Raw genomic sequence first — 115,343 nt, forward strand, 5'->3', positions numbered from 1 at the left:
AAGATGTATATTTTATCATAGGGAAAAAACGGTAAACAGCCGGCGGTGGCAACGATAAATGTATATAAGGTAATCGTTTTGCTGTGATAGGTTTCCAAGGCATATTTGCTGAAAATACTGTAAAGAGCATAGCCTAATCCGGAGCCAAGACCAAATACAAGAGCCAGCCATTGAAAATTCTGCCCCAGTGAAGGAAGGATTTCAACAATCAGAAGAATCCCCATCATGGACAATAACAGGGCTATAAATTTTTTCTTCGTAAAGGCTTCCTTAAATAAAATTCTCGACAATATAGCAACGATAATAGGTGCTGTATATAATAGAGCTGTTGCAATAGGTAAAGTAGATAAATTCATCGTGGTAAAAAGACAGAAATTAAAAAACACAATACTGAAAATTCCGGTTCCAATAAAATATTTTCCATCCTTAATGGTTTTAAGCTTAAACATCTTCTTTTCCGTCAGTCCGAAATACAGGATTAACAGAATAGCCGTGCTCGTTACCCGAAGAGTCACAACTTCAAAAGGTGTAAAGCCAAATTCATATAAATGGTTGACGTACCAGCCAATCGTTCCCCATAGGGCCGCCCCTGTAATAATAAGAATAAGTGCACGCTTCATGGAATGCTGCCTCCTTCATTACGGCTATTATACGCAAATCACAGAAAAACATAAAGATTATAAAGTGAAACTTCCATCATTGGGGGGGTTCTCCATCACCCACCTAGTCTTGTTGGGTTACCCTCAAGACTTAAAGTGGGGGTATTACGGCCAGTACATGCGTGATGAAAATTCCCGGTTCCTATGTATATCCTTCGTAAAATTATGCAAGAATGCTAATGCCAGGAGGGATATATATGAATCCACTATTCGAATGGGCGGTGAATCCTGCAAAGCTTGCTCCGTTAGGGTTCACAGATGCTCATATTCATTTTGGAGCAGGTTTTCTCGCCATCATAGCTTTCTATTTTTTCTTTCGCCCGATTATACGCTGGTTAATCGATCTCGATTGGAAAAAAGCACTGACCTTCCTAACGGTTAGTGGAATCTACCTGTTTATCACAACCTGGATTGAGCTGTATCAGGGATTAACAGGGACAGGAAATATGGAATGGAGAGATTTAGCCAATTCCACGTTAGCTATGATCTCGTTTGGAATATTCCTGTTTATCAGTCATCTGATTTCTTCTATAATAAACTATATGAAAACACGGAAAAAGAAAACCGTTCCACAGCAAAATGCCAGAGTTTGAAGAGCATGCACTTATCATGCTCTTTTTTTGTGGTATTTCACATCATAACATTTCACACAGAGTTTAAGTACGTCTTCAAGTGTTTCATCACGTCTGAGTTCATAAAAATAAAATCTTTTAGAATACATCATTTTTATAAAACTATTTTCCCATCAAAATGGTCATATATAGTGAAGTGTTAAAAGGGGAGATTTTTCATGGGAGAACAACAGCTGGTAAAAAGGGCCAGAAAAGGGGACGATGAAGCTTTTTATGAACTGCTTCAAACGGTAAAGTCATCACTTTATCGAACGGCATACCGGTATTTTGGGAATGAACATGATGCCCTTGATGCTGTCCAGGAGGTTACTTGTAAAGCTTATTTAAAGCTACATAACCTGCGAAAACCAGGACATTTTAAGCCCTGGATATTAAGGATTATGATGAACTATTGTCATGATGAATGGAGGAGACGAAAGCGAACACTTCCGGTAGAAGAGATTTTCTCAGTTACATCTTATGATGAAGATACAGATAGGTATTTAATACTAAGAGATTTACTGCTTGATCTTGATCCAAAAATGCAGGAGATTATCCAGTTAAAATATTTTGAGGATTGGACATTAAGTCAAATCGCGGAGTGGAAAAGAGTCCCTGAAGGCACCATTAAAACCAGGCTGAATCGCGCTTTGAAACAGCTGCGATTCGAGTGGGAGAAAGGAGAGGAAAGGCATGTCTGATAAGGATAAGTGGTTGAAAGAGTGCAAAGAGTCTGATATGCAGATTCCAATATCTCCAAAAATTGATGATCATATTAAAGCCGGGATCCAGCAGGCACGGCTGAAGCAAACCAGGAAAAGGAGGATCTCGCAAATATTCAGCGCTTCTGCTGCAACCGTGATGGCGGCTTCGATTTTATTCATTGCAGGTCTTTCTGTTTTCCAGGATCAGGACCATTCAAATCAACAGGGTGATTCACTGCGAAATTCGGATCAAGAAATGAAGGATCAGCCTTCTCCACAGGACCATGAAGCGGAATTTACGAATTGGACAGAACCCAATGAGAACTATACAGGATTTGCAAGGCAAATAGAGCAGAAGGAGACACATGATGATATAACATTTACTGTAAAAGAGGTAGTGGCAGATTCAAACCAGCTTGTCATTAACTATTCTATCCATATAGATGGACCACCTGTAAAAGAACTCACAATAAGTAACCTGAATCTTGCAGGAGAGAATGGGGAATCACCAATAGGCAAGGTGGCTGAAAGGAAAAAGAGTATCGCAATTAACAATGAGAGCAATAGCCGGTCAGGAGAAATGAAAATCGAATTAGCCGGTTTATCGGCCGAGCAATTACAGTCCTCTGGAGATACATGGACACTTGAATTACAATTTAGCCGAGCTGAACAACCATTTACTTATAAACTGCCCATCAATTCAAACTGGTTTAATAGTAAGCATTATGAACTGAATAAAGTAGTAGACGTAAACGGACAAAAACTAGTGATTCATGATGTTATCCTTCACCCAACAGTTTCCAAAGTAATCTTATCAAGACATCCGGATAATGATGAGCAAATTTTAGGTATTCATCGATTAGCTCTTCGAAATGGGGAGATCAATCAGTGGTCATCACTGGAACCTGTATTTTTCACTTTGGATAGTGGTAAAAGAATGATTACCCTGCAGAATAATTACAGGCAGGTACCTGATGATTTATTATTAAGTTTTTCCAAGGTACTTGCTGTCGATGAAGGAAAAGAGGAGATTGTATTAAATCTGAAAAATGAAAAATTGGAAGGGGCACCGGATTGGATGTCTGTAGAACAAGTTGAAAAGAAGAATGACGACTACCACGTTACATTCCAAGTAAGACGTGAATTGAAAACTCCTCAATTCCTTCAACCAGTCTACAAAACGCCGGATGGAGAAAAAGGCTCAGTATCACCCTTTAGCAGGAGAACAAATCAAACACAATCGAACACAGTGACCCTTATATCTTCTGTTTTTTACAATGTTCCAGAAACGAATAAGCTTCGTTTTCACACTCAGAATCATCGACAAGGAATATAATGAGGAAATTACAATTCCTTTAACAAGCCAGAACTAATGACAAATCCTTACACATAAAACATGTGTAGGGATTTTCATTTTCCTGAAACCTTTGGAAAGCCTATGTCGTATAGAGAAATGGAGGTGAAACACTTGGAAGTCATATCTCTAATCATGGTCTTTTTATTTTTCGGTTTTATTCTTTTAGTATTAAATGTCATCACAAGTATATGGGCTTATCGTGATTCAGTACGTAAAGGAAACAGCAAGGAATATGCCATTGTCGTTCTCATTGGTACCTTGTTTTTTCCTATCATAGGACTCATTGTTTATTTAATCATACGGAATGATTAGCTTCACAATACTAAGGTAGTAGCTGTTACATCGTTTACTAATCATAAATCTATGCACTAGATATTATGTATAAATGAAATCTGTAAAGAAAGGATTGATTTTTGATGATTGTAACAACAACAAGTACATTGCAAAATAAAGAAATTGTGGAGTATATCGATGTGGTATATGGCGAGGCGATTATGGGTGCCAATGTTGTACGGGATTTTCTTGCGGGGATTTCCGATATTGTGGGCGGACGAAGCGGAACCTATGAAGGCAAACTGTCAGAAGGCCGGGAAATCGCTGTGCGTGAGATGAAGGAGAAGGCCTCCAATTTAGGAGCAAACGCAGTGATCGGTGTCGATTTGGACTTTGAAACACTGCGGGACGGAATGATGATGGTAGTAGCCTCGGGTACAGCTGTAAAAATAAACTAAACAGAAAGCCAGCCATCACACAAGTGATGGCTGGCGTTTTTTAACGGTCAAAATAGCTTCTGGAGGCCGGATTCCGCCTTCCTCTGCCAAGCAGGGAAGTGGTAGCCGCTTGCTGGTAGGCTGAATAACGATTTCCGCGGTTTTGGGGCTTCCACCCTAAATAGGAATACAACGTTTGCTTTGCTTTTCTCAGATTCAACTGAGGTTTAGGGTTCCGATAGGATTCATCAAGAGCTCCAAGATGTTTGTACTGCTTAAAATCATCCCGCTTAGGTGGTACATGAAAATAATAGTCGTCAACCTGAATTAATAGTGTGGAATGCTGTTGACTATACTTGGGGTGATTGGAATAGTGGAGGCCTATTTTTTTGGCCTTTTTTTGTTCAAATAGCTTTTGAATGGTTTTTTGCTTTAATGTATAAAGCTGCCGTGGGTCTGGTGCTGCTTTTGCATGTCGATTGACGACAGCAAGTGCTTCGGCAATTTGTCTTGTTGAAATAGGCTGTTCGTCCTGTTTCATTTAGATATCTCCTTTTAATCTATCTCTTATTAACTAGAGTTTAACACAATTTTCAGGAAAAAGGGGGAAAAATCAGTAAGACTTCTCTTACTGATTCATATATTTTTTCAAATCACTCATAAGATTTTTAATTCCTTTTGGTTGTAGGCCATTGTACTTGTTAATGACGTGTCCATTCGGGGCAATTAAATAGAATGACGTGCCGTGTGCAACCTGCCCGTCCATTTTTGTAACCAGGGTTTTAAAAGAATCGGCAGCAAAGGTTTCAATTTCCTTCTGAGAATATCCGGTCAGAAAGTCCCAGGTGGAGAAATCCGCATTGAAATTCTTCCCGTATTTTTTCAGAATTTCGGGTGTATCAACATTCGGATCGACACTAAAAGAAATCAGGCGTGTATTTAAGCCTTCATCCTTCAGCATATTTTGTAAACGTACCATATTAGGTGTCATGGTAAGGCATACATCCGGGCATTGTGTGTAGATAAAATCAGCAACCCAAAATTCACCCTTCAGATCCTTTAATGTTACTTCCTTACCGTCCTGATTTACCGCTGTAAAATCCTGTACTTCAATATCCAGCGTACCTTCATAGCTTTGTTCTGACTGATTACCATCTCCGGATCCATCCTTTTGTCCGGACTGATTTCCTTCGCCACAGGCCGATAAAATCAGAACCGCGGAACTTAGCAGGATGAATAAAAAAACGTTCCATTTCATATTTCTTCCTCCATTGGTTATATTCAGCTTCATTGTAACAAGAAGTATCGTCTTGTTAATATCCCATTGTGACAAAATCCTAACAATATATCACGAACTGTAACCCCTGTTGATTTTAAACATTTTCGAGCTTTTCTAAATAATAGATGTTGATTTCCGGGCGGCACAGAAAACGGAATGGGAGGCGTGTTGTACCGATTCCGCGACTGACAAACAATTGAAGCTGCTGATCGCCCAGTGTGAATTTTCCCTCTACATACTTATTGGCATAGGGCGGGGTGATCAAATGTCCAAAAAAGGGGATCTGAATTTGTCCGCCATGACTGTGAGCGGAGAGCTGAACGTCCACGGGGTACCGCAACGTTTGATCAGCAAAATCAGGCTCATGACACATTAACAAAGTAAACTTATCAGGGTCTGTACCTTCCAAGGTTTGGTGCAGATCCGGCTGTCCCAGCATAACATCATCGAGTCCTGCTAACTGAATCCTGGCATCCTTTAATGGAATATCTGCTGACTGATTCTGCAATAATTGGAAGCCTCCAGAATCCATCACCATCTGAATTTTTTCTGTCCCGTATCCACCGTGATCATGATTCCCATATACCCAGTACTTCCCATAGGGGGCCTTGATATCCTTAAGAATCGGAATACACGCTTCAAGCTGAGCCGATGAATAGCTGTTCGGATCATCCGCTAAATCGCCGGTAAACAATACTAAATCAGGGGTTTGATCATTTATCTTTTTTACAAGATCCCGCAACTTAGTTAAGTCATAGTGGAAGCCCAGGTGAGTATCACTGAATTGCAGAATTTTAAACTGGTTAAAGGAGCTGGGCACCCTGGGAGATTGAATGGTTTCCTCCTTGATGGTTAACATGGAGGGCTCTATATATTTGGAGTAATAATAGGTTCCGCCGCTAAGGCCTAATGTACCTAATAGTCCATATGTAAACCGTTTTAAAAAAGAACGTCTTGATATTTTCTGGTTTCTCATCGTATTCTCCCTTAAATAAAATGAATCATTTGTATTATAGCATGTTCGTTTATGGTATTGACAGCTAAAAATAAGTGCTTTAAAAGAAGGAGTTTTCATTTTTTCAACGAATGGTTTCAGTAGATGAAAGGGAAGGCACAAAAAAGCCGGCTAATGTAGCCGACTGTCAGAGGAATCATTTTAGTCATGATTTATGCGACAATATAATAAAATATGGAGAAGAAGTGAAATCCGCTGCCAAATAAAACAAAAATGTGCCAGATTGCATGATGGTAGGGGAACCCTCTCCACAGGTAAAAGATCGTCCCAATGGAATAGCACAATCCACCAGTGATCAAAAGCACAATTCCATTATAGGCCATTTTGGATGTTAGCGGTTCCCACGCAACGACGACAAACCATCCGAGCAGGATATAAAGAACAGTAGTCAGGATGGTATATTTGCGGATGAAAATCATTTTAAAGATTATCCCGAACAATGCAATTCCCCAAACGGAACAAAACAAAATCCAGCCAATCTTTCCTTTTAATAATAGCAAAGTAATAGGTGTATAGCTCCCGGCAATAAACAAAAAGATGGAGCTGTGATCCAGCTTGAGGAAAAGCTCCTTTAATCTGCCTGAGGGCACTAAATGGACAAACGTTGACGAGGTATACATGAAAAACATAGACAAGCCATATACGGACACAGAAAAGATGCGCCAGAAGCTGCCTGATTCCGCAGCATAAAGAATCAGATAGGAAAGGGCAAATAAACTAAGTATGGCACCAATGGCATGGGTGATTCCATTTACCAGCTCTTCTTTTTTGGTGTAAGTATACATGTGATCACCATTTCCGATGAATTTTAGAGTTTTTACACAGGAACGAGCTGCAATCCCGCCTCCATGCTTCTGTAAAAACGAAAGGTGAAAGGTAGGGTACAGCTCGTAAAAAAACCTGATAAGTTTCGTTCGCAATGAATAGCGACGCGGGCCAAAATTAAGGAAGTCTCAAATTTGTATGTATGCTTTAGGGTTCACGATTTCTTATGATTTACACCTGTTATCATTTGCCATAGCTATTAATTCATACGTCATCATAGAATTTGCTTATATTCAGTTTACGTATAAGCCCAAAAAGTGTGTCTCGTTTTAAAAAGAGAACAATGAGCCGAACCACATTTTTACCTTTCACATATTATATTAAAAAGATTGAAGTGGGTGATTTTATGTACTTTTACTGTTTAGAATGCTGTTCTATGACGGAAGATGAGCATTTTTGTCCTGAATGCGGAAGTATGACCATCCAGCCCATCGAAATCAACGTACATGACCAATATCGTAAATATGACGACCACAATGAAGACTAGTGTTTTATAGCGGACAGTACATCTTTCTAATATTACTGGGTTTTTCCAGTAAACCGGATACGTGTACCTTGAGATTGAGGGATAAATGGCCCAATAAAAAGGTACACGTTATAAGTAGGATTTTGTGAGCAAATATGTTAAACTATAATTGGTTTGTTTTGGTATTCGCTGCAAACCGGGATCAGAACAATCCCGCCTCATTTTATCCCTGCAAAGCCCCCACTGACGGAAGTTTCACTTTATCTCCTGTGCGTAAAGGAGTGACGGAAAATGTTAAGCATACAAAGCACAGAAATTCAGCAAACAAAAGTAAAAGATTTAATGATTCACGCAGAAAAGGTAGCAAATGTACAAAGTCAGAACCCTTTGGAACACGCGTTATTGGTTCTTGTGAAAACGGGATATTCAGCCGTACCAGTATTAGATTCCGATTTTCATTTTGAAGGCGTTATCAGTAAGACGATGATTATTGAAAGCATTCTTGGCATTGAACGGATTGAGGTTGAGAAGCTGTCGAATTTACGGGTCAAATCCGTAATGGAGAAAGAATTTCCTACCTTAAACAAAGAAGACGGATTTATGCAGGGGTTAAAAGTTGTGGTTGACCATCCATTTGTGTGTGTCGTGGATGAGGATGGTTATTTTGATGGCATACTCACGAGAAGAGCCATACTGAAGAGACTCAATCAGTACTTACATGAAAACTTTTACCAGAATGAACAGTCTCAGGGATAACCCTTTACTAATCATAATAATACAAACAGTAGTGAGCATCGACTTTATGTCGGTGCTTTTCCTATGTTTAAAATATTTCTCGGGGGTATTAGGAGCCAAATTATGGTAAAAAAAGAGAGAAGGCACTCGATCATAAATGTATGCTTATATCTTCAAGTCTTTTTTGAATCTTGAGGCAGGGGTCTTACTGCCCGATAAGACGGGAAAAAGAAAGAAAAGGATGGTTAAGGCCATGTACCTTACCATTGTTTCACACACCTTTAGGGGTTTTAATGTCATTTTATTACGCATTAACTGGCCGTAATACCCCCACAGCCCCCACTGATGGAAGTTTTACTTTATGTTTCTAATTAAAAATACCACAAATGGCCTTAATTGAATATAAGTAAATGTTCCGATTAGAAATACAAAACACATACATACCTGTACATTTTTTGTAAAGTGGTTTATTGAGCTAATAGACCTGTTGGAATTGATCAAATCGCTTTAGAACCATCGGGAAAACTTGACACACACTTTCCCTTGCCAGTGTTCGGGTGTTTTGGTAAAGTTAGAGGAAAATGGAATAGAAGAGGTGAATAGGGATGAAGATGATGGATGCAAATGAAATTATTCAATTTATATCCGATAGTGAAAAATCCACTCCTGTTAAGGTTTATGTGAAGGGTGGAGGACTGAATAATCTTGAATTTGGTGAGAACATTCAGGCTTTTGTTGAGGATACAACCGGTGTTTTATTCGGTGAGTGGAAGGATATCAAAGCCTTTTTAGATGTACATAAGGATGAAATCGCGGATTATAAAATTGAAAATGACCGCCGTAATTCAGCGATTCCGTTGCTGGATCTTAAAAATGTCAATGCACGGATTGAGCCGGGTGCGATTATCCGCGACCAGGTTGAGATTGGTGATGGGGCAGTCATTATGATGGGGGCAAGCATTAACATCGGCTCGGTTGTTGGTGAAGGAACCATGATTGATATGAATGTTGTCCTTGGTGGACGAGCTACCGTAGGAAAGAACTGTCATATCGGTGCAGGCTCCGTGCTGGCAGGTGTGATTGAGCCACCTTCTGCCCAGCCTGTTGTGATTGAAGATGAGGTTGTTCTTGGCGCAAATGTTGTTGTCCTTGAAGGAGTTACAGTTGGTAAGGGGGCTGTTGTTGCAGCAGGTGCCATTGTAACAGAGGATGTACCGCCAAACACCGTTGTCGCTGGTACGCCGGCAAAAGTGATTAAAGAAATTGATGAACAGACGAAAGGAAAAACGGAAATTAAGCAGGAGCTTCGAAAATTAGATCAGTAAAAAGGAGAGTAGCAGGAGGGTAAATCTTCCTGCTATTCCTTTTGAAAAGAGGGGTTTTTTATGAACTTTAATGAGATGATTCGAATACGACGCGAGCTGCATCAAATTCCTGAGCTTGGGTTTAAGGAAGTAAAAACCCAAAAGTATTTGCTGGACTATATTCACTCCCTGCCTGACGACCATATTGAAGTGGAAACATGGCGAACAGGAATATTTGTCAGAGTCGAGGGGACAGTTGGAGAAAAAACCATTGGGTACCGGACGGATATAGATGGTCTCCCGATTACGGAGGAAACAGGATTTGAGTTTCAATCCAGGCATGAAGGTCAAATGCATGCATGCGGTCATGACTTTCATATGACGATTGCACTCGGAATTTTAACCGAATTAGTCGAGCATCGCCCGGAACATCACGTGTTAATGATATTTCAGCCTGCAGAAGAAGGGCCGGGTGGAGCAGCACCAATGCTGGAGTCAGAACCGATGAAGAAATGGTGGCCGGATACAATCTTTGCCTTACATATTGCCTCGGAATTACCGGCGGGAACAGTTTCCACCAAAGAAGGACTGCTTTTTGCCAACACAAGTGAATTGTTTATTGATTTAAAAGGAAAAGGCGGGCATGCTGCTTATCCTCATCAGACAAAGGATATGGTCGTTGGCGCAAGTGCACTCGTCACCGATTTACAGCAAATTGTAGCTCGTATGATTGATCCACTGGATGCTGCTGTTCTTTCCATTGGGAAAATTACCGGGGGAACCGTGCAAAATATTATTGCAGAGGAAGCCAGGCTGGAAGGAACGATTCGCACCCTTAATGCCAGCACGATGGATTTTATCAAGTCCAGAATTGAGAAAATGACAGAGGCGATCGAACTGCGTTTTGATTGTAAAGCAACCATTGACTACGGTTCAAATTATTATCAGGTGTGGAATCAGAAAACATACACGGACCAATTCGAAACGGAAATGAATCGTATTCATGTTCCCTTCCAAAAGGCGAATGAGGCCATGACAGGAGAAGATTTTGGCTACATGTTAAAGGAAATTCCAGGTTTTATGTACTGGCTTGGGGTAGATTCTCCTAATGGTTTACATCACGCTAAATTGAATCCGAAAGAGGAAGCGATCCAAACAGGGGTAAAGGCTGGCGTACAAATGCTTCATCATCTGAAGTAATGATTTGTATACTTTTCCATCACCTGGATAAACTATGAGGGATGATTAACATACGTGGATTTCGCCAAGTGTTGAATCCCGGATTAAAAACGGGGTAAATCCACGATGCAACACCATTCATAATAATGATTAATCAACTAGGAGGAATAACATGAGTCGTGTTGGCGTAGAAGAGTCCCTTACAGATGTGAAAAGTGCATTGCAGGAAAAAGGATATGATGTGGTTGATCTGCACAGCATGAATGATGCTCAGAATTGTGATTGCTGTGTAGTAACCGGCCAGGATCAGAATGTGATGGGAATGACTTCAGATGTTCCGGACGCATCCGTTATCCAGGCGAAAGGAATGACTGCCCAGGATGTGTTACAGGAAGTAGAGGAAAGATTGGATCGTACATCCTGATTACTTAGTGACGTCGTCGGAATTTTAGAATTCAAAATAAAAGAGGCTGGGACATAGTCGATTTACCTTTAGCGATAACACTTTTGTCCCAGCCTCTTTTGTTATTTCTGTTCCGTCAGAATTTTTGGTCCTTCTTTCGTAATGGCGATGGTATGTTCATATTGCGCGGATAACTTTCCATCGATGGTTCTTGCAGTCCAGCCATTATCATCCATCATAGACTGCCAGGCACCAACGTTTACCATAGGTTCAATGGTAATGACCATGCCTTCCTTCAAACGAGGACCTTTACCAGGAAGTCCGTAGTGCAGGATTGACGGCTCCTCATGCATGGATTCACCGATTCCATGTCCAGTGAATTCACGGACAACAGAGAAATTTTCGCCTTCTACATAGGATTGAATGGCATGCCCAATATCTCCAACCCGATTACCTGGAACAGCCTGCTCAATTCCTTTATAGAGACTGGTTTTGGTTACATCCAGCAGGCGCTGCTTCTCCTCATCAACCTCTCCAACAGCATAGGACCAGGCTGAATCGGCCAGTGCACCATTTAATTTGACGACCATATCAATGGTTACGATATCCCCATCTTTTAATGGCTCATTCCGGGGAAATCCATGACAAATCTCATCGTTTACAGATGCACAGGTTGCATAGGGATATCCCTGATAGCCCTTTTGCTCTGCTGTAGCTCCATGCTTAGCTAAATACTTTTCAACAAACTGGTCTATTTCCTGGGTCGTAACTCCAGGTTTTATCATTTTGGCAATTTCTTTGTGGGTAGATGCCAGCAGTTCTCCTGCTTCGTGCATTAACGTGATTTCACGTTCACTTTTTCGACTGATCATAAGGTGATTCTCTCCTGACTTTTTTTGTTTCTTCTATCCCATTATACACAAATAAAGGAAAAGTTTGAACTTATCCCTGTTCTGATTTTGAAATGTACACCTGGTGTGGGTAAGGAATTTCAATACCGGCGTTTTCAAGGCCCTGCTTAATTTCTTTTCTTAAGTCCCGTTCGACTGCCCATTGTTCCATGTTTTCTGTCTGGGCAATAATTCTAATCACCACATCAGAGGAGCCGAAGCTTTGGACTCCAACAACATCCGGGCCTTCCTTAACCCGATCATCCTTGTCTGCGAACTGATCACATACATTTTGCAGTACTCGTAAGGCTTCGTCAATATTTTCATTATAGGAAATCCCAATATCCACTAAAGCCTGCATATTGCCGCGGGAATGATTACTGACATTAGAGATGTTTCGGTTCGGGATATAGTGAAGGGTCCCATCAAATCCGCGCATTTGCGTCGTTCTTAAGCCAACCTCTTCCACAATTCCGGATAGACCGCTCATCGTTACATAATCGTCCACTTCAATTTGCTTTTCCAGCAGAATAAAAAAGCCGGTCACCACATCACTGACAAGCCCTTGTGCTCCAAAGCCGACAGCCAGTCCGATCACGCCGGCTCCAGCAAGCATAGGAGTAACCGGGATATTAAAAATTCCGAGAATAGTAATCACCAGAATAAAGATAAGGACGTAGCCGTAAATATTTTTCAGCAGCTTTTCCAGCGTTTTTGCCCTGGCCTCACTTAACCGCTGCTTTTTACTGGTTTTGGTCATGACAGATGATATAAGACGCTTTCCGAGTGGGGAAAGGATAGCATATGCAATAAATACCAGTAAAATTTTAAAAGCGGTCGTCATGATATTCTGTAAAACAGGATGAAGCTGAAAATCGAAAAATTCCACTTTTATCTCTCCTATTCTTGATTCGTTGATCGCAGGGGAATGATCAGAAAATTTCGATTTCTGTCTCTTATTGAAGATTCCTTATTATGTATACCACAAATCTGTTCGGTTAAACAATGAATGAGAAAAGACTGTCGAATAAGCGGAATATTTTGGGTATTCTGGTTTAATTTGCAGGAAAGTGGCGATAATAAATTACTGGGTGTAAGAAAGATTATTTTCACTTACTTGATTTGGAGGGATTACATATGGCAGAACGTATGATAGGAAAACAGGCCCCACGATTTGAAATGGATGCGGTACTTCCAAACAGAGAATTCGGCAAGGTTTCACTGGAGGAAAATATGAAGCATGAGAAGTGGACGGTCTTATTTTTTTACCCGATGGATTTCACCTTTGTGTGTCCGACTGAAATCACCGCTTTATCTGACCGTTATGAGGAGTTTGAGGATCTGGATGCTGAGGTTATCGGGGCTTCAACGGACACGATTCATACCCATTTAGCCTGGATCAAAACGTCCAGAGAGGATAATGGACTTGGAGATGTAAAATATCCGCTCGCGGCAGATACCAATCATGTAGTGTCCCGGGAATATGGGGTAATAATTGAAGAAGAAGGGGTAGCGCTAAGAGGGTTATTTATTATTAACCCTGAAGGTGAACTCATGTATCAGACCGTCAATCATAATAATATCGGGCGGAGTGTAGATGAAACGTTAAGAGTCCTGCAGGCCCTTCAGACAGGAGGACTTTGCCCCGTTAACTGGAAGCCCGGACAGGAAACATTGGAAGTGTAACACATCATAATACAATCACATTTAATAAAGAAAAAAGGTCTAACATTTCGTTAGGCCTTTTTAAATGAAAAGAAGGGGAGGAGAATTGATGAGATTAAGACAGGAAATGCCTGATTTGTCAGGAGCAACTGCCACAATAAATGGACGTAGGACGAAAGAGGAACTGATAGGGGAAGAGCCTGTACTTATCCATTTTTGGTCCACAAGCTGCGGAACCTGCAAAAAAGTCATGCCAAAGATCCACCAAATCCGTGATCATTACGCGGACTATCTGAATGTCGTATCCGTTCACATGCCAAGGAGTGAGTCAGATAAGGATATTGACCATGTAAAGGCAACAGCAAATGAATACCATATCACTGAGCCCATATTTGTCGATAATGATTTAACTTTAACCAATGCTTTTAAGATTAAGCAGGTACCTGCGTATTTTGTTTTTGATAAGGAAGGAAAGCTTCGTCATACACAGACAGGAGGAAATGGTCTGAGGATGCTGACAAAACGAATTCAGCGGGTTTTAAGCCAAAGGTAAGAATTCGTAAGGGAACATTCTTCACCAGTAACGGAACTTTTTTCATTGGTTGTGCCAGGCCATCTGAATCCATACTAAAGGTGTATCCATCCTTTAAAGGAGTGATTCAGATTGGCCAACCAGCAGATGAACAATCCATCCATGAATCCAGTTCCGACACCTGGTGGAAATGTTACATTTAACCATGGTGGTCATGAAGTTCTTGATCTTCATGAGGTTCTATCCGGGCTTATTGGGCAAATGGAGCAGTATATGCTTTATAAAGAGCATATTCAGGATCAGGAGCTCATGACGATTTGCCAAAATCAATCTGCGTTTATGAACTCACAGTACAACATTATGGTAGAGGCCTTTTCTACAGGGAAGGACCCATCCATGCCAACATCGAGCTATAAAATGAATCAGAGCAATGATGTCACTTATGGTTTAACCCCATCCCAGCCATCCAAACCAAAACAATCGGTTAGTGAATTGGATGACAAATGTATATCCAGCTTTATGATGGGGCTTGCAAAGGCAAATGCCACGGCCATGACTACGGCGTCATTAGAAGCAACAAATCCTGTCGTGCGTCGGGTTTTAGCAGACAGCATACCAAACTTTATTGAAATGGCCTATGAGCTGTTCCTTTATCAGAATAAAAATGGCTACTATCAGGTTCCGCAGTTAGCCCAACAGGATATGCAGCAGATTTTGAATTCATTTGCTAAATCTCCAATGCCAGGGCAACCGGGACAAAATAATCTTCAATAAATGCACAGTAAAGGCTTAGAGGTTGTTTCCTCTAAGCCTTTACTGTGCATTTATACGCGATCCTTTAATCAAAATAAGATTAGAAAAACTCATATAATCCCTGTTCAAAATATTGAAATTCCTCTTTCGAAATCTTGTAACGTTTATAGCCCTCGTAAAAAGTATTTAAGTACTCTTCATTCCCCATAATTCCTCTTATTGCTAAGGATTCATCTTACCTAGGGTCTCCAATTGTCATCCCTCTACATCGATAAATAATCCAACTTCTCCGTTTGATACGAGTACATTGTCAGTTGTACAATCTCTTTCACTATTTATATCTGCGTCTTTTTTCCTGTTCCATAAATAAGAAAAGGGTTTCATATGGCGAATGATTAATGTATATAATAATCAGAAAATCAGAAAATTATGAAATAGGAGAGTGAATATGATAGCATTAAGCAGAGTTATGTTAATTTTAAGTCTCGTTTTAGCCTTGTTATCTGTACCTTTTACAAGTCTTGCTGAGGAAAATCAAAAGAAAAACTCGGGGAATAGCTATCCCATTGTAATGGTTCATGGTCTGATGGGCTGGGGAGAAGGTGAAATGGGTGGCTTTCATTACTGGGGTGGACTGCAGGATATTCAAGCTAACCTGAATGAACAAGGTTTTCAGACTTATGTAGCTACTGTAGGGCCTGTATCCAGCAACTGGGATCGTGCCGTTGAGCTATATCATTACATAAATGGGGGCACTGTTGATTATGGAGCCCGGCACGCCAAAGAACATGGTCATGATCAATACGGAAAAACCTTCCCGGGGATTTATACAGAATGGAATCAAAAAAATAAAATTCATCTCGTTGGTCACAGCATGGGCGGACAGACGATTCGAACGCTTGTGGACTTGCTGAAGGATGGATCCGAGGCAGAACGAAGCTACGCGAAAGAGCAGGGGATGGAGTTATCGCCATTGTTTAAGGATGGAAAGAGCCAGGTTCAGAGCGTGACGTCACTGGCCACCCCTCATAATGGTTCAACCTTTGCTGATGAAGAGCTTGTGGTTCCTTTAATTAAGAAAATGGTTATGCATGCAGCAGCTATGGGTGGATTGTCACAGGACAGCCTGGTTTATGATTTTAAGCTCGAGCATTGGGGATTGGAAAGAGAAGAGGGAGAGTCCTTCCTGTCCTATGCTGATCGCATTTACAATAGTTCTGTCTGGGAAAGGCGGGATATTAGTCTTTATGATTTGACGACTCCCGGGGCAAAGGAGCTGAATGAATGGGTCGGGACACATCCGGATGTCTATTACTTTTCCTTTATAGGCCAGGCCACTTATGAGGATTGGTTAACCGGACGTTCTCTGCCTTCCTTATCCATGAGTGCAATGCTGGTCCCTTCCAGCCTCTTTATGGGATCGTATACAAGGAATCATCCGGACCCTGCTATTGATGAAAGCTGGTGGCCGAACGATGGGCTGGTAAACGTGGTTTCAGGGAAGTATCCATTCAGCCAAAAGCATGAAGCGTACGATTATGGAGAAAAAGCGCAAAAAGGTGTGTGGAACCATTTTTCAGTGCAAAATGGCTGGGATCACCTCGATCACATTGGCATTAATGCAAAGGATGCTTTAGGAATCCATGACCTTGATGGCTTTTATCAAAAACTGGCCGCACATCTGCAAAGACTGCCTTAGCTTATACAATGCCTGTCTGAAATGATGACAGGCATATTTTTATGTTCAATTATAAAAATTAAAAAAATTTAAGCAAAAGGGTAGATATTTATTTCGGAACTCGATATATTTATATATACGCGATTTTAAAAATAGAGGAAAGGGAGGGACAACATTGGATACTTTTAAGAAGCTTAAACAATTTTTCTGGCCTTATAAACGGCTGTTATTTATCTCTTTATTTGCCTTACTGTTCGTAACAGGAATTACGGTCGTTTATCCAATCGTCCTTCAGATAACCATTGATGAAGTGGTACTGGGAGAAAGGTATCAGCTGATTCCTTACTTAGCTTTCGGATTTATTGGAATTATGGCTGTGAAAGGTCTGGCTACTTATATTCATCAGTACCTTGGTGAATTATTCGGAATAAAGTCAGTGTTTGATTTGCGGAATGCATTGTATAAAAAGCTGCAGAAATTATCCTTTAAATACTATGATAATGCGAAGACCGGTGACCTGATGTCACGCCTGACATCGGATGTGGAGAGCTTCAGGGCTTTCTTATCCTTTGGTTTTACATCTGTAGTCCGTATTACCTTATTGATTTTCATAAGTCTGGGGGTCATGTTCTATTATTCTGTTCCCCTTGCATTGGTAACCATGGCTTCCATGCCGTTTCTTGCCGTGGTAACCTGGCGATTTGATAAAAAAGTGCATCCGGCCTTTCGCGGGGTGCGGAAGTCACTGGGACGCTTAAATACGAGAGTACAGGAAAATGTCAGCGGAATTCATACGGTTAAATCCCTATCCAGAGAGGATTTTGAGATTGGCCGCTTTGCCGACTCCAATGAGAATTACCGGGACCATTATTTACATACAGCGAGTATCTGGGCAAAATTTTTCCCTTTAATGGAGCTGCTGGGAAACATTAGTGTAGTTGTGCTGCTTGGATTCGGCGGTCACTTAGTCATCCAGGGTGACCTGCAACCAGGTCAATTAGTGGCCTTTTTCAGTTTAGTATGGTATATCGTCTGGCCTTTAACAGACTTTGGTTTTGTTATTAACCAGTTCTCCCAGGCGAAAGCTTCCGGTGAACGTCTGCTGGAGATTCTGGAGCAAAAGGAAGATATACAGGAACGGCCGAATGCTGTAAAAGAACATTCCATACAGGGTCATGTAACATTTCATGATGTCACGCTAACATATGTAGAGGATGATGATGCCGCCTTGAAAGATGTTTCCTTCGATGCACCCCCAGGGAAGGTAATGGGACTGATTGGAGCAACAGGATCCGGAAAAACGAGCATCACACAGCTGATTACCCGTTTTTATGAACCGGAACAGGGACAGGTGCTGATTGACGGAAAACCTGTACAGGAATATGGATTAAAAACCCTGCGGAAGAGCATTGGCTTTGTGCTTCAGGAGGCTTTTCTATTTTCTACGACCATCCTGGAAAATATCCGCTACGGAAATCCGGATGCAACGATGGATGAGGTTATCGATGCAGCTAAGCGGGCTCAGGCTCATGATTTTATTATGGATATGCCTAAAGGCTATGAAACCTTACTCGGTGAAAGGGGAATGGGCCTATCCGGAGGGCAGAAGCAGCGTATTGCCATTGCCCGTGCAATTTTGATTAACCCGCGGATTCTCGTGTTGGATGATGCCACATCAGCGGTGGATATGGAAACAGAATTTAAAATCCAAAAAGCCCTTCGAGAGGTCATGAAAGGAAGAACGACCTTTATTATTGCTCACCGGATTTCAGCTCTTAAACATGCAGACGAAATTCTCGTTCTTGAGGATGGAAAGGTTGCAGAGCGAGGGCAGCATGAGGATCTCCTGAATAATGGAGGCCCTTATCAAAGAATTTATAACATTCAATATCAGGATCAGGATACCGTTTTGGAAAAGCATCCAGGATAGGGGGGGAGAATATGAGTCAAACAAGTTCAGCAACAGAAAGCAAGCATTTAAAACGTTTTTATTACACGATTGATACAGCCGTTGATAAGCCATTTAACTGGAAGCAGACGATACGCTTATTAAAATATATGAAGCCTTATGCCAAGACACTGCTGCCTGCAGCTGTTATTGCGATGTTAGTCTCAACAGCTGTGCGGTTAATTGTCCCGATTATTATTGGACGCTATACGATTGATAAGGCGTTAGCTAACCAGGATGTCAACCTGCTTATTCAATTTGTCATTCTCATCGGCTTCTTATATGTATTTAATTTTATTGCCAATACCTTGCGAATACGCTGGGTCAATAAACTCGGGCAGGGTGTCATCTATGACTTAAGAGATGGGTTGTTTTCCCATGTGCAGCGCCTGTCCCATCGGTTTTTTGATTCCAGGTCAGCCGGTTCTATTCTCGTCAGAATTTTAAATGATGTAAACTCTTTACAGGAGCTGTTTACGAATGGAATTATCAACCTTCTGACAGATGTGATCACATTGCTCGGAATTGTGGTGATTATGTTCGTGTTAAGTCCTAAACTGGCCTTAGCCGTAATGATTGTCATACCGATTATGTTCTTTATTTCAACAAAGCTGCGGAAAAACATCCGCCGTTCCTGGCAGCAGGTGCGAATCCAGCAGTCCCGGTTAAATTCTCATTTAAATGAGAGCATCCAGGGCATTCGAATCACTCAGTCCTTTTCACAGGAAGGGGAAAATACAGAATTCTTTAATGGTGTAAATACAGATAACTATGAAAGATGGAGAATTGCAACGAAGAAGAGTGCCATGTTCCGGCCACTTGTGGAAATGTGTAATGCAGTCGGAACCGCTATTCTTATCTCATATGGGGCTCATTTAATTTTAAATGATCCTTATGTTACAACGGGTATTTTTGTATCCTTTGCCTTTTATTTAGGTATGTTCTGGGATCCGATTTCCCGCCTCGGACAAAGCTATAATCAATTGCTTATGGCCATGTCCTCATCTGAACGTATTTTTGAGTTTCTTGATGAGAGACCAAATGTGAAGGAAAAACCAGACGCGATCGAGTTTAATGACATGAAAGGAAATGTTGAATTTGATCGGGTGCAATTTTCCTACGACAATGATCGTATCGCTCTTCATGAGATATCTCTCAAGATGAAGCAGGGACAGACAGTGGCCCTGGTCGGCCATACTGGCTCAGGAAAATCAACCATCGCCAACCTGATCAGCCGCTTTTACGATCCAACACAGGGGGCTGTAAGAATTGATGGAACAGACCTGCGTGATGTCACCCTTGACAGCTTGCGGCAAAATATCAGTGTAGTTCTGCAGGATACCTTTATTTTCTCAGGAAAGATTAAGGAAAACATCCGTTTCGGACGTCCGGATGCGACGGATAAAGAGGTCATTGAAGCTGCGAAGGTTGTAGGGGCACATGACTTCATTCAACGCCTGGCAGATGGCTATGAGACGGAAGTGGAAGAGAGAGGAAATATCCTGTCCGTAGGCGAAAGACAGCTGCTGTCCTTTGCCCGAGCTTTACTGGCGGATCCAAAGATTATTATTCTGGACGAAGCAACTGCAAGTATTGACACAGAAACAGAGCAGAAAATACAAAAAGCCCTTAAAAGGCTGCTTGACGGCCGCACATCGATTTTAATTGCGCACCGGTTATCAACTATTCGTGAGGCCGATCATATCATTGTTTTAGAAAATGGACACATCATTGAACAGGGCAACCACGATGAGCTCATGGATCACCAGGGAGAATACTATCACCTTGTCAAAGCCCAGTTCCAAATGCTAGGCGCTTAGGCAAGAAAAGCGAAGGCGACTGATCAGGAGCCGCAGCTGGACAAAGAAAAGCGAAGGCGAGCGTTTAGGCCCGACGGCATAAGCAGAATATCCGGAGTGGCCGCTTTTTGGCCATGTAGGGGATTCTGCTTATGACCGCTTGGGCCTGGGAGCCGCAGCTGGACAGAGAAAAGCGAAGGCGACTGATCAGGAGCCGTAGCTGGACAAAAAAAGCGGAGGTGACCGTTTATGACCGCTTAGGCTTACGAGTCACGGTTGAACAAACGGGCACTCCGCTTTTGCTATTTAAATTAAGCCTTAGGAAACGGATAAAAGCTATATAATATCAGTCCCACAATCAGTCCGAACAGAGCGCCAAAAAAGACTTCTAAGGGTTTATGACCTAAAAGCTCCTTAAGCTGCTCTCTCTTTTCATAATTGTTCAGGTTGTGATGCTTCAGAGTGCCCACCAGCTGCTGGAAATCCTTTGCCATTTGATTTAATGCCACAGCGTGCTGCCCAGCCTGTCTTCTGACTCCTGTTGCATCGTGCATAACGATAATGGTTAAAATGAGACTAATCGCAAATGCATTGGATTGAATACCCTCTGTCAGTGCCATGGCGGTTGTAAGTGACACCACAGTTGCCGTATGGGAGCTTGGCATTCCTCCAGTACTGAAAAACAGCTCAAACTTCCATTCCCGCTTTTTTATGTAATGAAGAGGAATTTTTATCACTTGAGCAAGTAAAGAAGCAAGTAAAGCGGCTAAGATTGGATAAGAAATGACCATGGTGTACCTCCTGACTTTCTGTTTAGCAGAGTGAGCTGCAGGGTTTGTATTTTAAAGGAAGTTTTTACAACAATCAAGTGAGCCATTTTGTAGTCTTCCTAATTTCCGTAAACTTATGATAGACTATAGCCATGTACAAACACAGTAGGGAGAGTTAGCCATGAAAAAAAAGGATTATGCAGTCATTGGACTTGGGCGATTTGGCGGTAGTATTTGCCTTGAGCTGAGTAAAGAAGGAATGGATGTCATGGCCATTGACCTGGATCCTGACCGGGTAAATGAATTTAAAGATATCGCTTCTCATTCAGTCATTGCAGATACAACAGATGAAAAGGTTTTAAGAGAGATAGGTATACAAAATATAGATCATGTGATCGTAGCCATCGGTGATAACATTCAGTCCAGTATTTTATCAACCCTTATGTTAAAGGAACTGGGGATAAAGAGGATTACCGTAAAAGCACAAAATGATTATCATGAGAAAGTTTTAAACAAGATTGGTGCCGATTATGTTGTCCATCCTGAACGTGATATGGGACGCCGAATTGCCCATAATATCATTTCCAGTAACGTCTTAGATTATCTGGAGCTTTCCGATGAGCATAGTGTGGTCGAAGTAAAAGCCGGGGAGAAAATGGATGGGCAGACCCTTGTTGATCTCGATATTCGTGCAGAATATGGATGTAATATTGTAGCGATAAAAAGGGATAAAGAAGTGCTTGTATCCCCGCTGGCGACAGAGGAAATTCGCGGAAATGATATTCTGATTGTCATTGGTGCTGATAAGGATATTTCCAGATTTGAGAAAAATTTAGTTGTGGAAGATGACTAAGCACCTGTGGGGAGGAGTCGGGACATAACAAATAGCTTGGTCCTAAACCGAATGACAGGATGTCTTAGCGGAGTATTTTTCCGGAGCGGTGGTTTCTAAACATATCTTAATACTATAAATTGCTGCAACACAAAAAGCTGCCTCTTAATGAGACAGCTTTTTATTATATGACCGTTGATTCTAAACCTCCATAATAATAGGGAGAATCATCGGCTTTCTCTTTGTTTTTTCGTAGAGGAACGGTGCAATGGTGTCGGTAATTTCATTTTTAATTTCGGACCATTGGCTGGTTCTGCGTTCCATTACTTTTAGCAGGTGTTTGGAAACCAGCTTCTGTGCTTCTTTTATTAAATCCTCAGACTCTCTCATATAGACAAACCCTCGAGAGATAATGTCCGGGCCAGAAGCAATCTTAAATTCCTTCATATTGATACTTACGACAACAATTACAAGGCCTTCTTCTGAAAGGATTCTGCGGTCCCGCAAAACAATGTTTCCGATATCGCCTATACCACTACCATCGACGTAAATCGAACCAGAAGGAATTTTACCGGCAAATGAGGCAGTGTCTTTTCCTAATGCAAGTACATCCCCATTATCTAGAATAAATGAATCTTTTGGGTCAACTCCACAATCACTGGCCAGTTTCATATGCTCCACTAACATACGGTATTCACCGTGAATAGGCATGAAGTATTTTGGTTTTAGTAAACGAAGCATAAGCTTTTGTTCTTCCTGGGATCCATGCCCGGAAGTATGGATATCATTTAATGAACCATGAATAACTTCTGCCCCGGCACGGTAAAGCATGTTAATCATACGACTGACACTGATTGTGTTACCTGGGATTGGTGACGAAGAAAATACCACCGTGTCATCAGGCTGAATCTGGATCTGTCTGTGTGTTCCATTGGCAATACGGGAAAGGGCTGCCATTGGTTCACCTTGAGATCCCGTGCATAGTATTGCCACTTCATTACTTGGGAGACGGTTAATCTGGGATGCCTCAATAAAAGCATCCTCAGGTGCCTGAATATAACCTAATTCTTTTCCTACCTGAATATTTTTTTCCATACTGCGTCCAAATACAGCAATTTTTCGATTATTGTTTACAGCTGCTTCGACAGCCTGTTGTAAGCGGTGGATATTGGAAGCGAATGTTGCAAAAATAATTCTTCCTTCCACATTACTGAAAATCTCTCGTATACTTTGTCCTACTACACGTTCAGACAGAGTGAATCCAGGGACTTCACTGTTTGTACTATCTGATAATAAACACAATACCCCATCTCGTCCGATTTCTGCCATTTTCGTCAAGTTGGCAGGTTCACCTACAGGAGTGAAGTCAAATTTGAAATCTCCTGTATGAACAATATTTCCTGGTGGTGTTTTTACAACAATACCGTAAGAGTCAGGAATACTATGCGTTGTGCGGAAAAAGGATACGGATGTCTTACGGAATTTAATCACATCTTCCTCTTGAATGGTATGAAGCTTTGCATTCCGTAATAACCCATGTTCTTCTAATTTACTTTTTACTAAACCGATCGCAAGCTTACCCCCATAAATAGGGATATTAATTTCACGTAATAAATAAGGGATGCCTCCGATGTGGTCCTCATGCCCGTGGGTGAGGAATAATCCCTTAATTTTGTCCTGGTTTTGAACAAGGTAGGTATAGTCTGGAATGACATAATCAATTCCTAAGAGTTCGTCTTCAGGAAACTTAATTCCTGCATCAATTAAAATGATTTCATCCTGGAATTGAATGCCATACGTATTTTTTCCGATCTCACCTAGACCACCTAGTGCAAAAACCGCTGCCTGATCATTTTTAACGAATTTCATTTATAGTTTCTCCACTTCGAAGTTTTCTGAGCCCTGCTCATATTCCAAGTGTTTTTCACTTAGTTGAATAATATGCTCAATATGAACATTGCGATCGGATAGTTTTTTACGAATTTCACGTTCACTTTCTGCTTCCACATACATGGCTTGGGTCCGTTCTCTAATTGGAACTTCCTCCGGGCTTTCTTGATAAAGTACTTTATAAATCATGTCGATCTCTCCTTACTAGATAAAAATTCATATCCTGATTCCACTGTAAATTGTTGTATTGGACAAACGTATATTATATTGATTTAAACAGGTACGGAGGAAATACTATGCATATTTTTTTCGACCCAAAAGATCCTTCCAACGTCTTTTTAGCTTTTCCCTTAAACGTTTCAATCGCATATCGAAGCTCCTTTCATGTGTATTGAAAAGCTAAGAAAAAACGCTATCTATTTATTTGCCGACCCTTTCCCAAGTACTTTTAGTATAATATGGTTTGCGCAAGAATGAAATAGATAAACCTTAAAGTTTATAAAAATTATTTATATCACGCATTGCTTACATGCATTATTCTAACCAGAAAAACCAAATTTCATGAATAGAAGAAAATATAAATTGCTGAAGAACGAACATACAATTTGCAGGAATATAAAAAAGTCGCCAAAACAGAAATGACATCCTGTTTAAGCGACTCTTCGGACATAATATTCAGCCTTGCTCCTGGTCAACAGGCTTTGCGTTTTCCGGAGGGTGGAAGGGATTTTCTTCATTGATATGGTCATAAAACATGACACCGTTAAGATGATCAATTTCATGTTGAATGACAATGGCAGGATAGCCTTTTAATCTTAGTTTCACCTGATTCCCATCAATGTCGTATGCTTTCACGGTTACCCGTGCATGGCGGGGCACAATGCCTGGCACCTCACGATCAACACTTAAACAGCCTTCTCCGCTTGAAAGATAACCACCTTCAACCGAATGACTGACAATTTTAGGATTAAACAATGCATAGCTATGCAATTTTCCTTTTATATCTTCTACATGTATGGCAAGCATACGTTTATCCAAACCTAACTGAGGTGCTGCCAGTCCAACACCAGGACGCAGGTTATATTTTTCAGCCGTTTCTTCATCCTGACTGTTTTTTAAGAATTGAAGCATCTCTTTAAGGGTTTCCTGATCTTCCGTTGTGGGAGGAATCGGAACTTCTTTTGTTACGGTTCGAAGCATTGGATGGCCTTCGCGGACGATATCATCCATTGTAATCATGTTTGACACTCCTCTATATTTCATTGTTCCTATATATTGTATATTATCATAAGGAGTATGAAAATGTTTAAAGATTGAATGCCTAATTGGCTTTTAAAAAACATATTATAGAAAAAACATGTGTGGTATACTTATAAAGAAGTAGCCATAAGGAGGAAGGAAATGTTGCGAAAAGGAAAAGGAATCTTAGTAATGATTTTCGTAATGTTCTTAATGGCCTCGTGTCAACAGGGTCCTTCTGCTTCGGAACAAATGTACAATCATTTAGAGAAAGCAGTTGAGTTGGAAAAGAACTTCGGGGAACAGCAGGAACAGCTGGTTTCATTACAAAATGAAGAACAAGCATTGTATGAACAGATTTTAGAATTGCCGGAAAGTGAAATGGCCAAGATAAAGAAGCTCTCCGATGAAGCCGTTTCGATTTTAGAGCAACGCAAGGAGATCATTCAGTCAGAAAAAGAAAGCATTGATGCGGCAAAAGAAGAATTTGATAACGTTGATTCCGTGATAGAGGATCTGGAATCAGAGGAACTTCAGTCAAAGGCTAATGAATTGAAAAAAGCAATGGAAACACGATACAGTGCCTATGAAGATTTACATAAGGCCTATAAAGAAGCTCTGAAACGTGATGAGAAACTGTACAGCATGCTGAAAAATGAAGAGCTGAAAATGGAAGATCTGGAAGCCCAAATTGAAAAAATCAATGAGAGCTATGACCAGTATAAAGAAGCCAGAGCTGCGTTTAATACTGCTACGGAAAATTATAATGATTTAAAAATTGAGTTTTACGAGGCAACAGACCTGAATATTAAGTTTGAAGGCAATAACCAGGACTCTCAGACAGAGGAAGAGTCTACAGAGGGTGAAGGAAAAGAAAAACAGGATACAGAAGAAAATAATGAAAACAATGAAGAAAATAAAAAAGATGAAAAGGAAAAAAGCACAGATGACTCTAAATCTAAGGAAGACTCCGAGTAGGTAGTTTGATCGTGTGTGTATTCCAAAATAATCGTCTGAATGGCAAAACTTAAAGAAAGGCATACCCGTCGAATGTTGATGGTTATGCCTTTTTATTGTTTTAAAGATAAGATCTCAGGAGAGGCAACATTCGTTCATAACACTGAAGATGAATTAAAAGTGCTGAAGGCAGGCAGATATAAAATAGATAAAACCGCTACAAAGGGTACTTATTCACTAAGATTTAATCCCGGCTTTTATCTGTATCATCAGTAAGTTGTAACAGTTGGGTACTTAAAGTGATACAGTTTGGGCAAAAACTGATACAGAACACCAGGTATACATGCGTGTTATAAAACACTTGTAACACGCTATTTGGAAAGATTTTAAAGAAACAAATTAAATGTTTGACGTATAAATAACTTTGAGCTAAACTCAAATTGTACTAATGAAAAACACCTTTCATTGTGTAACAGTTTTGCACCGATCAGTTCTCAAATAATTGAGCACGAAAAATACAAAAATATTGAGTACTTCTCCTCAATTTTTGGGAAACCTAATGATGGAGATGATTTTTCAAAGGAAAGGATAGGTGATTGAGTTGTTCAAAAATTCACTTGAAAACATCGAGAATCAATTTGAAATGATTCAAATTTTGAATGAAGAAGGCGAAGTTGTAAATAAAGAGGAAATGCCTGATTTATCAGATGATGATTTGAAAGAACTTATGCGCCGCATGGTATATACACGAGTGCTGGATCAGCGTTCTATTGCCTTAAACCGTCAAGGTCGTTTAGGCTTCTATGCACCAACAGCTGGTCAGGAGGCTTCCCAATTAGGCAGTCAATTTGCTCTTGATCAGGAGGATTATCTCCTTCCGGCTTATCGTGATGTGCCTCAATTAATCTGGCAGGGTCTGCCTCTTTATAAGGCTTTCTTATTCTCCCGTGGTCATTATAAAGGGAATCAAATGCCAGAGGGTGTTAATGCTTTAAGCCCGCAAATCATCATTGGTGCCCAATATACTCAGGCTGCAGGTGTTGGCTTAGGCTTGAAAAAACGTGGAGAAAAAGCTGTTGCTATTACATATACAGGCGATGGTGGAGCTTCCCAGGGTGACTTTTACGAAGGGATTAACTTTGCAGGTGCTTATAAAGCGAATAACGTATTTGTTGTTCAAAACAACCACTTTGCCATTTCTGTTCCTGTTGAAAAGCAATCAGCAGCAAGCAGTGTAGCCCAGAAATCAGTTGCAGCAGGTATTCCTGGTATACGTGTAGACGGAATGGATGTATTGGCTGTTTATAAGGCTGTTCGTGAAGCAAGAGAACGCGCAATTAACGGTGAAGGTCCTGCCCTTATTGAGACTGTTACGTACCGTTATGGTCCTCATACTATGGCTGGGGATGACCCTACACGTTATCGTACGGAAGAATTAGATGATGAATGGGAAAAGAAGGATCCATTAATCCGTTTCCGTAAATACCTGGAAGCTAAAGGACTATGGTCTGAAGAAGAAGAGAACAATACCATTGAAACGGCTAAAGAAGAGATTAAAGCCGCTATCAAGGAAGCAGATGGAGTGGAAAAACAAAAGGTAACAGACCTGATCTCCATTATGCATGAAGAACTTCCATCTAACCTTAAAGAACAAATGGAAGAATATAAAGAGAAGGAGTCGAAGTAGATCATGGCACAAATGACGATGATTCAAGCGATAACTGATGCTATGCGTACGGAGTTAAAAAATGACGAAAACGTATTAGTTTTCGGTGAAGATGTCGGTCAAAACGGCGGTGTGTTCCGTGCAACTGAAGGTTTGCAGAAAGAATTTGGCGAAGATCGTGTATTTGATACGCCGCTTGCAGAGTCAGGAATAATTGGTATGTCTGTAGGTCTATCGACACAAGGTTTTCGTCCTGTGCCTGAAATTCAATTCTTTGGCTTCGTCTTTGAGGCAATGGATGCGATTAATGGTCAGGCAGCACGTATGCGTTACCGCACCGGCGATACCAAAAACGCACCAATCACTATCCGTTCTCCATTTGGCGGCGGCGTACACACACCTGAGCTGCACGCAGACAGCTTAGAGGGTCTTATTGCACAGCAACCAGGTGTACGAGTGGTTATTCCATCTACACCATATGATGCAAAAGGTTTGTTGATTTCATCCATTCGTAATAACGACCCTGTTGTTTACTTAGAGCACATGAAGCTTTATCGCTCATTCCGCGAAGAAGTTCCGGAAGAAGAATACACAGTTGATTTAGATAAAGCGAATGTAAAACGTGAAGGCTCAGATATTACACTTATTGCTTATGGTGCAATGGTACACTCTGCCTTAAAAGCTGCAGAAGAACTTGAAAATGATGGCATTAGCGCTGAGGTTATTGACCTTCGTACGGTAAGTCCGGTCGATTACGAGACGATTCTTGAATCTGTGAAGAAGACCAATCGTGTTGTAATGGTTCAGGAAGCACAGCGTCAAGCAGGAATTGGCGGACAGGTAATGTCAGAAATCCAGGAACGTGCAATCCTGCACTTAGAGGCTCCTGTATTAAGAGTTGCGGCTCCAGATACCGTATATCCATTTACAGCAGCAGAAGAGGTATGGTTACCAAATCATCAGGACATTATTGAAAAGGCAAAAGAAGCGATTAACTTTTAATAGAATGAATAGGAGGGAACTCTAGTGGCCTTTAATTTCAAACTCCCAGACATTGGTGAAGGTATACACGAAGGTGAAATTGTAAAATGGTTTGTTAAACCAGGAGACGAAGTAAAAGAAGATGATGTACTTTGTGAGGTACAAAACGATAAATCTGTTGTAGAAATCCCATCTCCTGTTGACGGTACAGTCACAGACGTAAAAGTAGACGAAGGTCAAGTAGCCACCGTAGGCGATACACTAATCGTGTTTGACGCTGAAGGGTATGATGAAGAGCCGGATACAGGTGGAGGCGAAGAAGCCCCTAAAGAAGACGCGCAGGAAGAAACGAAAGAACAGCCTGCACAAGCAGACGAACAGGAAGCTGCAGAAGGCGGACGTGTAATCGCAATGCCATCTGTACGCAAATATGCCCGTGACAAGGGAGTAAACATTCAGCAGGTTAGCGGTTCCGGTAAGAATAATCGTGTGCTGAAAGAAGATATTGATCGTTACCTGAGCGGTGACCAGGCAGACACTGCTCAAGCGGCTGAAGCAGCAGAGCCAGCAGCTGCATCTGGTGCACAGCAGGTGGCAGCAGAAGGACAATATCCAGAAACTCGCGAAAAAATGAGCGGAATCCGTCGTTCTATTGCCAAAGCTATGGTAAAATCGAAACAGACTGCACCGCATGTTACACTTATGGATGATGTGGATGTAACAGAACTTGTTGCACACCGTAAGAAATTCAAACAAGCGGCATTAGACCAGGATATTAAACTTACGTATCTTCCATATGTCGTAAGAGCTCTTGTTTCAACGTTGAAGAAATATCCAACATTGAATACATCCATTGATGATGAAACCGATGAAATCGTTCATAAGCATTACTACAACATTGGTATTGCAGCAGATACAGACAAAGGACTTCTTGTTCCTGTTGTCAAAGATGCTGACCGTAAGTCCATCTTTGAAACCTCTGCAGAAATCAATGAATTGGCAGCCAAAGCTCGTGATGGCAAGCTGGCACCAGACGAAATGAAAGGTGCATCATGCACAATTACCAACATTGGTTCTGCTGGCGGACAGTGGTTCACTCCAGTTATCAACCATCCAGAGGTAGCGATCCTTGGAATTGGCCGAATCGCTGAAAAACCAGTGGTACGCGATGGTGAGGTTGTTGTAGCTCCAGTATTAGCATTGTCATTAAGCTTTGACCACCGTATCATTGACGGTGCAACTGCTCAAGAAGCGTTGAACCATGTTAAACGCTTGTTGAATGATCCACAATTAATCATGATGGAGGCGTAATATTATGGTAGTAGGAGATTTTCCAGTTGAAGTAGACACACTTGTCGTAGGAGCAGGCCCAGGCGGATACGTTGCAGCTATCCGCGCTGCTCAAATGGGCCAAAAAGTTACGATTGCTGACAAAGGCGATCTTGGCGGGGTTTGTTTAAACGTTGGCTGTATCCCATCCAAAGCCTTAATTTCAGCAGCTCATCGTTATGAAAATGCCAATCATTCCGATGATATGGGAATTACGGCAGAAAATGTGTCTGTAGACTTTTCAAAAGTTCAAAAGTGGAAGTCCGGTGTTGTTCATAAGCTTACCAGTGGTGTTGAAGGCTTACTTAAAGCAAACAAAGTGGACATTGTAAAAGGTGAAGTTTACTTTGTTGATCAAAACACAGCAAAGATTATGGATGAGAAAAATTCTCAGACCTATAAGTTCAACAATTGCATTATTGCAACCGGATCCCGTCCAATTGAGCTTAAACCATTTCCATATTCAGATCGTGTATTAGATTCTACCGGAGCGCTAAACCTTTCCGAGATTCCGGAAAAATTAGTGGTTATCGGTGGAGGCTACATCGGTTCTGAGCTTGGTACCGCTTATGCAAACTTTGGTACGGAAGTTACTGTTCTTGAAGGTACAGATGACATCCTTGGCGGTTTTGACAAATCCATGACTTCTATTGTAAAACGTCGCCTGAAGAAAAAAGGTGTAAACGTCATTACAAACGCTATGGCACAAGGCGTTGAAGAAAAGAAAGATGGCGTAACGGTTAAATATGAAGTAAAAGGAAAAGAAGAAACCGTTGATGCTGACTATGTACTTGTTACAGTCGGTCGTCGTCCAAATACAGACGAACTTGGATTAGAGCAAGCAGGTGTGGAACTGACGGATAAAGGTCTGATTAAGATTGATAAGCAGTGCCGTACCAATGTATCCAACATCTATGCTATTGGTGACATTGTTGAAGGACCACCACTTGCACATAAAGCATCCTATGAAGGAAAAATTGCCGCAGAAGCCATCAGTGGTGAAGCATCCGAAATTGACTACATGGGGATTCCAGCTGTAGCCTTTACAGATCCTGAGCTTGCAAGCGTTGGTTATACAGAGGACGCTGCAAAAGAGGATGGATATGATGTAAAAGTAGCGAAGTTCCCATATGCAGCCAATGGTCGTGCTTTATCTCTGAATGACACAGACGGCTTTGTCCAGCTTGTCACTCGTAAAGAGGACGGTCTCGTCATCGGCGGACAAGTAGCAGGTGCAAATGCAAGTGACGTCATTGCTGAAATAGGTCTTGCTATTGAAGCAGGCATGACTGCAGAAGATATTTCTCTAACCATTCATGCACACCCAACATTGGGCGAAATGACTATGGAAGCTTCTGAAGTTGCGCTTGGCATGCCAATCCACGTACCAAAATAAAGGTAATAACATAAAAAAGCTGCTCCTTTTTGGGGCAGCTTTTTTAATGCAACAATATAGTAAAAACGCTATGTCTATTTCAGATTCCTTATTTTTTCTTTTAGGCAATTTTCTAAAAGGTTGTTGTTTTGCACAAAGGATATACGATGTGCAATAAATTCGGAGCTTTAGGATGTGTGCTATCTCGTCGCTACGGGAATATACTTCGCTTTCACCAAAAGGGCACAAATGCGACATCTATTCAACTCCCTAAGGTCGTTTTCATAGTGTCTTCTTTGCCGTGGGCGGCTCCGGTCGCCTTCGCTTTTCTTTGTGGGGTCTCACCTAGGCCTTCCTCCCACGACGAACAGGACGTTCTAATGTCGGTGTTGGCACAGGACGTGCCGCTTTTAACCGACAAGGAGTCTACGCATATTCCCTCCGCTAAAACAGCGATTCACTCGTTACTAACATTGGATAATATAGGTATGACAAGATCTCAATATACTTACAATCAGAACATCCATTTAGTGGAGGCAGAACACGTAGACTCCTATGGGAACAGCCCGTGGTGAAGACCCCGCAGGAAGCGTTTTTTGCTTCCGAGGAGGCTGAGGCCGGGCCCATGGAAAGCGAAGTGTTCTGCCGGAACGTATGCATCCACTCATCTTGATTCAGAACAATCTAGCTGTATTTTAAGGATTTTATCTATGGCGCATGATCTATCAAAAACAACAATCACTATGAAAAGAGCCTTCCTTTAACAGTAAAATCCATTCAGCTTTTTCCCATATTTTATTCCTCTGTTTCATAAATATAAAATACAGGATATTGAAACGATGAGGATGATAGGGATGTATAAATGGACATTTTTACAGCTCCTGATCATTTTATGGAGTGTATACATATTGACAACCTACCTGTCTGCTAAGGATCATCCGGTTGTGAATGTACTATTTTTTATCTGGTTTTTTGTTTTAGCCTTTTATGGAGGAAAGTATTTTATTTCAAACTCTAAAATCCGACTCTTGTACATTGCGCTTGCATTTGGTGCCGTTTATGGAGGTTACTGTCTTTGGCATCTCTTTACATAAAAAGACTCCCTTGACCTTAACTGGACAAGGGAGTCGTGTTTTCTATTCCTGCTTTTGAGCCTGTGCGTGCCTTTTTCGACGTTGTAAAGGATAATACTTCGCTTCTTCATCAAATTCTTTCAGTAAAGCAAATATAATCAGCAGCAATACAAAGGTGAAAGGGAAGGCGGCAATAATTGAAGCTGTCTGCAGTGCTCCTAAGCCACCCTGCCATAACAGCACTGCCGCGGTTGCAGAAATAATAATTCCCCATATAAATTTCACCTTTTTCCCTGGGTTTAAATCTCCATGAGTTGTCTGAGTTCCTAAAACAAAGGTTGCTGAATCTGCAGATGTAATGAAAAACGTACTAATAAGCAAAATCGCCAGGGTTGACGTAATAATACTAATAGGGTATTTCTGTAATACCGTAAATAAAGCTACTTCATTTCCTTGGTCATTAATTACATTAATAATATTTAATCCCTGGTGATATTCAAGGGATATAGCTGAGCCGCCGAATACGGAAAACCATAATGCACCAAAAAGGGTTGGTACTAACAGAACGCCGAGCACAAATTCCCGTACGGTTCGCCCTCTGGAAACACGGGCAATAAAGGTACCGACAAATGGTGCCCAGGCGATCCACCAGGCCCAGTAGAAAATGGTCCAGTCCTGAACCCAGGTGCTATTTTCATCAAACGGTGTCATTCGAAAACTCATCGAAGGAAGGTTTTGAACATAGCTTCCTAATGTGGTTGTAAATAAATCCATGATAAAGTTTGTCGGTGCTGCGAACAGCAGGAAAAACATGAGTAAAATGGCAAGGACAATATTTGTATTACTGAGATATCTTATTCCTTTGTCCAAACCTGTCATAGCTGAGAATAAAAATAATACGGTTACGATGGCTATGATAATCAGTTGTAAACTCATGCTTGTTTCGACACCAGGAAATAAGAAGCCTATACCACCATTAATTTGCTGGGCACCTAATCCAAGCGAGGTGGCAACACCGAAAATGGTGGCAAAAACGGCAATAAAGTTAACGGTTGTACCCCATCCGCCTTTCATTTTATCTCCAAATAAAGGCTCTAAAATGCTGCTTACCAGACCAGGGGACTCTTTTCTAAATTGAAAGTAAGCAAGGGCTAAAGCAAGAATAGAGTAAATAGCCCAAGGATGCAGTCCCCAGTGAAAGAAGCTGTATCGTAAGGCCATTTTTGCTGTATCCTCTTCTTCCAATCCTATTTCAGGCGGATTATGAAAGTGGGAAATCGGCTCAGCCGCTCCCCAGAAGACAAGCCCAATCCCCATACCTGCACTAAATAACATCGCAAACCAGGTAATATAAGGGTACTCAGGTTTGTCTGAATCCTTTCCAAGAACAATATTCCCATACTTAGAGGCAATAAGGAAAATAGCAAAAATTAAAAAGGCTGTAGCTGATAGTAGGTAAAACCAGCCAAACTTATCAACCAGGAAGCCTTGTATATTAGATGTAACATTTTGTAAACTCCAATCTCCTACCCAATCATTTGGCAATACACCCCAAACGATGAAGAGTAAAGAGACGACTAAACTGATATAAAATACTTTTGAAACTTTACCCATAGCTGATAATCTCCTCTGCTGTTATTTATTATTTATCTTCTTCAATTTTGTGTTCATTATGTGTCATTCGTTGAAGTTCTTCTAATATGCGATGTAAAAATAACAGCTCATACAGAACAATCGTCTGGGGTGGCAGGTGTTCAGCAGATTCAGCTTTTTTTATATGTTCCTCCTTCCAGTGCCAGAATTCATCATCTAAGGTTTCGATCCGCTTATAATGTGCCTCTGAAATGACGTGCTCAGGATTTCTCAAAATATCTGCAATCGATACAAAAATCTTATGTAAAAGCTTCCTTTCCTCTTCATTAAAAGCATTTTTCTTTAATTGTACAAATTGTAAATTTCCCACATGATCAATCATTTGCTGTAAGTAGGTTAATTTCTTCTGGCAAAAGTGAAGTTGACGAAAAGCCTCCTTGGAGTATCTATGGTATCTCCACTCTTCCCGCTGAAAAGCGATGAGCCGATAAGTCTGATTAATCTCCCGGATAATCTGCTGATATAGGATTCGATTTCTCTGTTTTCGATTTTGCTTATGATCCAATACAAATTCACTAATTGTAAGGTTTAAACGGGCCGCTTTCTCAAATAGCCGGTTCATGTTGTTATGTATTTTGTCTGTATAATCCGGAGGGAGTAAGAAAAAATTGACACCTGTTGAGACGATAATCCCTATGGATGTTGTCGCTAATCGTACCAGAAAGGACTCAAAAGAATTTCCCTGAAAATCCGGGATCATCGCAATAGCCGTTAAAGTAGCAACAACGATTCCTTCATCCAGCTTTAGCTTATGACAAATCGCAATGGTTAACATAGCCGCAAGGGCGTAGGTAGCCGCACTTTTTCCAAATGCCGTATAAAAGGATACAGATAAAAACGCTCCAATAGCCGATGCTGGAAATCGAACCATCGCTTTTTTGATAGAATCAGCAGCTGTATGTTCAATGGTAACGATAGCTGTCATTACAGCGAATATAACTGGGAACTGAAAAATTTGACATATAAGTGCCGTAAGAAAAACGGATATACCGGTTTTAATGGTTCTTCCGCCTATTTGGAAATGTTTTTTTATAGATGTAAGCATTTTTTAATTCCTCCAAGCATGCCCTGTAAACTCTTGATGTCATGTATATCCAATCATCCTTAAATATAACATAATCTAAGTGAAATGAAATTCCATGCCCATGATCTATAGTATTTTCTGTATAATAAACTTAAGATTATTTTTTACATCATTTGGGGGGATGAACATGAAGAAATTTGGCATTTTCATGTTGCTTCTTATCTTAATGGGATTGACAGCATGTAATACCAATGAAAGTGCAGACCAAGAGAATAAGAAAAAAGAACAGGAAATCAATGAACAGCAGCAAAAGGATCAGGCTGGACAAAGTGAAGAAGAAAAAGAAAAAGAAGCCCCTGCTAAAGAGGACGAGGGTACTGGCAATCCCCCGGAAGATTCTGCAGAGAAAGAAGAACAGGATAAAACTGAAAATAAAAAACCCCAGTATGAGATTTCCGAAGTCTGGAGCGTACAGCCAATCGTTGAAGATGCGAATGAGAAAGTTGTCTTATTAACCTTTGATGATGCACCCGATGAGCACGCTGTGGAGATGGCAAAGACCCTGAAAAATATGGATGCACCTGCCATTTTCTTTATAAACGGACATTTTATTGATACGGAAGAGGAACAGGCCAAACTTAAGGAAATTGCAGACATGGGATTTGCCATTGGAAACCATACGTTTAACCATACGAAATTAGACGATGTTTCTAAGGAAAAGCAGAAGGAAGAAATTGTGAGATTAAATGATGTAATTGAGGAAGTCACAGGAGAGAGACCAAAATTTTTCCGAGCCCCTCATGGAGTGAATACAGAATATGCAAAACAGGTAGTAAAAGAAGAGGGAATGACCTTAATGAACTGGTCTTATGGCTATGACTTTAAGCAGGAGTATATGTCAGAGGAAGCCATCGCAGATATTATGGTTAATACAGAGCTATTATCCAATGGCGCCAATCTGTTAATGCATGACAGAAAATGGACCGCTGCAGCCCTGGAAGAAATTGTAACAGGACTACGGGAAAAAGGATATGAAATGGTTGATCCTCAACTTATAAAAACCCCTTAGGGATTAAAGCCCCAATGTCAGGAATTCTGATGTTGGGGCTTTTTGTGTTAGAATGCCTTAACACGTTTTCCTTATTTACTCATCACTCTGCCGTTAAATAATTGCAGTTTGCCTCCGGTTTTTTTGCGGAAGAACTTTGCAAATTCATTTGCCTTGCTTTTATCTCCATGCGTTGCGGTGGATGGGAGGGTGATTTGGATTTTGTTGGCTTCTTCACTCACGCCCATCAGAATGGTGTCATAACGGTCAAGGATTCCTTTTAACTGCAAATAGTGCCCCTGATCGTTCTCTTTTTCTTCAATGTTGTATGGAAAGGCGTGATTTTCATAATTCCAGTCCAGCTGTTGACCCGTCTTTGTGGTCATCTCCTGATAAACATTCAGCCATTCCTTCACATTTTCCAGGGTTATCGAGTTGCTTTCATCTGCATACACAAAGGAACTTCGACTCAAATCCCTCACCCCTAATCATGGCATTTCTTTTATCTTATCATGAAACACACATAAGTAACAGAATATTGTGTCAAATAGTTAAGGCACAAAAAAATGACATATAAATTTTAAAATGTCATACTAATTGGGCTTGAAAAATAAAATGTGACATATTAAAATAAACCCATAGGAATCATAACGTTAAGGAGCTGGTTTCGGTGATAGGTACCATTGTTTGTCAGGACTGCCAACGTGTGATTGATCATTTTGAAGATGAGAAAGTGACGACCCTGTACGGAAAAGGATGCGAATGTCATAACAAACGTAAATAAGAAGAGATTTGAGCTGTCCCCACAATAGGCGGACGGTTCTTTTTTTACAATAATGATCACTTCATCCCGGTTCACAAATGATTTACTTATGATACGATGAAGAAAAGAAAAAGGGGAGGAGATTTATGTGGGCATTGAAACAAGAATAACAAAACTGTTACATATCGATTATCCTGTGATTCAGGGAGGGCTTGCTCATCTGGCTTATGCCGAATTAGCTGCTGCGGTTTCCAATGCTGGAGGTCTCGGCCAAATTACAGCCATGAGTTTGGAAAACGAGGATCAGCTACGGGATGAAATCCATAAAGTTCGTTCATTAACAGATAAACCATTCGGTGTTAATTTTGCTATTGGCCAGCATGGGCGTGCATTCGAACACATGGTAGCTGTAGCCCGTGAAGAACAGGTTCCTGTCATTACGGTTACAGGAGGAAATCCAAAGCCTGTTTTAGATATGGTAAAAGGTACGGACATTAAAAAGATGGTTCTTGTTGCTGCAAAGAGACAGGCTGTAAAAGCAGAAGAACTTGGTGCTGATGCTGTTATGGTAGTCGGCCATGAAGGTGGAGGACATCTGGGACGTGATGATATCGGAACCTTTGTGTTAACACCACAAGTTGCCGATGCCGTTGATATTCCTGTTGTAGCCTCAGGCGGAATCTCTGATGGGAAAGGACTAATGGCTGCTTTGGCTTTGGGAGCTGAGGGAATTGAAATGGGTACACGCTTTATAGCAACAAAAGAATGTGTTCATGCCCATGAGTCCCATAAAAAGCAACTCGTGGAAGCAGATGAAAAATCCACGGTTGTCATTAAACGTTCTCTTGGCGCACCTGCAAGAGCATTAAAGAATCAGTGGACAGATAAAATTCTTGAATTGGAAGAGGCTGAGCCAGGGTTTGAGACATTGAAACCGTATATAAGTGGTGAAACGAATAAACGCTATATATACGGAGAATCTGAAGATGGATTTGGATGGGCCGGACAGGTAACCGGCCGAATTCATGATATACCATCCGTAAAAGAACTGTTCGACCGGATTCAAAACGATATTGAACAAATCAAAGCAAAATGGAGTCAGGGTTAATAGAAAGGGGACAACCAATGGAGTACAACTACCCAATAGATGAATCATGGGATACCAATGAAGTTATGGACGTCATACACTTTCTGCAGCTGGTGGAAACCGCCTATGAAGATAAAGTCGGACGTGATGACGTATTAAAGGCTTACAATCGCTTCAAGGAAATTGTTCCTTCCAAGACAGAGGAAAAACAATTGGACAAAGAATTTCAAAAGCAGTCAGGCTACTCGACCTATCGAACTGTTCAAAAGGCTAAACAGGCCGATAATGGGGAATCCATAACTATGAAATAAAGAAAAAGCGGAAGCAACCGATTGTCCAATTATGGCTATCGAGCGCTTCCGCTTTTCTCTTGTCCAGCTCCAGGGCCCAGCCCCTCGCTGATGTAAGCAACCCTCATTGCGTGGCCAAATCCATGCCACTTCATGTCTTCGTCTTATCCCGCATGACCTGAGCAGTCGCCTCCGCTTTTCTCTGTCCAGCTGCGGCTCCCAGGCCCAAGCGGTCATAAGCAGAATCCCCTCCATGGCCAAAGTACGGCCACTCCGGAGATTCTGCTTATGCCGTCGAGCCTAAACAGTCGCCTCCGCTTTTCTGCCTTATATTTCTTTTGTGTATTGATAGAGTGGTTCCAGGGTTTGGAATGTGTTTTCACACATTTTCAGAAATTCATCTGGCTTCGTTAGAATCGGATCATTCCGGTCAATGTTTACCCCACACAGAATTTCTGCTTTTTTTACGTTGGATAATCGGTCGACAAGCTTGTCCAGATCAACTTCATTGTGTCGTTCAGCGTCTGGCCGGGTATGGTCGCCGGACCACACAAAGTTGTCAGGTATTTGCTTTTTGACTTTCTCCATGTTCTTCTTTAATACTTCGCCATATTCCTGTTTTACAGGGTTTTCATAAATCATGGCAAACCATATAAATAAGTGTGTCTCCCAAAGTCCAATTTGAAAGTGGGGGAGCTTTTTGTAGCCGCGGTTGCTGCAGGCTAATGCTGCCCAGGTGTCATTGGGTGGATTTTTTGTACGGCGGGCATGCTTAGCAACATGAACAAACATTTCATCGCCTGTCATCGTCGTTAATGCCGGTGCCAATTCCTCGGCTACAGCCTCTAATTTGGGCGAAACATTGCCCCGCAGCTTTTCCATGCGAGCGTCTAGCCCCGGAATGGTAAATACATCGAAATCCTCCTGCGTAAATCCCTTAAATTCTGTCATATATGTACTCCTTTCTATGTACAAGTTTGATTACAGTTAAAAATAACGTCAATATTTGTCTTATTATCGTAACATAGTGGCGCCGTTGACAAAATGAATTTGCTTACATAGCGTTTTTAATGAAATTTTGTTAGGATATACGTAATACATAAAAAGGAGTTTGCGGAATGGAAGCTGAGCAAAAACATGCGTTATTTATCCAGGCAAAAGAGTGGACAATCGAGGCTGGTGAACGGATTAAAGAAAGGGTCCAGCAGCCATTTAAAGTAAATACAAAACGGGACCGCAAAGATTTAGTTACCGAGGTAGACGAGGATACGGAAAAGTTTTTTGCGGAAAAGATAAGAAATACTTACCCTGATCATCAGGTTTTGGGTGAGGAAGGCTTTGGTGATGATGTGACCAGCCTTGACGGAATGGTCTGGATTATTGATCCTATTGACGGGACGATGAATTTCGTGCATCAGAAACGAAACTTTGCCATTTCAGTCGCTATATATCAGGATGGTGAGGGGATCATTGGCCTCATTTATAACGTTATGACCGGAGATTTATACTCGGCGAAAAAGGGAGAGGGAGCCTATAAAAACAAGGATCTGCTTCCGAAATTGGATCGTACCAGGAAACTCGAGGATTGTTTAATCGGAATTAATCAGTTCTGGGCTGTACCTAATCGCCGACTTGATGAAACAGGTGTACATCAGCTAATACGAAAAGTTCGCGGGACCCGTTCCTATGGTTCTGCTGCTCTGGAGTTCGCTTTTGTTGCGGAAGGAATTATGGATGGCTACATAACGATGAGATTAGCTCCATGGGATATTGCAGCAGGGGTTATCATCGTCCAGGAAGTCGGTGGTATGGCTACCAGAGCAGATGGAAAGCCTTTGGATATGCTTCGTGAAAATACGGTGATTACATGTAATCCCGCTGTTCACAAAGAAATTATTGACAACTATCTTATCCTGAAAGACTGACAAAAGGACTGACAAAGTCATATGAAGGCTTTGTCAGTCCTTTTTCGCTTTGTTCACAATCCCTGTTTTCTTTTCATTCTTAGTCCGAATCCCATGATCACAAACCCGAGCAGAAATAAGCCGGCTGCCAGGAGATATTGCTGGAATCCGATAGCAATTCCCACAGCAACATAGCTTAAAATAACGAAAAGAGCCAGGATAAATGCCTTGTGTTCATACTTCATAATTCCACCTCTTTATCTTTAAGTGTACACGAAGAAAACAGGAATCAACAAGAGGTTATTTCCGTAGCGGCGGTTCCTGCACCTATAATAATCGGATTAAATTTTTAGCGAAAACATTTTTGTCCCAGCCTCTTTGATTGAAGTTTCAAGGTAGTATTATTTGAAAAAATTTAGTATGATAATAGTGATGACGTCATTAGGAGGAAGCACTATGTCAGACCAGGAAATTATTGCTAGCCAGGGATTTCGGCCATTGACGGAGTTCATGTTAAATGATGTCGGTGGGCAAACTGGAATCATTCTGTTATATGCAACAATTTTTATTTTTGCAGCTATCACCTATAAACTTGGGTTTGCACGGAAGATCCCTTTATTAAAATCAATCATTATATACATACTACTAGCTTTAGGATGCTACGTACTTTTATTTTTTGCCGTTTTATTACCAATTCTTGAGGTCTTAGTGATTTCTTCGCTTGTTCTGGCGATTTACAGGTACCGTTTAGCTCAGGAACGAAAACGAAGAAATGGGGAAGGAGTTGGAAAACAAACGTGAAGTCTTTACAGGACGTTGTGTATAATTGGTTATCCATTCAGTTGGTGGCGGATGCGAGGCCTGACGATCAAGCTGCAGTTGAAACAGCGGCTTTTTTTAAACAAATGCTGGAGAAAGAACACAACGTAACAAGCATTCACGTGGATAAACGTGAGGATATGTATAGCGTCAGAGTCCAAAAAAAGGAGGAAGATCGCTCCTTTCGTTTTCCAGTAGAATTAATCGAATGTATTTATGATCAAATTCATGAAGAACCAGAAAAGTTCACCATCTATTCATAATAAACAAAGGCGGAAGCGCCCGCTTAGCGACGTACGAACTGGACTGAGCCGGAGGAGATAAAGTGAAACTACAATCAGTGGGGGTTCATTCCCCAGTGATTGTTAGTTGAACAAATCAGGTGTTTACTGGCTGTTGCCCCCATCTTACAGGGGTCTTACAGCCAGTTAACACGCGGAAAAGGAAATACGACGAACCTTGTGAGTCGATGTTGACTTATCGGACGGAGGTGAAGGAAGTCACGCTAGTCGCTGGGCGCTGGAGCCGGACGTGGCCTAACTTGTTTGCCTTATCCACAAATGGTTTATTTTATAATTTCCTAGACCAGTACAAAATCCGATTCAGAACATTGAATCGGATTTTCCCATGTGCTATAAAATTTTTAAAGATAAGGATCTTTTTTCTTTTCGCGGTATTCCCGGTAGTTGCCGGTTTCCAGTCTCTTTTCCGTTTTGTTATCAATGCGTTCCCTGCATGTATCACACATATAGGTCATGACACGTTTTTTACGAAGCTGTTTAGCCAATAGACTATTCTCTGCAATTTTCTCTACTTTATCACATAAGATGCATTTTACTTTCAAGTGATCACCTCATTCCCCATAAGTATAACATGTAATTGAGTTTTATGTCATAATTTGGCTGAATGAGCTTCCCGACTTGACATATATCTGGAAAAATAAAACGAGGCTAAGCTGGTAAGCCTCGTTTTATGATTAATCTTCATTCTTCATTTGCTGATTGGATTGATCGTTCTGGGCTTTATCCAATTGTTCTTTCTTTTTCTGGTCTTTCAGCATTTCGCTGTTTGAATCAGGTTCTGTGGGTTGTTTTTGTTTTGGCGGTACTTCAGGCATGAATCTGCCTACTATAGCTGCCAGTTCATCGATGATGGCATCTTCCGGGTGTCCCTGCCTGACCTTATACGCCAGTCGCCGGAGTCGCTCGTTCACATCTCCGTCTGCCGTTACCATCGTGTTGTTTCCGTGAATATCTTCTTTAAGGGCTTCTGAAACCGAAAATTTTATGGTTCCGACCCTTGAGCGGTCCAGTTCTTCATCTACATCTATTCCCACGATTGAATAAGGACCTGCAGCAACAGCTGTGGCCCCATTAACACCTGGTACATCTGTCGCTATTTCGGCCAGATGTTGAGCCATTTCCTGATTGGAATATTCTTTATCCTCATGGGTAACTTCCGAATCCTTTACCTTTAAGTACTTATCCATGTTATTGTCATTTCGTGCTTCTTCGTTATTCTGACAAGCACTAAGTGTGATCGCGAGAAACAAAATGGCAAAGGAGTACATAACATTCCTCATTATTCGAACCTCCTTTTATAAATATATTGTTTCTCATTCGTCTAACTTTATGATTTTCGTCATATATTTAAAATACGGAAGCCTTGCCAATTCTTAATTATTAGAAACTTAGGAGGCGGCATTTTGGACATAACTTATGTTTTAGATACAAATGTTTTACTTCAGGATCCACGTGCAATTTTTTCATTTGACGAGCATGAGGTGGTGATTCCGGCCGTTGTTTTAGAAGAAGTGGATTCCAAGAAGCGCAATATGGATGAAGTAGGCCATAATGCAAGAGAAACCTCAAGAATTATTGATCGCTTTCGTCAAATCGGTGAGCTTTATAATGGTGTGAAACTGCCTAATGGTGGAAGCTTGCGGATCGAATTAAATCATCGCTCTTTTTCCAAACTTGGTGAAATTTTTCTGGAGAGGACCAATGATAATCGAATACTGGCCGTTGCTTTAAATTTACACCTCGAAGCTCAAAAGGAGGACATGAATCATAAAGTTATCTTAGTGTCTAAAGATATCTTAATGAGGGTAAAAGCAGATGCACTGGGTCTGACTGCTGAAAATTATTTAAATGAACGCGCCGTCAACGAGGACAATGTTTATGAGGGCTATCAACAATGGATGATTAAAGAGGAGGAGTTAAATGACTTTTTCCAAAACGGAACCTTAAAGATTCCTGAAGCGGAAAAGAAGCATCTATATCCAAATGAATTTGTTGTGATGAAAAATGAATTAAATCCATCTCAATCTGCAATCGGTGTTGTGCGTTCAGACCGGGAATGTATAGAAAAATGCAGGCTGTCGATTGAAAATGCCTGGGGGATAAAACCGCGAAACGCCCAGCAGACAATGGCCCTTGAGCTTTTGTTCCGTAATGATATCCAGCTAGTGACCATGACTGGAAAAGCCGGTACAGGTAAAACCTTACTGGCACTTGCGTCAGGACTCATGCAAGTAGAAGATATGCGATTATATAAAAAAATGCTTGTGGCAAGGCCCGTAGTTCCATTAGGTAACGATATCGGCTACTTACCGGGAGAGAAGGAAGAAAAACTAAAGCCCTGGATGCAACCGATTTATGATAACCTCGAATATTTATTTGATGTACAAAAAACAGAAGAGCTTGACCAGATCCTGACCGGTCTGGGTTCAATCCAGGTGGAAGCCTTAACCTACATAAGAGGCAGAAGTATTCCACAGCAGTTAATTTTGATTGATGAAGCGCAAAATCTAACAAAGCATGAAGTGAAAACGATTTTAACACGAATAGGAGAGGGGAGTAAGGTCATTTTGCTCGGAGACCCCGGGCAGATCGATCATCCTTATTTAGATGAGTATAATAATGGTCTCATTCATGTGGTTGAGAAGTTTAAGGATTCTTCTTTAAGTGGACACGTTAAATTTCACAAGGGTGAGCGATCCTCTCTGGCACAGCTGTCGGCAGATTTGTTGTGATGTACCTGGCTCATGTTTCCTGCATGAGCCAGGTTTTATAAAGGATTTATATTACCTTTTATAAATTTTGGTAATTGAACATTCCCATCAAGCCAATCTTTAAATGAAATGATACACGGTACACAATGTTCACCAACGCCAATTATAATACGCAAATCCCGAGGTGAATAAACAACTGTGTGAAGCGTACCAAAAAAGTTTTTATAATCCCGTAAAAATAATGGTGACGAAGAATGATTAAAAGCATGATATGCATCAATAGGTTTTAAGTGTTCTTTGGATATTTGGGATAAAAACTGTTTGCGAAGCTGAGAGTTTTTGATGAGTGGGCGATTATACTTTCTTAAGGAATTCGTTTCGAAATGATTTGTACATAAAAGGGGAGAAGTTTCATTTGAGATTTGTTTTTCAGGTGATGCTTCAACAATAGCACAATTTCCATTTTGGTCTGTAAGTGAAAAATTCAGACAATGTCCATGAGGCACAGACATGATTAAATCTACAGCTTCCTGGACTGTGCTGCAATTATTCAAGACAAGTCGGGCTATAGTTGTCGGAAGGAACCTCTTGGGCTGCTTTCGTTCATGAACAAGATGAATACCTGCCACAAGCCCTTTTTCGTTCATCCCGTCCAGTCGACCTGTAAGCTGTTGACTAAACCCTGCGCTTGCATATCCTTTGTCGGGATTAAGCAATACAAACTGCGCATCATATAATTTCGTACTAAAATCATAGTTACGAACGTAAAAAGAATCATTCCCAAATGCAGAACATCCCATGAAAGGCATAGCGACATCATATCCCCCATATAAGCGGGTGGCTTCCTCTGAAGAAATTTGTAATCCTTTTGCTAAACCTGTTAACTCATATACCATTTCCTTATCATATTTTCTCAAGTTATTAAATGCCTCTTCAATGTTAATATGTTTTTGCATTTTTAGCATAGCATGGTCATTTTCTGTTAATCTCCGTTTTGTACCCTGTTTAAAACCAATTTGCTGACTGCTACCCGACAATTCAATAACTTGAATCTCCAATTCCTTACTCATAGGATTCCCCTCCCATTTGTCTCACAGGCATAATGATATCCATTTTATTGATTTGATCTCCTCTATACCATTCCAAAACCTCTCCACGGGGTACCCAATCATATTTCAGCGCATATTGAAATAATTGACGATAGCCTGATTCGATATTTGAAAAATGATCATCGTAAGGGAATCCAATACATAACGAGGCATCCATTTTCTCAATATGGCCAGCTGAAAAGGTCAATTCCTGGTTTGGTTCTATGGCAAACCCAATCTCACCTTTGATCCATTTTCGGTTTCCGGATAAATATCTAAAATAAGTATTATGAATGGTCTGTTTTACAGTTTTAAGTTCATGACGTCTCTTTAAAAAAGTTTCTCTAAATTGTCCCGGTGGTGCCTCTGCCGGAAACCAGATAATATTCTCCTGTTTTCTGTCAATTAAATAAACAGTTTCTAATTCATTGCTTTCCAGATAGTTTAGACTTATCGTCAACTGTGCCTGTTTTTCCTTGATAGCCAGGGCCCAATTCTTTTTCATATTTTCTTTTTCCTCTTTTTCAGCTGTCAGGTAGGTTTGTATCTCGGTAATAGGGATATCTGCTATCCGTAAACTCGCTATAAACTTTGCTGTAGCAATTTGATCGTGTGAATATAAGCGATATCCACTTTTCTTAGTTCGCTGCATCGGTATCAGAAGATTCTTTTGTTCATAATACCGCAGCGCACTAGTTGGAATTCCTGTAAATTTCGAAAACACTTTAATGGTTAAATAATTTTTCAAATAACCACCTCCTTGTAACATCATAAACGTTAAAGTTACTTTAAGGTCAATACCTTTTAGAAAATTATAGAAACTTTAGAATTTGTCAGGGATTTCATGATGATAACAGTAAGCATTTTTGTGACGGTCCTAACTAGTTTAGTGTGTGTAAAAGATTTAGCAGCAATAGGGACATTTGGTTTATATGAGTCCATAACAAAAGCCGGAAGGGAATTCCTTCCGGCTTTTGTCACAGCATAATCTGTATATTAAAATCTTTATTTAATCTTTATTCCGGTTATTCCTTTAACAGGTGTATTTTTATTGGATCCATCGCCAAAATAAAAATGAAGGGGGCCGTCTTCTTTTATTGGTTTTCCTTCGACTGCAAACAGAAAATAGCCGTCTTTCAGGGTATCAAGGGTGATTTCTTCTTCGCCGTTTTCGGTTTCAAGCAGGGCGGCTGTTGCGGACTCATTGACTTCTGCGGTTTCCAGAAAGGGCTTTATATTCATTACATATGTACTATCTAAGATTTTTTTACGCTCATATTTGGAAATGCTTTTGTTCACCGGCGGATTCAGTTTTTGCTGATAAACTTCACGATTCCACCGATTTGAGGCTTTTTCCAGTTCGTCTTCGGGATTCTCTTCCTGTTCATCATTACTGTTAAAGGCTTTATCAAATTCTACTTTGCGATCATCAAAAATCCAGACACTTGCATCAAGCGTGAGTGGGAATTTTACGTTGCCAGCTAGTTGTACGATCAATTTTTTCACCTCTGTATTTTAGCGTTTACAAAACAAGTATAACGGATTTTTCAGCTGTATGCATTAAGGAGGAAAAGATTCATGGAAAAAGTTACGGAAAAACAATTGGAAAAATGGGTCGATCATATTCGGATTTATGCAAATAATGGAAAGGTTGCGGACTATATTCCGGCCCTTAAAAGGCAGAATCCGGAAATTAATGCAGCATCCTTTTTTCATTTAGATGGGGAATGTGTACAAGCCGGAGAAGCCGACTATTTTTTTACGATTCAAAGTGTATCCAAAGTGCTTGCTTTAGCTGTAGCACTGATGAATCACGGAGAAGATGCGGTTTTTTCGAGGGTGGGAAAGGAACCGACAAGCGATCCTTTCTATTCCATATCGAAATTGGAGGTTGAAAAGCCTTCAAAACCCATCAACCCGATGATCAATGCCGGTGCTTTGGCTGTTACGAATATGATGTCAGGGAAAACGACAGACGATATGCTTCATGAGATTTTAGACTTTGTACACCTGCTTACAGGTGATGAAACGATTGATTATGATAAGGAAGTCGCCCAGTCTGAATATAATTCCGCCTTTTTAAATCGATCGTTATGCTATTTTATGAAACAGAATGGGATTATCACTGGAAGTGTGGAAGAACTGCACGATGTGTATACGAAACAATGCGCAATTCAGATGAATGTAAAGCAGCTGGCAAAGGTTGCGGGTATTTTTGCCAATGAAGGAAAGGATATCGAGACAGGGGAGCAGCTCATTCCCCATCATTATGCCCGTATATGTAATACATTTATGGGGACCTGCGGGATGTATAATCAATCCGGCTCCTTTGCTATAAATGTGGGAATTCCTGCAAAAAGCGGAGTTTCCGGTGTCATTATGGGAGTCGTGAACGATGTTGGTGGTGTTGCAGTGTTTGGACCTGCTTTAGATAAACAGGGAAATAGTGTTATAGGGGTTAAATTGCTGGAAATCATGTCCCGTTATTATCAATGGTCCATTTTTTGAAGGTGGGATTCTGCTTTATTCCCGCCTTCGCTTTTCTAAATTCTCCGGTTGCATTTTTTTTGGTTTGACGTTAATATATTGAAGTAGAAGGTATTTTTAAATTAGGTATTCGTTTACATAAAATCGGATGAAAATAGGAATTTATGAAACTATGAGGTGATAGATTCCTTCATAAGATCGACAGGAAAGAGGGGGATGTCCGTGTCTTCGGAAGTGGCAATGGACCGGGAACAAGCATTGGCTATTTTGAAACAGGATGCTGATAAAATATTACAGCTTATAAAAGTGCAGATGGATAATTTGACGATGCCGCAGTGTCCACTGTATGAGGAAGTTTTAGATACACAGATGTTTGGATTATCAAGAGAAGTTCATTTTGCGGTCAGGCTTCAACTAATAAGTGAAGAGACCGGTAAAGAGATACTGGAAAACCTGGAACGACAGGTAAGTGCATTGCATGAAGCCTTTCAAGCTCAAAAATCCCCTGAATAAACTCAAATTACAACAACAATCTGTTGTAATTTGAGTTTTTTATTCCAATACATAATCTGAGAAAAAGGTCACATTTAACTGATTTTTCAGTTCTTTCCCTGTTGATTTTAGAATAATCTTAAAAATTAAGAAGGAAAATCCTCTTTCACGTCGTATTTATAACAAATACGGATTTTTTGATATCCAACGAAACAGCAAAAAGTTTTTCATTCTTAGAACAACAAAAAAATATCAATCACCATAAGGATGACAGTTATGAAAAAACGATTAAAACATTTGGATTTTACTTTAATATTTACACCACTGGCTCTAAGTATTTTTGGACTTGTTATGATTTATAGTGCCAGCATGGTGTTAGCGGTATATGAAGGAATGGGCAGTAATCACTATTTAATAAAACAAATTCAGTGGCTGATTTTAGGTACAGGCCTGCTCTTTTTTACTGCTTTGATCCCTTATCAAAAATACCAAAGGATTATAAAACCTACCGTTATTGGTATGCTGCTTCTTCTTATTTTTGTTTTTCCTTTTGGAGAGGAAGTCAACTATGCCAAATCATGGTACGATTTTAAAATCTTTAGTTTTCAGCCTGCAGAGGTAGCCAAGCTAGGTCTTATTTTGTATTTGGCCTCTGTTTATTCAAAGAAGCTGTCCTATATTCATCAATTCGGCAAAGCTGTTATACCGCCGCTGGTAATAACAGGGTTAACCATTATTCTGATTGTCTTACAGCCGGATATAGGTACAGCGGCTATTATTATGTGTATCGCACTGAGTGTCATTGTAAGTTCAGGCATTCGTTTACGGCACCTTTTTATTTTAGGTGCAGTTGGAGCTCTTTTTCTTGCCATTGCCATCCCGAATCTGGTTACTGATGAACGGGTAGAACGATTCACTGGGGCATATGAGCCATTTTCGGATTCCAGTGGCGGAGGTTATCAGTTAATTCAATCGTATTTAGCCATTGGATCTGGAGGATTAACAGGAGAAGGTTTAGGTGAATCCGTTCAAAAATTAGGATATTTAACCCAGCCACATACAGACTTTATTTTAGCAGTTGTTGCTGAAGAGTTGGGTCTCATTGGTGTGGCAATCAGTATCGGGGCTATTGCTGTAATTGTTTTAAGAGGATTATATTTTGCCAGAAAGTGTGAAGATGCTTTTGGATCCCTGTTAGCGATAGGGATTTCCTTCATGGTAGGGATTCAGGCATTTATAAATATAGGTTCTATGAGTGGTGTGCTGCCTATAACAGGTGTAACACTGCCATTTATAAGCTATGGAGGCAGTTCCCTCTTAATCTTGATGATCTCCATGGGTATTTTAAATAATATTGCTATGCAAGTAAAATCCAGTGAACAAACCTACACCAAAACACGTTCACAAATTCCAGATGCATCAGAAGAATCAGTGTTTTCAATCAATGAAAGGAGAGGAAGAAAAGCATGGGTGAAATAAAACAAATCAATAAAGTTTTAGTGGCAAATCGAGGAGAAATTGCCATCCGTGTATTTCGAGCCTGTACGGAGCTTAATATCCGTACAGTGGCGATTTATTCCCAGGAAGATACGGGATCCTATCATCGCTATAAGGCTGATGAAGCATACTTAGTGGGGAAAGGGAAAAAACCGATCGATGCATACTTGGATATTGAAGGAATCATCGAAATTGCAAAACGGGTTGGAGTGGATGCCATTCATCCCGGTTACGGTTTTTTGTCTGAAAATATTGAATTTGCAAAACGTTGTGAAGAAGAGGGGATTATATTCATAGGACCAAACAGTGAGCATCTGGAGATTTTTGGTGATAAGGTGAAAGCCCGTCATCAGGCCATTAAAGCCGGTATACCAGTTATTCCTGGCAGTGATGGACCTGTGAAGCATTTAGAGGAAGTAAAAGAATTTGGCCAGAAGCATGAATTTCCTATTATTATTAAAGCTGCTTTAGGAGGCGGGGGGCGCGGAATGCGGATTGTCCGGAGTCCTGAATCGTTAAATGATGCCTTTGACCGGGCTAAATCAGAAGCGAATGCAGCTTTTGGCAGTGATGAGGTCTATGTCGAAAAGCTGGTTGAAAATCCGAAACATATTGAAGTGCAAATTTTAGGGGATAAAGCTGGTAATATTGTTCATTTATATGAAAGGGACTGCTCAGTGCAGCGACGTCACCAGAAAGTGGTTGAAGTAGCCCCGAGTGTTTCGCTTCCTGACAAGCTGAGACAGGAAATCTGTGATGCTGCCGTTCAGTTAATGAATGAAGTAGATTATATCAATGCTGGAACGGTAGAGTTTCTGGTGACCGATAAAGAGTTTTACTTTATAGAGGTTAATCCAAGAGTACAGGTAGAGCATACCATTACAGAGCAAATCACAGGTATTGATATAGTACAGACTCAAATTATGATTGCTGAAGGACATCATTTATTTGATGATAAAATTTCCATCCCACATCAAGAAGACATTCAAACCACAGGATATGCCATTCAATCACGTGTAACCACAGAGGATCCCCTGAATAACTTTATGCCTGATACGGGTAAAATTATGGCCTATCGTACAGGTGGAGGATTTGGCGTAAGGCTTGATGCCGGAAATGGCTATCAGGGTGCCGTTATTTCTCCGCATTATGATTCTCTTTTAGTAAAAGTATCTACATGGGCCCTGACTTTTGAAAAAGCTGCAAGTAAAATGGTCAGAAATTTAAAGGAATTTAGAATTCGCGGGATCAAAACCAATATTCCGTTTTTGGAGAATGTAATCCAGCATTCAAGGTTCTTAACAGGGGAATATGACACAACTTTTATCGATCAGACCCCGGAACTGTTTGTCTTTCCGAAGCGTAAGGATAGAGGAACAAAGATGCTTAGTTACATTGGTTATACAACCATCAATGGTTTTGACGGAGATGGAAAAAAGAAGAAGCCAGGCTTTTTAAATCCAAGAATACCAAAAGTGAAACAGTCGGAAAAATACCCGTCAGGAACGAAGCAAATCCTGGATGAACAAGGACCTGAAGGCTTAGCAGACTGGCTGAAGAATCAGAAAGAAGTCTTATATACGGATACAACCTTCCGGGATGCCCATCAGTCTCTGCTTGCCACTCGTGTAAGGACCAAGGATTTGTTACAAATCGCTGATCCAACTGCACGACTGTTGCCTGAGCTATTCTCTGTAGAAATGTGGGGAGGAGCAACGTTTGATGTGTCCTACCGTTTCCTGAAGGAGGACCCATGGGATCGATTACTGAAGTTGCGTGATAAAATGCCGAATGTTTTATTTCAAATGCTGCTTCGTGCCAATAACGCAGTCGGTTACAAAAACTATCCTGATAATGTCATTCAGGAGTTTGTCGAGAAAAGTTCAAATGCAGGAATCGATGTGTTCAGAATTTTCGATAGTTTAAATTGGGTAAAAGGAATGACACTTGCGATTGACTCTGTTCGATCAAACGAAAAGGTTGCTGAGGCTGCGATGTGTTACACAGGGGATATTCTTGATCCTTCAAGACCCAAGTATGATTTAGCTTATTATCGAAATTTAGCCAAGGAACTGGAGAACGCCGGAGCTCATATTCTCGGCATTAAAGATATGGCCGGCCTGTTAAAACCTGAAGCAGCCTATCAATTGATCTCTACGTTAAAAGAGTCTATTGACATTCCTATTCATTTGCATACCCATGACACAAGCGGCAATGGAATCTTTACTTATGCTAAGGCCATCGATGCAGGAGTCGATGTAGTAGACGTAGCGAGTGGTCCAATGTCTGGTTTAACTTCACAGCCTAGTGCAAATAGTTTATTCTATGCACTGGATCACAATGAACGCAAACCACAGGTGGACATTCAATCTTATGAAAAAATTGGCCATTACTGGGAGGACATCCGCAAATATTACCAGGGATTTGAAAGTGGGATGAAGGCGCCACATTCAGAAATTTATCTGCACGAAATGCCGGGTGGTCAGTATAGTAATCTGCAGCAGCAGGCAAAAGCTGTAGGTCTTGAAGAACGCTGGGATGATGTGAAGCAAATGTATCGACGTGTCAATGACATGTTCGGGGACATTGTTAAAGTGACACCATCCTCTAAAGTGGTTGGGGATATGGCCCTTTACATGGTTCAGAATGATTTGACTGAGGATGACATTTACGAGCGGGGAGAATCCCTGGACTTCCCTGATAGTGTTGTTCAATTGTTCCAGGGTTACCTTGGTCAGCCGTATCAAGGGTTCCCGCAGGAGCTGCAAAGAATCATCCTGAAAGGGAGAGAGCCGATTAAAGAACGTCCTGGGGAATTGCTTGAAAATGTAGATTTCCATGAGTTACGTGATAATTTATATCATAAGCTTAACCGTCAGATTACAAATTTTGAATTAATCACCTATGCTCTATATCCAAAGGTTTATATGGATTATAACAAGTTCTATGATCAGTATGGAGACCTGTCTGTTCTGGACACGCCGACATTCTTCTATGGAATGCGCTTGGGAGAAGAAATTGAAGTGGAAATTGAACAGGGAAAGACCCTAATTGTTAAATTGGTTTCTATAGGTGAACCACAGCAGAATGGTACACGGGTCATTTATTTTGAGTTAAACGGTCAGCCGCGGGAAGTAATTGTCAGGGACGAGAGCATTCAAAATCTTATCCAGGAACGACCAAAGGCTGATAAGGATAATGATCATCAGATTGGTGCAACCATGCCTGGAACTGTCATTGATGTTTTAGTTGAAAAAGGGGAAAAGGTCCAAAAAGGTGATCATTTAATGATTACAGAAGCGATGAAGATGGAGACAACTGTACAGGCGCCGTTTGATGGTAAAATTAAAAAGGTTTATGTGAAAAACGCAGAAGCTATTGAAACAGGTGACCTGCTCATAGAGTTTGAATAAAAAGACAAAAAAGCGGACTTCAGAAACTGAAGTCCGCTTTTTTCGTGGTGCGTCCAGCACTTAGTTTCTCTCGTTCTGTGCGCTTCTTGTGGAAAGAAGGATGAAGTAGCAGAGAAGCCCAAAGAAAACGGAGATAACCAGAGCATGGAATAATGCGATATATAAGTTTGCAATAGTAAAAATGATCATTGCTCCCAAAGCAACCTGTAAAATAATCAGCAGCAGAGCAATCGTCCATCCATAATACATGACCTTATGCTTTTTATAGTTTCGGGAAATTCTAAAGAATAAAAAGATAACCCAGACAAACAAAAGGCCTGCTGCAAATCGATGGCCCATTTGTACCCATTGTATAAAGCTATAGTCAACAGGAGATAATCCCGGCTCACAGAATGGCCAGCTTATACAGGCCAGGCTTGCTTGCGCGTGCCGTACCAGCGCTCCTGTATAGACGACCACTAGAGTGTAAGCAAATAACAAATAAAATTGTCGTCTTAACGCGAAATCAATATACAGGGCCTGAGCATCAAATTTCTTATCAATTTCAAAGATGATAATCATGAGCAGGAACACAGCCGCAAAAGAAATCAGCGAAATGCCAAAATGCAGCGCTAAAACAAAATCAGACTGTCCCCATACTACAGCAGCAGCGCCTATAAGTCCCTGTACTAGAAGGAAGAATATCGACATAAAGGCAAGAAATTTTGTTTCTCGTACATTCCCGTAGTATTTCCAGGCAAGAATAGATAATATTAAAACCAGGATTCCCACTGTACCGGAAACCAGTCTGTGACTTAATTCTATAATCAATTCAAATGTTAAATCAGAAGGGATGATTTCTCCTTCACACAAAGGCCAGCTTCTTCCACAGCCCAGTCCGGATTCTGTTTTGGTAACGAGGGCTCCACCTACCAAAACAAACAGCATACCTATTGTTGATAGAACTGACAACCATTTTAAAAACTTTATCATGATTCCTACCTACCATTCTAATATTAAAGTCCAAATTACATTTTAATATAAAAAAATGCGATGTACAAAAGAAATTGTCACAATTTGATTACAAAAATGTGCTATTATGGATATATAAGGTTTTCACTATTTTCACGTAAATAAGCATAAAAAGGTTGCATCTTTACCATATCTTTGCTAGAAATAAATAGGGTTGGTCATTTCATAATAATCCCATAACTACATATCTTTACTAATTTGATGTCAAAACTGAATTTAGGGTAAAAATCAATTTTAAGGGAAATGTCATAAATTTGTCACACAAACGGTGATGATGTGTGATTAAATAGATGTAAGCAATCATTATGATGAACTATAATGGGGATTTTGAAGTGTATTTTAAGGACGATTCAAACGGTCGTACTTCCTGATATAGCAGAATGAATGTGTACTTAATGAACAGAGAGGAAGGTAACGTTTAAAAATGAGTAACCCTAAATCAATTGGGACTAATCCTGCACTGATTGAAACATCAGACAAGGACTACGATAAAACGAATTCGCTTTGGTCCGATTTTCTGGCTTTGATAAAAATTGGGATTATTAATTCAAATTTGATGACAACCTTTGCCGGCTTCTGGCTTGCATTATTTATTACGCAATCACAGTTTTTACAGTATTGGGATAACCTGATCATTACGTTGGCTGGTACAGCATTAGTGATTGCCGGAGGATGTATTTTAAACAATTATTATGATCGGGATATTGATCAAAAGATGTCCAGGACAATTAAACGTCCAACGGTAACAGGAACAATGTCGAATTCTTTTGTTATCAGATTGGGTATTGGTTTTTCGGTTGCTGGACTGCTGGCCCTGTGGCTGACTTCACCTATGTCAGCGCTTTTTGGGTTTATAGGCTGGTTTACTTATGTGGTTCTATATACGATGTGGTCCAAGCGACGCTATACAATCAATACCATTATTGGAAGCTTTTCAGGTGCAGCACCTCCATTAATTGGCTGGTTTGCTGTAGATACCGGCTTTCATCCGCTTGCTTTTGTACTATTTCTTATCTTATTTATTTGGCAGACACCACACTTTTTGGCTTTGGCCATGATGAAAACAAAGGAGTATAAGGAAGCTGGCATTCCAATGCTTCCGGTTGTCCATGGATTTTCCATTACCAAAAGGCAAATGACAATTTATGTAGCATGTTTACTGCCATTACCTTTTTATTTTGGTTCATTAGGGACAATCTTTTTAGTATTGGCTTCTATATTAAATATAGGTTGGTTAATACTATCAATAAGTGGCTTCTTTATGAAAGATGATTTAAAGTGGGCCAAACGTATGTTTATTTATTCACTGAATTATTTAACCATCATTTCTTTAGCAATGGTGATTGCCACCATTCCGTCATTTTTCTAATATCGTTAGGTGAATAAACCATTATTCCCTAACTTTATATTCATATTTAACACAACATAAAAGAGAAAGAGGGGTATGAATTCATGAAAGGATGGATGGGCAGGTTTCGAGCACTGTTTTTACTAGGTGGATTAGCACTAGTTCTTTCAGGTTGTGGAAACCCGTACTTAAGTGCCTTGCAGCCGAAAGGTGAAGGCGCAGACATGATTATGGACCTTATGATCCTTAGTATTGTTATCATGCTGTTTGTATTTTTGGTTGTTATGGCAATTTATGTATTTGTTTTAGTTAAGTTCCGTCAGAAAAAAGGACAGGAAGATTATATTCCTAAACAGGTTGAGGGGAACCGTGTATTGGAAACAATATGGACTGTTATTCCTATTATTTTGCTGCTGATTTTAGCGGTTCCAACTGTACAATATACATTTGCATTATCTGATACAACCCCTGAAACACAAGAAGGCGAGGAAGCAGAAAATGCGGAAGAAGCCCTCTGGATTGATGTAACAGGTAAGCAGTTCTGGTGGAATTTTGATTATCGGGATAAAAACGTTCAAACCAGTCAGGATTTATATATTCCGACTGACAGACGAGTTTACATTAAGTTGAGTTCAGGAGATGTTATCCATTCCTTCTGGGTACCGACAATTTCAGGTAAGATGGACGTAAACCCTGGAAAAAATGAAAATGAAATGTTTATTCAAGCAGATGAAGAAGGGGTTTACTGGGGCCAGTGTGCTGAATTTTGCGGACCTTCTCACTCCTTAATGGACTTTAGAATTGTAGCTGTTAGTCCAGGAGAGTTTGATCAGTGGTTATCCGACATGCAGAATGTGGATCCGGAAGCTGAGCCGGAAAGTGAACCGGCCAGAGAAGGTAAGAAATTATTCTCAGAAAACAGCTGTTTAGGCTGTCACGCTGTAGGTTCTTCACCAGCTATGATGGGACCGAATGTAACAAACTTCGGTGACCGTTCCAAAGTTGCCGGTATTCTTGATTACAATAAAGATAATATTGTGAGCTGGATTCTGAACCCTGAGAAACATAAGCCTGGAAACCAGATGACAGGTAACTATACAGTTCCAAGCAAAGAGGATGCTGAAAAGATTGCTGATTATCTCATGTCTCTAAGTCCAAGTGAAATTGGACCAGACGATGCAAAAGATGATGACTACATCAAGCCACAGAAGGATGAAGAATCTGACAATAAGAACGAAGAAAATAATGAAGCAGAAGATAGTGATGAAAACACAAATGAAGAACAATCAGAAGAAGAGTAATTTGTGAAAGTCGTCAAGATCTTTTAAAGGGAGGTTATTGAGGTGAGTACAGCTGCGTTAGAGAAGCAAGGCTTTGGCGCTACCTTATGGGATTACTTAACAACCGTTGACCATAAGAAAATAGGAATTCTCTATTTACTTGGTGGAGGTTTCTTTTTCCTGCTTGGCGGACTCGAAGCAATGCTTATTCGTTTACAGCTAATGTTGCCTGATAATGAATTAATTGGTGCACAGTTTTATAATGAAGTTATGACCATGCACGGAACAACGATGATCTTTTTGGCTGCTATGCCACTCATCTTCGCATTTATGAATGCGATTGTTCCATTACAAATCGGTGCCCGTGATGTGGCATTCCCGTTTGTAAATGCTTTAGGATTCTGGTTATTTTTATTTGGAGGTTTACTCTTAAATTTATCATGGTTCATGGGTGGTGCACCGGATGGGGGCTGGACAGCATACGCTCCGTTTTCCATCTGGTCACCGACTCACGGATTTGACTTTTATGCAATAGGATTACAGATAACTGGTTTTGGTACCCTTATGGGTGGAATTAACTTTATTGTGACGATTGTAAACATGCGTGCTCCGGGTATGACTTATATGCGTATGCCACTATTCACCTGGACAGCACTAATTGCCAGTGTATTAATTTTATTTGCATTCCCGGCATTAACTGTAGGTTTATTTCTAATGACGTTCGACCGTCTCTTTGGGGCCAATTTCTTTGTTCCTGAAATGGGCGGTAATGAAATTATCTGGGAACACCTATTCTGGATTTTTGGTCACCCGGAAGTATACATTCTTGTATTGCCAGCTTTCGGTATATTCAGTGAAGTTATTACAACTTTCTCCAAGAAGCGTTTATTTGGTTATTCAGCAATGGTATTCGCAACCGTACTTATTGCATTCTTTGGTTTTATGGTTTGGGCTCACCACATGTTCACAGTAGGTATGGGACCAATTGCTAACTCCATCTTTGCGATTGCGACCATGGCGATTGCTGTGCCAACGGGTATCAAAATATTTAACTGGCTGTTTACCATGTGGGGTGGAAACATCCGACTTACAACTCCAATGCTGTGGGCAGCAGGATTTATACCAACATTTACGATTGGTGGTATGACAGGTGTAATGGTTGCTGTGGCAGCGGCCGACCTGCAATATCATGATACGTATTTCGTTGTTGCACACTTCCACTACGTAATCGTAGGCGGGGTTGTATTCGGCCTTATCGCCGCAACACATTACTGGTGGCCGACGATGTTTGGTAAGATATTAAATGAGAAACTCGGAAAATGGACTTTCTGGCTCTTTTTTATCGGTTTCCATTTAACATTCTTTATCCAGCATTTCCTTGGTCTTATGGGTATGCCACGAAGATACTGGAAGTTTCTGCCTGGTCAGGAATTAGAAGTAGGGAACTTCATCAGTACCATCGGGGCATTACTGATGGCTGTTGGTACGATCATTCTGCTTTACAATATCGTTAAAACAACTGTGAGTGGAGAAAAATGTGATTCTGATCCTTGGGATGGACGTACACTTGAATGGAGTTTACCAAACCCAACACCACACTATAATTTTAAACAATTACCACTTGTGCGCGGATTGGATCCACTATGGATTGAAAAAACTCAGGGAAATGGAAAAATGATTCCGGCTGAGCCTGTGAATGATATTCACATGCCGAATAATTCATTCTTACCTTTTATGATGTCTTTAGGTTTATTTATTGCAGGCCTTGGATTTATCTTCCGCACAGATTCAACAATGGGGTATATCGGCATTGTTGCTGGTCTCGTTATTTTCTTTGGAAGTATGATTATCCGTTCTGTAAAAGATGATCTAGGTTATCACATTCATAAAGAAGATCTTGAAGAAGAGGGGGCTGGGGCAGAATGAGTACACACGAAGATGTTCTAAGCTCAGAAAATTTACCACATGAACCCGAGCGTGCAACCCTTGAAGGTAAAAATAAATTTATGGGTTTCTGGTTCTTTCTTGGTGGCGAAACAGTCCTTTTCGCAAGTCTGTTTGGTACCTATCTTGCACTGAAAAATTCCTTTGGTGAAGCTGAAGGAACACCTTCGCAGGATTTATTCGGATTACCTTTAGTCTTTATAATGACGATGATTCTGCTTACAAGTTCATTAACCAGTGTATATGCCATCTATCATATGAAAAATCATGCATTTAAGAAGATGATGGTTTGGTTTGGGATTACTGTACTATTAGGGGCTGCGTTTCTTGGGCTTGAAGTATATGAGTTTAATCATTATGTTCACGATTATGGTCATACATTTACTGCACATGCCTTTGGTTCAGCTTTTTATGCGCTAGTAGGCTTCCATGGTGCACACGTTGCGTTTGGCCTTGGATGGTTCATTGTTCTAATGATTCGAAATGCCAGACGAGGCTTGAATTTATATAATGCCCCTAAATTTTATTTAGCCAGTTTATATTGGCACTTTATTGATGTTGTTTGGGTATTTATTTTCACAGTAGTTTATCTCATGGGAAAGGTGGGGTAATGAATGGCAGATAACACCAATTCCAATATTCATGATCAATTTCATAAAGAAAAGCACAAAGAGGAAATGAAGCATCAGGTCATTACATTTGCTATGATGATTGCTTTTACCATCATTGCTTTTGGCCTGGTAGCCGGAGATTTCAGTAAGCTTTTCGTCGTACCAATCATATTGGTTTTAGCAGCTGTTCAGGTACTTTTTCAGCTATATTATTTCATGCATTTAAATCAAAAAGGTCATGAAATGCCAGCTCTTATGATTTACTCTGGTGTATTTGCAGCTGTATTAACCATCTTAGCTCTAACAACGATCACATGGATTTAAAAAAGATCGAGGCCAGCGCCTCGATCTTTTTCATTTCACGAAAGTGATGCTGTAGTAAGTGTGAATAATTTATGACAGTTGTTTGACTTATGGTTTATTTGTTTAGGTTAACCATATAAAATCAGTTATAATAATGGTAATAGATAATTAAAATGGAGTGACAAACATGTGGTCAAAACTACAATTATTTGGATTTCAGGCTCTGTGGAGTCCATATTTTCTCGTCTACATAATTATACTGGGTTTGCTTTACTATGTCGTTACAGGCCCCTTACGTCATAAATTCGGTGGCCAGGGTGAGGATGATCCAACAGGAAGGCAGAAACGAATGTTTTATCTCGGATTGCTCTTACTGTATATAATCAAAGGAGCACCGGTCGATTTACTATCTCACATTTCTCTTATGGCGCACATGATTCAAATGGCCTTGTACTATTTATTATTTCCAATTCTTATTATCAAGGGAATACCGGTCTGGATCTGGAAAAAGGTTTTTGATGTGAAGCTGATAGGCTCTGTCTTAAGGCTATTAACCAAACCACTGGTAGCGGTGCTGCTCTTTAACTTTACTTTTTCCATTTATCATATACCGGCGATTTTGGACTTTTCCAAATCCCATCAATTAGCTCATTCAAGTATTTCGGTCTTTATTCTTTTTACGGCGTTTTGTATGTGGTGGCCGCTTATGTCACCTTTACAGAATCATCAGATAAAGAAACCTTTTGCTAAAATTTTATATATATTTGGAAATGGGATGCTTATCACACCTGCATGTGCCCTTATCATTTTTTCAAGTGAACCAATCTATGCCACTTACTCTGAGATGCAGGCATGGACAACTGCTTTAAGTTTATGTGTTCCTTCAGACGTACTAAGTGGAATTTCATTTGGTGGTCCGCAAATTATAACGAATGTAAGTGTTTTATATGACCAGCAGGCTGGTGGAATTATCATGAAAGTTATGCAGGAAATTATATACGGGTTTGTTTTGGCGAAAGTATTCTTTAAATGGTTTAAAAATGAGTCGAGCAGAGGTGTTGATCCGATTCCCAATCAATCCTGAGACTGCATAGGAACTATAGGAGGACAAGTATGGCGACAATTTTGCCCACATTAAGTACAGTATTTATTATTATTTCGGCCATTTTAGTGGCTATTGGATGGATTTTAATCGCAAAAAATAAGCGAAAGGCTCATAAAAAGGTTATGATCAGTGGCGCTTTAGCTGCACTGGCTTTCTTTACGATTTACATGTCCCGAACAATATTTATCGGGAATACGTCATTTGGCGGTCCTGATGATATTAAAATCTATTATACGGTATTTCTGATTTTCCATATAATTCTGGCAACAACAGCAGCTGTCTTTGGGGTAGTTACATTATACTTAGCATTTAAACGAAAGATTTCCAAGCACCGTAAAATCGGCCCCATTACAAGTGTCATCTGGTTTTTCTCAGCTGTAACAGGTGTTGTCGTCTATCTCCTTTTATATGTTATCTATGATGGGGGACAGACAACAAGCATGTTAAAGGCTATTTTTGGTTTTTGATTTAACAATTGAGCTGCTGATGGAGGGAGTTGCTGTGATCATAACAGGTCAGGAACTAACACTAAGAGCAGTTACTAAAAAAGATGCAGAGCTGCTCTTGGTACAACCGGAAAAGTATGCTGAAAAACACGGGATAACCATACCTGAACGCTGGCCACATGTTCATTTAAATATTTATTTGCCTCTTTATCATGAGTTATTGCTGAGAGATATCCGTAATCAGGGCTATGGTCCATGGGTGATTACAACAGACACCTCCATTGCTGGAGATATTACCATACAGTCAATGCCCAACGATAAAGGGGAGATATGGATAGGCTATCATATTGAACCTGAGGAGCGTAATAAGGGGGTTGCTTCAAAAGCCATTAAGTATCTTAGTGAATGGGCGATATCCCAGTCTGATATAAAGAGAATATATGCGGAGTGTAATCACTCGAATGTTTCTTCAATGAAGGCATTAAAAAATGCAGGTTATTTGCTGCATCATCGTTTTAAGACAGTTGACGTATATGCCTATCCATAAACATTAAGGAGCTGTCTCATACAACGTGAGACAGCTCCTTTGCTGTTCTTAACTATATTTTTATTTTCCATTTGATAATTCCGGCTTCTCTGGCGGAATTGTAGGCGATGACTAATAGTGGACCAATGATGAAACCTAAAATACCAATCAATTTCAGTCCTAAATACATGGCAATGAGTGTCACAAGAGGGGACAGGCCCATGTGTCGTCCCATGACTTTTGGTTCAACCGTTCTCCTGATGGCTAAGAGAATAATGGCCAGCACACCTAGCTGAATTCCCATAGCTAATTCACCAGTGATCAGCATGTAAAGGGACCATGGTCCAAGAATAATAATGGATCCAATGATCGGAATAAAATCAATTAACCAGATAATAATTGACATAATGATGGCTACATCAGGTGCAATATACCAAAGCCCTAATAAACTTACGGTAAATATGATGATACTGACCAGAAATTGAGCCTTTAAAAATCCTACAATCACATAAGAGAAACGGGCGGTCATAAAGCTTACTTTTTCAGCCGTTTCTTCCTTCATTAAAGAATAAGCATTTTTTCTTAATTTAGGCAGCTCCAGCATAAATAAAAACAGGGCAATTAAATATACGAGGAAACTGACCAGGTATTCCGGTACTTTGGCGACAATACCGGCTACATTTTCAATGGTAATCGTTTCGTTTATGTTTTCACGAATTCCTCCAATATTGTCGTGCAGGGTAGTTGTGACTTCATCTACAAAGTCTTCAGGCATCCCTTGAGTAAAGGTATTCATATCTGATTCTAAGTTGTTCACCACATGCGTAATATTGTTTATGTAATTTGGAGCATTCTCTGTCAGTTTCACAAGCTGTGCAACGGATTTTGTTGTAACATATGTACCTATCGTGGATATAATCAGTAAAAATACAATAAAAATAATGGTTACACTTATTTTCCGGGTGATGCCAAATTTAAATTTTAATAACCGAACAAGTGGGTTTAATATAAAAGCGGTAAGTAACGCCAGTATCAGTGGAACAGATACAGGTAATATGAAAATGATGATGAGTATAGCAATGATGGAAAGGATAATTTTTGTCCATTGTGATTTAGTTAATTTATTGAACAATTTAAGTATGCGGCTCCCTTCTAAAAAACTCTATCTTAAATATAGCACAAGGAGAACTTTTTGAACATCAATATGGAACAAATTTAACAAAAAAAGGCTATTGAATGTTAAGGATTCAATAGCCTTTCCCTTTATACACAGGAAGCCCTAAGAGGCCACGTATGGTCCAATTATGCATTTTCTTCCACTTTAAATTGATCAATGGACTCTTTTACCTTTTTAAGGATCTGATTTGATTTTTGAACAATATTTTCAGGAAATTCTTCACCATCCCCATATTCAATCCCATGAGGATAATAATGCTTTCCTAAAAGAGGCGTTAACAATTTAATAATGGCATTCCCTTTGTCAACGTCACCTTCAATGGCATACCCCTGAATTCGAAGGTAATAGGTAACATTCTTCACATTGGTTTCCATTTTGTAATCATATGTAACACGCTCATAATCCCAGCCGGATGCACGAATAAGACCGGCTTTCTCCATAAGATGATCCAAAGGCTTAAGATTTACAACAGAATCTTCAATACCATGTCCTTCTAATTTCATATATTTCACCTCTATTTTAACTTTTCAATCTAAATCCATCATAGTAAAAAAATGCTGATTAATCAATTCTTAAACTGGAAATCCCCATTTTTTCAGAAATATATGTATCAAAATGGACACAATAAAGAAAGGAGAACACTTTGTCTGTTGTCCAATAAAGACTATTTAAGGAGGATGATGTATGAAATCCATACAGGACATTATGACTCGGGACGTATCCAGCTGCAGTCCGGATGATACCCTCTATGATGCAGCGGTTAAAATGAAAGATCTGGATGTAGGAGTGATTCCGGTCACCGACAATCAGAATCACCTTATGGGGCTTGTAACGGACCGGGATTTAGTGCTTCGAGGCTACGCTGCTAAAAAGTCTGAATCAACGAAAATACAGGAAGTAATCAGTGATGACTTATATTCCGTTTCACCTGCGACTGATGTACAGGAGGCAAGCCAGCTTATGGCTGAAAAACAAGTGAGACGCCTGCCAGTTGTCGATAATGGTGAGCTGGTTGGGATCGTATCCTTAGGTGACCTTTCCCTGGAAAAGAAATCTGACCATGCTGCCGGGGTAGCCCTTAACGAAATTTCCGAAAAACGTGATGAGCTTCATTAATTTATCAAAAACCGCCGATTCGGCGGTTTTTTTATTTTCATCCCACACTGGAAGATGGAATCATGTATAATTTTAAATAAATTCGCGTATAACGGAAGTGGAGGGAAGTGTCGATGAGGAAAATGACCGGAATTTTGTTACTGGCGATTGTGCTTTTTTTTATAATTGAACAGCGTCCTGAAATCATAAATAAAACCAGGGATTTACTTTTTTCGTTTAAGGAAGAGATTTCTCAAATAGATCCTGATATAGCGGATTTACAGACCGAAAAGGCACAACCTGAAGATTCATCTCCTAAACAACAGTTTGAAGGAGAGCTCTTCAGCCTGTTCACAGCTAATCGGGAATCAATTATTGAAACTCTGGGTCAGCCGACTCGTAAGGATCCTACACCATTCGGGTATCAGTGGTGGGTTTATGAAAATGTAGCCGGTCAGTATATACAGGTAGGAATGAAGGAAGGGAAAGCTGTAACCATTTATGCCACGGGTGACAGTTTATCAATCGATCCTATTTCCATCGGCGATTCCTATGACAAGGTTCAGGAGCACTTTCCGGCACAAACCAAGGTTGACATGGAATTATCCAGAGGGAGTTATCAATTTCAATTAAAGGAAGAAGAAAAACGACGCAATCCATTGATAAAATTGTCTGATCAGCGTTTTATGCAATTATATTTTGATACGTTTACAAAGCAACTTTCCTCTGTAAGGTTACTGGATGCGGAGACATTATTGCATCTGAAGCCCTATGCAGTGAAGTACAGAGGTGATTTGCCGGAGATTAACCTTTCAGATAAGGAGTGGCAAAACATACAGGAAGGAAGGGAAAAACAAATATTTGCTCTCAGCAATGAAATCCGTAAACGGTTTTCACTAACGACATTTAGCTGGTATGAGCCTGTATCAGAGGTTGCGTTTTCCCATAGTGAGGATATGGCCAAAAAGAATTACTTTTCCCATTACGCACCTGATGGAGATGGGCTTCAGGAACGACTGGCAGAACGGCAAATTAAATACTTATCAGCCGGTGAAAATATTGCGGCTCAGTACCCGGATGCAGCAGCGGCTGTAGAAGGATGGTTAAATAGCAAAGGGCACAGGGAAGCCTTGCTAAACGGAGATTTCACCCATTTAGGAACAGGCGTTTACAGAGATTATTATACCCAGAATTTTCTGCAAAAAATACAATAATCGCCCATGCACACCTGCACAATTGCTGGATGTTTTACATAAAATACTAGTAGTTATTTGTGCACAGGTGGTGAAAAGCAAATGTCCAGTTTGCATCCCAAGGTGGAACAATTTAAGTCATTCGTTGAAAAACATCCGAAATTAATTGAGCACGTACGAAATCGGAAAGAAAGCTGGCAGCCTTACTATGAAAAATGGCTGCTTTACGGGGAAGAGGACGAGTATTGGGACGACTTTAAAGAAGATGGGCAAAGGTCTGCAACTAAAGAAAAACGCGCCAATAATCAGGAGCTGTTTCAAAAGCTCTCAAACATGATGAATAATATGGATATGAATAAGCTGCAGGATCAGATGAACCAATTGAATGGAGTGATTTCCAATGTTCAAAGCCTGATTCAGCAATTTCAGCAGCAAAATTCCGGCTCAGACTGGTCTCAGGGTGCCCAGCAACACCGGCCTGATCCATTTAAGTTTGGCAAAGATTAAGGAGGGGAAAGGATGCAGCCAAGTGTTTATCATTTTTTAAAAAGACGCCCTGATCTTCTTCATTTTGTCCGGATGAATCCATCCTGGTACCGTATTCTTACACGTAATCCAGAGCGCATAAATGTTCTTGAAGAGACCTCTAAAACTTTTTATGGTCAGACGTTCTCTCAGAAGGCCGGGAAATTAAGCGAACAGCTAAATTTATTGTCTATGCTGCTTTCTATGTCCGAATATATGAACACGGACGGTTAGATAGGGAAATCCAATTACACGAGGGTCGTTAAAATATTGAAAATAATAGGAAAAGATTTTCATCTCCGGTTATCTTTGATATGATGAAAGTGGAGGTGGAATCATGATAGCCACAATGGAAGTTGTTGACATATTAGATAAAGCCGAAAATATTGGTCAAATGGTCCTTCAGTCCGAAACCATGCACCGCTATGAAGAAGCTAAACATAAATTAGAGCAGGATGATGAGGCCCAGAAGCTTATCGCCGATTTTCAAAATATGAAAGAAAAATATGAAGAGGTTCAGCGTTTTGGACGCTATCATCCGGATTATAGTAAAATCACCAAGGAAGTACGTTCAGTAAAACGTGAAATGGATATGCACGAAACGGTTGCTTTATATAAAAGAGCAGAAACAGAACTACAGGCCCTGCTGGACGATATCAGCGGAATTTTGGCTGAAGAAGTGAGTTCAACCATTAAAGTTCCTCGTGATGGTGCAGTTTTCAAAGACAAAGGTGGTTGTGGCTGTGGAAGTGGTGGTTCCTGCGGCTGCGCATCCTGATTTTTATCCGGATAAAACTTTGAAGAACGATGAGGACGATGATATGTTTACAAAAAGGCAAGGAATTTTTGTTTGGGTAAAAAACATAAAAAATGGACGTAAGCTTCGAAGGTTTGGTCATATCATAACCATGTCGAAAAAGCAAAGATATGTGCTGCTTTATGTGAATCAGGAGGATACAGAGGATAAATTACAACAATTACAAAAGCTTCCTTTTGTTATAAAGGCTGAACCATCTTATAAACCATTTATCCGAACAGAATTTGAAAACGAAAAGGCAAAAGAAATAAAAGAAGAAGAATCTAAATACGGTTTTTAGCCTGAAAAGGTTCCCCGGGGATACGTCCTCAGGGAACCTTTTTTAAAGAAATAATTTTAAAAACTTCTCTGTAATCGAGGTAAATAATGGTTGGTTCGCAATATGCCGATTAAATGCTGAAAAAATATTTCCTGATCACTAAATTTACCGGAAGGAGACACGGTAAGTTCAATCACATCATGCTGGAGTTCATCGGCCAGTTCTCTCCATAAATCATAACGTTTACTTGGAATCGGAACTCCTTCCAGACAAATATAGATGGGCTGAAAGTTTCCGGGATTGGTCGGTTTCATCACTAAAGCTAATGAAGCTTCAGGATTATTTTCATCGAACGGATGTAACACCAGCATATGCCGTACTCGCTCCGGCATGGCTCTGCCTATGTACATCAATTCATATATATCAGAATATCCGTTTCCTAAAGGGATAAATCGCTGCATCATTTTATGTCACCTCATTCCCTATTAATATGTCCAATACCTAATTTAGCATGAATGATGACAAAAATGAACATTTATCAAACTTGAAATTTTGCTTATGCCGTCGGGCCTAACCCGGTCGCCTCCGCTTTTCTAAAAAAAATGCCTGCAGATACATATCTGCAGGCTCTCTTTGTTTCGCAACAAAGAGACAAAAAAGGGAGAGGAGAAACCGGAGGAAGAACTTATGGGGAAACGTAAGCCTTCTCCGTTTTAGAACGAATTTTATTTCGTTCTCATCTATCATTGTGACCATTGATGAAAGAACTTATTCATTTTGGGAGCAAAAATTTTTTTTCATCTTTTAGCTTTTAGAAAAGGTGCCATTAAAATCCAAATGTGGTAGCATAAAACTATTGTAAAGGTTTTTTATGAATATGAATGGGGTGACGTGAACATGCGAGTGATTTCCGGTACATATAAAGGCCATCCTTTAAAAACCATCTCAGGCAAAAATACCCGGCCTACAACCGATAAAGTGAAAGAAGCGATTTTTCAAAGGATTGGGCCTTATTTTGATGGTGGAACAGGGCTGGATTTATTCGCTGGCAGTGGTGGACTGGGAATTGAAGCCATCAGCCGTGGCGCGGATAAAGTCCTCTTTGTGGATAAACATCCAAAAGCAATTCAGACGATTTATCAAAATATTAATAGCTTAAAAATATCAGATCAGGCAGAAGTATACAGAAATGATGCTTTTCGAGCGCTAAAAGCAGCTTCAAAGCGAAATCTTGTCTTTGACTGGATATTTCTGGACCCTCCGTACAACCGTGTTTCCTTTGAAAGCCTGTTTGAAGCAATTTTTGAATTGGAATTGGTTCAAACAGGAAGCATGCTAGTATGTGAGCATTCTACTGATGATCGATTACCAGAAGGTTTTGAGCGATTGAAAAGACAGAAGACCGATGAGTATGGCAGTACAATTTCTGTCACTTTATTTAAGGTCATAGAAGGAGGAATGGACAAATGACAAAAACAGCCGTTTTCCCGGGAAGCTTTGATCCGGTAACCAATGGACATGTGGATATTATTGAACGCTGCGCAAAGATTTTTGATCACGTTGTTGTGGCTGTTCTTCACAATCAGGCTAAATCCCCATTATTTTCTCTGGAAGAAAAAATAGAGCTGCTGAATTCAGTAACTGCAGAGTGGTCCAACGTTTCTGTAGATGCTTCAAAAGGTTTATTGGTCGATTATGCAAAAGAAAGGAATGCTGAGGTTATTATTCGGGGATTACGTTCAGTCAGTGATTTTGAATATGAAGTTCCTCAGGCATTAATGAATCGAAAACTGAACGGTGAAATTGAAACGTTTTTTATGATGACAAAGGATGAGTATTCTGCCGTAAGCTCCAGTTTAGTAAAGGAAATTGCCAAATTTAATGGAGATATTTCAACCTTCGTTCCAGCAATCGTCAGTGAAAAAGTATACAAAAAAATGAATGGATAATAGGCTCAGGTGTAGAGCCAATTATCCATTTCTGCTTCTGTTAAACATGATCAGCACACCAATGAGCAGGAAGGTAAGGGTAAACACAGGTCCATAATGCTGAAAATAGTGCAAAGTCTCACTCCAGAACGATGGGGCATTTACATAATCCGTAACAGGAACATCCCCACTGGTGGTCTGCTTTACATCAGCATACAAAGGTTTAAATAATATAAGTGCTAATAGACTGGCAAAGATTCCATGTAAGATTCGGCCGAGAAAATATGGGAAAAAGCGAATATCGGTTTCTGCTAAGATACTTGCAACCTGGGCCTGTACGGAAAGCCCGTTAAAGCCTAATACAAAACAGACAATGATAATTTGCTGCAATAAAGTAGATGTCGTCTCAGAAGTCATTTGAGCTCCGAGGGTAATTTCAAACAGGCCTGCAATAAAGGGTAAGGATAAAACATCAGGTAAGCCGAAGATCGAAAAAATCGATTGAAATAGCTGACCAATTAAAGGTGTAATATCCATTAAGAGTAATAAACGATTGATAACAGAAAAAACAATGATAAATCCACCGATCATCATTAATGTCTGTATGGAATTGGTAACAGAATCACCTAAAATTTTTCCGAAAGGCCTTTGATCTTTCATTCTGGTTTCATGCAATTCCTGAAAGGCACGTTTAATAGAAAAGGTTCGTTTTATTTGATGGCTGTATTCCTTTTTTCCATAAAATCGCATACAGATACCGACGAAAAAATTTCCCAGATAGTGACACACAGCTAATAAAATTCCCAGTTGTTCATCATGGAAAAATCCTATGGAGATAGCAGCAATGATAAACAACGGATTGGATGCATTGGTAAAAGATACGAGTCGTTCTGCTTCTATTTTGGATATTTGCTTTTCCTGTCTGAGTCTGGCTGTCAACTTAGCACCGGATGGATAGCCACTGGCCATTCCCATTGCCCAGACAAAACTTCCCGCACCTGGTACGTTGAATAATGGCCTCATAAAAGGCTCACATAAAACGCCAAAAAAACGAACGACACCAAAGGCGATCAGAACTTCTGCTGTAATAAAAAAAGGGAGGAGTGAAGGAAAAACGATTTCCCACCATAAACTTATTCCGCGTTGGGATGCATCAAGTGCTTCCTTGGGATTTTGAATAATGGCAATCCCGATAAATAGTGCTCCCGATGCAAAGAGTATAGATTTTACTTTTCCATTCATGAAGTTCGTCCTCCTGCAGTATTTAATATGATATTCTGTACGAATCATCTCCAGGGTAGTAAAATGTTATTGAAGTAAGGTTAGCCATCATCGTACAAGCACTTCTATACAATATACGCTCATGAATAAGCTTGTTATGCATATTATGTTTAAAAAGAGCAAAGGGTGGTCAGCTTGGAAAGACCCAAAATCGGCCTGGTGCTTGGATCAGGGGGAGCCAGAGGATTATCACATTTGGGCGTTATAAAAATACTGGAGGATTATCATATTCCCATTGATTACATTGCCGGGAGCAGTATGGGAGCGTTAGTAGGTGCTTTATTTGGAGCAGGCCAGTCCATTGAACATCTATATCAAGCGGCCAAGTATTCCAGAAGAAATTACTTTCTGGATGTTACTGTACCGAAAATGGGGTTTTTTCAAGGTCACCGCATTGAAGAATATGTCCGATTATTTACCCATGGCAGGAAGCTTGAGGATTTTCCCATCCCTGTCAGTATCGTAGCCACAGACTTACATTCGGGAAAAAGAGTGGTGTTTACAGAGGGGGATGCAGCTGAAGCGGTCCGGGCCAGTGTTTCCATTCCCGGTATCTTTGTCCCTGTAAGGAAGGACGGCCGTTTACTTGTCGATGGCGGTGTCGTTGATCGTGTCCCCATTACTGCTGTACAGGAAATGGGAGCAGACATCACCATTGCTGTCGACTGTGCTCATTATCAATCGGTTGCAGAAGTGAATTCCATATATGATGTCATTATGCAAAGCATTGATATTATGCAGGATGAAGTGGTAAAAGCCAGATCAGCAAATGCAGATGTTTTGCTGCGACCAGACGTATCACGTTTTAGTTCACGCGCATTCACCAATATTTCAGAAATCATTCAGGAAGGTGAAAAAGAAACGTTGAAGCATATCGACGTGATCCAAAAAAAGATGAACAACTGGAAGGAGACCCCATAAATATGAAAAATCGATCAACCCAATTAGCTGTTATGGCTATTGTACTCATTATCGTAATCTTTCTGACAACCTATCAGTTACCTTATTATGTGTATCAGCCGGGCAATGCTTCAGAACTGGATCCTATGGTAACTGTGGAAGATGGTTATAAAAGCGGGGGAGACATGCATCTTGTAACAGTCAGGGGCGGACAAGCAACACCTGTCTATTATTTATGGTCAATGCTGCAGCCCTATCATGATATTCACCCGCTGGATGAAATCAGACCAGAAGGCATCAGTCAGGAAGAATACAATCATATTCAAATGGAGTATATGGATTCAAGTCAAAATCAGGCCATTGCTCTTGCTTTTAAAAAGGCCGGCTTAGAGGTTTCCTATGAAAATGACGGGGTTTATGTATCTTATGTGGAAGATGACATGCCTGCAGGTGAGGTATTCAAAGCGGGAGATAAAATTATCTCTATTGATGGTAAAAAGGTTGAACACTCCGAGGAATCGGTTGAGTATGTGACAAATAAGGAAGAGGGAGAAATGGTAGATATTGTTCTCCGGCGCAATGGAGAAAACATTGAAGAGCAGGTAGAGCTTGCCCCATTTCCGGATCAGCCGGACAAGGTTGGGATGGGCGTTGGCCTGGTTACGAAAAGAAGTATTATCACTGACCCTGAAGTGAAAATTAACAGCCGGAAAATCGGGGGGCCAAGTGCGGGCTTAATGTTCACTCTTGAAATTTTCGATCAATTAACAGAAAAAGATTACACAAAGGGAAAACAGGTATGTGGTACAGGGACCATTAATCGTGATGGTAAAGTTGGCAGTATAGGAGGTATTGATCAGAAGGTCGTAGCCTCTGAAAACGATGGGTGTGACATCTTTTTTGCACCGAATGAAGGCGGAAAGAAAAATTCTAATTATGAAGTAGCCTCCCAAACGGCAAAAGAGATTGAGAGCAGTATGAAGGTTGTCCCCGTAGATACGTTTCAGGATGCCGTCGATTATCTGGAAAAGATAGAATGAATTTATAAATTAAAAAGGGATTGACATGCGAAGTCAATCCCTTTTTGGTGGTTCTATATAATTATAGGCGGGCCGACTTCCCGCTTTCGCATTTCCATTTGTTTGGAACGTTGAACGGGCAGGTAATAGGTGTCTGCCGCTTTCTCCTCGATTTCCAGAAAAGGGTGAGCCCCCTGCTGAAGCTGCGAAAGAAGAGGGGTGTCCATATCCTTTTTCTGTGAATGTAAATAGGTTCTCCCTTTTTCCGTCATTCCCAATACCCGTGTGTATGGAGCTACATGCAGTGATTGAATGATGTTGATCTCTTCGCTGGTTGTATTGGTTAACAGGTGAACGAACATTCTTTGCAATCTTGTCCACGTATATCTTTTCGTCTTAATGAGCTCCATCCAGTGCTGAAAGGATTTGGCCTGTTTAACGGTTTTCTTTAAACGATATTCCAGCCCCTCCTCCATACCATGTATTGCTTGAAGGTTTGAAATGCTGGTTGTTATGACTTTATATTGTACGTAGGGAAAGTAGGGTTCCCAGTGGTGAAACATACCGGATTTCTTTTTGTAGTCTGTAAGTACATGGTAAGTTGCGGGCGGGATGGAGTCTTTGACCGGCTCCTGAATTTCCATGGTTTTTAAGATTTCGTTTCGAATGCTTGTGGCACTCGCAATGTCCTGTTTGATTTCCTGATCATGATAACCGCTTTTTGTTCTGCGAATCGTTTCAGGTTTCATGGTCTTTTTCTCATCAAAGATTGCTTTTACATAGCTGAAACCTAAGATATTATTTGGCTGTGTCAGGTCCAAATGATCCGTTTTTAATCCAATGTATTCATAAGCCTTTCTGCCGGCTTCAGGAAAGGAATAGCCTTTTCTTAAAAACTCCTGCAGAATAGTCTTATAATCTTCCTCCTTTTGTTTATACTGTTGATAGGATTGAATAAATGGGTCAATATCTCCCAGTTCACTTCCAAAAACCACAGTGTGAGCATTTAAACTGTCCAGAGTTAAAATCGCTCCTTTTGCGAATAAATCCGCATGCTGTACAGCGAATACATAGGGTAGTTCGAGTACCAGATCCATCCCTGTTTTTAGAGCTGCTTCCGCACGATGCCATTTATCGATGATTGCTGGTTCACCGCGCTGAAGAAAGTTGCCGCTCATCACACCAATAACAACATCCGAGTTCGTCTTTTTCTTTGCTTCTTCCAGATGATAGACATGGCCATTATGAAATGGATTATATTCGACAATTAAACCACAAGCCTTCATGATTCATATACTCCCTTACACGTTACTCTAGTTCTATTGAGAAGGAACTGACGGGAAAAGTCAAGTATAATCAGGGAGAAAACCATGTGAGGAAAAAGCTATCGGAATAAGATAGACCTGTTAAGAAAAAATATTGACAAAATGCGCTTTTCCTTTTAAAATAACTCTTGTTGCCATGAGGTGATGATTCATGAAAATTTCGATTCAAAAAATCAAAGCAAAGTCACCTCTTCCATTAGAAGAAGATGTTGACGTATCTGAATTGGAAGAGCTGAACAATGACATTCGTAAAATCCCACCCGTTCATGTGAAAGGTGAAGCAACAACACAAGGAAATCAGATCACTTTTGATTTAACCATATCAGGGACAATGATTCTGCCTTGTGCCCGGACGCTTGCGGATGTGGAGTATCCTTTTACGATTAAGGCAGTCGAGATGTTTTCCACTTCTCCTTATCATAAAGAGGGAGAAGATGAAATACATGAAGTTCATGGGGAAGTGCTTGACTTAACGCCTTATATTAAGGAAAATATTTTATTAGAAGTCCCTTTGCAAGTTTTTGCGGATGATGTGGAAGAGAAAACTGTAGATGAAGGTCAAGGCTGGAATCTGGTTGATGAGAATTCCAAACAAGAGCCAAAAATAGATCCAAGACTTGCAAAGTTAAATCAGTTTTTTGATGATTCATCAAACCAGAAAGACTGATCGTTGTTTTGTTTATATTAAGGAGGTGTAACACATGGCAGTACCAAAGCGAAGAACTTCTAAAAAGAAAAAGAACATGCGTCGTACACATAAAAAGCTACATGTACCAGGCATGGTAGAATGCCCAAACTGTGGTGAATATAAAAAATCTCACCATGTTTGTGCTTCATGTGGACATTACGATGGTAAAGAGGTAGTTGAGAAGTAAAGAACAGCAAAGAGGATGTCTCATAACGAGGCATCCTCTTTTTTTTAAATAGGGGGGATATTTTTGTTTGATACGATTCGCTATGAATATGATTCACAGAACCATTTCGCTAAGATTACGCTAAATCGTCCTGAAAAACGGAATGCAGTCTCTCTGAAAATGGGACAGGAATTAAATGAGATTTTAGATAATCTATCGCAAAATAAAGAGTTGAAATTTTTAGTTATCACCGGTTCAGGTAATCAGTCCTTTTGTTCCGGTGGAGATTTGTATGATTTCCATGGGGCTATGGATGAGGCTAAGGCTTATGAACAATTACGCAGTCTGAAAACCGTTCTCTATAAGCTTGCTTCCTTTCCTTTGCCGACCATCTGTATATTAAATGGAGATGCAAGAGGAGGCGGCTGCGAGCTTGCTACGGCATGTGATTTTCGCTTCGCTGAGAAGAACACCAGGCACGGGTTTATTCAGGGAAAGCTCGGAATAACACCTGGATGGGGTGGAGGAGTTCTTTTGTATAAAAGAATGCAGCCTTCGTTGGCTTATCAATGGCTGCTTGAGTCAGATATGAGAGATGCCGGGCAATTACAGCAGATGGGATGGATACAGAAGCTTTTTTCAGAAGGTCAGGATATAAATGAGCTTGTTAAACCTTTTATAGAGAAACAAAGGGGACAACTCAATTCCTTTAAACAGCAATACATAAATCAGTATTCTTTCGATCAGCTGGCTGATGACATGGATATGGAAGTGAAGAACTGCGCACGTTTATGGGTTTCGGATGAACACAAACAAGCCGTAGAAGCGTTTTTCAGCAGGGACCGAAAAAAATAGTCTACCATACCTGTTTCTTGCATAGATTGATAGTAAAAGAAATAGGAGGGATAGAATGGTCCATAATAGACAGGATGCCTGGACAGAGGATGAAGATAGACAGTTGGCAGAAACAGTTCTCCAATTTATACGCGATGGCAGAACTCAACTTGAAGCTTTTGAAGAGGTAGCCAGACAATTATCCAGAACTTCAGCAGCCTGCGGGTTTCGCTGGAATGCCACAGTCAGGAAGCAATATGATCAGGAAATTCTTTTAGCAAAAAAAGAGCGAAGAAAAAAAGCCTCCCCGAAAGCTTCAGAAGAGAACAACTCCTCGCAGGAACAGCCATTTGAATTTGATGAAGCCATTGATTTGCTGAAAAAAATAAAGCAGACTTATGAAATCAGTACGAGCTCATCAGATATCGTTGATGAGCGGATGCAGGAGATCGCCCGGGAAAATGAAATACTGCGTAAAAAAATTGAGAAATATGAAGAGGCACTTAGACAGATTATGACCATATGGGAAACGGTTTCGTCTGAGAGTGATGAAAGGCAAGGCTGAATGATATAAGCCTTGCCTTTCGTTCATTTCATCAGTATCCGGACAGGATTACTGAGTCCGATTTTGTTCTTCTACACCATCTGGCAGCCAAATTAATGGGTTTTCACCTAAGTCACGCTCCATATCGTAGTGAACCTTTTGAAAGCCCATTTTCTCCCAGAAGCTATGTGAATTAATGCGAGGATTTGTTTTAATTGGGAGTTTGAAGCTTTTGGCAAAATCAACAAGTTCCCGGCCTAACCCCTTTCCACGATAATCGTAGAGTACTTCTAATTTCCAGAGTTCGAGATAATCCTGTGGTGGTTCAAAATATTCATCATACTTTTTATCAATTCGATACAAACTCATTCTTGCTACGAGTGAGTTTCCGTAATAGATCCCGTAAAAAGGGGATTCACTATTATTTTCCACCATATTGTTTTCCAAATCTTCCAGCATAGATAATTCCTGAATCCCGTATTCTTTAAAGCGTTTAAATTCTTCCAGTGTTTTATAATTAATTAATAATCGTTCTACTTTAACCGTTTTCATTTTTCTAATCCCCCTAACCCCTAATGGTTTATACCTTTATTATAATATAAAATGGACCGAAACAAAATGTTTAATAATATAAATGTTCAAAAAACTGAAAAACTTTAAACACCAGGAAAAAAGTCTGGTAAAATGTACAGGAGAAAAGGAGGGGGACAGATATGGATATCGGGATTATCGGTGCAGGTTCAATAGGACTATTGCTGGCCGCTTATCTGGCCAAAGACCATCAGGTTACCTGCTATGTGCGCAGGGACGAGCAGAAAGATCAGATCCTCAGAAAAGGTATAGTATTACATGATTCCCAGCACACCCCCCACAAGTCCTTTCGGGTAAATGCCGAAAAGCTGGAAGTCCTGGACAGGCATGACTTCTATATGGTCTGTGTCAAATACCCGCAGCTGGCGGATGTTTTGCAGATGTTGGAAGAAAAAGCAGATACTCAGAAACCTGTGCTTTTTATCCAAAATGGTATGGCACATGTTGATGTGATCTCCTGTATGCAGCGGACTGTTTTTGTTGCTGTTTTAGATCACGGAGCTAAGCGTATTAATGACCATACTGTTATACATACAGGAAAAGGAAGCGTTCAGGCAGGGGTCATTGAAAAACGGGAGGAAACACTCCTTCAGGATATGTTAAAGGCCTTACATACCCACGAATTTCCCTGGCTTTATCATGACGACCCTGTAAACCTGTTAAAACAAAAGCTGGTGGTTAATGCCGCCATAAATCCACTGACAGCCCTATTTGATGTTCAAAATGGGGAGATTCTTACCAATCCCTATTTAAACCACCTGGCGAAAGGCTTATGTGAAGAGACCTGTCAGGTGCTGGAGCTGGAGTTTGGTCAAAATTGGGAGTATGTACAAAGTGTGGCTGACCGAACAAAGCTGAATTCCTCTTCCATGAGAGAGGATATTCGGCGTGGAAAGCCCTCTGAAATTGATACCATAAGTGGTTATATTCTGAGTAAGGGCTCTCAAAATTCGTATACCTCTTTTGTCTATAACGGAATTAAGGCAAAGGAACGGTCAGGGAGGGAGTCCTTTGATTGATATGATCGCCATTATCGTCGCGACAATCACCACTGTGCCATTTCTGGTTTTTATCTTCAGCTATTATCTAATCAAAAGAACGACGAACAATGATAGAAAGGCAGTAAGAACCAGTGCAGATATGACAACCTTTATTTTGATTCTATCTGTTACCTTCAGTTTCCAGATGGGAATCAATATGAATATATTCTGGTGGATCATTGTCTTTATGATTTTTCTTCTTGCATTATTTGTTTTTTTACAGTGGAAATATCAACAGGAGATTATTTTAAGAACCGTTTTCAAGCGATTCTGGAGAGTATCCTTTTTTATTTTCAGTTTTTTATACCTTTTTGGCGTTGTTTATGGAATTATTTATCGGATCATTATCTGACTAAACAGAAGAGATGCAACAGGAAGCCGTTTTCGTTACAATAACAAAAGATGCATTAATCTGGCAGTCAAAAGGAGAAGGATGTATGAGAGTCAAGCCGATTTCACTTGAGAATCAATCGAAACTCGTAACGGATTACAGGAATCGTAAACAGAATATTTTGCAGTATTTCCATTATGATCCATTTGATAAAAAAGTGTTTGCGCAGCGGTTAAAGGATATTGCTGCGATGAAATATAAGCGTGAAGAACTTAGTGACGTGCTGAAGAAGTGCAATCAGAAATGGGGAGCAGGAGAAAGGACCCTTTCCAATATTGAACGCCTGAAGGATGAAAAAAGTGTTACGGTAGTGGGCGGACAACAGGCAGGCTTACTGACCGGGCCATTATATTCCATACATAAAATGATCAGCATTATTAAACTTGCACGTGAACAGGAAGAAGCCCTGGGTGTACCAGTTATACCGCTGTTTTGGATTGCAGGTGAGGATCATGATTACGAAGAGATTAATCATGTATATCTTCCCCGCGATGATCGAATGAAAAAATTCAGAACCCTGCAACAACAGGAAGGGAAAAAATCGGTATCTCACATGAAGCTTGATCAGGAAGTCACCGGGCAATGGCTGGATAATTTGTTTGTAAACCTTAAGGAAACCCAATACACGAAGGAACTGCACAAAAAATTAAAAGAGCTGATCAAACATAGTGAAACGTTCGTCGATTTTTTTGCACAGGTCACCTTTGCTTTGTTCCGGGATGAAGGACTTGTTCTCCTTGATTCTGGCGATCAGGAAATTCGTGCGTTAGAAGGTGAATATTTTCAGTCGATGATGACGCATCAGCCTGAAATAGCCTCAGGAGTTGCAGAAGCACTCCACCAGACCAGCCAATCAGGGTATACCATTCCGGTAGATGCTGACAATACCGATGGCCATTTATTCTATCATCACAATGGGGAAAGGGTATTGCTTACTGTAAATGAAGGCGGCTGGAGCGGGAAAAACGGTGAGTGTTCGCTTACGGAAGATGAAATAAGGGAAATCGCTGAAAATTCCCCGGAATTGTTGAGCAATAATGTTGTAACCAGACCGATGATGCAGGAGCTTCTGCTGCCTGTCCTGGCCTTTGTTGGAGGCGGGGGAGAGGTTGCCTACTGGTCCCTTTTAAAAGCAGGATTTGAGGCGTTGGAGCTTAAAGTTCCACCAGTCCTCCCACGGTTATCTTTTACCTTAATTGATCCGAAGCGTGAGAAAACATTACGGTCTCTTTCTTTATCTGTTGATCATGTCATTCCGAATGGCGTTGATGTGGAGCGGATTGCATGGCTTAAACGGCAAACCCATGCTCCTTTAGAAGAGGTTAGCGATCAGGTTAAATTAACGATTGAAAAAGTTCATGAACCATTACGTGACATCGCTAAGGAAGCTGGAGACGATGTGGCTCAGATGGCTGACAAAAATCTTACCCATATATTAAGAGAGGTCGAGTACCTGGAACAACGGATTGACTACTCGATAAGAATGAAACATCAGGAAACGGTGCAGAAATTTAATGATTTAGAGCTGTTCCTTTATCCTGAAGGTGGCCTGCAGGAGCGAACCTGGAATGTTCTGTATTGGATCAATACATATGGGGAGGATTGGATTCACGAACTTATGGACAAAGAAATGGATTGGGAACAGTCCCATTATGCCCTTTATTTATAAATAAACAGAAAATCCCCCACCTTCCACCACCTGGGATGAAAAATACGAATCGACCAATGATAAGAAAGATCTGCCTTTTATGAGGTAGGTCTTTTTTCTTGTTTTCACAGCCTTTCAGCCAGTTCTTCAACAGATTCCTTAGCGTCAGCTCCCTGTTTAAGCTGCCTATTTATATTTTAAATCCATCAATCGATTTGCACAAAGTTAAAAATTCATGTGGAGGAAAGTGGGGGATTGTGGTACACTATAATCAGAAAGTGGGGGCGATGTATATGTTCATGGGGGAATTTCAACATAATATCGACTCAAAAGGCCGTATTATCATGCCTGCCAAATTCCGTGAAGAATTAGGTGAAGGCTTCATCATCACCCGCGGTCTTGATAAATGTCTATTTGCCTATCCCATGGACGAATGGCGCCAATTGGAAGAGAAGCTGAAAAAACTTCCCCTTACAAAAAAAGATGCCCGTTCTTTCACCCGCTTCTTCTTCTCAGGCGCAGTTGAATGTGAAGTAGATAAACAGGGAAGAATAAACATTCCATCGCCCCTTAGAAAATATGCGGACTTAGATAAAGAATGTGTGATTATTGGTGTTTCCAATCGAATCGAGATTTGGTCACAGGATAAATGGGAAGTTTACTTTGAGGAATCTGAGGAATCTTTTGCCGAAATTGCAGAAAACATGATGGATTTTGATATTTAAACTTCATCGGTAAAAGCGGGTGTTAAAATGTTTGAACATTACAGTGTACTAAAAAATGAAGCAATAGAAGGTCTGAATATAAAGCAGGATGGAATTTATGTGGACTGTACCTTAGGAGGTGGAGGGCATTCTGAGCAGATCGTCCAAGCCTTAGGGCCTGAAGGAAGGCTGGTTGCATTTGATCAGGACATAGAGGCCCTTGAGTTTGCTAAAAGCCGTCTTAAAGCGTATGAAGGACAATGTTTGTTTGTTCATGCGAATTTCCAACTCTTGAAGGAGAAACTGCATGAAAATGGCATCGATGAAGTTGATGGGGTTCTATTTGACCTGGGTGTATCCTCCCCGCAATTAGATCAGGATGAACGGGGCTTCAGCTATCATCAGGATGCACCTTTGGACATGCGCATGGACCAATCACAAGCGTTGTCAGCTTATGAAGTGGTTAATACGTGGCCATACGAAAATTTAGTAAAGATCTTTTTCAGATATGGGGAAGAGAAGTTTTCTAAGCAAGTGGCAAGAAAAATCGAACAGGCAAGACAGGAACATCCTATAGAAACGACCTCCCAATTGGTTGAGATTATTAAAGAAGGGATTCCTGCTGCAGCAAGAAGAAAAGGAGGGCACCCTGCCAAGCGTATATTTCAGGCGATTCGAATTGCCGTAAACAATGAATTAAACGTTTTTCGTGACGCTCTCCATCAGGCAGCAGAAGTCACAAGCTTAGGTGGAAGAATTTCAGTCATTACTTTTCATTCTCTGGAAGACCGTATCTGTAAAAAAAGTATGAAGAAATGGAGTACACCTCCGCCCATTCCAAAGAATATTCCCATTATTCCGGAAGAGGCGCAACCACCGTTTGAACTTATTACACGAAAGCCGATTACTCCAGCTGAGGAGGAAATTGAAGAAAATCGGCGCTCCCGATCGGCTAAACTGCGTATTGCTGAAAAAGTAAAAGCCTGGGATGATAAGTTTCGATATGAAGAAAGGGGCAATGCATAGTGGCTTCAGTATTTGCACGTAATTTAGATTCCTATCAAACACAAGAACAACAGCAAAAACAGACCAAGGTTCATGTGAAGGTACATAAAAAGCGCTGGATTTCTAAAGGGGAAAAGTTCCTGTATTCCTTTTTCGCAGGCGTTACTGCTCTGGCAAGTGTTTTTGTGATTTCCTACGCTTCTGATCTTCATAGTGTGAACCGGGACGTTCAGGAACTGCAAAGTCAGGTAAACCAGAAACAAGTAACAGTTGAAAACCTTGAGGCCGAAGTAAAGGTGCTTAGTGAACCAAGCCGTATTTTACAAGTAGCTAAGGAAAATGGCCTTCAAATTCAGAATTCGAAAGTAGAACAGGCAAATAAAGTACGTTAAAGGAGAACCACACAATGAAGAAACTGCCATCCACAAACGTATTTGCCATCCTTTTTATGGTTATATTCGGGATTATATTTGTTTTTTTGTTCAGCCGTTTAATGTATATTCAGGCCTCAGGAGAAGTCGATGGAGTTGACCTGAATAAATGGGCAGAGAAGCAAAGAACAGCTTCCTATACATTAGATGCGGAGCGGGGCCGGATCCTGGACAGGACCGGTATGGTGCTTGCTGACAACCGGCCTTCTTATAGAGTATATGCTGTACTGGATGAGGATTATTCCAAGAATTCAGAAGAAGCGTTGCATGTTAAGGATCCTGTGAAAACAGCAAATAAACTCGCTCCTGTTCTGGGAATGGATGCGAATAAAATCGCAGAGGTCATCCAAAACGGACAGGAACGGGATGCCTTTCAAGTAGAATTTGGTGCGAGTGGTGAGGATTTAACGGAAGAGAAAAAAGAAGAAATAGAAAAGCTGGATTTGCCGGGAATCTATTTTCAGGAGGGGCAGAAGCGCTATTACCCGAATGACCGGTTTGCTTCCCATGTGATTGGTTTTACTCAGCAGGAAGAGGATAAGTTAAAAGGAATTTTAGGTATTGAAAAATCTATGAACTCTCAATTGACAGGGCAGGATGGATATATTTCCTATCAGCAGGATCAGTATGCCAACAAGCTGTTAAACCCAAATGAAATTCTGAAGCAGCCACAAGACGGGGAAAATGTCTACTTAACTCTTGATCAGAAAATCCAAACCTTCCTGGAAGATACAATGTCAGATATCTATGAACAATATAACCCCAAACAGATGATGGCTGTTGTTATGAATCCGGAGACCGGAGAGGTTCTGGCTATGGCAAATCGGCCTACCTTTAATCCAAACACGAGAGAAAATATCGATAATTGGTATAATGACATTGTATCTTATCCCTTCGCTCCTGGTTCAACCATGAAAATATTCACGGTTGCCGCAGCTATGGATGCAGGCGTTTATAATGGAAATGAAACCTTTCAATCCGGGAGATATAAATTTATGGATGGAGCAAAACCGGTCAGAGATCATAACTGGGGAAAAGGATGGGGAACCATTACATATGATGAGGGGATTCGCCGTTCCTCAAACGTGGCGGTATCCAAGCTAGTCTGGGAAAAGCTTGGTACGGAAAAATTTCTTGAGTATTTAAAAAGATTTGATTTTCATCAGAAAACAGGAATTGATCTTTCAGGTGAGGCAGCAGGACAGATTACTTACAAATGGCCATCTGATAAAGTAAGAACGGCATTTGGTCAGAGTACAACTTTAACACCGATTCAATTAATGAAGGGTGCGACCGCTATAGCTAATGATGGGAAAATGATGAAGCCCTATGTAATTTCCAAAGTGAAGGATGCAGATGACAGTAAAACGATTAAGGAAACGAAGCCACAGGTTGTTGATGAACCTATTAAAGCAGAAACGGCAAAAAAAGTTAGAGACCTGCTTGGGACTGTTATTTCCAGTGAAGACGGAACAGGTCAGGAATATCAATTAGACGATTATTCTGTTGCCGGAAAAACCGGCACAGCCCAGCTTCCTGATCCTGAAAATGGCGGATTTTTGACAGGAAGAGAAAACTATATCTTTTCCTTTTTAGGAATGGCGCCTAAAGAGGATCCAGAACTTATGATGTATGTAGCCGTTAAGCAGCCGGAGTTGGAGAATACTGAAGCAGGTTCGGAGCCTGTGTCGTATATTTTTAAGTCTGTTATGGAAAAGAGCCTCCACTATCTGAACATTACTCCAGATAAGAAAACAAAAGGACTATCCGTTGATTCTATTGAACTATCTGACTATAAAGGACAGTCAGTAGAAGCTGTTAAACAAAGCTTAGGGAAGCAAAAAGTCCAGACAGAAGTCATAGGGAATGGAGACAAAGTAAGAGCGACGTTACCACAGGCTGGCAACAAAGTTCTGCCGGAAAGTACCGTGATGCTTCTGACAGATGGCGATGCTGTTATCCCGGATTTAACAGGCTGGTCGCTTCGTGAAGTATTGAAATATGCGTCTGTTTATGATCTGAAGGTTGAGCATATTGGAAATGGGTACGTTGTTCATCAGAGCGTGGACCCTGGAGCTAATGTGAAAAAGGGATCTTACCTGAGCATTAAGCTGGAGCTGCCAAATGGCAGTGACAATGAAAAATCCGGGACGGAAGACCGTGCAGATGCCGACACAGAAAACCTGGAAGAAACAGATGAATCCGGATAATGAGCCAGGCAGGGGCCTATTTAAGGTCCCTGCCTTATTTATCACGCATGAACTGGCCGTAATACTCCCACTTGAAGTCTTGAGGGTAACCCAAACAAGGCTAAGTGGGGGAAAAACGGCCAGCAAATTCCTGATAAGCTCAACTAACCATCAGTGTGGGATGAAGCCCCCCACTGATGGAAGTTTCACTTTATGTCTCCTCCGCTTTTCTGTTCTACTTTGTGATTTAGGTTCATATATTGTGATACAAGCCTGCCTTGTAAGACGAGTGAAATGTGTTAAAGGATGATGCGGTGTGAAACGTGTATCACAGGTTACTGTGCGGAGACGATTAGTCGCTGCTTTTCTTTTTGCTTTGGTTTTCTTTTTAGTCATGTGTATTCGATTAGGCTATGTTCAGTTTATTGTCGGGGATGAAATTACAGAAAAAGCGGAAGATTTATGGAGCAGAGATATTCCATTAAAGCCTGAAAGAGGAGAAATCCTGGATCGAAACGGGGAGGTTCTCGTGGGCAATGTTTCAGCTCCAACTGTTGCTGTTGTTCCCCGGCAGATTCAAAACCCGCAGGTTACAGCAGAACAGCTGGCGGATGTTCTGAATATGGATGTTCAGGAAGCTTATGAATATGTGACGAAAAATGTATCTGTGGAAATTATTCACCCTGAGGGAAGAAAAATTTCCGAAGATCAAGCGATTAAACTGCAGGAGCTTAATCTAGAAGGGGTATATATTGCGGAAGACTCTAAAAGACACTATCCGCATGGAAAGTATCTATCACATGTTTTAGGTTTTACCGGGATTGATAATCAGGGCTTAGCTGGTATTGAGTTATATTATGATGACAAATTAAATGGAAAAGAAGGCTCTCTTTCCTTCTTTTCTGACAACAAAGGGCATAAACTCAAAGATATAGCCGAAAATTATAACGCTCCAGAAGATGGGTTAGACTTAAGATTAACCATTAATGAAGATATACAGACCATTATCGACAGAGAATTAGATTTAGCGGAGTCAAAATACAATCCTGATGGAGCCTGGGCCATTGCTATGGATCCTGATTCAGGTGAAATCTTAGCTATGGACAGTCGCCCTGACTTCCATCCGGCTAATTATAAAGAAGTAGATGCGGAAATTTACAATCGAAATCTCCCTATATGGAGTACATATGAGCCAGGTTCAACCTTTAAAATTATCACCCTTGCATCTGCGTTGGAAGAGGGGTTAGTGGATTTGCAGGAGGATAAATTTAATGATACAGGCTCAATCGAAGTATCAGGGGCCAAAATCAGCTGCTGGCAGGATGGGGGACATGGCCATCAGACGTATTTGGAAGTCGTCCAAAACTCCTGTAACCCAGGTTTTGTTTCCATGGGAGAAAAAGTCGGCAAGGAAAAGCTGTTCAGCTATATTAAGGATTTTGGGTTTGGAAAAAAGACTGGAATTGATCTGCACGGAGAAGGCTCCGGTATTTTATTTAATGAAGAAGACGTTGGCCCAGTAGAGCTTGCCACAACTTCTTTTGGCCAGGGTGTTTCTGTAACCCCTATACAGCAGGTGGCAGCTGTGTCTGCAGCTGTGAATGGGGGCTATTTATACAAACCATTTGTTGCGAAAGAATGGCTCGACCCGGTAACCGGAGAGGTTGTAGAAAAGACGGAACCAGCGTTAAAAGAACAGGTGATCTCCAATGACACCTCAGAGGAAATTCGTAAGACCCTTGAAAGCGTAGTTGCAAAGGGTACAGGTCGAGGGGCTTATGTTGATGGATACCGAGTTGGCGGGAAAACAGGTACAGCACAAAAAGTTGGCGAAAACGGACAGTATTTAAGCAATAACCATATTGTTTCCTTTATCGGATTTGCTCCCGCAGATGACCCTGAAATCGTTGTGTATGTTGCGATCGACAATCCGAAAAACACCGTTCAATTTGGCGGAGTTGTAACCGCACCGATAGTTGGTACCATTATTGAAGACAGTCTGCGGGCAATGGATGTGGAAGAGCGTACGGATGGTTTAGAAAAGGAATATAAGTGGCCTGAACAGCCAAAAGTGAAGGTGCCTGATTTAGTAGGCCGAACGACGAAGGATCTGCAGGAATATCTGGTTCATCTTTCTGTTGATAAAGAAGGGGAAGGAAATACCATTATTAAACAGTCCCCTCAGGCAGGAAAAATGGTAGAGCAGGGTTCCACGATTCGAATCTTTTTAGGAGATGAAGGCTCGTCGGAGAAAGAAGAGTGATTTTTTCATCGTTAAGAACCCTTAATTTTGCTATAATATAAACGAATGTTTTAAAACGAGGCAGGCGAATTGAATATGAAACTAAAACAATTACTAAAACCATTAAAATTTTACAAATGTGAACAAAATATTCATGATATTGAAGCAGAGGGAATTGAAATGGATTCCCGGCAAGTGAAAGCAAATGATTTATTTGTTTGTATAGATGGCTTTACCGTGGATGGACACGATTTTGCAGAAATGGCAGAAATGCAGGGGGCTTGTGCAGTTGTGGCTGAACGCCCCCTGTCTTTGAACATCCCTGTCATCATTGTCAATGATTCGGTAAAAGCTCTGGCTCAACTGGCAAATCAGTTTTATCAACAGCCCAGTGAAAAATTTCAGTTAATTGGAGTTACAGGTACGAACGGAAAAACAACACTTACCTATCTGCTTGACGAAATATTCCGGAATCACGGTCATGAAACAGGTTTGCTTGGTACCATCCAGATGAAGATAGGGGATGAAACCTATCCTGTAAAAAATACAACTCCTGATTCATTATTTTTGCAGAAAAACCTACATAAGATGGTTGAAAAAGATGTAAATACCGTGATGATGGAAGTCTCCTCACACGCTCTTGATCTGGGAAGAGTCTACGGATTGGATTTTGATATCACTGTCTTTACAAACCTCTCACAGGATCATTTAGATTACCACAAAAATATGGATGATTACTTAAGAGCCAAAAGTCTGCTATTTGCACAGATGGGAAATCAATATTATTCTCGCAGAAAGCTGGCTGTTTTAAATTATGATGATGATGCCTACGATCTGCTTTCGAGAAGTACGGCGCATGAGGTGCTTTCCTATGGTTTATCCGATGGTGCCGATGTTCAGGCGAAAAATATTATGCTGCGTCCGGATGGAACCACATTTGATATGATTACACCCATTGGAGAAATTCAGATTCAAAGTAAATTGGCGGGAGAATTCAGTGTGTATAATATGCTGGCTGCCAGCAGTGCGGCCATTAGTGCAGATATTCCACTGGAGACCATCAAGACATCCCTTGCCACAACAAACGGTGTACCAGGCCGTTTTGAACCTGTACAACGAGGACAGAAATTTGGGGTTATTGTTGATTATGCACATACACCAGATTCCTTAGAAAACGTTGTGAAAACCGTGCAAACATTTACAGAGGGGAAAACCTATGTTGTTGTTGGATGCGGCGGGGACCGGGATAGAGGAAAACGTCCGAAAATGGCAAATGTCGCCGTCAACTATAGTGATCTGGCCATTTTCACTTCTGATAACCCGAGAACGGAGGACCCGGACCAGATTCTTCAGGACATGACGGAAGATTTAAAAGTACAGAATTATGAAGTAGAACCAGATCGGAAACAGGCGATTGCTAGAGCCGTTCAATATTGTAATCCGGGAGATGTCGTGATTATCGCCGGAAAGGGTCATGAAACCTATCAGGAAATTGGTACTGAGCGGTTTGATTTCGATGATCGGGAAGTTGCATCAAATATGATTGACGAGAAATTAAAGGAGCGTTCATAATGGCAAAATTTACCGCAAATTGGCTTGCATCCCTGTTTCCTGAGTACCAAGGAATAGGTTCAGTCCCGGTTCAGATAGACGATGTTTTTACGGATAGTCGTCAGTATACCCACTTTGGATTATTTATACCCATTGAGGGCGAACGCTTTGATGGCCATGAATTTTTAAAGGATGCCATAAAAAATGGTGCAGCAGCTTCCCTCTGGAATAAACAGAAATCAGTCCCTGAATTCGTACCTGCTGATTTCCCCCTCTTTTTTGTTGAGGATACACTGGAAGGCATGCAGCGGTTAGCGAATGCCTACCGGTTAAAAATAAATCCAAAGGTGATCGGGATTACCGGCTCAAATGGAAAGACAACCACAAAAGACCTTACAGCTAATGTTCTAAGTGAGAAATATAAAACGTGGAAAACAAAAGGGAACTTTAATAATCATATCGGACTTCCTTTATCGATTCTGCAAATGCCTCCTGATACGGAAGCATTAATTTTGGAAATGGGAATGAATCATTTTGGGGAAATCGAAGTCTTAACCAATATTGCTCAGCCGGATATAGCGATGATTACAAATATAGGGGAATCCCATATTGAATATCTGGGCTCCCGTGAAGGGATTGCGAAGGCAAAAAGTGAAATTGTCGAAGGATTAAAGCAGGATGGCTGTTTGCTGATTGATGGGGATGAACCTTTATTAGATCCTGTTGCACGCAAAACGAGAAGTTACCGGATCGGAGAAGGCACAGATAATGATTACGTAATCAAATCGATCCAGCTTTCGAATGAAGAAACCACATTTGAAGTGGAGAATCATCCCTATTCCATCCCGGCATTAGGCAGGCATCAAGCTAAAAATGCTACATTTGCAATCGTGACAGCAAAAATCCTTGGTTTGGATAAAAGTCAAATCGAATCAGGGTTGCAACAAGTTGAATTAACGGGAATGCGATTTGAAAAAATAAAAACAACAGAAGGAACGGAAATCATCAATGACGCTTATAACGCATCTGCGACGTCAATGAAGGCATCTATCAATGTTATTAAAGAAATGGATGCGAAAAGGAAGATCCTGGTTTTAGGGGATATTTTAGAACTCGGAGCGTTTTCCAAAAAGATTCATCGTTCGGTCGCAGATGTCATTTATCCACCGATTGATATCCTGTATACTTATGGGGAAGAAAGTAAGGAAATGGTTGAGTCCTTAAGAAAGAGAGAGGAAAATCGTGTGGAAGCTTATTCGTTTAACACGAAAGAAGGGCTTATTGAACAGCTGCGGAATGACCTGAAACCGGAAACCATCATCCTGTTCAAAGGTTCGAGAGGGATGAAATTAGAAAAGGTTATTGAAGAAATAACGAATTAGGTGTCCGCAGTGAAGAGGGAGGAACTCAGATAATGTCACAAACTATATTGTTAATCACCATAGCTGTATCATTTTTAATAGCAGTACTAATATCACCAATTTTAATTCCTTTCCTACGTCGTTTAAAATTTGGTCAGAGTATCAGGGAGGAAGGGCCGGAATCCCATCAGAAAAAAGCCGGTACTCCAACTATGGGCGGTTTAATTATCATTATTTCTGTTGCGTTTACTGCTCTTTTTATAGTTTTTAAATTTAAGCCTTCTCCGGTAAACTTTGAAATTTATTTACTTTTATTTGTGATAGTCGGTTACGGTTTAATTGGATTTTTAGATGATATTATCAAAATTATGAAAAAGCGGAATCTGGGATTAACATCCTTACAAAAAATGATTGGACAGATTATTATCGCTGTCGTTGTCTATTTCATTTTAAAAGAGCATGGTTTCCCTACGGACATTGGAATTCCAGGTACGGATTTCACCGTTGATTTAGGTGTCTGGTATGCACTCTTTATTTTATTTATGCTTGTCGGTTCATCCAATGCAGTGAACTTAACCGATGGCCTTGATGGACTGCTGGCAGGTACAGCTGCAGTCGCATTCGGAGCCTTTGGTATTTTAGCATGGAATGGCAACCTTCAATTTGAAGTCGCCATTTTTGCTCTATCCATCGTAGGAGCACTGTTAGGGTTTCTCGTCTTTAATGCTCATCCGGCTAAGGTGTTTATGGGGGATACAGGTTCCCTGGCTCTGGGTGGCGCGATTGCTATCATAGCGATTTTAACGAAATTGGAATTATTACTCATAATTATTGGTGGAGTATTTGTGCTTGAAACCTTATCTGTGATTATTCAGGTCATATCATTTAAGACAACGGGCAAAAGAGTATTTAAAATGAGTCCGCTTCATCATCACTATGAACTTAAAGGCTGGTCTGAATGGCGGGTAGTGGCCACATTCTGGGTAGTCGGAATATTATTTGCAGCATTAGGAATTTACATCGAGGTGTGGTTAACGTGAATACAATAAAACAGTTTCCGTATGAACAAGTGCTTGTGCTAGGTTTAGCCAAAAGTGGAGCAGCAGCAGCACGTATCCTGCTGGAGAATGGAAAAAAGGTACGGGTGAATGATTTTAAGAAAGAAGAGGAAAATCAGGCAGCACAGGAGCTGCGGCATTTTGGCATCGAAGTGATTACAGGAGGCCATCCGCTTTCGGTTCTGGATGATGTAGAAGTCGTGATTAAGAATCCAGGGATACCGTATGATAATGTAATTGTCAAAGAAGCGATCCACCGGAACATACCTGTGATAACGGAAATTGAACTGGCCGGATTATTAACGGATGGACCGATTGTTGGTATAACGGGCTCCAATGGGAAAACAACGACAACAACGTTAATTTATGAAATGCTTCGCAGCAGTGGAGAAAAGGCAAAATTATCCGGGAATATCGGTACCGTAGCAAGTGAGGTAGCTAGAGACAGTGACCCGGACGATATTCTTGTCATGGAGTTATCCTCTTTCCAGCTGCTGGGCATTCAGACTTTTAAAGCAAATATCTCAGTGTTACTGAATATCTTTGAGGCTCATTTGGACTATCATAAGACAATGAGTCACTATGCAAATGCGAAGGCCAAGATATTTGAAAATCAGACAGAAGATGATTATGCCGTATATAACTTAGATGATGAAAGGGTTGTAGAGCTGGCCGATCGAACCAATGCCCGGAAAGTTCCTTTTTCGGTAACCCGGCCATGTAAGGATGGGGTCTGGTTTGACGGGGATACCGTCTATTTTAAAGATGAGCCAATCATCAAACGAAATGAGATTGTACTCGTCGGGGATCATAACTTTGAAAATATTCTTGCGGCCATAGCTGCCTCCAGATTAATGGGTGCTACTCCTGAAGCCATACGCAATGTATTGACCACTTTCCAGGGTGTACGACACAGGATGCAGTTCGTCAGGGAATTTGAAAACCGGACCTTTTATAACGATTCAAAAGCTACGAATATACTCGCAACCTCGAGTGCTTTAAATGCTTTTAAACAACCAATTATACTGCTGGCTGGCGGTCTTGACCGTGGAAATGACTTTGATGAATTAATTCCGTATTTGGACAACGTGAAGTCAATGGTCCTTTTTGGACAAACGGCGGAAAAAATTAAAAATACTGCTAATCAGGCAGGAATACATGATGTAAAAATCGTCGATAATGTAGAACAAGCGGTACAACATGCTTATGCCCAATCAGAGAGTGGAGATGTAGTTCTTTTGTCTCCAGCGTGTGCGAGCTGGGATCAATATCGCTCTTTTGAAGAGAGAGGAGACATGTTTGTACGAGCCGTGCATAAGTTATAGTAGGGGCTTGTTTTACATATAGCCCCAAATTCCATGGTGTGGAAATTGGGGGTGTTTTTTGTTTTGAACCGTAGCCATAGAAAAAAGAAAATGCCGGATTTAACCCTGCTGATTGTTGTGTTTGCTCTCCTGTTCATTGGGGTTGTTATGGTTTATAGCTCATCTGCTATCTGGTCCTCTTATAAATTTGAAGATCCTTTTTTCTATGCAAAGCGACAGCTGCTATTTGCTGTAATCGGATTAATCGCCATGTATTTCATGATGAATATTCCCTACCAGAAATGGCGTGAATATTCGAATCTGATTTTAATTATTTGCTTTGTTCTGTTAATTGCCGTACTGATTCCAGGTATTGGTTTAGAACGAAATGGGGCAAAAAGCTGGATAGGAATTGGAGCTTTCAGTATACAGCCTTCAGAATTCATGAAAATAGGTCTTATCATCTTTATGGCTAAAATTCTGAGTGATAATCAAAAATATATTACGACCTTTAAGCAGGGGTTTCTGCCTGCCATGTTACTGGTTTTTGTCCCTTTTGGTCTCATTATGCTGCAGCCGGATCTTGGTACGGGTATGGTACTCGTCGGGACCTGTTTTGTCATGATATTTATTGCCGGGGGAAAAATTTCTCATTTTATGGGCTTAGGTATGATCGGGGTTATTGGTTTTATCGGTCTAATTTTATCCGCTCCGTATCGGATCAGCCGGATACAGGCTTTTTTAAATCCCTGGGAAGATCCGCTGGGAGATGGCTTCCAAATCATTCAGTCTTTATATGCGATCGGACCTGGCGGCTTAATGGGAATGGGATTAGGCCAAAGCCTGCAGAAGTTTTTTTACCTGCCCGAACCTCAGAATGATTTTATCTTTGCGATCCTGGCAGAAGAGTTAGGATTTATAGGAGGAAGCTTTGTTATCCTGCTGTTTTTCTTACTCATGTGGCGCGGGATAAGAATTGCTCTGGGTGCCCAGGATTTATTTGGCAGCCTGCTTGCTCTTGGGATTATAGGAATGATTGTCATTCAGGTATTTATCAATATCAGCGTGGTGATAGGGCTGATTCCTGTAACAGGGATTACCCTTCCGTTTATCAGCTACGGAGGTTCCTCATTAACCTTAACCTTATTATCAATGGGGATTCTACTAAATATTAGCAGATATGCTAAAATTTGAAGAGATAACCAGCTCAAACAAGAGCTGGTTATTTTAATGCAGAAAATTATATACCAGTTGATTTGTGGATTGGAACTCTGGAACTATGTCGATTTCCTTCCCAAATAAAAATTATTCGTAAATAATTTATAAAGGACGGAAATTTGCTTAGGTTTATGTCACAAAATTACACAAAGAATGATAAAATGTAAGATAGGTCACACTTTGTTAAAAAAGCAAGAACGAAGGAGGATACCCGACGGAGGGGATTCTGTCAGCAGCTAAATGACCTGCATGTTGGGAAAATCATAATAAATGAACCATTATCCAAACTTACTACCATAAACATTTAGGGGTCTGGTGATTTATGGGTGGTGCCGGACAGGAACCAGTATTACAGAAGAGGTTCCAATCGAGTTCATGGCTCAGATATTTTGAAAATACTCATTAAAGCCCATATTCTGTTTCCGGGTGGTACGTTAAAATGGCTTACAAATGAGGAAATTTTCTTACCGTACATCTGTATCACAGAAGGAAGGATATTGGGCAGATGATTATGTTTTAAGGAGATTACGGTAAAATGGCAGAAAAAAAAGTAATATCCATTGAGAATCGCATACCAAAACTGAAGGAAGCCAGAAAGAAAAAGGCAAACAAACGTCTGATTTTTTACTTGTTGCTCTTCTTTTTGCTCATATCCATCATTGTTTACCTTCAATCTCCGTTAAGTCATGTGAAGCACATTACAGTAAAGGGCAATGATTTTGTAGAAGAATCCAAAATTGTGAAGCTGAGCGGGATTACGAATCAAAACAATATTTGGAATTTGGAATTTGAGCAAATGGAAAAACAAATTTCCAATCAGCCGGCGATAAAAGAAGTATCGATTGAACGTCGCCTTCCAAGAACCGTTCATATTTCTGTGGAGGAATATGTGCGTGTGGGCTATGTAAAAGGAGAGGGCCAATTTATTCCGATTTTGGAAAATGGCAAGTTCTTAAGTGACAGTGCGATAGACACTCCGAATGGCGATGCTCCTATCCTGATTGGCTGGGAGAAAAACAGTACGTATTTAAAAGAAATGACGGAGGAGCTTCGCAATGTAAAACCCTCATTAGCAGCACAGATCTCTGAAATTCATTGGGATCCGAAAGAGTCGAACCCTTACACTATTCAGTTATATATGAATAATGGACAAGAAGTTGTAGCTTCTATTCGAAATTTCTCTGAAAAGATTCAGGTCTATCCATCAATTGCCTCTCAAATTAGTCCGGAACAGAAAGGAATTGTGTATATTGATGTAGGAGCATTTTTTGTTCCTTATGACCAGGTACAGGAAGAGACACCTGCTGAATCTGACGAGGCAGAACAAGAAGGGGAGAATGCGAATGAAACTGAAGGGTAAGCATGTCATATTCTCCTTTATTTTCCTTGTAGCCGGTTTTTTGTTAGCCCTGGGTTATAAAATAGCCAGCGAAGAACCTAAGATTATACGTATGAATGATGAAGAGCTTCAGGAAGAACTGGAATATCAGGCACAATTAAATAATATTGACCAGGAGAATAAGGAATTAAGAGCTGAACTGGAGTCCTTAAGAAGTGATATCCGTGATTTTGAGGAAAATTTAGGCGGTCAGGAAAAACAGCTGGCATCGTACATAGAAGAGAGAAATAAGCTGGAGCTGATTACCGGGGATGTACCAGTAGAAGGGCCAGGGATTTCGGTTACGCTGAGTGATGCTGAATATATTCCGAACGAGGAAAACGTGAATGATTATATTGTCCATGATCTGCATGTGCATCTGGTAATAAATGAATTGCTCGCTTCAGGGGCGAATGCAATTGCGATAAATGGACAGCGGATATTAGGTGACAGCTATATAGCTTGTACAGGTCCGGTTATAACCGTTGATGGAAAGCAGCACCCAGCCCCTTTTGTTATCCAGGCCATTGGAGATCCTGAGGTATTACAGGCAAGCATGAATCTGCAGAATGGTGTGCTTGATAAATTGGTGAGTGACCATGTAGAAGTGAACATAAAAACAAGTGATCATATACAAATGGATGCAGTTTTTTCGAGTGAAGGGTGGTAAGTCTGGATTGAAACGAAAAGTTTTAATAGCATTAACGGCCTTAGTGGTTGGACTCTTGGGAGCCATCCTGTTTCAGTCAAATCAGGCACATCAGGAAAGGGATTCAAGAGATACCTGGGAAATTCGAACTGAAATACGGGAAAAGCAGGAAATCCAGGAAAGTCTGTTACAGCAAATTCGGGAGGCTGAGCAGAGGCTTGATGAATATCAGCATCAGAATAATCAGGAACAAGTTGAACTACTAAAAGAATCTGTGGAAACGCTAAGAAAACGAGCAGGATTAACCGAAGTACAAGGAGAGGGGATCAAAATTACGATTGAGCCGATTATGGCAGATTCGGATCGTGTACAGAAATACCCGGAAATCCCGCCCGAGTTGCTTCAAAGACTGTTTAATGAACTGAATACCTACGGAGCAAAGGATATCGCCATTGAAAATGAAAGAATCATTCAGACATCACCAATAAGGGATGTTAATGGGCAAACCTACGTCAATAATCGCCCCATTCCTGCAGTTCCAGTTGAAATATTCGTCTTAGCTGAGGATGCAAGGGAGCTTATTGAATATATGGAAGTAAGCAAAGTGAACGATTATTTTGCTGTTGAGAATTTAGGGATAAACTATCAACTGGATTTTCACATAACGTTACCTGCCTATCAGCAGCGTATTGATTTCGAATACATTCGTTCTGCAGAAACTGAAGAGGGTGGCAATTAAAGCATGTGGTTAACTTTACTTTTTTTAATCATAGGAGTTGTTTTAGGATTACTGACGGATATACGAATCCCTGAATTATATGCCAGTTATTTAGCCGTTGCCGTTTTGGCAGCATTTGATACACTAATTGGTGGAATCCGATCTCATCTGGAGGAAAAATTTGATGAGCAAATATTTGTAACAGGTTTTTTTACGAACATCTCATTAGCGGCACTATTAGTGTTTGTGGGGGTTCAGCTTGGGATAGATTTATATCTCGCAGCCGTATTTGCTTTTGGTATCCGGCTCTTTCAAAATATTGCAATGATAAGGCGGATTTTACTTGAAAGATTCAGATATAAAAGAATGAAAAAAAACTAAAAAAATAAAAGGGAATGCTTGATTTTATGTTGAATTAATAAATATCAAAAATACTTTTTTATTTTCTACTTGTTCTATAGTAGAATAGTCTATATGAACCTTATTTAATAAATATGTAATTCAAAACTCAAATGAACATTAAAATTGGCCCGTTTCCCTTTCCAGGAGGTGCAAAGATTGAACAACAATGAAATACTTGTAAGTTTAGACATCGGAACATCCCGAGTAAAAATAATTATCGGTGAAGTGACAAAAGATTCATTAAATATTATTGGAGTAGGAACGGCTAAATCAAACGGCATGAAAAAAGGAGCCATTGTTGACATAGATCAGTCGGTACATGCTATAAGGTCCGCAGTAGAACAGGCTGAACGTATGGTTGATATGCAAATTGACCGGGTTGTTGTAAATATTAATGGCAATCACGTACAACTGCTTCCGTGCCATGGGGTAGTAGCCGTATCAAGTGAAAACCGTGAAATAGGACAGGATGATATTGCCAGAGTCATAGATGCTGCACAGGTTCTGTCTATACCACCTGAACGAGCCATCGTGGATGTTTTTCCAAAGCAATTTATTGTTGATGGTCAGGATGAAATTACAGATCCACGTGGAATGATTGGTGTTCGTCTTGAGATGGAAGGAACACTCATTACCTGCTCAAAAACGGTGTTACATAATATTCTCAAGTGTGTTGAAGGAGCAGGCCTTGAAGTTCAGGATATTTGCCTGCAGCCTCTTGCATCCGGCTCCGTTGCCTTATCAGAGGACGAAAAAGCACTGGGAGTGGCACTTATTGATATTGGTGCCGGGAGTACAACCGTTTCTGTTTATGAATCAGGTTACTTAAAGGATACAACCGTCTTTCCATTGGGCGGAGACAACATTACCAAGGATTTATCCATTGGAATGAAAACCTCTACTGAAGAAGCCGAAGAAGTAAAACACCAGCATGGACATGCCTTTTATGATACAGCTTCTGAAGATGAGGTGTTTGAGGTAACAACGATAGGAAGCAACCAAAAGCAAACATTTAATCAAGTACAGATTTCTGATATGATAGAAGCAAGATTAGAAGAAATCTACGTATTTGCCAGTCAGGAAATACGTAAAATGGGCTATCAGGATCTTCCGGGCGGCTTTGTCCTGACGGGAGGAGTTATGAGTATGCCTGGTGTATTAGAACTGGCACAGGATCTATTAAGGGTAAATGTACGGATTGCAATCCCTGATTACATAGGTGTAAGAGATCCTCAATATACAGCCGGGGTCGGCACTTTACAATTCGCTTATCGAAATTCTCAGGTTCAGGGAAAAGAAATATACCCGTCTGTTCAAATGAGCAATGTTGAACAAAAAACGGTAAAACAGAAAAAGCCAAAATCGAGTCAAACAGCGAATCAGGCGCACGAAAAGAAGAAAGATAAAGAATCAGGTTTCGCAAAATTATTTAGTTACTTCTTTGACTAATTTGGCGTTTCCTTCAAACCATAAAAAACAAATCTGGTAAACTTGCAAAGTGGGAGGAACGATGTATGTTAGATTTTGATACAGGTAGGGAACAATTGGCAACGATCAAAGTAATCGGTGTTGGCGGTGGAGGCAGTAATGCTGTAAACCGTATGATTGAGCATGGAGTTCAAGGCGTGGAGTTTATTGCCGTTAATACAGATGCTCAGGCACTGAATCTATCAAAAGCAGAAGTTAAATTACAAATCGGTGAAAAACTGACAAGAGGTTTAGGCGCTGGAGCTAACCCTGAAGTTGGTCGAAAAGCAGCAGAAGAGAGCCGTGAGCAAATTGAAGAAGCTCTTCAAGGTGCCGATATGATTTTTGTAACAGCAGGTATGGGAGGCGGAACCGGTACCGGAGCAGCTCCTGTCATTGCGCAAATCGCCAAGGAACTGGACACATTAACAGTTGGAGTGGTTACGAAGCCATTTCTATTTGAAGGCCGCAAACGTTCAACCCAGGCCGTTTCAGGAACAGATGCATTAAAGTCAAGCGTGGACACGTTAATCGTTATTCCAAATGATCGTCTGCTTGAAATGGTTGACAAAAATACACCAATGCTTGAGGCGTTCCGTGAAGCCGATAATGTTTTACGGCAAGGTGTACAGGGAATTTCAGATTTAATTGCTGTTCCTGGACTCATTAATGTCGACTTTGCAGACGTCAAAACCATTATGGAGGATAAAGGCTCCGCACTAATGGGAATTGGTGTTGCAACTGGTGAAAATCGTTCACCGGAAGCAGCTAAGAAAGCAATCTCCTCCCCATTATTGGAAACCAGCATTGATGGGGCTCGCGGTATCTTAATGAATATTTCCGGTGGAGAAAACTTAAGTCTCTTTGAAGTACAGGAGGCAGCTGATATTGTCACTTCAGCGGCTGACCAGGAAGTAAATGTGATTTTTGGATCGGTAATTAATGAAGACTTGAAGGATGAAATTGTAGTAACAGTTATTGCTACAGGCTTTGATGAGGCGGCCAAAACCGCTCAGCCTAAGTCACGCCCATCAGTGGGAGCTGAAAAGAAAGAACGACCAGCGGAACAGCGCAGAACAAACCGCACAGAAAATCAGCCGGCATTTGAAGAGGATACTCTGGATATCCCGGCCTTTCTGAGAAACCGTAATCGTCGTTAACTAAATGCGTTGAGCAAATCAATTTGCATTATGATTACTCTTAATGGAGTATAAAGTTCATCTTTTCAAAAATTCATAACCAAAAATTTAGCAGGGGTATTTAACTCCTGCTTTTTTTGGTTTCAGAATGATTTAGGATTTATGAATATGAAGGGTGAAACTTAAGCATTTTTAATATTGAAATGCAGGAAACGGGAATGACTGCAATTATTATGTAAAAATCCTTCGCTAACCTTTCAAAAATGGAACCTTTTTCCTTCACAATCGTATGTAAATATAGAATTCCTGTTATTTGGTTTGGAATACCGCTCAAAACTAAACGTGGACGTATCCATTAAAGGTGGGGAGGAATAAAACATGACCAAAGTATCAGAAGTTCATTCTTTAAAAAATACGTGGAAAGGATATGTATGTTAAAGTTCATGGAAATACAGATGCTGAACCGTTACTATATCTTCATGGCGGACCTGGGGAGAGCTGCTACGAATTCTGTTATCATCAGGCAAAACGATTGAAGGAGAATATCCGACTTATTGCTATTGATCAGAGGGTTGTCTGCAGGTCTGAAGGGATTAACGACAATGAGGATTTTTCTCTTGATGATATTATAAAGGATTGTGAAGAACTAAGGGAAAAATTGGGCATTGAAAAATGGGCTTTACTGGGACATTCATTTGGTGGTTTTATTGCTCTTAAGTATGCTGTAATGTTTCCGAATTCAAACTTACACGTATAATATTTGAATGTCCAACATTTGATTTTGGGCTTTCAGGCCGAAATCTTTTTCGGAAAATGGGACAGATTGCACATAGTCAAAAAAAACGGAACTTGCAAAGGAATCTTTTATGTTGGCAGAGTCAGATAAGTCAGCCAGAGAGCTTATGCTGAAATTTATTGAAATGCGCCCTGAGCTTGGAGATTATGGCATAAAAATTCATGTTCATAATACAGAGCATAAGACAGATTACGCCAGGTATACAAATGAAGAGTGGAATCAGTTTTTGGATAGAACGAATGTGCATAATAGCAGATTAATCGAAGGAGAGGAGATTTTTAAATCCATTCTTCCTATGTTGAAAGAAGTAAAACAGCCCTCATTGTTAATTGGAGGACAGTATGATCCTGTTACTTGTAACCAGCATTTAGAGAAATTTTGTGAAGATGTTAAGGCTGGCAATGCCATAATGTTCAGGGATAGTGGACACTTCTCCCACTCAGAAGTTCCTGATGCATTTGCTGAGGCAGTTGTTAAATTTTTAAATTAAGGCAAAAAGTTCAAGTTTTACTCTGGTCAGTTCAGATCATTTGTAAATAGCAAAAGAGGCCGGGATATTATTATTTCGCTGAGCCATAAACCGAATGATAGGCTATCTTCCCTTAGCGGTGTTTTCTAAACCTATCAAAATTCGAATTAATGTTTAGCGAAAATACTTTTGTCCCTGCCTCTTTTTTTGTGTGGATTGGAAAAATTGGATGATACGCGATAGAATTATTCCGTTTTTTATCCGACAAAATGGGAAAATATAAGTTTTTTTTTGCATACAGGATGTGACAGACTTTTTGGCCAGGTTTTTTTATACTTACCGTTGAGAGTAAAGTTGTCCAATGGAAAGGCGGAAATATTGTGGCTTTATATTTGGATGCTGTCTGGCTTTTGAATTTTTTAATCGATTGGATGATTTTACAGATTGTACATTGGATAACAAGGTCGGAAACACACAGAGGTTGGCTGATAGCAGGAGCTTTCATTGCATCGCTTCTGGTTCCTGTAAATATATTTTTTCCAGAAAATATATTGGCAACTTTACCAGGGAAAATCATTTTTTCCTTTTTCATTTTAATTAGTTCTTTTGGCTTTAAGAACACTAAATTGTTCTTAAAGCAATTTTTCACTTTTTATTTTGTAACGTTTACTATTGGTGGTGGTTTATTCGGGATTTACTTTTTAATGGGGCAGCAATTTCAGTCACAGGACGGTTTATTTATCACCTATAACAGTGGCTATGGAGATATGATTAGCTGGATTTTCGTGTTGATTGCTTTTCCGATCGTCTGGTGGTTTACACGACGAAGGTTGGACCAGATCAATTTTGATAACATACGCTTTCAGGAATTATGCCCGGTCAAAATTCGTGTAAATAACCAAATTCATGAGACGACCGGATTTTTTGATAGTGGAAATCATCTGATGGATCCATTTACGAAGAAGCCGGTCATTGTATGCGACGAAAAAATCCTTAAGCCGTTTTTTTCAGATAAGGAGTGGCATGCGATTAAAAGCTGTCATGAGAACTGGTCGTTTGAAGAACTGCCGGATCGATGGATTTCCAGAATTCGTATGATTCCTTTTCAGGGGGTTGGAGGCAAGCGCACATTTATACTTATATTCAAACCGGATTCACTTTATGTCCGCTATCAGGATCGGGACTATGCCTTTGACCAGGTTTTTATAGGTATCCAATTTGGTGAACTCTCATCTGATGGAACCTATCATTGTTTATTACACCCAAAAATGATGCAATCTTCAAAACTGCAGGCATCTTCTTAATTTAACCGAAAAAAGCAGGTCGATGTTTTCCTATCTTGCTTAACATTTAAAAGGAGGAAGTTCGGGCAAATGAAAAGATTTAAAATGAAACTCCAGATACTGTGGTATAAAATCCTGATAAAACTCGGAATAAAATCTGATGAAATTTATTACATAGGAGGAAATGAAGCCCTTCCTCCACCACTTTCAAAGGAAGAAGAGCAGGAACTCTTAAAGAAGTTACCAGAGGGTGATATGGGTGCACGCTCTATTTTAATTGAGCGAAATTTGCGACTCGTGGTTTATATTGCCAGAAAGTTTGAAAACACAGGCATTAATATCGAGGATCTTATTAGTATCGGTACCATTGGCCTGATCAAAGCCGTTAATACGTTTAATCCGGAAAAGAAAATCAAATTGGCAACGTATGCTTCCCGTTGTATCGAAAATGAAATATTAATGTATCTGAGACGGAATAATAAAATACGTTCGGAGGTCTCCTTTGATGAGCCTCTCAACGTAGACTGGGATGGAAATGAACTGTTGCTTTCGGATGTCCTTGGTACAGATGAAGATATTATAACCCGGGGACTGGAGTTTAATGTAGATAAAAAGCTTCTTCATAAAGCGTTGTCCACATTGAATGACCGTGAAAAACAAATCATGGAGCTTCGTTTTGGTTTGATTGGGAAAGAAGAAAAAACGCAAAAGGATGTCGCTGATATGCTGGGAATCTCCCAATCGTATATTTCAAGGCTTGAGAAAAAAATTATCAAGCGGTTACGGAAAGAGTTTAATAAAATGGTCTAAGATTTTGTAATTTTAGAATACAATGGATGATTTCAGGTGCTGCATAAAAATCCCTCCAATGGAGAAACTGTTTGGTGACACTATCTCCACTTAGGAGGGGTTTTAGATTGACGCGACATAAGGTAGAAATATGCGGTGTCGACACATCAAAGCTGCCCGTACTAAAGAACGACGAAATGCGGAAATTATTTATGAGAATGCATGAAGGTGATGAATTCGCAAGAGAGGAACTAGTAAACGGAAATCTGCGACTCGTTTTAAGTGTCATTCAGAGGTTTCATCATCGTGGTGAATATGTTGACGACTTATTTCAAGTTGGTTGTATTGGACTAATGAAATCCATAGATAATTTTGATTTAAGTCAGAATGTAAAATTTTCAACATATGCAGTTCCAATGATTATTGGTGAAATTCGCAGATACTTACGTGATAACAATCCAATAAGGGTATCCCGTTCTCTGAGGGACATTGCCTATAAAGCCCTTCAGGTGAGAGAACGTTTAATGAGTAAAACCTCAAAGGATCCCACACCAATGGAAATCGCTGAAGAAATGGGAATTCCCCACTCTGATGTTGTTTTTGCTCTTGATGCCATTCAGGATCCTGTTTCACTATTTGAGCCTATTTATAATGATGGTGGAGATCCGATTTTTGTTATGGATCAATTAAAGGATGATAAAAATAAGGATTCCATCTGGATTGATGAAATCGCATTAAAAGAAGGGATGAGAAGACTAAACGAACGGGAAAAAATGATCTTAAACAAACGTTTTTTTCAAGGAAAAACCCAAATGGAAGTGGCAGACGAAATCGGAATCTCGCAGGCTCAGGTGTCCAGGCTTGAAAAAGCAGCGATTGACCAGATGAATAAAAACATTAATCAATAATGAGCATTTATATCCGTTTTGAACCTTGTCCATAGATTCGTGGACAGGGTTTTTTATATTTTTAAACGAATGATAGCTCATTCGTGCATATATTAGAAGTAAGGTGGTGAGAAAAATGACCATATCAGAATTACAGGTAAAAGATATTGTGGCGATTGAAGATGGAAGGAAATTAGGCTATATTACAGACTTGGAAATTGATGTAGACAGAGGCTATATCGTAGCCCTTGTTATTGCTTTGAAAGGCAAAATGTTTGGTTTATTCGGTAATGAGGAAGAAATGGTCATTCCGTGGAATCATATTGTGACCATTGGGGCTGATGTGATCTTAGTAAGAACAGAAACTCCTAAACTAACCCATAGCATGAATACAAATGAATACGATGCGCAGTAAAGGTGATCAGGATAGATAACACAAGAAATAAGACGAAAAATGTGGTAAAATAAATACGTCTAATACTTTTAGGAGAATAAACATGAGTGAGTTATTTAGTAAGTCAAGAACATCCTCTTATTTGGAAATTCCTGATTGGAAGAAAAAAGGAATTACAGCAGGTATAACGACGAGAAAAGGTGGTTTCAGCCAACAACCTTATGATACATTGAATATGGGATTCCATGTACAGGATGATTATGATCTGGTTTTAAAGAATTATGAACGTATGGAAAACATTATCGGAATTCCTGCCAGGTACTGGATCAGTTCAAAACAGGTTCACAGGACAGATGTACTTGAATGGGACGATTCTTTGAACAGGGACAATATTACTCATCCGCCTAACTTTGAGCTTGAATATGATGGCTGGATGACCAATCAGAGAAATGTATTGTTAACCGGGGTATTTGCTGATTGTGTACCACTGTTTTTCCGCTCGGAGGAATGGGTAGCTTTAGCTCATGCCGGATGGAAGGGAACGGTAAAGGGGATGGGACCTAAAGTCATCGATCATTTTTTAACCCATCAGGTTCCACTGGAAGAAATCGAGGTTGTCGTAGGACCTAGTATTAGTTCCCGCCATTATGAAGTGGATCATCATGTTGTTCAGCACATTCCCTTTGATATGCAAACAGAGGATGTATTGACGAGGAGCGATGAAACCCATTATTATCTGGACCTTAAACAGCTTCATAAAAACCTTCTTTTAAAGAAAGGACTAAAGGAACAGCAGATTACCTTAACCAATTATTGTACATACGAAAATGAGGATTTATTTTATTCACATAGAAGAGATCAGGGAAAAACCGGCAGAATGATGGCATTTATCGGATTTGAATAGGAAAAAGGGGGATTTTTGCAGTGAATGTAGCTGAAAACCTGGCTTCTATCAGGGAAAATATTGAACAGGCCTGCCGGAAGAGCGGACGTGACCCGCAGGAGGTTTCCATTATAGCCGTTACAAAGTATGTGTCGATAGAAACGGCTAATCAAGCAATACAGGCAGGTATTAAAGATATTGGAGAAAATCGCAAGGAAGGTTTTCTGGAAAAATATAATGAACTCGGGACTGAAGCAACCTGGCATTTTATTGGTACTCTGCAGTCAAGAAAAGTAAAGGATGTTATTGATCAAATTGACTATCTTCATTCGCTGGACAGGCTTTCTTTGGCTAAAGAAGTCAATAAACGGGCGTCTGAAAAGATCAAATGCTTTGTACAGGTGAATGTAAGCGGGGAAGACTCAAAACATGGAATCAACCCTGAGGAAGTGATCCCTTTTGTTGAAAAGCTCGGTAACTATGAACATATCGAGGTCTCAGGCCTTATGACAATGGCCCCGCAAACAGAAAATGAAGATCTTTTAAGAGGGTGTTTTCAAAATCTCCGGAAACTAAAGGAACAAATACAGAATCTGCAGCTTCCCCATGCACCCTGCACTTATTTGTCCATGGGAATGAGCAATGATTATTCGATAGCTGTCGAAGAAGGAGCGACCCACATACGTATTGGTACAAAACTTGTAGGGAAAGAATTTTAGAATTGGAGGGTAAATGGTGAGCATCAAAAATAAGTTTAAATCCCTTTTTACATTTGAAGACGAATATGAATATATAGAAGAGGAAACAGAGGTCCCAGAACAGCCAGACTCTCCGGCAGCGAGCCGCCGTGCTCAAAATGTGGTACACTTGGAAAGTATTCAATCCTCAACATCCAAGGTAGTATTATGTGAACCTGAAAGTTATGATGACTGTCAGGAAATTGCGGATCATTTGAAGAATCGCAGGGCGGTTGTGATTAATCTACAAAGGACGAATCATCAGGAGTCAAAGCGAATTGTAGATTTTTTAAGCGGAACCGTTTATGCTATTGGTGGGATTATTCAAAAATTGGGACAGCAAACCTTTATCTGTGCACCTGATAACATCGATGTATCAGGCAGTATCACGGATCTGATGGATGAAGATTTATTGTAAAGGTGGGAAGTAGATGATCGAAATCTATAATTTGTTGCAAACGGCTTTATTAATTTACATGTATGCAATCGTTGTGTATATTTTAATGTCCTGGTTTCCTGGTGCCCGGGAATCCTCGTTCGGGCAGATGCTCGGGAAAATTGTAGAACCTTATTTGGAGCCATTCCGGAAGTTTATTCCACCACTTGGGATGATAGACATTTCTCCTATCGTGGCGATTTTTGCTATTCAATTTGCTAAATTAGGATTGGAACAACTCTTTATTATGGTTTTCTTTTAATAGGTGTTTAGGAGATTTTTATGGATATCTATCAGCATTTTCGAAAAGAAGAACAGGCATTTATAGATCAGGCTTTAGCGTGGAGAGATGAGGTAGAGCAGACGTATCAGCGAAAGCTCACAGACTTTTTAGACCCCAGAGAGCAGATTATTCTTTCTTCGGTTATTGGGAATCATCCTGATATGAACCTTCATTTTTTTGGAGGCGATGATAAAACAGAGAGAAAAAGAGCAATTCTGGCACCTTTCTATGAAGAGATACATAATGAAGACTTCGATATTGTTGTGCTTCAAAGTCAGTTTGCCAGAAAGTTTGTTGAGATTACCCATCGTGATGTCTTAGGTGCTCTTATGTCGCTTGGAATAAAGCGTAAAAAGGCAGGCGACCTTATGGTGGTGGACGATACGGTTCAAATTGTTGCAGATAAGGAACTTGCCACCTTTCTTGAACTTCACTTAACGGGTATTAAGAAGACCCGACTGCACTTTAAATCGGTTCCACTGGATGAAATGAAACCTTCTCCGGAGCAGTGGCAGACGAAGGAAGGTACCGTTTCCTCTCTCAGATTAGACACCGTTATGAAAGAAATCTACAATCTTTCACGCAATAAAACCAGCGAGTGGATTCAAAAAGGCTATGTTAAAGTGAATCACCGAGTGGTTGAAGATCCGTCCTTCCAAATGGAGGAAGGAGATATGATATCCGTTCGAAAAAAGGGCCGAAGCAAGCTTATTCAAATATCGGGCCAGACCAAAAAAGAAAAATGGCGGATATTAACCGGTGTTTTAAAATAAAAGGAAAAATAAGCAGGAAAAAGACAAATCACGTCGAATTACTTGAAAGTACAGACGAAGAATTATTTCAAATAAAAGAGATTAAATTCAAGGGGGTTACCTTTGTGGCGTTAACACCACTCGATATTCATAATAAAGAATTTACCCGCACATTCAGAGGATACGATGAAGATGAGGTCAACGAATTTCTTGACCAGGTCATAAAAGACTATGAGAAAGTTATTCGTGAAAAAAAGGAATATGAAGAAGAAGTAGCCGATTTAAAGGAAAGAATTGGTCATTTTAATGATATTGAAACAACTTTAAATAAATCCATTTTAGTTGCTCAGGAAACAGCTGAAGACGTGAAAAATAATGCGAATAAAGAAGCTAAGCTTATTATAAAAGAAGCAGAAAAGAATGCAGACAGAATTATTAATGAAGCTTTGTCCAAGTCGAGAAAAATTACATTGGAAGTAGAAGAGCTGAAAAAACAGGCTAAGGTATTTCGAACTCGCATGAAAATGATTGTACAGGCTCAGCTTGATATGATTGAAAACGATGACTGGGATGAGCTCTTTGAAATGGAATTGGACCAGACGGATGAAGAGCAGAATACAGTGGAATATCAACTTTCAGACAACCAATCTTGACGCCGGAATCATTTTTGAATATAATGCAAAAGTATAAAGTAAAGCACACTGACAGGACTTTTTACCTGCCGATGGTTTAAAATCTTAACAGGGAACTGCAGACCTTTTATGTTACTCTGAATGTTATATTTGTGTATCTGAGTAACGGCTAAGGTCCGTTTTCCCTCGTAAAACCTAAACATTTAGAAAGACGATGACAGGGACAGTACATTGAATGATGAATGCAAAGCGAGCCGGGGATGGTGGAAGCCCGGACAGCACATTTCATGGAAGATCACCCTTGAGTCTCCTGGTGAATAGAGTAAATAACAAGTAGCCAAGGACGATTCATTCACGTTACGAATGATAAAGAGGATGGATAAAATATCTGTATGTTTATTCATCAATCAGGGTGGTAACGCGAGGCGCCTCGTCCCTTTTATTCGGGATGAGGTGCCTTTTTTGTACTAAACATTAAAAATCCTGGAAATAACTGTTTTACTATAAAAGAAAAAGGAGAATAGGAATGAGCTATAAAGAAACCTTATTAATGCCAAAAACGAAATTTCCTATGCGTGGAAATCTTCCAAACAAAGAACCTGAAATGCAGCAAAAATGGGAAGAAGAAAAAATCTATGAAAAGGTTCAAATGAGAACAGAAGGAAGACCCATGTTTATTCTTCATGATGGCCCTCCATATGCAAATGGTGATTTACATATGGGGCATGCCCTTAACAAAATTCTGAAGGATATCATTGTTCGTTATAAGTCAATGGCTGGTTTTCATGCACCCTATGTTCCTGGTTGGGATACCCATGGATTACCAATCGAACAGGCGCTTGCGAAGAAAAAAGTCGATCGTAAATCTATGAGCGAATCTGAATTCAGAAAAATTTGTGAAGAATATGCACGTGAGCAAATTGAACGCCAGCGACAGCAATTTAAACAGCTCGGTGTACGCGGAGACTGGGAGAATCCTTACATTACGCTGACAAAGGATTATGAAGCAGCACAAATTCAGGTGTTTGGTGAAATGGCGAAAAAGGGCTATATTTATAAAGGTCATAAGCCTGTGTACTGGTCACCATCATCAGAATCTGCGTTGGCAGAAGCTGAAATTGAATATAAGGATAAGCGTTCCCCGTCGATTTATGTTGCCTTTGATGTAAAAGATGGCAAAAACGTCCTAAAAGGTGATGAGAAATTTATTATCTGGACGACAACACCGTGGACGATTCCTGCAAACCTTGCCATTACCGTACATCCGGAGCTGGAATATTCGGTTGTTTCTGTTCAATCTGAAAAATATATTGTAGCTTCTGAACTGGTGGAGGAAGTTGCGAATGAATTGGAATGGCAGGATTACAACGTTCAGCAAACTTACAAAGGTGAGGAGCTTGATCGTACAGTCGCTAAACATCCTTTCTATGATCGTGATTCACTCGTTATTTTAGGAGAGCATGTTACAACAGATGCGGGTACAGGATGTGTTCATACCGCTCCAGGACACGGGGAGGATGACTTCTGGGTTGGTCAGCAGTACAATCTTGATGTATTATGCCCGGTTGATGAAAAAGGGGTATTCACTTCTGATGCACCAGGCTTTGAAGGAGTATTCTACGATAAAGCGAATAAATTGATTACGGAAAAACTGGAAGAGTCCGGGGCACTATTAAAACTGAACTTTATGACACACTCTTACCCGCATGACTGGAGAACGAAAAAGCCAACCATTTTCCGTGCAACTTCCCAATGGTTCGCATCCATCAAGGACTTCCGTGAAGATATTCTTAAAGAGATTGAGCGTATCCAGTGGGTACCGGAATGGGGAGAGACAAGACTCTATAATATGGTTCGGGATCGTCAGGACTGGTGTATTTCCCGTCAGCGTGTCTGGGGAGTGCCAATCCCTGTATTCTATGGGGAAAATGGCGAGCCTATTATCAATGATGAAACCATTAACCACGTTTCTGAATTATTTAGAGAGCATGGATCCAATGTATGGTTTGAGCGTGAAGCTAAAGATCTACTTCCTGAGGGGTTTACACATCCATCCAGTCCAAATGGGGAATTTACAAAAGAAACGGACATTATGGATGTCTGGTTTGATTCAGGTTCATCTCACCAGGGTGTATTAGTTGAACGGCCTGAATTACAACGTCCGGCGGATATGTATTTAGAAGGATCCGACCAATACCGCGGCTGGTTTAATTCGTCGATTTCAACTGCGGTTGCTGTAACAGGAGAAGCCCCGTATAAATCGATTTTAAGTCATGGTTTCGCTCTTGATGGTGATGGACGCAAGATGAGTAAATCCCTGGGGAATGTAATGATTCCAAGCAAGATTATGAAGCAATTTGGGGCCGACATTTTACGACTATGGGTTGCCAGTGTAGATTACCAGGCTGATGTTCGTATCTCCAATGAAATTTTAAAACAGGTGTCTGAGGTTTACCGTAAAATTCGTAACACCGTCCGTTTTATGCTTGGAAACTTAAATGATTTTGACCCTCAAACGGATAAGCTGAAAGATGGGGATTTAGAGGAAATCGATCGTTACATGCTCATTCGATTACAAAACCTGATTAAAAAAGTGGATCATGCTTATGACACGTATGATTTCTCTGCCATTTATCAGGCGATTCATAACTTCTGTACGATTGACTTAAGCTCTTTCTATCTCGATTTTGCCAAGGATATTCTCTATATTGAGCCGGAGAATGATCAGCGTCGCCGCAGTATCCAGACAGTGTATTATGAAATCATTACATCGTTGACAAAGCTGCTGTCCCCAATTCTGTCTCACACAATGGATGAGGTATGGAGCTATATTCCTGGAACCGAAGAGGAAAGCGTACAGTTAACCGATATGCCTGAAGTGCGTGAACTCCCTAATCAGGACGAACTAAAAGCAAAATGGGATCATTTCATGGAAGTACGTGATGATGTCTTAAAGGCTCTTGAAGAGGCAAGAAATGAAAAAGTCATAGGTAAATCATTGGAAGCCAAAGTTACCTTATCAGCCAAGGACGAACGTACCAAGAACCTGCTGGAGGAAATTGAGCACCTGCATCAGTATTTAATTGTCTCTGAAGTAGAGCTGACGGAAAGCTTGTCAGAAGCAAAGGAATATGATTATGTGAAGGTTGCCGTTGAAAAACATCCAGGAGAAACCTGTCAGCGCTGCTGGGTATCCTCTGAATCAGTCGGCTCCCATGAAAAGCATGAAGACCTATGTGACCGCTGCGCAGATATTGTTGAAAAACATTATTCTTAATAACAACAAAGGCTGTCTCAGCTTCTCCTGAGGCAGCCTTTTCTTCTAAAATCCTTTGTTCATAGGATTTTTTTTCATGGATGTGGTAAAATGCTTGAAGAATGAATCTAACCAGATGGGGGAAAATGATGTGTGGTATTATCTTGCAGCATTTATAATCATTGCAATTGATCAGGTCACAAAATGGATCGTTGATAAACAAATGGCCCTATATGAAAGTATTCCTGTCATCGAAAATTTCTTTTACATAACTTCCCATCGTAATAAAGGCGCAGCGTGGGGGATTTTACAAGGACAAATGTGGTTTTTCTACATTGTAACAACGATTGTCGTCATTTTCGTGATTTACTATATGCAAAAACATGTAAAGGAGCACCCTCTTTTAGGATGGTCCTTAAGCCTGATTCTGGCTGGAGCGATAGGTAATTTTATCGATCGTATCTTTCGCCAGGAGGTCGTGGACTTTTTTGATTTCATTATTTTTGGCTACGACTACCCAATTTTTAATGTCGCAGATTCTTCACTCGTGGTTGGTGTCATCCTAATGTTAATCTACACCCTTTTTGAAGAACGGTTTAAAGGAGAGGCAAAGCAATGAGTGTACATTCTTACACAGTAACAGAGACAGAACAAGATGAACGTATTGACAAGATTTTAACGAAAATCAACGATAAGGTCTCCAGATCACAGGTGCAATCATGGGTAAAGGATCAGCTTGTGAAAGTCAATCATCAAAAGGTGAAAAGCAATTATAAATGTCAGGCAGGGGATGAGATTACCTGGACCATTCCTGAACCTGAACCGCTTGATATCAAGGCAGAGAATATTCCTATTGATATCGTCTATGAGGATGAGGATGTGCTGGTCGTTAATAAACCAAATGGCATGGTTGTCCATCCTTCTGCGGGTCATACAACCGGAACACTGGTCAATGCCGTTCTCTACCATTGTGATGATCTATCGGGAATTAATGGAGTGATGAGGCCGGGGATTGTCCATCGCATTGATAAGGACACGAGCGGACTGCTCATGGTGGCGAAAAATGACCAGGCTCATATGGGATTGGCAGATCAATTAGCAAAAAAAACCATTAAACGTAAATATGAAGCTATAATTCATGGAGTGCTGGAGCATGATATCGGTACAATCGATGCGCCGATTGGACGAGATCCAAATGACCGCCAAAGGATGGCTGTCGTGGATAAAGGGAAGGACGCCGTTACTCATTTTCACGTGCTGGACCGTTTTGCGGAATTTACTCATGTTGAATGTGAGCTGGAAACCGGGAGAACCCATCAAATACGGGTACATTTCAGATATATTGGTTACCCTCTGGCCGGTGATCCTAAATATGGTCCACGTAAAACATTGGATATCAATGGACAGGCTCTTCATGCAAGAAAACTTGGGTTTGAGCATCCGATAACGAAAGAATGGCTTGAGTTTCAAGCAGATCCACCTGATGACTTTCAGCAACTGTTGAAGGAATTAAGAATCCGTGGTTGACAGGTGCTGCGGATTCTGTAATAATTAATTTTGAAAATAATAAAGAACCTTTAAAATCAGTCCAGTGAGACTGAGAAGGTGGCGGATAAAAGGAACAGCAGGTAAAGTATGTTGACGTGAACCCTTTTGCCATCTTTGGCAAAAGGGTTTTTTTACGGAAAAATCCTTTATTCAGCTATTATGGTTCGGAAAAAGGAGGGGCAAATTGAATTTTAAAGCACAGTTACTCGATCAGGCTGCAATGGGCCGGGGACTAACCAGAATCGCTCATGAAATTCTCGAAAAAAACAAAGGTACGGATGGCTTAATTTTAGTCGGTATTAAAACGAGAGGCGCCCCGATTGCTTATCGTCTTGCAAAAAGGATACAGGACATTGAAGGAGCAAGTGTCCCGGTTGGTGAACTGGATATAACCTTTTACAGAGATGATTTAAGCAGGAAGGAAAACCTGGAAGAACCAGAACTAAAGGCTGCTCAGATTGAAGCAGATGTCAATAATAAGACGGTTGTTCTTGTCGATGATGTCCTTTTCACAGGTAGAACCGTGCGGGCCGCCATGGACGCTGTTATGGATCTTGGAAGGCCTCATCAAGTACAACTAGCCGTATTAGTGGATCGGGGTCATCGTGAACTGCCTATTCGTGCGGACTATGTCGGAAAAAATATTCCTACTTCAAAAGAAGAGGTCATTGTGGTTCATGTGGATGAGATTGATCAGGAAGATGAAGTAACGATTTATGATTAAGAGAATACGAACTGAATAACGAATGGAGGACCTTTAACTGAGTCCAGAGAGGCTACAGAAGGTCGCAAAAATGATTGGCGTAACTTATTTCAGGTTACGTATACCTCTTTGCGACTTGTGCAAAGAGGTTTTTTTAATGACAAAAAGGGAGAGTGTTTATATGAGTAATGAAAACATGGTTATGGGTGTAAGAGATATACCAAAGAAAAGCAGATGGTTCATATTAAGCCTGCAGCACTTATTTGCTATGTTTGGCGCTACAATTTTAGTGCCCCTTCTAACCGAAATGTCTCAATCGGCTGCTTTAGTTTCCAGTGGATTAGGAACATTGGCCTATCTATTTATCACGAAAGGAAGGATACCCGCTTATCTTGGTTCAAGCTTTGCCTTTATTACTCCTATAACACTGGCAGATGCTGCTTATGGAATGCCGGGAGTAATGGTGGGAAGCTTTCTGGCCGGCGTTGTTTATGGACTGATTTCAGTATTTATTCGTATACTCGGAACCAAATGGTTAATGAATATTTTACCTCCTGTTGTAGTCGGACCCATAATCATCGTCATTGGACTTGGTCTCGCTCCTACAGCCGTAGATATGGCCATGAATGTAAATGGTGAATACAGCTCTGCTCATTTTACAGTAGCACTTGTGGCATTAGGAATTACGATTTTAGCGACGATGTTTTTTAAAGGCTTCTTTGGCTTAATTCCGATTTTAATAGGAATTATTGGAGGATATGTATTCGCCCTGACTCAGGGAATTGTCAATACAGAGGCGTTAAGCCAGCATTGGAATGAATTGGTGAACAGTGGTTCGATTGCCGGATTTTTCGCAGCCTTCTTTCAAGTGCCTGACTTCACGGTACCATTTAAAGATTACAATCCATTAGAGGTTGTAAATGCAGGAATTTTCTGGATTATGGTTCCTATTGCTCTTGTGACAGTAGCGGAGCATATTGGAGATCAGATGGTGCTATCCAAAGTAGCCGGACGTAATTTTCTTGAAAAACCAGGGCTGCATCGCTCCATTATGGGAGATGGTGTGGCAACAATGATCGCTTCCTTCCTTGGAGGGCCACCAAATACCACTTACGGGGAAAATATCGGTGTCCTGGCAATAACACGCGTATTCAGTGTGTTTGTTATAGGGGGAGCGGCAGTTATTGCTATCTTTTTCGGTTTTACGACCAGTATTGTCCTTTTAATCGAATCCATTCCTTCTGCTGTAATGGGGGGAGTCTCCATTCTATTGTTTGGGATTATCGCTTCAAGCGGTCTTCGCATGTTAGTTGATAATCAAGTAGATTTGGGTGAAAAAAGAAACTTAATCATTTCTTCTGTAATCCTTGTCCTGGGAATTGGTGGAGCCTATATACAGGTAAATGAAAACCTGCAAATCGCAGGCATGGCTCTATCGGCGATTGTCGGAGTTTTATTAAACCTGGTATTACCAGGCAAAGAAAAGAGCTTTGGTAACGGAAATATGTTTGAAGCATCAGAAGAAATAACCACAGACAACGAAGCAGCTTAATTAGAAAAGCGGAGGCGACCGTTTAGGCCTGGGAGCCGCAGCTGGACAGAGAAAAGCGGAGGCGAGTGGTCAGGTCATGCGGGATAAGACGAAGACATGGAGTGGCATGGTTTTCGCCACGTAAGGGCTTTGGCTTATATCCGCCTTGACCTAGGAGCCGCAGCTGGACAATTAAAAGCAGATTACCGGAGTGTTGCATTTTTCCAGATTAGCATTGTACAATAGGTTTCAGAAAATAGATAAAAGGCTGTGATGTTGTGAAAATATCAAAATGGGCCTGGCTCATGATTGGAAATGCAGCACTCGGACTCATTACGTGTTACCTTTATATTTTGTTCTGGGTCGCCTTTTCCATGGGGGACACAGAAACGATTCTCTCCTGGAAAGCGAGTACAAGCTTTTTGACTGGAGTGCTCCTTTTTGCAGTATGGAACTATTTTATGATCCGTAACCATGATCGAAAATATTGGGGGCACAGTGCTTTTACTTATCTGGCTACGATTCTGCTATTTATTCTACTGTTTCAGACTATTTAACATCCTTTTGGCCTATTAAAAAAACGAGCATACCCAATGAGGTTATGCTCGTTTTTTTCATTTATTTTTCATCAAACGTGAAATTATGTCTGACTTCTTTTCATCTGATTAACCTTTCGCTCATCAGGGGTAACATAAACGGTCTTCTGATTGTCATAGATAACATATCCGGGTTTGGCACCAGATGGCTTACGCACATGCTTAACCTGTGTATAATCAATCGGAACGGTAGAAGACATTTTTGATTTGCTGTAAAAAGCGGCAAGTTCAGCTGCCTCTTCAATGGTCTCCTGGCTTGGATTTTGCGTTCGAATAACGACATGGGATCCAGGTATATCCTTCGCGTGCAGCCATATTTCGTCTTTATTGGCCAGTCGATTCGTTAAATATTCATTTTGTTTATTGTTGCGTCCGACTAGAATGAGTGTACCATCTGCAGCCTCGTATTCATCCAGTTGGGGCTTCTGGTTTTGCTTTTTCTTAGACTTCTTAGCTTTTTTCCTGATATAGCCCTGCTCCTGCAGTTCCTCACGTATTTCCTCTAAATCTTGTTCCCGTGCAGTTTCTAACTGCTGCATTAACTGCTCTAAATATTGAATTTCATCCTTGGCCCTGTCAATTTCCGTGGTCACAACCTGTTTTGATTTCTTCAGTTTCTGATAGGTCTGGAATAGACTTTGTGCATTTTCACTTGGTGTTTTATTCGGATTCAGTTCAATTTCCAGTTCTGATTGGTCCGGATCGTAGTAATCAACCACCTTAACGACTGTATCCCCTGTTTTAACAAGGTGCATATTCGCTGTTAATAACTCCCCGAGCTTCTGATATTGCTCAGCCTTTTCAGCTTTTTTTAACGTCTGCTGATGTTTTTTAATTTTACGTTTGTTTTTGTCCCGCTCATTTTTCAGCAGTCGGTAAATATCCGCTGTCTGCTGTTTGACCCGGTCCCGTTCAGCTTTTCCACGATAGTAGGCATCCAGCATTTCGCTGACAGAAGAAAAGGTGATTCGTTCGTTTGGAAGCGAATCAAGTATAAATACATAAAATTGTTCTTTGCCGCCCTGATAAACGGCAGGTGTGTAGTTGTGTTCCCTTAAATCCTTTTGGAACCTTTCAAAAACCTCCTGATACTTTTGGGTGGAACCCAGGTGAGCGCGGTGCTGTAATTCCTTGGCTATTAATGGAGAAATCCCCATTAAAGTATGAACCATTTGCTGATCCAGCTTTCCTTTATTAAAATCCAGTTTTTTTATAAATCTTTCACCGTCTATTTCTAAGGGGTGCAGTTTATTCTGCTCAGGAGGAAAAACATACGGCTGTCCTGGTAATATAGTACGATGACGGTTCTGAGCAGGTGAAATATGCTTCATGCTGTCTAAAATCACATTTTTTTC

The 115,343-nt window shown here is 40.5% G+C and carries 123 protein-coding genes, 2 pseudogenes and 1 other annotated feature (2 of these 126 cut by a window edge); of the genes and pseudogenes, 95 read left to right on the forward strand and 30 right to left on the reverse strand.

The genetic code is table 11. The annotated features are described in order from the left end of the window. On the reverse strand, positions 1–620 hold the 5' portion of the coding sequence (locus ACZ5OK_RS07470; protein ID WP_343840698.1) for a DMT family transporter. It extends 301 nt beyond the left edge of the window; 620 of the gene's 921 nt are visible here — the first part of the coding sequence; its start codon is at positions 618–620; its stop codon lies beyond the left edge, outside the window. A gap of 236 nt (positions 621–856) precedes the next feature. Here ACZ5OK_RS07470 and ACZ5OK_RS07475 point away from each other — a divergent pair, with 236 nt between their 5' ends. The 5 genes from ACZ5OK_RS07475 to ACZ5OK_RS07495 all read left to right on the forward strand — a co-directional run bounded on the left by ACZ5OK_RS07475 (position 857) and on the right by ACZ5OK_RS07495 (position 4,062). Continuing rightward, the gene (locus ACZ5OK_RS07475; RefSeq protein WP_343840700.1) at positions 857–1,252 is read left to right on the forward strand and encodes a hypothetical protein; all 396 of its coding nucleotides are present in this window, start codon (positions 857–859) and stop codon (positions 1,250–1,252) included. 197 nt (positions 1,253–1,449) lie between these two features. After that, the gene (locus tag ACZ5OK_RS07480; protein ID WP_343840703.1) at positions 1,450–1,971 is read left to right on the forward strand and encodes a sigma-70 family RNA polymerase sigma factor; all 522 of its coding nucleotides are present in this window, start codon (positions 1,450–1,452) and stop codon (positions 1,969–1,971) included. Next, positions 1,964–3,310 carry a DUF4179 domain-containing protein gene (locus ACZ5OK_RS07485; RefSeq protein ID WP_464758649.1) on the forward strand — a complete coding sequence of 449 codons (1,347 nt, stop codon included), beginning with the start codon at positions 1,964–1,966 and terminating at the stop codon, positions 3,308–3,310. Before ACZ5OK_RS07480 ends, ACZ5OK_RS07485 begins: the two co-directional genes overlap by 8 nt. Before the next feature lie 153 nt (positions 3,311–3,463). Next, positions 3,464–3,643 (forward strand): PLDc N-terminal domain-containing protein, encoded by a 180-nt coding sequence (locus tag ACZ5OK_RS07490; RefSeq protein ID WP_343841500.1) that lies wholly within the window; start codon positions 3,464–3,466, stop codon positions 3,641–3,643. Between the two features lie 104 nt (positions 3,644–3,747). After that, positions 3,748–4,062: a YbjQ family protein gene (locus ACZ5OK_RS07495; RefSeq protein ID WP_343840707.1), complete on the forward strand. Its 315-nt coding sequence runs from the start codon at positions 3,748–3,750 to the stop codon at positions 4,060–4,062. A 40-nt stretch (positions 4,063–4,102) separates the two neighbouring features. Here the strand turns inward: ACZ5OK_RS07495 and ACZ5OK_RS07500 are convergent, their stop codons facing one another. The 4 genes from ACZ5OK_RS07500 to trhA all read right to left on the reverse strand — a co-directional run bounded on the left by ACZ5OK_RS07500 (position 4,103) and on the right by trhA (position 7,120). After that, positions 4,103–4,582, reverse strand: coding sequence for a YkyB family protein (locus ACZ5OK_RS07500; RefSeq protein WP_343840709.1), 480 nt, complete (start codon positions 4,580–4,582; stop codon positions 4,103–4,105). Positions 4,583–4,669: 87 nt separating this feature from the next. Beyond that, positions 4,670–5,299 (reverse strand): SCO family protein, encoded by a 630-nt coding sequence (locus ACZ5OK_RS07505; RefSeq protein ID WP_343840712.1) that lies wholly within the window; start codon positions 5,297–5,299, stop codon positions 4,670–4,672. 115 nt (positions 5,300–5,414) lie between these two features. After that, complete coding sequence (locus ACZ5OK_RS07510; protein WP_343840715.1) at positions 5,415–6,296, reverse strand: metallophosphoesterase; 882 nt, start codon at positions 6,294–6,296, stop codon at positions 5,415–5,417. A 191-nt stretch (positions 6,297–6,487) separates the two neighbouring features. Continuing rightward, positions 6,488–7,120, reverse strand: coding sequence for a PAQR family membrane homeostasis protein TrhA (trhA, locus tag ACZ5OK_RS07515; RefSeq protein WP_343840718.1), 633 nt, complete (start codon positions 7,118–7,120; stop codon positions 6,488–6,490). Between the two features lie 797 nt (positions 7,121–7,917). Between trhA and cbpB the strand changes: the two genes are divergently transcribed. The 4 genes from cbpB to ACZ5OK_RS07535 all read left to right on the forward strand — a co-directional run bounded on the left by cbpB (position 7,918) and on the right by ACZ5OK_RS07535 (position 11,268). Then, positions 7,918–8,382: a cyclic-di-AMP-binding protein CbpB gene (gene cbpB / locus ACZ5OK_RS07520; RefSeq protein ID WP_343840724.1), complete on the forward strand. Its 465-nt coding sequence runs from the start codon at positions 7,918–7,920 to the stop codon at positions 8,380–8,382. 584 nt (positions 8,383–8,966) lie between these two features. Beyond that, positions 8,967–9,686, forward strand: a complete 720-nt coding sequence (gene dapD, locus ACZ5OK_RS07525) for a 2,3,4,5-tetrahydropyridine-2,6-dicarboxylate N-acetyltransferase (protein ID WP_343840726.1) — start codon at positions 8,967–8,969, stop codon at positions 9,684–9,686. Positions 9,687–9,746: 60 nt separating this feature from the next. Beyond that, the gene (locus ACZ5OK_RS07530; protein ID WP_343840728.1) at positions 9,747–10,865 is read left to right on the forward strand and encodes an N-acetyldiaminopimelate deacetylase; all 1,119 of its coding nucleotides are present in this window, start codon (positions 9,747–9,749) and stop codon (positions 10,863–10,865) included. Between the two features lie 151 nt (positions 10,866–11,016). Beyond that, a complete protein-coding gene (locus tag ACZ5OK_RS07535) occupies positions 11,017–11,268 on the forward strand; it encodes a YkuS family protein (RefSeq protein WP_343840731.1) in 252 nt (83 codons plus the stop codon). Between the two features lie 101 nt (positions 11,269–11,369). Here ACZ5OK_RS07535 and map read toward each other — a convergent pair whose 3' ends face one another. Then, the gene (gene map / locus ACZ5OK_RS07540) at positions 11,370–12,119 is read right to left on the reverse strand and encodes a type I methionyl aminopeptidase (RefSeq protein ID WP_343840734.1); all 750 of its coding nucleotides are present in this window, start codon (positions 12,117–12,119) and stop codon (positions 11,370–11,372) included. Between the two features lie 70 nt (positions 12,120–12,189). Next, entirely contained in the window at positions 12,190–12,981 is a 792-nt protein-coding gene (locus ACZ5OK_RS07545) for a mechanosensitive ion channel family protein (RefSeq protein ID WP_343841503.1), read from the reverse strand. 293 nt (positions 12,982–13,274) lie between these two features. Here ACZ5OK_RS07545 and ACZ5OK_RS07550 point away from each other — a divergent pair, with 293 nt between their 5' ends. From ACZ5OK_RS07550 to ACZ5OK_RS07560, 3 genes are all read left to right on the forward strand, one after another. Next, positions 13,275–13,823: a peroxiredoxin gene (locus tag ACZ5OK_RS07550; RefSeq protein WP_343840738.1), complete on the forward strand. Its 549-nt coding sequence runs from the start codon at positions 13,275–13,277 to the stop codon at positions 13,821–13,823. 88 nt (positions 13,824–13,911) lie between these two features. Next, positions 13,912–14,355 carry a TlpA family protein disulfide reductase gene (locus ACZ5OK_RS07555; RefSeq protein WP_343840741.1) on the forward strand — a complete coding sequence of 148 codons (444 nt, stop codon included), beginning with the start codon at positions 13,912–13,914 and terminating at the stop codon, positions 14,353–14,355. A 126-nt stretch (positions 14,356–14,481) separates the two neighbouring features. After that, positions 14,482–15,108 (forward strand): spore coat protein, encoded by a 627-nt coding sequence (locus tag ACZ5OK_RS07560; protein ID WP_425542221.1) that lies wholly within the window; start codon positions 14,482–14,484, stop codon positions 15,106–15,108. Positions 15,109–15,187: 79 nt separating this feature from the next. On the opposite strand, the pseudogene ACZ5OK_RS07565 reads toward ACZ5OK_RS07560, so the two are convergent. Further along, positions 15,188–15,411, reverse strand: a pseudogene (locus ACZ5OK_RS07565) (aminoglycoside phosphotransferase family protein); the annotation flags it as partial. A 124-nt stretch (positions 15,412–15,535) separates the two neighbouring features. Between ACZ5OK_RS07565 and ACZ5OK_RS07570 the strand changes: the two are divergent. From ACZ5OK_RS07570 to ACZ5OK_RS07580, 3 genes are all read left to right on the forward strand, one after another. Next, complete coding sequence (locus tag ACZ5OK_RS07570; RefSeq protein ID WP_343840746.1) at positions 15,536–16,786, forward strand: esterase/lipase family protein; 1,251 nt, start codon at positions 15,536–15,538, stop codon at positions 16,784–16,786. A gap of 154 nt (positions 16,787–16,940) precedes the next feature. Continuing rightward, complete coding sequence (locus tag ACZ5OK_RS07575; protein ID WP_343840748.1) at positions 16,941–18,695, forward strand: ABC transporter ATP-binding protein; 1,755 nt, start codon at positions 16,941–16,943, stop codon at positions 18,693–18,695. Positions 18,696–18,706: 11 nt separating this feature from the next. Beyond that, the gene (locus ACZ5OK_RS07580) at positions 18,707–20,533 is read left to right on the forward strand and encodes an ABC transporter ATP-binding protein (protein WP_343840751.1); all 1,827 of its coding nucleotides are present in this window, start codon (positions 18,707–18,709) and stop codon (positions 20,531–20,533) included. Between the two features lie 290 nt (positions 20,534–20,823). Here the strand turns inward: ACZ5OK_RS07580 and ACZ5OK_RS07585 are convergent, their stop codons facing one another. Further along, positions 20,824–21,303 carry a divergent PAP2 family protein gene (locus ACZ5OK_RS07585; protein WP_343840754.1) on the reverse strand — a complete coding sequence of 160 codons (480 nt, stop codon included), beginning with the start codon at positions 21,301–21,303 and terminating at the stop codon, positions 20,824–20,826. A gap of 160 nt (positions 21,304–21,463) precedes the next feature. Between ACZ5OK_RS07585 and ACZ5OK_RS07590 the strand changes: the two genes are divergently transcribed. Continuing rightward, on the forward strand, positions 21,464–22,135 hold the full coding sequence (locus ACZ5OK_RS07590; RefSeq protein WP_343840757.1) for a potassium channel family protein: 672 nt from the start codon (positions 21,464–21,466) through the stop codon (positions 22,133–22,135). Between the two features lie 180 nt (positions 22,136–22,315). Here ACZ5OK_RS07590 and rnjA read toward each other — a convergent pair whose 3' ends face one another. From rnjA to def, 3 genes are all read right to left on the reverse strand, one after another. After that, on the reverse strand, positions 22,316–23,983 hold the full coding sequence (gene rnjA / locus ACZ5OK_RS07595; RefSeq protein WP_343840759.1) for a ribonuclease J1: 1,668 nt from the start codon (positions 23,981–23,983) through the stop codon (positions 22,316–22,318). Then, positions 23,984–24,193, reverse strand: coding sequence for a DNA-dependent RNA polymerase subunit epsilon (locus ACZ5OK_RS07600; RefSeq protein ID WP_343840761.1), 210 nt, complete (start codon positions 24,191–24,193; stop codon positions 23,984–23,986). Between the two features lie 486 nt (positions 24,194–24,679). Further along, positions 24,680–25,243: a peptide deformylase gene (gene def / locus ACZ5OK_RS07605; protein ID WP_343840764.1), complete on the reverse strand. Its 564-nt coding sequence runs from the start codon at positions 25,241–25,243 to the stop codon at positions 24,680–24,682. A 162-nt stretch (positions 25,244–25,405) separates the two neighbouring features. On the opposite strand from def, the gene ACZ5OK_RS07610 reads away from it, so the two are divergent. The 7 genes from ACZ5OK_RS07610 (at position 25,406) to ACZ5OK_RS07640 (ending at position 32,645) form a co-directional block, all read left to right on the forward strand. Further along, positions 25,406–26,221, forward strand: a complete 816-nt coding sequence (locus ACZ5OK_RS07610) for a YkyA family protein (RefSeq protein WP_343840767.1) — start codon at positions 25,406–25,408, stop codon at positions 26,219–26,221. A gap of 39 nt (positions 26,222–26,260) precedes the next feature. Beyond that, a complete protein-coding gene (locus ACZ5OK_RS07615) occupies positions 26,261–26,476 on the forward strand; it encodes a hypothetical protein (RefSeq protein WP_464758654.1) in 216 nt (71 codons plus the stop codon). Positions 26,477–26,843: 367 nt separating this feature from the next. Beyond that, complete coding sequence (gene pdhA / locus ACZ5OK_RS07620; protein ID WP_343841506.1) at positions 26,844–27,887, forward strand: pyruvate dehydrogenase (acetyl-transferring) E1 component subunit alpha; 1,044 nt, start codon at positions 26,844–26,846, stop codon at positions 27,885–27,887. A 3-nt stretch (positions 27,888–27,890) separates the two neighbouring features. Further along, positions 27,891–28,868: an alpha-ketoacid dehydrogenase subunit beta gene (locus tag ACZ5OK_RS07625; RefSeq protein ID WP_343840773.1), complete on the forward strand. Its 978-nt coding sequence runs from the start codon at positions 27,891–27,893 to the stop codon at positions 28,866–28,868. A 24-nt stretch (positions 28,869–28,892) separates the two neighbouring features. Next, positions 28,893–30,158 carry a dihydrolipoamide acetyltransferase family protein gene (locus tag ACZ5OK_RS07630; RefSeq protein ID WP_343840774.1) on the forward strand — a complete coding sequence of 422 codons (1,266 nt, stop codon included), beginning with the start codon at positions 28,893–28,895 and terminating at the stop codon, positions 30,156–30,158. A gap of 4 nt (positions 30,159–30,162) precedes the next feature. Beyond that, positions 30,163–31,572, forward strand: coding sequence for a dihydrolipoyl dehydrogenase (gene lpdA, locus ACZ5OK_RS07635; RefSeq protein ID WP_162038782.1), 1,410 nt, complete (start codon positions 30,163–30,165; stop codon positions 31,570–31,572). Positions 31,573–32,405: 833 nt separating this feature from the next. Continuing rightward, on the forward strand, positions 32,406–32,645 hold the full coding sequence (locus ACZ5OK_RS07640) for a hypothetical protein (RefSeq protein WP_343840778.1): 240 nt from the start codon (positions 32,406–32,408) through the stop codon (positions 32,643–32,645). Positions 32,646–32,687: 42 nt separating this feature from the next. Here ACZ5OK_RS07640 and ACZ5OK_RS07645 read toward each other — a convergent pair whose 3' ends face one another. Both ACZ5OK_RS07645 and ACZ5OK_RS07650 read right to left on the reverse strand, forming a co-directional pair. Continuing rightward, on the reverse strand, positions 32,688–34,238 hold the full coding sequence (locus ACZ5OK_RS07645; protein ID WP_343840781.1) for a glycine betaine uptake BCCT transporter: 1,551 nt from the start codon (positions 34,236–34,238) through the stop codon (positions 32,688–32,690). A gap of 28 nt (positions 34,239–34,266) precedes the next feature. Continuing rightward, a complete protein-coding gene (locus tag ACZ5OK_RS07650) occupies positions 34,267–35,322 on the reverse strand; it encodes an aromatic acid exporter family protein (protein ID WP_343840783.1) in 1,056 nt (351 codons plus the stop codon). Positions 35,323–35,488: 166 nt separating this feature from the next. Here ACZ5OK_RS07650 and ACZ5OK_RS07655 point away from each other — a divergent pair, with 166 nt between their 5' ends. Next, positions 35,489–36,370 (forward strand): polysaccharide deacetylase family protein, encoded by an 882-nt coding sequence (locus ACZ5OK_RS07655; protein ID WP_343840785.1) that lies wholly within the window; start codon positions 35,489–35,491, stop codon positions 36,368–36,370. Positions 36,371–36,441: 71 nt separating this feature from the next. Here ACZ5OK_RS07655 and ACZ5OK_RS07660 read toward each other — a convergent pair whose 3' ends face one another. Next, entirely contained in the window at positions 36,442–36,822 is a 381-nt protein-coding gene (locus ACZ5OK_RS07660) for a DUF1885 family protein (RefSeq protein WP_343840787.1), read from the reverse strand. Between the two features lie 200 nt (positions 36,823–37,022). Between ACZ5OK_RS07660 and ACZ5OK_RS07665 the strand changes: the two genes are divergently transcribed. The 3 genes from ACZ5OK_RS07665 to ACZ5OK_RS07675 all read left to right on the forward strand — a co-directional run bounded on the left by ACZ5OK_RS07665 (position 37,023) and on the right by ACZ5OK_RS07675 (position 38,510). After that, complete coding sequence (locus ACZ5OK_RS07665; protein ID WP_343841507.1) at positions 37,023–37,133, forward strand: GapA-binding peptide SR1P; 111 nt, start codon at positions 37,023–37,025, stop codon at positions 37,131–37,133. 127 nt (positions 37,134–37,260) lie between these two features. Next, positions 37,261–38,220, forward strand: coding sequence for an NAD(P)H-dependent flavin oxidoreductase (locus ACZ5OK_RS07670; protein WP_343840789.1), 960 nt, complete (start codon positions 37,261–37,263; stop codon positions 38,218–38,220). A 17-nt stretch (positions 38,221–38,237) separates the two neighbouring features. Continuing rightward, positions 38,238–38,510: a UPF0223 family protein gene (locus ACZ5OK_RS07675; protein ID WP_343840791.1), complete on the forward strand. Its 273-nt coding sequence runs from the start codon at positions 38,238–38,240 to the stop codon at positions 38,508–38,510. Positions 38,511–38,816: 306 nt separating this feature from the next. On the opposite strand, the gene ACZ5OK_RS07680 is transcribed toward ACZ5OK_RS07675, so the two are convergent. Beyond that, complete coding sequence (locus ACZ5OK_RS07680; protein ID WP_343840793.1) at positions 38,817–39,440, reverse strand: YktB family protein; 624 nt, start codon at positions 39,438–39,440, stop codon at positions 38,817–38,819. 167 nt (positions 39,441–39,607) lie between these two features. Between ACZ5OK_RS07680 and ACZ5OK_RS07685 the strand changes: the two genes are divergently transcribed. Beyond that, positions 39,608–40,414 carry an inositol monophosphatase family protein gene (locus tag ACZ5OK_RS07685; protein ID WP_343840795.1) on the forward strand — a complete coding sequence of 269 codons (807 nt, stop codon included), beginning with the start codon at positions 39,608–39,610 and terminating at the stop codon, positions 40,412–40,414. A 53-nt stretch (positions 40,415–40,467) separates the two neighbouring features. Here the strand turns inward: ACZ5OK_RS07685 and ACZ5OK_RS07690 are convergent, their stop codons facing one another. Then, complete coding sequence (locus tag ACZ5OK_RS07690; RefSeq protein WP_343840797.1) at positions 40,468–40,638, reverse strand: DUF5325 family protein; 171 nt, start codon at positions 40,636–40,638, stop codon at positions 40,468–40,470. A gap of 211 nt (positions 40,639–40,849) precedes the next feature. On the opposite strand from ACZ5OK_RS07690, the gene ACZ5OK_RS07695 reads away from it, so the two are divergent. Both ACZ5OK_RS07695 and ACZ5OK_RS07700 read left to right on the forward strand, forming a co-directional pair. Next, positions 40,850–41,194 carry a YlaH-like family protein gene (locus tag ACZ5OK_RS07695; RefSeq protein WP_425542216.1) on the forward strand — a complete coding sequence of 115 codons (345 nt, stop codon included), beginning with the start codon at positions 40,850–40,852 and terminating at the stop codon, positions 41,192–41,194. Beyond that, positions 41,191–41,475 (forward strand): hypothetical protein, encoded by a 285-nt coding sequence (locus ACZ5OK_RS07700; RefSeq protein ID WP_343840800.1) that lies wholly within the window; start codon positions 41,191–41,193, stop codon positions 41,473–41,475. The genes ACZ5OK_RS07695 and ACZ5OK_RS07700 overlap by 4 nt, the downstream gene beginning before the upstream one ends. A gap of 380 nt (positions 41,476–41,855) precedes the next feature. On the opposite strand, the gene ACZ5OK_RS07705 is transcribed toward ACZ5OK_RS07700, so the two are convergent. Then, positions 41,856–42,056, reverse strand: coding sequence for a YlaI family protein (locus ACZ5OK_RS07705; RefSeq protein ID WP_343840802.1), 201 nt, complete (start codon positions 42,054–42,056; stop codon positions 41,856–41,858). Between the two features lie 132 nt (positions 42,057–42,188). After that, complete coding sequence (locus tag ACZ5OK_RS07710; RefSeq protein ID WP_343840805.1) at positions 42,189–42,794, reverse strand: YhcN/YlaJ family sporulation lipoprotein; 606 nt, start codon at positions 42,792–42,794, stop codon at positions 42,189–42,191. A 123-nt stretch (positions 42,795–42,917) separates the two neighbouring features. Between ACZ5OK_RS07710 and ACZ5OK_RS07715 the strand changes: the two genes are divergently transcribed. Beyond that, the gene (locus ACZ5OK_RS07715; RefSeq protein WP_343840808.1) at positions 42,918–44,246 is read left to right on the forward strand and encodes a PhoH family protein; all 1,329 of its coding nucleotides are present in this window, start codon (positions 42,918–42,920) and stop codon (positions 44,244–44,246) included. Positions 44,247–44,281: 35 nt separating this feature from the next. On the opposite strand, the gene ACZ5OK_RS07720 is transcribed toward ACZ5OK_RS07715, so the two are convergent. From ACZ5OK_RS07720 to ACZ5OK_RS07730, 3 genes are all read right to left on the reverse strand, one after another. Beyond that, the gene (locus ACZ5OK_RS07720; RefSeq protein WP_343840811.1) at positions 44,282–45,295 is read right to left on the reverse strand and encodes a C45 family peptidase; all 1,014 of its coding nucleotides are present in this window, start codon (positions 45,293–45,295) and stop codon (positions 44,282–44,284) included. Then, entirely contained in the window at positions 45,288–46,061 is a 774-nt protein-coding gene (locus tag ACZ5OK_RS07725) for a MerR family transcriptional regulator (RefSeq protein ID WP_343840813.1), read from the reverse strand. The genes ACZ5OK_RS07720 and ACZ5OK_RS07725 overlap by 8 nt, the downstream gene beginning before the upstream one ends. Before the next feature lie 257 nt (positions 46,062–46,318). Beyond that, positions 46,319–46,810 carry a hypothetical protein gene (locus ACZ5OK_RS07730; RefSeq protein ID WP_343840816.1) on the reverse strand — a complete coding sequence of 164 codons (492 nt, stop codon included), beginning with the start codon at positions 46,808–46,810 and terminating at the stop codon, positions 46,319–46,321. Positions 46,811–46,891: 81 nt separating this feature from the next. Here ACZ5OK_RS07730 and glsA point away from each other — a divergent pair, with 81 nt between their 5' ends. From glsA to pyc, 4 genes are all read left to right on the forward strand, one after another. Next, positions 46,892–47,821, forward strand: coding sequence for a glutaminase A (gene glsA, locus ACZ5OK_RS07735; protein ID WP_343840819.1), 930 nt, complete (start codon positions 46,892–46,894; stop codon positions 47,819–47,821). A 195-nt stretch (positions 47,822–48,016) separates the two neighbouring features. Then, positions 48,017–48,313, forward strand: a complete 297-nt coding sequence (locus tag ACZ5OK_RS07740) for an Fpa/YlaN family protein (RefSeq protein ID WP_425542217.1) — start codon at positions 48,017–48,019, stop codon at positions 48,311–48,313. Between the two features lie 255 nt (positions 48,314–48,568). Then, on the forward strand, positions 48,569–49,771 hold the full coding sequence (gene ftsW / locus ACZ5OK_RS07745) for a putative lipid II flippase FtsW (RefSeq protein ID WP_343840825.1): 1,203 nt from the start codon (positions 48,569–48,571) through the stop codon (positions 49,769–49,771). Next, on the forward strand, positions 49,759–53,202 hold the full coding sequence (gene pyc / locus ACZ5OK_RS07750; RefSeq protein WP_343840827.1) for a pyruvate carboxylase: 3,444 nt from the start codon (positions 49,759–49,761) through the stop codon (positions 53,200–53,202). Before ftsW ends, pyc begins: the two co-directional genes overlap by 13 nt. Positions 53,203–53,262: 60 nt before the next feature. Here the strand turns inward: pyc and ACZ5OK_RS07755 are convergent, their stop codons facing one another. Further along, the gene (locus ACZ5OK_RS07755) at positions 53,263–54,174 is read right to left on the reverse strand and encodes a COX15/CtaA family protein (RefSeq protein WP_343840830.1); all 912 of its coding nucleotides are present in this window, start codon (positions 54,172–54,174) and stop codon (positions 53,263–53,265) included. Positions 54,175–54,637: 463 nt separating this feature from the next. Between ACZ5OK_RS07755 and cyoE the strand changes: the two genes are divergently transcribed. The 8 genes from cyoE (at position 54,638) to ACZ5OK_RS07795 (ending at position 61,797) form a co-directional block, all read left to right on the forward strand. Then, complete coding sequence (gene cyoE, locus ACZ5OK_RS07760) at positions 54,638–55,582, forward strand: heme o synthase (RefSeq protein WP_343840832.1); 945 nt, start codon at positions 54,638–54,640, stop codon at positions 55,580–55,582. Between the two features lie 83 nt (positions 55,583–55,665). Then, complete coding sequence (coxB, locus tag ACZ5OK_RS07765; RefSeq protein ID WP_343840834.1) at positions 55,666–56,862, forward strand: cytochrome c oxidase subunit II; 1,197 nt, start codon at positions 55,666–55,668, stop codon at positions 56,860–56,862. Positions 56,863–56,904: 42 nt separating this feature from the next. Then, entirely contained in the window at positions 56,905–58,767 is a 1,863-nt protein-coding gene (gene ctaD / locus ACZ5OK_RS07770) for a cytochrome c oxidase subunit I (RefSeq protein WP_343840837.1), read from the forward strand. Continuing rightward, positions 58,764–59,396 carry a cytochrome (ubi)quinol oxidase subunit III gene (locus ACZ5OK_RS07775; protein ID WP_343840839.1) on the forward strand — a complete coding sequence of 211 codons (633 nt, stop codon included), beginning with the start codon at positions 58,764–58,766 and terminating at the stop codon, positions 59,394–59,396. The genes ctaD and ACZ5OK_RS07775 overlap by 4 nt, the downstream gene beginning before the upstream one ends. Positions 59,397–59,399: 3 nt before the next feature. Further along, positions 59,400–59,720, forward strand: coding sequence for a cytochrome c oxidase subunit IVB (gene ctaF / locus ACZ5OK_RS07780; protein WP_343840842.1), 321 nt, complete (start codon positions 59,400–59,402; stop codon positions 59,718–59,720). Positions 59,721–59,886: 166 nt separating this feature from the next. After that, positions 59,887–60,783: a cytochrome c oxidase assembly factor CtaG gene (ctaG, locus tag ACZ5OK_RS07785; RefSeq protein WP_343840844.1), complete on the forward strand. Its 897-nt coding sequence runs from the start codon at positions 59,887–59,889 to the stop codon at positions 60,781–60,783. Positions 60,784–60,812: 29 nt separating this feature from the next. After that, positions 60,813–61,271: a DUF420 domain-containing protein gene (locus ACZ5OK_RS07790; protein WP_343840847.1), complete on the forward strand. Its 459-nt coding sequence runs from the start codon at positions 60,813–60,815 to the stop codon at positions 61,269–61,271. After that, complete coding sequence (locus ACZ5OK_RS07795; RefSeq protein WP_343840850.1) at positions 61,261–61,797, forward strand: GNAT family N-acetyltransferase; 537 nt, start codon at positions 61,261–61,263, stop codon at positions 61,795–61,797. Before ACZ5OK_RS07790 ends, ACZ5OK_RS07795 begins: the two co-directional genes overlap by 11 nt. Positions 61,798–61,849: 52 nt before the next feature. Here the strand turns inward: ACZ5OK_RS07795 and ytvI are convergent, their stop codons facing one another. Both ytvI and ACZ5OK_RS07805 read right to left on the reverse strand, forming a co-directional pair. Further along, on the reverse strand, positions 61,850–62,908 hold the full coding sequence (gene ytvI / locus ACZ5OK_RS07800; RefSeq protein WP_044157263.1) for a sporulation integral membrane protein YtvI: 1,059 nt from the start codon (positions 62,906–62,908) through the stop codon (positions 61,850–61,852). Between the two features lie 170 nt (positions 62,909–63,078). Continuing rightward, the gene (locus ACZ5OK_RS07805; protein ID WP_343840855.1) at positions 63,079–63,456 is read right to left on the reverse strand and encodes a YugN family protein; all 378 of its coding nucleotides are present in this window, start codon (positions 63,454–63,456) and stop codon (positions 63,079–63,081) included. A gap of 181 nt (positions 63,457–63,637) precedes the next feature. Between ACZ5OK_RS07805 and ACZ5OK_RS07810 the strand changes: the two genes are divergently transcribed. From ACZ5OK_RS07810 to ACZ5OK_RS07835, 6 genes are all read left to right on the forward strand, one after another. Then, a complete protein-coding gene (locus ACZ5OK_RS07810; protein ID WP_343840858.1) occupies positions 63,638–64,069 on the forward strand; it encodes a CBS domain-containing protein in 432 nt (143 codons plus the stop codon). A 113-nt stretch (positions 64,070–64,182) separates the two neighbouring features. After that, on the forward strand, positions 64,183–65,262 hold the full coding sequence (locus ACZ5OK_RS07815) for a CAP domain-containing protein (protein WP_343840861.1): 1,080 nt from the start codon (positions 64,183–64,185) through the stop codon (positions 65,260–65,262). Positions 65,263–65,364: 102 nt separating this feature from the next. Beyond that, positions 65,365–65,748 (forward strand): spore coat protein YlbD, encoded by a 384-nt coding sequence (gene ylbD, locus ACZ5OK_RS07820; RefSeq protein WP_343840864.1) that lies wholly within the window; start codon positions 65,365–65,367, stop codon positions 65,746–65,748. A 12-nt stretch (positions 65,749–65,760) separates the two neighbouring features. Beyond that, entirely contained in the window at positions 65,761–66,000 is a 240-nt protein-coding gene (locus ACZ5OK_RS07825; RefSeq protein WP_343840867.1) for a YlbE-like family protein, read from the forward strand. A 103-nt stretch (positions 66,001–66,103) separates the two neighbouring features. Further along, the gene (locus ACZ5OK_RS07830) at positions 66,104–66,544 is read left to right on the forward strand and encodes a YlbF/YmcA family competence regulator (RefSeq protein WP_343840870.1); all 441 of its coding nucleotides are present in this window, start codon (positions 66,104–66,106) and stop codon (positions 66,542–66,544) included. Continuing rightward, positions 66,510–66,863, forward strand: coding sequence for a YlbG family protein (locus ACZ5OK_RS07835; RefSeq protein ID WP_343840873.1), 354 nt, complete (start codon positions 66,510–66,512; stop codon positions 66,861–66,863). The genes ACZ5OK_RS07830 and ACZ5OK_RS07835 overlap by 35 nt, the downstream gene beginning before the upstream one ends. Positions 66,864–66,919: 56 nt before the next feature. On the opposite strand, the gene ACZ5OK_RS07840 is transcribed toward ACZ5OK_RS07835, so the two are convergent. After that, positions 66,920–67,306, reverse strand: coding sequence for a DUF7147 family protein (locus ACZ5OK_RS07840; RefSeq protein ID WP_464758664.1), 387 nt, complete (start codon positions 67,304–67,306; stop codon positions 66,920–66,922). A 433-nt stretch (positions 67,307–67,739) separates the two neighbouring features. Here ACZ5OK_RS07840 and rsmD point away from each other — a divergent pair, with 433 nt between their 5' ends. Beyond that, complete coding sequence (gene rsmD, locus ACZ5OK_RS07845; protein WP_343840878.1) at positions 67,740–68,312, forward strand: 16S rRNA (guanine(966)-N(2))-methyltransferase RsmD; 573 nt, start codon at positions 67,740–67,742, stop codon at positions 68,310–68,312. After that, positions 68,309–68,791 (forward strand): pantetheine-phosphate adenylyltransferase, encoded by a 483-nt coding sequence (coaD, locus tag ACZ5OK_RS07850; RefSeq protein WP_343840880.1) that lies wholly within the window; start codon positions 68,309–68,311, stop codon positions 68,789–68,791. The genes rsmD and coaD overlap by 4 nt, the downstream gene beginning before the upstream one ends. 21 nt (positions 68,792–68,812) lie before the next feature. Here coaD and ylbJ read toward each other — a convergent pair whose 3' ends face one another. Beyond that, the gene (gene ylbJ, locus ACZ5OK_RS07855; protein ID WP_343840882.1) at positions 68,813–70,012 is read right to left on the reverse strand and encodes a sporulation integral membrane protein YlbJ; all 1,200 of its coding nucleotides are present in this window, start codon (positions 70,010–70,012) and stop codon (positions 68,813–68,815) included. A gap of 174 nt (positions 70,013–70,186) precedes the next feature. Here ylbJ and ACZ5OK_RS07860 point away from each other — a divergent pair, with 174 nt between their 5' ends. Both ACZ5OK_RS07860 and ACZ5OK_RS07865 read left to right on the forward strand, forming a co-directional pair. Continuing rightward, complete coding sequence (locus ACZ5OK_RS07860; protein ID WP_343840885.1) at positions 70,187–70,972, forward strand: patatin-like phospholipase family protein; 786 nt, start codon at positions 70,187–70,189, stop codon at positions 70,970–70,972. Between the two features lie 2 nt (positions 70,973–70,974). After that, positions 70,975–71,991 carry a SepM family pheromone-processing serine protease gene (locus ACZ5OK_RS07865; RefSeq protein WP_343840887.1) on the forward strand — a complete coding sequence of 339 codons (1,017 nt, stop codon included), beginning with the start codon at positions 70,975–70,977 and terminating at the stop codon, positions 71,989–71,991. A 53-nt stretch (positions 71,992–72,044) separates the two neighbouring features. On the opposite strand, the gene ACZ5OK_RS07870 is transcribed toward ACZ5OK_RS07865, so the two are convergent. Then, the gene (locus ACZ5OK_RS07870; RefSeq protein ID WP_343840888.1) at positions 72,045–73,256 is read right to left on the reverse strand and encodes a nucleotidyltransferase; all 1,212 of its coding nucleotides are present in this window, start codon (positions 73,254–73,256) and stop codon (positions 72,045–72,047) included. A 190-nt stretch (positions 73,257–73,446) separates the two neighbouring features. Between ACZ5OK_RS07870 and ACZ5OK_RS07875 the strand changes: the two genes are divergently transcribed. The 4 genes from ACZ5OK_RS07875 (at position 73,447) to ACZ5OK_RS07890 (ending at position 75,548) form a co-directional block, all read left to right on the forward strand. Then, complete coding sequence (locus ACZ5OK_RS07875) at positions 73,447–73,962, forward strand: YceD family protein (protein WP_343840889.1); 516 nt, start codon at positions 73,447–73,449, stop codon at positions 73,960–73,962. A 34-nt stretch (positions 73,963–73,996) separates the two neighbouring features. Further along, positions 73,997–74,170 carry a 50S ribosomal protein L32 gene (gene rpmF, locus ACZ5OK_RS07880; RefSeq protein WP_044157285.1) on the forward strand — a complete coding sequence of 58 codons (174 nt, stop codon included), beginning with the start codon at positions 73,997–73,999 and terminating at the stop codon, positions 74,168–74,170. 63 nt (positions 74,171–74,233) lie between these two features. Then, entirely contained in the window at positions 74,234–75,004 is a 771-nt protein-coding gene (locus ACZ5OK_RS07885; RefSeq protein ID WP_343840890.1) for an enoyl-CoA hydratase/isomerase family protein, read from the forward strand. A 55-nt stretch (positions 75,005–75,059) separates the two neighbouring features. Continuing rightward, positions 75,060–75,548, forward strand: coding sequence for an RsfA family transcriptional regulator (locus tag ACZ5OK_RS07890; RefSeq protein ID WP_343840892.1), 489 nt, complete (start codon positions 75,060–75,062; stop codon positions 75,546–75,548). A 48-nt stretch (positions 75,549–75,596) separates the two neighbouring features. On the opposite strand, the gene ACZ5OK_RS07895 is transcribed toward ACZ5OK_RS07890, so the two are convergent. Further along, positions 75,597–76,079, reverse strand: a complete 483-nt coding sequence (locus ACZ5OK_RS07895; RefSeq protein ID WP_343840893.1) for an N-acetyltransferase — start codon at positions 76,077–76,079, stop codon at positions 75,597–75,599. A gap of 161 nt (positions 76,080–76,240) precedes the next feature. On the opposite strand from ACZ5OK_RS07895, the gene ACZ5OK_RS07900 reads away from it, so the two are divergent. The 38 genes and pseudogenes from ACZ5OK_RS07900 (at position 76,241) to ACZ5OK_RS08085 (ending at position 113,949) form a co-directional block, all read left to right on the forward strand. Then, on the forward strand, positions 76,241–77,137 hold the full coding sequence (locus tag ACZ5OK_RS07900) for a 2-dehydropantoate 2-reductase (protein WP_343840895.1): 897 nt from the start codon (positions 76,241–76,243) through the stop codon (positions 77,135–77,137). A 1-nt stretch (position 77,138) separates the two neighbouring features. Beyond that, positions 77,139–77,510 carry a DUF3397 domain-containing protein gene (locus tag ACZ5OK_RS07905; protein ID WP_343841512.1) on the forward strand — a complete coding sequence of 124 codons (372 nt, stop codon included), beginning with the start codon at positions 77,139–77,141 and terminating at the stop codon, positions 77,508–77,510. An 85-nt stretch (positions 77,511–77,595) separates the two neighbouring features. Beyond that, positions 77,596–79,218, forward strand: coding sequence for a bacillithiol biosynthesis cysteine-adding enzyme BshC (bshC, locus tag ACZ5OK_RS07910; RefSeq protein WP_343840898.1), 1,623 nt, complete (start codon positions 77,596–77,598; stop codon positions 79,216–79,218). A 272-nt stretch (positions 79,219–79,490) separates the two neighbouring features. Beyond that, entirely contained in the window at positions 79,491–79,922 is a 432-nt protein-coding gene (gene mraZ / locus ACZ5OK_RS07915) for a division/cell wall cluster transcriptional repressor MraZ (RefSeq protein ID WP_343840900.1), read from the forward strand. Between the two features lie 27 nt (positions 79,923–79,949). After that, positions 79,950–80,927 (forward strand): 16S rRNA (cytosine(1402)-N(4))-methyltransferase RsmH, encoded by a 978-nt coding sequence (gene rsmH / locus ACZ5OK_RS07920; RefSeq protein ID WP_343840902.1) that lies wholly within the window; start codon positions 79,950–79,952, stop codon positions 80,925–80,927. After that, positions 80,927–81,298: a cell division protein FtsL gene (gene ftsL, locus ACZ5OK_RS07925; RefSeq protein ID WP_343840904.1), complete on the forward strand. Its 372-nt coding sequence runs from the start codon at positions 80,927–80,929 to the stop codon at positions 81,296–81,298. Before rsmH ends, ftsL begins: the two co-directional genes overlap by 1 nt. A 14-nt stretch (positions 81,299–81,312) precedes the next feature. After that, the gene (locus tag ACZ5OK_RS07930) at positions 81,313–83,547 is read left to right on the forward strand and encodes a penicillin-binding protein (RefSeq protein ID WP_343840906.1); all 2,235 of its coding nucleotides are present in this window, start codon (positions 81,313–81,315) and stop codon (positions 83,545–83,547) included. Positions 83,548–83,842: 295 nt separating this feature from the next. Further along, complete coding sequence (locus ACZ5OK_RS07935; RefSeq protein ID WP_343840909.1) at positions 83,843–85,789, forward strand: stage V sporulation protein D; 1,947 nt, start codon at positions 83,843–83,845, stop codon at positions 85,787–85,789. Positions 85,790–85,864: 75 nt separating this feature from the next. Beyond that, positions 85,865–87,340 (forward strand): UDP-N-acetylmuramoyl-L-alanyl-D-glutamate--2,6-diaminopimelate ligase, encoded by a 1,476-nt coding sequence (locus tag ACZ5OK_RS07940; protein WP_343840912.1) that lies wholly within the window; start codon positions 85,865–85,867, stop codon positions 87,338–87,340. Then, positions 87,340–88,701 carry a UDP-N-acetylmuramoyl-tripeptide--D-alanyl-D-alanine ligase gene (locus ACZ5OK_RS07945; RefSeq protein WP_343840915.1) on the forward strand — a complete coding sequence of 454 codons (1,362 nt, stop codon included), beginning with the start codon at positions 87,340–87,342 and terminating at the stop codon, positions 88,699–88,701. The genes ACZ5OK_RS07940 and ACZ5OK_RS07945 overlap by 1 nt, the downstream gene beginning before the upstream one ends. Positions 88,702–88,733: 32 nt before the next feature. Beyond that, positions 88,734–89,720, forward strand: coding sequence for a phospho-N-acetylmuramoyl-pentapeptide-transferase (mraY, locus tag ACZ5OK_RS07950; RefSeq protein WP_343840918.1), 987 nt, complete (start codon positions 88,734–88,736; stop codon positions 89,718–89,720). After that, a complete protein-coding gene (gene murD / locus ACZ5OK_RS07955) occupies positions 89,717–91,063 on the forward strand; it encodes a UDP-N-acetylmuramoyl-L-alanine--D-glutamate ligase (RefSeq protein ID WP_343840920.1) in 1,347 nt (448 codons plus the stop codon). The genes mraY and murD overlap by 4 nt, the downstream gene beginning before the upstream one ends. Before the next feature lie 90 nt (positions 91,064–91,153). Then, positions 91,154–92,236, forward strand: coding sequence for a stage V sporulation protein E (gene spoVE, locus ACZ5OK_RS07960; protein WP_343841516.1), 1,083 nt, complete (start codon positions 91,154–91,156; stop codon positions 92,234–92,236). A gap of 398 nt (positions 92,237–92,634) precedes the next feature. After that, positions 92,635–92,752 (forward strand): annotated as a pseudogene (locus ACZ5OK_RS07965) (UDP-N-acetylmuramate dehydrogenase); the annotation flags it as partial. 43 nt (positions 92,753–92,795) lie between these two features. Beyond that, entirely contained in the window at positions 92,796–93,620 is an 825-nt protein-coding gene (locus ACZ5OK_RS07970; RefSeq protein WP_343840923.1) for a cell division protein FtsQ/DivIB, read from the forward strand. Then, the gene (locus tag ACZ5OK_RS07975) at positions 93,604–94,308 is read left to right on the forward strand and encodes a DUF881 domain-containing protein (RefSeq protein WP_343840926.1); all 705 of its coding nucleotides are present in this window, start codon (positions 93,604–93,606) and stop codon (positions 94,306–94,308) included. Before ACZ5OK_RS07970 ends, ACZ5OK_RS07975 begins: the two co-directional genes overlap by 17 nt. Positions 94,309–94,315: 7 nt before the next feature. Beyond that, positions 94,316–95,026 carry a DUF881 domain-containing protein gene (locus ACZ5OK_RS07980; protein ID WP_343840928.1) on the forward strand — a complete coding sequence of 237 codons (711 nt, stop codon included), beginning with the start codon at positions 94,316–94,318 and terminating at the stop codon, positions 95,024–95,026. 3 nt (positions 95,027–95,029) lie between these two features. Continuing rightward, positions 95,030–95,386 (forward strand): small basic family protein, encoded by a 357-nt coding sequence (locus ACZ5OK_RS07985; protein ID WP_343840930.1) that lies wholly within the window; start codon positions 95,030–95,032, stop codon positions 95,384–95,386. 177 nt (positions 95,387–95,563) lie between these two features. After that, on the forward strand, positions 95,564–96,856 hold the full coding sequence (gene ftsA, locus ACZ5OK_RS07990; protein WP_343840932.1) for a cell division protein FtsA: 1,293 nt from the start codon (positions 95,564–95,566) through the stop codon (positions 96,854–96,856). A gap of 65 nt (positions 96,857–96,921) precedes the next feature. Continuing rightward, a complete protein-coding gene (gene ftsZ / locus ACZ5OK_RS07995; protein WP_343840935.1) occupies positions 96,922–98,034 on the forward strand; it encodes a cell division protein FtsZ in 1,113 nt (370 codons plus the stop codon). A 406-nt stretch (positions 98,035–98,440) separates the two neighbouring features. Then, on the forward strand, positions 98,441–98,770 hold the full coding sequence (locus tag ACZ5OK_RS08000) for an alpha/beta fold hydrolase (protein WP_343840937.1): 330 nt from the start codon (positions 98,441–98,443) through the stop codon (positions 98,768–98,770). Between the two features lie 109 nt (positions 98,771–98,879). After that, positions 98,880–99,299 carry an alpha/beta fold hydrolase gene (locus ACZ5OK_RS08005; protein WP_464758672.1) on the forward strand — a complete coding sequence of 140 codons (420 nt, stop codon included), beginning with the start codon at positions 98,880–98,882 and terminating at the stop codon, positions 99,297–99,299. A gap of 359 nt (positions 99,300–99,658) precedes the next feature. Further along, a complete protein-coding gene (gene spoIIGA, locus ACZ5OK_RS08010) occupies positions 99,659–100,582 on the forward strand; it encodes a sigma-E processing peptidase SpoIIGA (RefSeq protein ID WP_343840941.1) in 924 nt (307 codons plus the stop codon). A 69-nt stretch (positions 100,583–100,651) separates the two neighbouring features. Next, entirely contained in the window at positions 100,652–101,371 is a 720-nt protein-coding gene (sigE, locus tag ACZ5OK_RS08015) for an RNA polymerase sporulation sigma factor SigE (RefSeq protein WP_044157311.1), read from the forward strand. A gap of 107 nt (positions 101,372–101,478) precedes the next feature. Beyond that, positions 101,479–102,258, forward strand: coding sequence for an RNA polymerase sporulation sigma factor SigG (sigG, locus tag ACZ5OK_RS08020; protein WP_044157312.1), 780 nt, complete (start codon positions 101,479–101,481; stop codon positions 102,256–102,258). 115 nt (positions 102,259–102,373) lie between these two features. Continuing rightward, complete coding sequence (locus tag ACZ5OK_RS08025) at positions 102,374–102,652, forward strand: YlmC/YmxH family sporulation protein (protein WP_343840945.1); 279 nt, start codon at positions 102,374–102,376, stop codon at positions 102,650–102,652. An 82-nt stretch (positions 102,653–102,734) separates the two neighbouring features. After that, the gene (gene pgeF, locus ACZ5OK_RS08030) at positions 102,735–103,535 is read left to right on the forward strand and encodes a peptidoglycan editing factor PgeF (protein WP_343840947.1); all 801 of its coding nucleotides are present in this window, start codon (positions 102,735–102,737) and stop codon (positions 103,533–103,535) included. 20 nt (positions 103,536–103,555) lie between these two features. Beyond that, on the forward strand, positions 103,556–104,233 hold the full coding sequence (locus ACZ5OK_RS08035; RefSeq protein WP_343840949.1) for a YggS family pyridoxal phosphate-dependent enzyme: 678 nt from the start codon (positions 103,556–103,558) through the stop codon (positions 104,231–104,233). 16 nt (positions 104,234–104,249) lie between these two features. Continuing rightward, positions 104,250–104,669 (forward strand): cell division protein SepF, encoded by a 420-nt coding sequence (locus tag ACZ5OK_RS08040; protein WP_343840952.1) that lies wholly within the window; start codon positions 104,250–104,252, stop codon positions 104,667–104,669. Between the two features lie 13 nt (positions 104,670–104,682). Continuing rightward, positions 104,683–104,949 (forward strand): YggT family protein, encoded by a 267-nt coding sequence (locus tag ACZ5OK_RS08045; protein WP_343840954.1) that lies wholly within the window; start codon positions 104,683–104,685, stop codon positions 104,947–104,949. Between the two features lie 20 nt (positions 104,950–104,969). Then, complete coding sequence (locus ACZ5OK_RS08050; RefSeq protein WP_343840957.1) at positions 104,970–105,743, forward strand: YlmH family RNA-binding protein; 774 nt, start codon at positions 104,970–104,972, stop codon at positions 105,741–105,743. 104 nt (positions 105,744–105,847) lie between these two features. Continuing rightward, positions 105,848–106,375, forward strand: coding sequence for a DivIVA domain-containing protein (locus tag ACZ5OK_RS08055; RefSeq protein ID WP_343840959.1), 528 nt, complete (start codon positions 105,848–105,850; stop codon positions 106,373–106,375). A 184-nt stretch (positions 106,376–106,559) separates the two neighbouring features. Continuing rightward, positions 106,560–106,795 (forward strand) — a binding site (T-box leader). 85 nt (positions 106,796–106,880) lie between these two features. Then, positions 106,881–109,631 (forward strand): isoleucine--tRNA ligase, encoded by a 2,751-nt coding sequence (gene ileS, locus ACZ5OK_RS08060; RefSeq protein WP_343840962.1) that lies wholly within the window; start codon positions 106,881–106,883, stop codon positions 109,629–109,631. Between the two features lie 76 nt (positions 109,632–109,707). Further along, positions 109,708–110,229 (forward strand): signal peptidase II, encoded by a 522-nt coding sequence (lspA, locus tag ACZ5OK_RS08065; RefSeq protein ID WP_343840964.1) that lies wholly within the window; start codon positions 109,708–109,710, stop codon positions 110,227–110,229. After that, positions 110,226–111,137 (forward strand): RluA family pseudouridine synthase, encoded by a 912-nt coding sequence (locus tag ACZ5OK_RS08070; protein WP_343840967.1) that lies wholly within the window; start codon positions 110,226–110,228, stop codon positions 111,135–111,137. The genes lspA and ACZ5OK_RS08070 overlap by 4 nt, the downstream gene beginning before the upstream one ends. Before the next feature lie 205 nt (positions 111,138–111,342). Continuing rightward, positions 111,343–111,882: a bifunctional pyr operon transcriptional regulator/uracil phosphoribosyltransferase PyrR gene (gene pyrR / locus ACZ5OK_RS08075; RefSeq protein WP_343840970.1), complete on the forward strand. Its 540-nt coding sequence runs from the start codon at positions 111,343–111,345 to the stop codon at positions 111,880–111,882. A gap of 160 nt (positions 111,883–112,042) precedes the next feature. Next, the gene (locus tag ACZ5OK_RS08080) at positions 112,043–113,413 is read left to right on the forward strand and encodes a solute carrier family 23 protein (RefSeq protein ID WP_343840973.1); all 1,371 of its coding nucleotides are present in this window, start codon (positions 112,043–112,045) and stop codon (positions 113,411–113,413) included. Between the two features lie 284 nt (positions 113,414–113,697). Next, the gene (locus tag ACZ5OK_RS08085; protein WP_464758676.1) at positions 113,698–113,949 is read left to right on the forward strand and encodes a hypothetical protein; all 252 of its coding nucleotides are present in this window, start codon (positions 113,698–113,700) and stop codon (positions 113,947–113,949) included. A gap of 83 nt (positions 113,950–114,032) precedes the next feature. On the opposite strand, the gene ACZ5OK_RS08090 is transcribed toward ACZ5OK_RS08085, so the two are convergent. Next, a protein-coding gene (locus ACZ5OK_RS08090) for an Rqc2 family fibronectin-binding protein (protein ID WP_343840977.1) crosses the window boundary here: on the reverse strand, positions 114,033–115,343 show its 3' portion. Its footprint extends 402 nt past the window's final position; 1,311 of the gene's 1,713 nt are visible here — the last part of the coding sequence; its start codon lies beyond the right edge, outside the window — the gene reads right to left on this strand; the stop codon is at positions 114,033–114,035.

Source organism: Salinibacillus aidingensis (assembly GCF_055393355.1).

Excerpts from the sequence above, each read along its gene's own strand:
- ACZ5OK_RS08025 (WP_343840945.1), top strand. The coding sequence starts at position 102,374 with ATGACCATATCAGAATTACAGGTAAAAGATATTGTGGCGATTGAAGAT.
- ACZ5OK_RS07535 (WP_343840731.1), top strand. The coding sequence starts at position 11,017 with ATGAGTCGTGTTGGCGTAGAAGAGTCCCTTACAGATGTGAAAAGTGCA.
- ACZ5OK_RS07655 (WP_343840785.1), top strand. The coding sequence starts at position 35,489 with ATGAAGAAATTTGGCATTTTCATGTTGCTTCTTATCTTAATGGGATTG.
- ACZ5OK_RS07505 (WP_343840712.1), bottom strand. The coding sequence starts at position 5,299 with ATGAAATGGAACGTTTTTTTATTCATCCTGCTAAGTTCCGCGGTTCTG.
- ACZ5OK_RS08000 (WP_343840937.1), top strand. The coding sequence starts at position 98,441 with ATGTATGTTAAAGTTCATGGAAATACAGATGCTGAACCGTTACTATAT.
- ACZ5OK_RS07645 (WP_343840781.1), bottom strand. The coding sequence starts at position 34,238 with ATGGGTAAAGTTTCAAAAGTATTTTATATCAGTTTAGTCGTCTCTTTA.
- ctaG (WP_343840844.1), top strand. The coding sequence starts at position 59,887 with ATGTGGTCAAAACTACAATTATTTGGATTTCAGGCTCTGTGGAGTCCA.
- ACZ5OK_RS07875 (WP_343840889.1), top strand. The coding sequence starts at position 73,447 with ATGAAAATTTCGATTCAAAAAATCAAAGCAAAGTCACCTCTTCCATTA.
- rsmD (WP_343840878.1), top strand. The coding sequence starts at position 67,740 with ATGCGAGTGATTTCCGGTACATATAAAGGCCATCCTTTAAAAACCATC.
- ACZ5OK_RS07975 (WP_343840926.1), top strand. The coding sequence starts at position 93,604 with ATGAAACTGAAGGGTAAGCATGTCATATTCTCCTTTATTTTCCTTGTA.
- coxB (WP_343840834.1), top strand. The coding sequence starts at position 55,666 with ATGAAAGGATGGATGGGCAGGTTTCGAGCACTGTTTTTACTAGGTGGA.
- ACZ5OK_RS07890 (WP_343840892.1), top strand. The coding sequence starts at position 75,060 with ATGGTCCATAATAGACAGGATGCCTGGACAGAGGATGAAGATAGACAG.
- ftsW (WP_343840825.1), top strand. The coding sequence starts at position 48,569 with ATGAAAAAACGATTAAAACATTTGGATTTTACTTTAATATTTACACCA.
- ACZ5OK_RS08070 (WP_343840967.1), top strand. The coding sequence starts at position 110,226 with ATGAGTGTACATTCTTACACAGTAACAGAGACAGAACAAGATGAACGT.
- ACZ5OK_RS07825 (WP_343840867.1), top strand. The coding sequence starts at position 65,761 with ATGCAGCCAAGTGTTTATCATTTTTTAAAAAGACGCCCTGATCTTCTT.
- ACZ5OK_RS07585 (WP_343840754.1), bottom strand. The coding sequence starts at position 21,303 with ATGGTCATTTCTTATCCAATCTTAGCCGCTTTACTTGCTTCTTTACTT.
- ACZ5OK_RS07865 (WP_343840887.1), top strand. The coding sequence starts at position 70,975 with ATGAAAAATCGATCAACCCAATTAGCTGTTATGGCTATTGTACTCATT.
- mraZ (WP_343840900.1), top strand. The coding sequence starts at position 79,491 with ATGTTCATGGGGGAATTTCAACATAATATCGACTCAAAAGGCCGTATT.
- rsmH (WP_343840902.1), top strand. The coding sequence starts at position 79,950 with ATGTTTGAACATTACAGTGTACTAAAAAATGAAGCAATAGAAGGTCTG.
- ACZ5OK_RS08085 (WP_464758676.1), top strand. The coding sequence starts at position 113,698 with ATGATTGGAAATGCAGCACTCGGACTCATTACGTGTTACCTTTATATT.
- bshC (WP_343840898.1), top strand. The coding sequence starts at position 77,596 with ATGAGAGTCAAGCCGATTTCACTTGAGAATCAATCGAAACTCGTAACG.
- ACZ5OK_RS07790 (WP_343840847.1), top strand. The coding sequence starts at position 60,813 with ATGGCGACAATTTTGCCCACATTAAGTACAGTATTTATTATTATTTCG.
- sigE (WP_044157311.1), top strand. The coding sequence starts at position 100,652 with ATGAAAAGATTTAAAATGAAACTCCAGATACTGTGGTATAAAATCCTG.
- ACZ5OK_RS07480 (WP_343840703.1), top strand. The coding sequence starts at position 1,450 with ATGGGAGAACAACAGCTGGTAAAAAGGGCCAGAAAAGGGGACGATGAA.
- ACZ5OK_RS07970 (WP_343840923.1), top strand. The coding sequence starts at position 92,796 with ATGGCAGAAAAAAAAGTAATATCCATTGAGAATCGCATACCAAAACTG.
- dapD (WP_343840726.1), top strand. The coding sequence starts at position 8,967 with ATGAAGATGATGGATGCAAATGAAATTATTCAATTTATATCCGATAGT.
- ACZ5OK_RS07840 (WP_464758664.1), bottom strand. The coding sequence starts at position 67,306 with ATGATGCAGCGATTTATCCCTTTAGGAAACGGATATTCTGATATATAT.
- ACZ5OK_RS07485 (WP_464758649.1), top strand. The coding sequence starts at position 1,964 with ATGTCTGATAAGGATAAGTGGTTGAAAGAGTGCAAAGAGTCTGATATG.
- mraY (WP_343840918.1), top strand. The coding sequence starts at position 88,734 with ATGTCACAAACTATATTGTTAATCACCATAGCTGTATCATTTTTAATA.
- lspA (WP_343840964.1), top strand. The coding sequence starts at position 109,708 with ATGGATGTGGTAAAATGCTTGAAGAATGAATCTAACCAGATGGGGGAA.
- ACZ5OK_RS07755 (WP_343840830.1), bottom strand. The coding sequence starts at position 54,174 with ATGATAAAGTTTTTAAAATGGTTGTCAGTTCTATCAACAATAGGTATG.
- ylbJ (WP_343840882.1), bottom strand. The coding sequence starts at position 70,012 with ATGAATGGAAAAGTAAAATCTATACTCTTTGCATCGGGAGCACTATTT.
- ACZ5OK_RS07550 (WP_343840738.1), top strand. The coding sequence starts at position 13,275 with ATGGCAGAACGTATGATAGGAAAACAGGCCCCACGATTTGAAATGGAT.
- ACZ5OK_RS07685 (WP_343840795.1), top strand. The coding sequence starts at position 39,608 with ATGGAAGCTGAGCAAAAACATGCGTTATTTATCCAGGCAAAAGAGTGG.
- ACZ5OK_RS07830 (WP_343840870.1), top strand. The coding sequence starts at position 66,104 with ATGATAGCCACAATGGAAGTTGTTGACATATTAGATAAAGCCGAAAAT.
- ctaF (WP_343840842.1), top strand. The coding sequence starts at position 59,400 with ATGGCAGATAACACCAATTCCAATATTCATGATCAATTTCATAAAGAA.
- ACZ5OK_RS07640 (WP_343840778.1), top strand. The coding sequence starts at position 32,406 with ATGTATAAATGGACATTTTTACAGCTCCTGATCATTTTATGGAGTGTA.
- ACZ5OK_RS07740 (WP_425542217.1), top strand. The coding sequence starts at position 48,017 with ATGTCCGTGTCTTCGGAAGTGGCAATGGACCGGGAACAAGCATTGGCT.
- pgeF (WP_343840947.1), top strand. The coding sequence starts at position 102,735 with ATGAGTGAGTTATTTAGTAAGTCAAGAACATCCTCTTATTTGGAAATT.
- ACZ5OK_RS07510 (WP_343840715.1), bottom strand. The coding sequence starts at position 6,296 with ATGAGAAACCAGAAAATATCAAGACGTTCTTTTTTAAAACGGTTTACA.
- ACZ5OK_RS07625 (WP_343840773.1), top strand. The coding sequence starts at position 27,891 with ATGGCACAAATGACGATGATTCAAGCGATAACTGATGCTATGCGTACG.
- ACZ5OK_RS07650 (WP_343840783.1), bottom strand. The coding sequence starts at position 35,322 with ATGCTTACATCTATAAAAAAACATTTCCAAATAGGCGGAAGAACCATT.
- ACZ5OK_RS07695 (WP_425542216.1), top strand. The coding sequence starts at position 40,850 with ATGTCAGACCAGGAAATTATTGCTAGCCAGGGATTTCGGCCATTGACG.
- ftsZ (WP_343840935.1), top strand. The coding sequence starts at position 96,922 with ATGTTAGATTTTGATACAGGTAGGGAACAATTGGCAACGATCAAAGTA.
- ACZ5OK_RS08005 (WP_464758672.1), top strand. The coding sequence starts at position 98,880 with ATGTTGGCAGAGTCAGATAAGTCAGCCAGAGAGCTTATGCTGAAATTT.
- cbpB (WP_343840724.1), top strand. The coding sequence starts at position 7,918 with ATGTTAAGCATACAAAGCACAGAAATTCAGCAAACAAAAGTAAAAGAT.
- ACZ5OK_RS07870 (WP_343840888.1), bottom strand. The coding sequence starts at position 73,256 with ATGAAGGCTTGTGGTTTAATTGTCGAATATAATCCATTTCATAATGGC.
- ileS (WP_343840962.1), top strand. The coding sequence starts at position 106,881 with ATGAGCTATAAAGAAACCTTATTAATGCCAAAAACGAAATTTCCTATG.
- ACZ5OK_RS07905 (WP_343841512.1), top strand. The coding sequence starts at position 77,139 with ATGATCGCCATTATCGTCGCGACAATCACCACTGTGCCATTTCTGGTT.
- ACZ5OK_RS07500 (WP_343840709.1), bottom strand. The coding sequence starts at position 4,582 with ATGAAACAGGACGAACAGCCTATTTCAACAAGACAAATTGCCGAAGCA.
- ACZ5OK_RS08080 (WP_343840973.1), top strand. The coding sequence starts at position 112,043 with ATGAGTAATGAAAACATGGTTATGGGTGTAAGAGATATACCAAAGAAA.
- ACZ5OK_RS07900 (WP_343840895.1), top strand. The coding sequence starts at position 76,241 with ATGGATATCGGGATTATCGGTGCAGGTTCAATAGGACTATTGCTGGCC.
- lpdA (WP_162038782.1), top strand. The coding sequence starts at position 30,163 with ATGGTAGTAGGAGATTTTCCAGTTGAAGTAGACACACTTGTCGTAGGA.
- ACZ5OK_RS07940 (WP_343840912.1), top strand. The coding sequence starts at position 85,865 with ATGAAACTAAAACAATTACTAAAACCATTAAAATTTTACAAATGTGAA.
- ACZ5OK_RS07495 (WP_343840707.1), top strand. The coding sequence starts at position 3,748 with ATGATTGTAACAACAACAAGTACATTGCAAAATAAAGAAATTGTGGAG.
- ACZ5OK_RS07810 (WP_343840858.1), top strand. The coding sequence starts at position 63,638 with ATGAAATCCATACAGGACATTATGACTCGGGACGTATCCAGCTGCAGT.
- ACZ5OK_RS07815 (WP_343840861.1), top strand. The coding sequence starts at position 64,183 with ATGAGGAAAATGACCGGAATTTTGTTACTGGCGATTGTGCTTTTTTTT.
- ACZ5OK_RS07545 (WP_343841503.1), bottom strand. The coding sequence starts at position 12,981 with ATGACGACCGCTTTTAAAATTTTACTGGTATTTATTGCATATGCTATC.
- ACZ5OK_RS07590 (WP_343840757.1), top strand. The coding sequence starts at position 21,464 with ATGAAAAAAAAGGATTATGCAGTCATTGGACTTGGGCGATTTGGCGGT.
- rpmF (WP_044157285.1), top strand. The coding sequence starts at position 73,997 with ATGGCAGTACCAAAGCGAAGAACTTCTAAAAAGAAAAAGAACATGCGT.
- ACZ5OK_RS08050 (WP_343840957.1), top strand. The coding sequence starts at position 104,970 with ATGGATATCTATCAGCATTTTCGAAAAGAAGAACAGGCATTTATAGAT.
- ACZ5OK_RS07805 (WP_343840855.1), bottom strand. The coding sequence starts at position 63,456 with ATGAAATTAGAAGGACATGGTATTGAAGATTCTGTTGTAAATCTTAAG.
- coaD (WP_343840880.1), top strand. The coding sequence starts at position 68,309 with ATGACAAAAACAGCCGTTTTCCCGGGAAGCTTTGATCCGGTAACCAAT.
- ACZ5OK_RS07690 (WP_343840797.1), bottom strand. The coding sequence starts at position 40,638 with ATGAAGTATGAACACAAGGCATTTATCCTGGCTCTTTTCGTTATTTTA.
- ACZ5OK_RS08045 (WP_343840954.1), top strand. The coding sequence starts at position 104,683 with ATGATCGAAATCTATAATTTGTTGCAAACGGCTTTATTAATTTACATG.
- ACZ5OK_RS07710 (WP_343840805.1), bottom strand. The coding sequence starts at position 42,794 with ATGAGGAATGTTATGTACTCCTTTGCCATTTTGTTTCTCGCGATCACA.
- glsA (WP_343840819.1), top strand. The coding sequence starts at position 46,892 with ATGGAAAAAGTTACGGAAAAACAATTGGAAAAATGGGTCGATCATATT.
- ACZ5OK_RS07945 (WP_343840915.1), top strand. The coding sequence starts at position 87,340 with ATGGCAAAATTTACCGCAAATTGGCTTGCATCCCTGTTTCCTGAGTAC.
- ACZ5OK_RS07560 (WP_425542221.1), top strand. The coding sequence starts at position 14,482 with ATGAACAATCCATCCATGAATCCAGTTCCGACACCTGGTGGAAATGTT.
- ACZ5OK_RS07720 (WP_343840811.1), bottom strand. The coding sequence starts at position 45,295 with ATGAGTAAGGAATTGGAGATTCAAGTTATTGAATTGTCGGGTAGCAGT.
- ACZ5OK_RS07555 (WP_343840741.1), top strand. The coding sequence starts at position 13,912 with ATGAGATTAAGACAGGAAATGCCTGATTTGTCAGGAGCAACTGCCACA.
- trhA (WP_343840718.1), bottom strand. The coding sequence starts at position 7,120 with ATGTATACTTACACCAAAAAAGAAGAGCTGGTAAATGGAATCACCCAT.
- pdhA (WP_343841506.1), top strand. The coding sequence starts at position 26,844 with ATGATTCAAATTTTGAATGAAGAAGGCGAAGTTGTAAATAAAGAGGAA.
- ACZ5OK_RS07615 (WP_464758654.1), top strand. The coding sequence starts at position 26,261 with ATGGCAAAACTTAAAGAAAGGCATACCCGTCGAATGTTGATGGTTATG.
- ACZ5OK_RS07610 (WP_343840767.1), top strand. The coding sequence starts at position 25,406 with ATGTTGCGAAAAGGAAAAGGAATCTTAGTAATGATTTTCGTAATGTTC.
- ACZ5OK_RS07570 (WP_343840746.1), top strand. The coding sequence starts at position 15,536 with ATGATAGCATTAAGCAGAGTTATGTTAATTTTAAGTCTCGTTTTAGCC.
- ACZ5OK_RS07530 (WP_343840728.1), top strand. The coding sequence starts at position 9,747 with ATGAACTTTAATGAGATGATTCGAATACGACGCGAGCTGCATCAAATT.
- ACZ5OK_RS07600 (WP_343840761.1), bottom strand. The coding sequence starts at position 24,193 with ATGATTTATAAAGTACTTTATCAAGAAAGCCCGGAGGAAGTTCCAATT.
- ACZ5OK_RS07985 (WP_343840930.1), top strand. The coding sequence starts at position 95,030 with ATGTGGTTAACTTTACTTTTTTTAATCATAGGAGTTGTTTTAGGATTA.
- ACZ5OK_RS07475 (WP_343840700.1), top strand. The coding sequence starts at position 857 with ATGAATCCACTATTCGAATGGGCGGTGAATCCTGCAAAGCTTGCTCCG.
- ACZ5OK_RS07490 (WP_343841500.1), top strand. The coding sequence starts at position 3,464 with ATGGTCTTTTTATTTTTCGGTTTTATTCTTTTAGTATTAAATGTCATC.
- ACZ5OK_RS07580 (WP_343840751.1), top strand. The coding sequence starts at position 18,707 with ATGAGTCAAACAAGTTCAGCAACAGAAAGCAAGCATTTAAAACGTTTT.
- def (WP_343840764.1), bottom strand. The coding sequence starts at position 25,243 with ATGATTACAATGGATGATATCGTCCGCGAAGGCCATCCAATGCTTCGA.
- cyoE (WP_343840832.1), top strand. The coding sequence starts at position 54,638 with ATGAGTAACCCTAAATCAATTGGGACTAATCCTGCACTGATTGAAACA.
- ACZ5OK_RS07675 (WP_343840791.1), top strand. The coding sequence starts at position 38,238 with ATGGAGTACAACTACCCAATAGATGAATCATGGGATACCAATGAAGTT.
- pyc (WP_343840827.1), top strand. The coding sequence starts at position 49,759 with ATGGGTGAAATAAAACAAATCAATAAAGTTTTAGTGGCAAATCGAGGA.
- rnjA (WP_343840759.1), bottom strand. The coding sequence starts at position 23,983 with ATGAAATTCGTTAAAAATGATCAGGCAGCGGTTTTTGCACTAGGTGGT.
- ACZ5OK_RS07775 (WP_343840839.1), top strand. The coding sequence starts at position 58,764 with ATGAGTACACACGAAGATGTTCTAAGCTCAGAAAATTTACCACATGAA.
- ACZ5OK_RS07680 (WP_343840793.1), bottom strand. The coding sequence starts at position 39,440 with ATGACAGAATTTAAGGGATTTACGCAGGAGGATTTCGATGTATTTACC.
- ACZ5OK_RS07895 (WP_343840893.1), bottom strand. The coding sequence starts at position 76,079 with ATGAAAACGGTTAAAGTAGAACGATTATTAATTAATTATAAAACACTG.
- spoVE (WP_343841516.1), top strand. The coding sequence starts at position 91,154 with ATGCCGGATTTAACCCTGCTGATTGTTGTGTTTGCTCTCCTGTTCATT.
- ACZ5OK_RS07930 (WP_343840906.1), top strand. The coding sequence starts at position 81,313 with ATGAAGAAACTGCCATCCACAAACGTATTTGCCATCCTTTTTATGGTT.
- map (WP_343840734.1), bottom strand. The coding sequence starts at position 12,119 with ATGATCAGTCGAAAAAGTGAACGTGAAATCACGTTAATGCACGAAGCA.